The sequence below is a fragment of the Halorientalis brevis genome (assembly GCF_023077655.1).
The window spans coordinates 384599-496001 of record NZ_JALLGV010000005.1 but is presented as its reverse complement, the minus strand read 5'-3'; the positions used below and the strand labels follow the sequence as shown (position 1 = coordinate 496001).

The window sequence follows — 111403 nt, the reverse complement described above, 5'->3', positions numbered from 1 at the left end:
GACGCGGGTGATGTCGTCGTCGAACGCGCGGCGCTCCGCAGAGAGAGCGACGAACACCCCGTGGTCGCCCAGCGGCGCGAACAATCCGCTCCGGGCGTCGGTGTCGCTGAACTGGTCGAGTTCGGCGTCGAGGTCGCCGTAGACGACCGTCGACCCGTCGAGGAACGTCGTCCACGCGGCCGATTCGTCGGCTCCGAGGGTCGCTTCCCAGTCACCGTAGAGCTCGCGGAGCCGGTCGGTCGTCGCGGTCGGCGTCAGCGCTCGCTCGTCGGGGTCGAACAGGAAGATTCCGACCCCCGTCGCGTCGAGGACGTCGCTCGCGGCGTCGACGACTCGCTCGCTCACCTCGGCCTTCGAGTCGGCGTGGATGAGCTCTCGCGTCGCGTCCTGGAGCGCCGTCAGAATCCGCTCCCGCTTCTCCTGCTGGATCGTCGTGATGACGTGTCCGAGCGTCTCACCCAGCTCCGCCAGGACGGCCCGTTCACGGTCGTCGAACGCGGACGCCCGATCGGAGTACACCGACAGCACGCCGTAGGTCGTGTCCTCGTACGTGATCGGGATGCTCGCGACCGACTCGAAGCTGCGGGCCACTGACGCGTTCTGGTCGGATTCGGCCGACGCCTCGGAGTGGCCGTCTCGGACGACCTGAACGTCTCCGGTTCGGATCGCCGCTTCCCCCGGCGGCGATTCGAAATCGTCCATCGCACTGCGTTCGTGCGGGACCGAGTCGTCGACGCCGGCCCTGGCACGGACCACGAACGACGCGAACTCGTCGTCGTAGCTTCCGATCGTCGCGAACTGGTACGCGTCCGCCGCTGCCAGGCGGTCACAGACGGCCTGTTCGGCCGCTTCGCGGCTCGTCGCCTGGATCAGGCGCTGATCGATGTCGCGGATGACCGCGTTGATGCGGTGTAACTCCTCGAGTTCGTCACGCTGGTCGGCGATCTGTCGCTCGCGCTCGATGCGATCGGTGACGTCGCGCCCGACGCCGGTGAGCGCGGTGACGTTGCCGTCGTCGTCGAGCACTGGGCCGCCGCTGAACTCGTGGGGGACGTGCGTTCCGTCTTTCCGGACGAGCGCCGATTCGACGTTCTGGACCTCTTTGTCCTGGATGACGCGGCTGATGGCGTCCGTGATCTTCTCCTCGTCCTCGTCCGGGACGAACGAGAGCGCGTGCATCCCCTCGACCTCGTCGTCGCTGTAGCCAGTCGCTTCTGTGAACCCCTCGTTCCAGCGGATCATCCGGCCGCTCCCGTTGAACGTGTACATCGGGTCCGGAACGGCGTTGAAAATCCCCTCGACGAACGCCGTTTGTTGATGGAGCTGTCGCTCGCGCTGTTTCTGTTGGGTCACGTCCTCGATGACGAGGATGACCCGTTCGACGTTCCCCTCGGCGTCGAACAGCGGCGCGCCGTTGAACGAGAGCCAGACAGTCGAGCCGTCTGGACGTTCCATCTCCGCTTCCCAGTCGTACACAGGCTCGCCGGTTTCGAAGACCCGCGAGGCCGGATAGCTGGACCCGGGGATCGGCTCCCCCGATTCGTCGAAGACGTTCCACTCGGTGTTCGAATGCGATTGTTCGGTGAGCGCGTCTTTCGGAACGCCGAGGATCTCGGACGCCCTGTCGTTGGCGCGGGCGACGGTCCCCGCTTCGTCGATCACGACGATGCCGACTGGGCTCGTTTCCAGGAGGCGTTCGCGGAGATCACGCTCCTGTTTGAGCTGGGCCTTTCGATGGGCTCGCTCCGAGATGTCGCGAACGACACCGACGGTCCCCCGGAACTCCCCGTCCGTCTGGATCACTGACAGTCGATTCTCGCAGGGGATCTCCTCGCCGTCGGCGGTGTGGACCGTCATGTCCATGGTCGCGACGTCTCGCTCGTCGCTCTCCAGTAGCTCCTGTATCAGGGACTCACCCTTCGCGACGTCGGACTCGTCGAGCATGATGGAGATGTGCTCGCCCAGTAACTCCGACCGCGCGTAGCCGGTGATCTCCGCGACGGCGTCGTTCAGTTCGACGAACCGGCCCGCCGGATCGAACTGGTAAATGCCGTCGTTGACGGTATCGAGAATAGTCTCGTACCGCGCTAAATCACGGTCGTCCGGGGTAATCAGCGTAGAGAACGCCGTGTCGTTCTCGTGAACGAACGCGCTGATCGAAACGTCGTCCGTCGTCGCACGTATCGTCTCGACGAGTTCCGAACTCGTCATGTCCGGCGGCTCTCCGTCGATGACGACGCAACTCGGCGAGTGCGTCGCGAGAACGTCGAGCGCGCCGCTCCCCGTGTCGACCTGCTGTACGACCGCGGTTCCGTCCGTTGCCGCCGCCGTGACTTCGGCGGCGTATTCGCCTGTTGGACAAACGAACAGAATCTCGGGTGCGTCGGACATGCGTTGCGAGCCGGATCGATGGCGTCGCTGGATTGAGGTCAGTCGGCCAGATAAAATCGTCGGCTTGCCCTCTCACGGCGTTCGGAGGCGCGACTTCGCCCTAGTCGTCCTCGGCCGAGAGCCACTCGTTCCGGCAGGGCACGCTACAAAACGAGAACAGGACGACGCCCTGGGTTCGTTCGCGGGCGAGCGTCGGATACCAGTCGCTCGTTTCGATCTCGTCGTCGCAGTGGTCACAGCGTTTCATGTGTGGGGACCATCAGTATCGATAGGAGGGTCGGTCTCAGCGGCTACCACGCACTCGTACTGACCGACGTTTACTCCGCGTCCGGTACGAGGACGACGGCTTCACCGTCGATACAGGGCTCCTCGCCGTTGACGATCGTCGTCGAGAGTCGGAGGCGCCCGCCGCCGAGGTCTTCGGCGACTTCGACGTCGGCCGTGACCCTGTCGCCGAGATAGACCGGCGCGAGAAACTCCATGTCCTGTGAGAGGTAGACGACCGTCCCGGGAAGCCGTGCGAGTGCGGCGCTGATGAGCCCGCTGACGAGTGTCCCGTGAGCGATGCGATCGCCGAAGCGGGTCTCTTCAGCGTACTCCTCGTCGAGATGGAGCGGGTTGGTGTCCCCGCTGGCAGCGGCGAACGCTGTCACGTCTTCGTCCGAGATGGTTTTCGTGAACTCGACGCGATCACCGACGGCGAGGTCACTGGGATCGTCCGCCGTCCTGTCGGTGTCCCACTCTGGCCGGGTCGTTCCGGCCTCGACTCCGTCAGCGCCACCGCTCGTGTCCGGCGAGTCGCCGTTCGAAGTGGTGTCGAAGGCAGCCATTGCTGCTCGTGACAGTTCGAGCGAGTTGCGGTACATTCGCGTGGACGATCGCAGCATCGCGCCCATCGGCGTCAACGTCGATTGGTTGCTCATAGTTTGTGTGTTGGTTCTGACACGACACGAAGAGGTCCGCGTCGACGCTCCGGTAGCAGCCTCGTGTCGTGGTCAGGTCCGTTCCGGGTGGTTGGCAGTTGCGTGACAACACGAATAGAGATAGTCACAATACTAGTAGTATTGCATGCGATCTGGCCATCTATAGGAATAGATAGTATCCTTCTCGACGACGCAGTTTCGAAACACGCCGACCGCTACGGTCGCCGAGGCCGAGTGCTCCTGAGCGGGCGTCCTTTCCCTGCGCCGTGCGGTACTTAAACGGGCTAGTGGAGACGACACCAGTCGAACTATCGCTCGGCTCGTCCCGATACCTATGGTCGCAATTGAACTCGTCGCGTTCGGTGGCGGTGTCGTCTTCGGACTGGCGAACCTGCTCGGCTACGTCGCGAGTGCGCTCGGGCGGACGGAGTACTGGCCCCTCGGTGAGCGGGACCTGTGGTACTACGTCCACTGGTCGATCTCGATGGGTCTCAACGTCTGTCTGCTCGCCGTGGCGTATCTGGACTGGAACAGTCTGGGCCTCACACAGCCGCGGACGCTGGCGGTCGGTGCGGTACTCTTCGTTCCGAGCTACGCTGCCGCGCTCTGGGCCGGCTCTGACCTGGGGTCCGACGAGACGATGGGGCTGGAAGGCGAACTCCAGACTGGTGGCTGGTACCGGTACTCGCGGAACCCCCAGTACGTCTGGTATCTCGTCGCCACGGTCGGGGTTGCACTCCTTTCGGCGTCGTGGATGGCGACAGTGCTGTGTGCGCTGTACGCCACCTGGTGGCTCGTCATGCCCTTCGCCGAGGAACCGTGGCTCCGCGAGCAGTACGGGGAGGCCTACGAGCAGTACGCGGACCGCGTCCCACGGTTCGTCGGGTCGGAGACGGTCCGGGCGCTCTGGCACGGCGTCACTGATCGCGCCGTCAGGGAGGTCTGAGCGTTTTCGAGACGTTCAAGAGTCGGGCCACCTGCGATGTAGGCAATGACAGAGATCATCGACGGCAACGCCGTCGCCCAGGACGTCCGTGACGGACTCGCCGACGCCATCGACGCGCTCGACGACGAGGGCGTGACCCCGAGTCTCGCGACCGTCCTGATGAGCGACGATCCCGCCAGCGAGACGTACGTCTCGATGAAACAGCAGGACTGCGAGGAGGTCGGCATCGAGGCGATCGACATCGAGATCGACCCGGACGCCCCCGCCGAGGAACTGTTCGACACCATCGACGAACTCAACGCCGACGACGACGTGAACGGGATTCTCGTCCAGATGCCCGTTCCGGACCACGTCGACGACCGCGAGGTCCTCCGTCGCATCGATCCCGCCAAGGACGTGGACGGGTTCCACCCCGAGAACGTCGGTCGACTCGTCGCCGGCAACGCACGGTACAAGCCCTGTACGCCCCACGGTATCCAGAAGCTCCTGGCCGACGCGGGCGTCGAAACCGAGGGCGCCGACGCAGTGGTCGTCGGCCGTTCGGACATCGTCGGCAAACCGATGGCGAACCTGCTCCTCCAGAAGGCAGAGGGCGGCAACGCGACGGTGACGGTGTGTCACTCCCGGACCGACGACCTGGCGGCGAAGACCCGCCAGGCGGACATCGTCGTCGCGGCCGCCGGCGTTCCCGAGATGATCACCGGCGACATGTTGTCGGCGGGCACCGCCGTCATCGACGTCGGCATCAACCGCGTCGATGCGGATACCGAGAAGGGATACGAACTCGTCGGCGACGTCGACTTCGAGAGCGCGAAAGAGTCAGCCGGTGCGATCACGCCCGTTCCGGGCGGCGTCGGGCCGATGACCCGCGCGATGTTGCTCTGGAACACCGTGAAAGCAGCCGGCCTGCAGGAAGACGTCTCGGTCGACCTCCCCTGAATGCAGCCCCTCGACTTCGAGTCGCTCGCCGCACGCGACGACGTGTGGGCTCGTGAGACGATCCACGCCGTCGACGCCGATCGCTTTGCGGACGCGCGCGAGCAAATCGACGCAGGGCTCACCTGGGCTGTCGGCGCGATCGTCACTGACAGCCGCGATCGCGTGCTGCTCGTTCGCGAAGACGAGCAGTGGCTCGCGCCCGGCGGGAAAGTCGAACCCGGGGAGACACGCGAGGAGGCGCTCGTCCGCGAGGTCCGTGAGGAAACAGGGGTCGCGGTCGCCGTCGAACGCCCCGTTGCAGTCACTGATGTGGCCTTCGAGTACGACGACGAACGGGTGTCTTTCGCGTTCGCCCATTACGTCGCGGTCCCGGAGACGACCGCTCTCGCGTCGGACCCCGGTCTGGCCGACGAAGACATCGACACTGTCGCGTGGAAGGCGACGGTCCCCGAGAACACTGTCGACCGTGAGGTCGTCGTGGCTGTTCGTTGACTTTTTGTGAGTCTCCTCGGTAGCACACGGAGTGGTTCTCGAATCGCTGGCCGCCGCAGTCGACGCGTTCTTCGTTCTCGCCGCCGCTCTCGTCGGTGTCGCAGGACTGTACGGGTGTGGCTCCCAGCTCTGGAGTGCCGCCGTGCTCCTGCGGGGTGGAACGACTACTGTCGGCGACTTGACGCCGGAGACGACGACCACGGTAGTCGGCCAGCCACGGACCGACGACCCGCTCACGGCACCGCTCTCCGGTGACCCCTGCGTGGCCGTTCACATCACCGAGTGGACGGCGTTCTTCGGGGAAGGCGGCGTGAGTGACGCCGCGCTGTCGGTGAGTGGCCTCGAATGGTGGGAAGACGACGCGGCATCCGAACGCCACGTTGCAGCGGCCGTCCCGTTCCGCCTTCGCGATGCCGAGGAAGTCGCCGTCGACCCGGCGAGAGACGACGCCGACCCGGTACCTGGCTTCGGACGCGAGGACGCTGTGCCGCTGGCTCCACTCGAGGCGTTCGATCTCCGTGACGCGCCGGAAACTGTCAGGGCCGTCAGTGGCGAAGACCCTGGACTGGACGCGTTTCCCGACGACCTCGCGTCGTTCGTCGCTGCCAATCCGGACCTCCGTGGCGACAGCGATCGGATTCGCCGGTGGCGATACCTCGAACGATGCGTATCTCCGAGCGGCGAGGTGTCCGTCACTGCCAGCGTCGTCTCGGCCGACGGAGAGCGTGTGCTCAGCCACGAGGGTACCTTCGTGCTCTCGGACACCGGTGTCGGTGAGACCGCCCGCCACCGGGTCGGAGTCGCCGCGGTCCTGTTCGGAATCGCCGTTATCTGCTTGTGGTTCGCGGTCTCGACCGCGGCCACCAGTCTCGACCTCCAGGTGCCCCTGCTGCCACCCTGGTGAGTCCGAAGAGCAGCGCGTCCTGCAGTCCCGGTCGTCACATCGAGTCTGGGTGCCCGCTCACTCGAACGGGAACTCCTGTTCCGGGGTCGGGAACCGGGACTCCTCCCCGTCGGACTCCGCTGGAACCTGCATCCGGTGCGTTGGTTTCACTCTAGCGCGCGTCACCCGGACGACGATGCTGAACGTGTCGTCGCCGTAGAACTGCGGAGTGAGGATACCCCAGTCCTTCGTCAGTGTCTCCTGGAGCACGACCGGGACGACCGGCGCTTCTCGGTATGACTGCACGTACTGGGCGAGCTCGAACAGTTGCTCTTCGTCCGATTCGTCCGCACCCCACATCTCGTAGGTCCGTGTGATCAGAAACTCACCGAGTCGACTGACGGGAATCCACCGTTCCGCCGTGAGCGTGCGACCCCGACCGAGCGTCGGTTTGAACAGCGAGATCGGGTGCTCAGACCCGTCGATGACTTCGTAGTACTGGCGGGCCTCGTCGGGTACGTCCTCGCCGTCTTCGTTCACCCAGCGGTAGCCGTGTCCCTCGGGCAACGTCTCTCCTGTGGCTTTGTCGTACTGCTCTCGCTCGACACGCTGTCCGTTCCGGTCGTCCCTGACGACGACGTCTGGTCCTGGCTCGACGTTCTCTGACGTCAGTTTCTCGGCCCGGACCTCGGCGTTGACGGTCAACCCTTCCCGGGACAGTTTGAGCGTATTGGTTCGGACCATCGCAAGCACTTGTGCCTGCCCGGGATTGAGTCTGCGGATTGGTCCCCAGAACCACATGTCTCGGAAACTGCCGTTTGAATCGCCCTCTCGACCGGGTGCTTCCGGACCGGTTCCTGGTTGTGCCTGTCCCGACAGTTGGCGGACGTGTCGCGCATCCTGGTGTCCGAACTGCCGGTCAGGAATCGGAAACTAACCTGACCGAACCGTTACTGGCTTTCCTCTCGAATCGACCGGTATGGACCTCGTCAACATTCCGGTCGACGGTGTGACGCTTCCCGGCCACCTGACCGTACCACGGGAGGCCACCGGAATCGTGGCCTTCGCGCACGGGAGCGGGAGCAGTCGTCACAGTCCGCGCAACAACTACGTCGCCGACGTGCTGAACGACCGCGGGCTCGCGACCCTGCTGTTCGACCTCCTGACCGAACGGGAAGACCAGGCCAGGACCAGCCGGTTCGACGTCGACCTGTTGACGCGGCGGCTCCTCGCGGCGACTGACTGGCTCCGAAGCCAGCCGCGAACGTCCGAGCTGCCGCTCGGGTACTTCGGATCGAGCACCGGGGCAGCCGCTGCACTCCGGGCCGCAGCCGCTCGGCCGGACGACGCCGGTGCGGTCGTCTCACGTGGTGGCCGGGTGGACATGGCTGAGGCCGTGCTCGACGAGGTCCGGGCACCGACGCTGTTCATCGTCGGTGGCGCCGATTACAACGTGCTGGCGCTGAACCGCGAGGCGCTCACGCGGCTCACGTGCGAGAAAGACCTCGAAGTCGTTCCCAACGCCGGCCACCTCTTCGAGGGCGAAGGCGAACTCGAACACGTCGCCGACGTTGCCGCCACCTGGTTCGAATCCAAACTGACGGCGGCTCGGGAGGCGGCGGGCGGCGGCCGGAACCACCGGCCCGGACACCGCTGATCGGCCCCGTACTTTGAAACCCGAAAACGAGTCCAGGCCGACCCATGCGCTGAGAGTCGATCCGGTGCGGTCCGGGCGGGTGTGTGACGCGCCGCGCCGGCACTCCCCACGTGTCGCCTGTTCGCCATCGCGTGTCAGATGACGCCGTCGTCCCGTAGCTTGGCGACCGTCTCCTCGTCGAGCCCGAGCTCGTCGACGTACACCTCGTGGTTGTGCTCGCCGTGCTCCGGACCGAGGTGGTCGACGCGTCCCGGCGTCCGCGAGAACTTCGGGAGGGTGTTCTGGGTCTTGATCGGCCCGACTTCCGGGTCGTCGACCTCGACGATGTCGTTTCGTGCGTCGTACTGCTCGTCCTCGAAGACGTCGCTCATGTCGTAGATCGGCGCCACGACCGCGTCGCCCGCCCGGAGTTCGTCGAGCACGCGCTCGGTCGACCGCTCGGCGATCCAGGGCGCGATGTACTCGTCGAGTTCGTCGGCGTTCGCCACGCGCGACTTGTTGTCCTCGAACCGCGGGTCCTCGACGAGTTCCGGGTGATCGATGATCTCGGCGAGGTTCTCGAAGATGGACTGGGCCGACGCCGAGAGGGCGACGTAGCCGTCCCGGGTCTCGTAGACGTTCCGCGGTGCCGCGTTGGTGTGGTGGTTGCCGATGCGCTCCGAAACCGCGCCCTGCTTGTCGTACTTCTCCACGTCGCCCGGGAACATCCGGAACAGCGATTCGAGGAGGCTGACGTCGACGACCTGTCCCTTCCCGCTGCCAGCGACGTCGCGCTCGAAGACGGCCATCAGGAGCGACTGAACCGCGGTCTGGGCAGCCGCCATGTCCGCGAGGCTGATCGGCGGGAGGAGCGGTTCGCGGTCCGGAAACCCGTTGACGTGTGCGAAGCCGGACATCGCCTCGGCGACGGTGCCAAAGCCGGGTTCCGTCGCTTTCGGGCCGGTCTGGCCGTAGCCCGAGATGCGGACGACGATCAGTTCCTCGTTGGCGTCTCGCAACGTCTCGGGGCCGAGATCCCAGCGTTCCAGCGTGCCGGCTCGGAAGTTCTCGACGACGGCGTCCGCGTCTTCGACGAGTTCCAGTGCCAGCGCGCGCCCCTCGTCAGTGTGCAGGTCCAGCGTGACACACCGTTTGTTCCGCCCGAGGGACTTCCACCAGAGACTCGTGCCGTTCTCGAACGGCGTCCAATCACGGATCGGGTCGTGGGAGTCGGGATGTTCCGCAAAGACGACGTCCGCGCCGAAATCGGCGAGGACCATCGTCGCGTACCCGCCACTGATCATCCCGGAGAAATCGATCACGCGGAGCCCGTCGAGGGGACCGGCCGGGTCGTCGTCGGTAGCGGTCATGGTGTCGATACCTGAACGACCCGACCGCTTAATCGTTTTATCCACGGACCGTCGACAGTCGAGACGGTGGCTGCCGGGATCGGTGGTCGTTACGCCGTATTGAGGGTGTCGAGGCGATGCTGGGCCTGGGCGAGCGCGTTCTCGTCGTCGTCGATCAGGTACCGTCCGAGCGACTGGACGGCCGTGATGAGTGCTTCAGACGTGCCGAGTGCGACGTCCCCGTCCAGCGCCGCGATCCGTTTCTGGTGTTCGCCGAGCGAGGCGAGGAGTTGCTGTGCCGTCTCGTCTGGGTTTTCCTCCAGATACAGTCGGAGGTCGCTGCGGTAGTGATCGACGGCCGTCGCGTACGCCAGACCGCGGGCGTCTCGCATCGATGCGGGGACTGCGTCGGTCGCTGGCCGGTCTCCCTGGTCAGCTCCGCGGAGGAGTGCGAGCAGGTAGTACTCCTCGTCGTCGGTGAGACGCATCGCGCGTTCGACGTAGCCGGCGGCCTGCCGAAGCTCTCGCGCGGCGAGGTAGGCGTCGGCTAACGGCTGGAGTTCGCCGGCGTCGATGAACCCGTACTGCCGGACGTACGATCGACAGGTATCTGCCGCGTCGGCAGCGACGTCGCGGAGCGGAACCTCGTCGACCTGGGCGCGGACGCCGGTCAGATCCAGCACGACAGCGCTTGCGGTGTGTTCTTTCCGATCGTCGACGCCGACGCTCTTGAGGCTCCCACACTCGGGACAGGTGATGCTCCCCGTCTCGTAGTAGGACCAGCGTGTGTCACACTCCTTGCACTGGCGGTCCCCGCGGATTTTCATGGCGACAACTTGGGAGTCGAGATGCAAAACTGACCCGCCTCCGACCTGCGCGACCCGTCCGCTGACAGGGCGTGACGCTGCAACATTCGGGGAGAGTGTGAAGATTCTTCCTTCGCGTTCCCCAAACAGGAGGTATGCGTGACGAAGAGGAGATTCGAGAACAGTACGAGTTCCTGAAAGAACAGTTGGACGACGAGAACATGAACCACCAGGGCGTGAGGCAAATGTTCACGTACTACAAACGGGCACTCGGGTGGGTGCTCGAAGAAGAGTATATCTAAACGTCAAGAAACTATCGGCAGCGAGTCAACGATCGTGAGACGATGTCGCGTAGAATTGGATACTTTCGGATACATGTTGGATAGGTGAGTAGTTTTCACGATGCCGGTACATTTAAGTGATTATGGCCACTCGATTCAGGTGACGCTTCGCTTGGAGGGCCGAAGCGTCAGCGGGGACCAATTCAGGGCGGCAAGCAATCACGCGGGTATTTTCACCCCGCGTGATTTGCTTTCCATTCGACAACTACTCGCTGAGCGATAGCGCTGATTTCTGTGGCGATCCCGTCCGACAGTCCCACCGGTAGTCGGAGAATACCCCGCCCCGGCAGTGTCGAGTACGGTTAGCTGATAGTCAGCGAGCCATCACTGCCGTCGTCGCTGCCGCTCCGGTGTTCGTCCCATTCGAGTTCCAGTTCGATGCTCAGCTCGCCGGGTCCGTCGGTCGGGCCTTCTCGTTCGGCTTTGACCTCGAACTCGACGTCCCCCGGCGGCTCTAACGTCACGGACTGGTCCCCGGCTTCGAGCGTAATGCTCGATCCAGCTTCGAGTTTGTCGGCGACTGCCCGGAGATAGTCGGCGACTTCGGTTCGCTGCTGTCTCCGTTCGGACTCGAAAAGAACCTCTTCGGGCATGCTTTCTCCTTCGGTACAGCCGTACATAAGTCTATCAGCCTTTTCCTCAGACTTCCCACCTGTGTGCCAGAAATCGTGTGCTCGATTCATCAGTAAACGAAATGGTTTATCTGGATAGATATGACCGGCGTATGATGAATGCGAGTCGCCCGAATGCGGTCGATGCACATCTGCGCGTCTAGACCCTGTAATTTGCCGGTATTGGAACTCCCCTTCTCATGTTGGGCGTACCGAAAGTCGATATATTTATGATATTCCGACAGTAATCTACAATCGGATATTACCGATGTACGACCTGACAGGATTCCAGCGTGACCTGCTGTATGTGATCGCCGGTCGGGAGGAGCCACACGGGCTGGCTATCAAGGAAGAACTCGAAGAGTACTACGAGAAGGAGATTCACCACGGCCGCCTGTACCCGAATCTCGATACGCTCGTCGACAAAGGGCTGATCGAGAAGGGCCAGCGTGACCGACGAACGAACTTCTACAGTCTGACTCGCCGTGGCCGTCGTGAGATCGAAGCCCGCCGCGAGTGGGAAGAACAGTACGTCGACCTCTAAGGCCACTCTCTTCCCGTCACCGGAATCTCTTCACTTCTCTGCGTTCGCAACGCTACGTGTCGTCCCGATCCGTCGATTCGTCGCGCAACTGTCCTCCAGCTTCGTTCGGTTCTGGCTCCGCCCCGCTACGGTTCGTCGAATCGGCGACCGGCGGGTCGTCCCCGTTCGTCTGTGCTGTTCCATCCGAGTCTGCGTGACCGTTGCCGTCGTGTGACGGGACCGGGTCCGCAGTCCCAACTGGGTCGTCCCGACCGTTGAGGTACGCTGGACCGACTGCCGTGGGCTTGATTGGTTTTCCGGTGATGAGTTCCGGGACGATCATCCGGACGAAATGGAAGAGGACGACGAGGATGACGGGCCCGAGGAAGATGCCGTACCAGCCGAACAACAGCGGGCCGAGGATGTACGCGAACATGACCATCCCGACGTGGAGGTGTCGGCCGGAGACGTACGGCCGAAGGAGGAAATCGGGGATGGAGTCGACGATGACGATCGAGACGAACAGCACCATGAGGACGAACGGAAACCCGGTTTCCAGGTACGCTGCCTTCGCCCCCAGGTAGCCGACCATGGGGACGTACACGAGCTTCATTCCGACGACGGGGATCAGGCTCGCGACGCCAGCGAGCAGCCCTGTCAGGGCGGGGTAGGGAATCGCTAGTCGCTGCGGCGCGAAGAAATTGAGCAGACTGAACGAGATCGCGCCGATCGCGCCCGTCATGATCGCGTTCAGGATGTTCCCGAAAAAGACGTTCTGGAGATCCCGGTCGACGGCCTGAATGTACGCTTTCAGGACGATCCGCTCGTCGCTGTGGTCGGCCACCCACTTTGAGAGTCGCTTCGTGTCACGTAGCAGGTAAAAAGCCAGGGCGAACATCACGAACAGATGCAAGAGCCCGTTCCCGATGAAGCCGAGATACCCCAGCGTCGCGAACAGCGAGGCTCTGAGGGAATCCAGGCCGCCGTCCTGGGAGAGGAGTTCCGCTGGATCTTTGACGACCTGCGAGAGGTCGACGTACGGCTGAATGATGGCCATCAGTGGCCCGATGTCGACTACCTGGAGGTTCGACAACTCCTGGATGGCGATCGCGACCGTATACACCAACAGCACTATCGCCGGTAACGCAAACGTGAGTAGCGCCAACACCGCCGAGAGACTGCGCTGTCCAATGTAGTGATGGATTCGTTTGTAGGCGGGCCGCGTCGCGTAGTAGATGAAGAGTCCGAACACGAAAGTCCCGACGAACGAGTAGACGACGAACAGCAGCGTACAGCAGAGGACGACGGCCGCTGCCCACCAGAGCGATCGCCCCTGTCCTCCGTCGAGATCGACCATGCACGATATTCATGACATGTTACCATAAGATTCCCGGGTGCTCGAACCTGCTCCTCACGACGTCACTTCTACGTGCTCGATCTCTGCGTGGTCGATCGGCACGCCCGAATCGCCGTATCGTTTTTACGTCCGAATCCGGTACGCTAAGGGGTGTCGGCTCTGCTACAAACGATTCCTGCGCCACTGGACGCAGAGGTGTCGCGGCTAGCGCTGGCTGGTGCGCTCGGGATGTTCCTCGGGCTCGAACGGGAGTGGTCCCAGAAGACCGCCGGGATTCGGACGTTCGCGCTCATTAGCTTGCTCGGTGCCGTCTTCACCGTGCTGGACCACGAGGCACTGCTCGTCGTCGGGGGCGTGCTGGTCATCGTGCAGGGACTCGTGCTCGCGGCTGACGGACTGCTCTCCAGCGATCAGGGGTTGTCGTTGACGACCTCGGTGTCGATGCTCGTGGCCTACGGGATCGGCACACTGGTCGCAGCAGGCTTCATCATCGAGGGCGTGACCGTCACGGCAGTGTCGGCGCTGCTGCTCGTCCTCAAGCGGGAGTTACACAGCTTCGCCTGGGGGCTTACGCACGAGGAGCTCCAGTCGGCGACGGAGTTCGCGATCATCGCGTTCGTGGTCTATCCACTCTTGCCTTCTGGATCGGTCACGGTCGGGTCCGGTGCATTCGCCGTCGCGCTCGAACCGCGCGTCGTCTGGCTGATGGTGGTCACGGTCGCCGGTATCGGGATCGCGAACTACGCCATCGTCCAGACGTACGGCGGGCGCGGCATCGCAGTCACTGGTTTCTTCGGTGGGCTCGCCTCTTCGACGGCCGTCGTCGGTACAATGCTCGATCACGTCCGCCAGCGTCCCAGAGCCACGGCGTACGCCGTCGCGGCCGTCCTGCTCGCCGACGCCGCGATGGCGCTTCGGAACCTCGTCATCGCGCTCGTCTTCACCATCGAGACCGGCGTTCTCTTTGGAGCGATCGTTCCGCTCGGCGCCGTCATCGTCGGGAGCGTCCTCGTCGCGGCAGTTACTGCCGACTGGCGCGAAACGGTCGACATCGATCTGACCAGTCCGTTCTCTCTGCGCCGAGCACTGAGTTTCGGCGGCATCTTCCTCCTGATCGTCCTCGCCGGCAGCGTGGCTCAGGACCTGTTCGGGACCGCCGGGTTCTACGCGACGGCCGCCATCTCCGGTCTCGTCTCGAGTGCCGGTGCGACGACCTCTGCAGTTCTCCTCTACCGCGCCGGTGATCTTTCCGGCTCGCAGGCCGTCCTCGCCATCCTGCTCGCGACGGGCGCGAGCATCATCGTCAAGGCAGGGCTGACACTCGCCAGTCCGAACCGCCAGTTCGCCTACCGCGTTAGCGTCTGGAGCGTCGTCCTCCTCGTCGGTGCTACCATCGTCACCGTCGCGATCACAGTGTGACACAGTGAAGCCTTCCCGCACACTTAGCAACAATTACCTAAACCGGACGAATTATTTATCGGATCGGTTCCCGAAGTGTTACCATGGATCGTGACAGGGTCGCGCCAACAGTCGACACACTTCCGGGCGACCGCGCGCGCCGACAGGTCGAGTACCACCACAGTACGGCGGCCCCGAGCACGTACGTCTACGATTTCGTCTGGGACTACACGGCCCCGGCCGCGGGACCGTTCTGCACGGACCTCGACGGGAACGTCCTGCTGGATTTCACTGGTCACGTCGGCGCTGCACCGCTGGGCTACAACAACCCCGACCTCCTGGAGCGGCTCTCTGCGTTCGATCTCGTCGATCCGCTGAAGATCGCCGGCCAGGACTTCTACGTGGCGAGCGGTCCGGCCGGCGAGGCTCCGTTTCCAGGCCCTGCCGATCTGATGGATCGGTTGACAGCGGTCACGAGGCACTACGATCTGGACACCGTCTTCCTCTCGAACAGCGGTGCAGAAGCCGTCGAGAACGCGATCAAGATCAGCTACGACCACACGGGCGGCCAGTACGCGATCACGTTCCAGGGCGCGTTCCACGGTCGCACGCTCGGTGCGCTGTCGCTCAACCGGTCGAAGGGCGTCTACCGCCGCCAGTTCCCGGAGATTCCCGGCGTTCACGACGTGCCGTTCTGTCGCGACCGGGCCTGCGACCCGGCCAGTTGCGGCTGTGGGTTTTTCACGGACGACGGCTCGCAGCTCCGCCGGATGCTCGATCCCGAGACCGGGTACGTCGATCCGCGGGCGGTCGCCTACGTCATCGTCGAACCGATCCAGGGCGAGGGCGGCTATCGGTTCCCGAGCGACGCCTTCGCCGAGGAACTCGCGGCCGTCGTCGCGGAGCACGACATCGTCCTCGTCGCAGACGAGATCCAGTCCGGGATGGGTCGGACGGGAAAGTTCTGGGCGTCCGATCACTATCCGATCGAACCCGACGTGATCGCGGCGGCGAAGGGGCTGCGAGTCGGCGCGACCCTCGCCAACAGCGACGTGTTCCCCGCGGAACGGAGCCGACTCTCTTCGACGTGGGGCGCCGGCGATGTTCTCGCCTGCGCGCAGGGAGCAATCACCATCGACGTCATCAGGGAACAGGACCTCCTCGCGAACGCACGCGAGCGCGGGGAGCAGTTCCTGGCCACCTTCGACGCGACGGCCGACGGTATCACCGACGTTCGCGGACTGGGGTTGATGCTCGCCGTAGAGTTCGACACCGAAGAGCGCCGCGACGACGTGATGGCCGCAGCGGTGCAACGCGGCCTCCTCACCCTCGGCTGTGGTCAGCGGACGCTCCGCCTGCTCCCGCCGCTGGACGTCACCGAACGGGAGATCGACCTCGGGTGCGACCTGCTGGAAGCCGCGATCGCCGACGCGTCCTGACTTCCATGGCAGGCCCGTCCGATCTCTAGAAGTCGAACGTCTGACAAAGCTTTATACTATGTGAATCGGTATCATGCACCATGTCGTCGGAACCAGACGAACAGAACGACGTCCGGGCCGGGCAGGTCCAGGAGTTCAGCGTCACTCGGGAGAACACGTTCCAGTTCATGCCGGGGCCGATGACCGGTATCTCCTGTCCCTGCTGTTTTCACGACCAGCTCCTCAGGGACATCATCGAACGCGGGGAGTGCAGGAGTTGCGGCGCAGACCTGCAACTCTCCCTGACGGCGACCCAGGACGGAGAGTAACCCGGCTCGCTCGATTGCGGGTATCGAACTCGCGACCGGGTTAGAACTGGTAGCGGCGGTCGTCGTTTTGCTGTGGCTGCGGGAACTGGTTGCCGGTCATCTCCTCGAAGGTCATCCCCGAGAGGTACTCGTCGTAGGTGACGTCGTACTTGCTCCGGAGGTGGAAGTCCAGGTTGCCGGTCTCGACTGCAGTTTGAAAGAGCATGTGGACCGCTCGACGCAGGAGCTCGTCGCGGTCGTCCGGGTCCATCGCGGCGCTCAACATCGACAGCTCGTTTCGCGTCTCGCCGTCGAGGGAGACCTCGAGCGATTCGCCGACGTCGGCGTACTCGTCGCTCAACTCGTCCCTGAGGTCGTCGAGGCTCATGGCCGACCCGAGGGAGTGGCGGTGGAAACATGTTTCGGCTTTCTGGGTGGACGGTGCGGAACCGCCAGCGGTAAGCGACCCCACTCCATAGCCCGCGTCGATGACCGACGAGGTGGCGTCCTTGCCGGACGACGTCGACGCCGTCCAGCAGGCGCTGATCGAGTGGTACGAGGCCGACCACCGCGAGTTCCCCTGGCGACGGACCGACGACGCCTACGAGATTCTCGTGTCGGAGGTGATGAGCCAGCAGACCCAACTCGGGCGCGTCGTCGACGCCTGGCACTCGTTTCTCGACCGGTGGCCGACCGTCCACGATCTCGCAGCGGCCGATCGGGCCGACGTGGTCGGCTTCTGGACCGACCACAGCCTCGGCTACAACAACCGCGCGAAGTACCTCCACGAAGCCGCCGGCCAAGTCGTCAGCGAGTACGACGGCGAGTTCCCAGAAACCCCCAGCGAACTCTCGGAGCTGATGGGCGTCGGCCCCTACACCGCCAACGCGGTGGCGAGCTTCGCGTTCAACGACGGCGACGCCGTCGTCGACACGAACGTCAAGCGCGTCCTCTATCGCGCGTTCGACGTGCCAGACGACGACGGCGAGTTCGAGCGCGTGGCCGCCGACCTCATGCCCGACGGCGAGTCCCGCGTCTGGAACAACGCCATCATGGAACTCGGCGGCGTGGCCTGCGAGAAGACGCCCGCTTGCGACGAGGCTGACTGTCCCTGGCGCGAGTGGTGTCACGCCTACGAGACCGGTGACTTCACCGCGCCCGACGTGCCGACCCAGCCCTCCTTCGAGGGGAGTCGACGACAGTTCCGCGGCCGCATCGTGAGCGCGCTGAAAGACAACGAGGAACTGGCCCTGGACACGCTCGGCCCGAAGGTCAGAGTCGACTACGTCCCGGACGGCGAGTACGGCCGGGAGTGGCTGGCCGGGATCTGTTCGGATCTCGCCGACGACGGGCTGGTTGCGTTCGACGCCGATGCGGGCCGCGTGCGCCTGCGACGATGACGGTCCGGGTGAGACGTCGTCTCATTGTCCCGGTGTTACTCCCCAACCTAAGGGCTTCCCGGCCCACGCACGAACTATGACAGAGACGCACGTCGTCGCGATCTGCGGGAGTCTCCGAGACGAGAGCCACACGCGCAAAGCGCTCACGCACGCGCTCGACGCGGCAGCGCGAGCTGACGCGACGACTGAACTGCTGGACCTTCGCGAGTGGGACCTCCCGGTGTTCGACGCCGACGAGGGGGAGGCCGGCGATGCCCTCGAGTTCACCCGTCGGGTCCGCGAGGCCGACGCGATCCTGCTCGGCACGCCGATGTATCACGGCTCGTACTCGGCCCCGCTGAAGAACGCGCTGGACTACTGCGGGTTCGACGAGTTCGAGAACAAAACCGTGGGCCTGCTCGTCGTCGCTGGCGGGAATTTCCCCATCACTGCGCTGGAACACCTTCGATCCGTGTGTCGCGCGCTCGACGCCTGGGTCCTTCCGCACCAGGCTGCGATTCCCCGTGCATCGGCTGCGTTCGAGGGCGAGGGCGACGACTGGGACTGGACCGACGAGGAGACTGCAGAGCGCGTCGCTGTTCTCGGACGGGACGTCGTGCAGTACGCCAACATCGAACCGGAACCGCCCTGCCTCGAGAGCACCGAGAACGTCGGGGCAGACGACTAGCGACCGAACCCGCAATCGTCAAACCCCGACCGTCCGTAGCGACTGCTGTGACACAGTGGGTCGAGAACCCGACAGGTGGTCGCGACAGGGGACCGGTCGCCGTCGCCCGGGCGTGGCTCGAAGTCCTCGTCCGACCACGACGGTTCTTTCGGGCGGGCGTCGCGCCGGGCGATCAGGCCCCGGGCCTGGTGTTCGCCGCTGCGGTCGTGCTCGTCGAGGAAGCGACCAGGATGACGTTGGTCAGCGGCGCGTACCCGACCTTCGGCGGTCAACCGCTCGCCTCGAAAGCTCTCGGCCTCGCGATGGCGGTCGTGCTCGTCATGCCCGCCACGCTGCACCTGACGGCCGCACTCCAGACGGTCATCCTGATCGGCGGCGCCCCCGACCGGGCGGGCGTCAGCGAGACCGTCCAGGTGCTCTCGTACGCGATTGCGCCCTGCATCTTCGCCGGGCCGCCGATCCCTGAACTACGGTTGGTCTGTACGCTGTACGGGACGGTGCTGCTCGTCGTCGGCACGAGCGTCGTCCACAACGTCAGTCTCGGCCGTGCCGCGGTGCTGGGAGCCGTCCCCGCGGCGATCGTTTTCGGCTACGGGTTCCGCGGGTTCGCAGCTGCGGGGGATCTCCTGGCGGCGGCCGGCGTCTCGCTGCCGTTGTGAGCCAGCTACCACGACGCTTTAGCCCCGGCGTGCTGTAGGCAGCGACATGCTGACCCTGCAACTCGACGAGTTCATGGTCGAACTCAAGGACGGGGCGATCAAGAACGTCGGCGCGTCGAACAAGGCCGCGACGACGAAGCTGTACGACGTCGAGTCGGTGGACGTCCGCGAGTTCGGCGACGAACAGGTCAAACTCGCCTTCGCCGACGACGAGGGCAACGAGGTCGAGATCGCGCTGTTCCCCGACCAGGCCTCCGAAGTCGCTCGCGGCATCGAGATGCTCGAAGACGAAGGCGACGTGTTCGAGTGACTGCCGAATCCGGCCGTTGGATCGGCCGCACAGCGACGAATCGAGTCGTCGCAATATGCGCCGCGTTTCGACAACCGTTTTAGGCCGGGTCTATTTTCACACGCTAATGGGAAGCTGTATCATTTGCGGAACGTCCGTTGACGGCCACATCTGCGACACGCATCAACAGGACGTCGTCTTCGAGTTTCGAGGCACGAGTGCAGACCAGCTGACGCCGGGGCGGTTCTACCGCGGCACGGTCGACGGCTACGCCGAATTCGGTGTCTTCATCGACATCGGCGATCGGGTGACCGGGTTGCTCCACCGGAGCGAACTCGACCAGCGACTCGAGAGCCTCGAGTGGGAGTCCGGAGACGACGTGTACGTGCAGGTGAAGAACGTGCGGGACAACGGGAACATCGACCTCGGCTGGTCGATCCGCCAGTCCGAGCGCGAGTTCCGCGGCACGCTCATCGACGACCCCGAAAACGATCACGCCGTCCTCGCCGAGAACGAAGGCGACGAGACGACGGGCGACCAGGACGAGACCGACGAGGCTCCCGTCCGTCACGAGGTCGGCGGCGTCGCCGACGAATCGGCCGACGAAGACCAGCGGACGGCCGGCGAAACCGGCGGAGCAGCCGCTGACGATGCCGACGAAGCCGACGAGGCGACCGAACCCGTCGAAAGCGGCGGCGGTGGCGGTGCGGCCGTCGTCGAGGAACAGACCGCGACCGGCGATCTCGATCAGGTCGCGGTCGCGACGCTCGAAGAGCACGTCGGCGAGGACGTGCGCATCGAAGGCGAGATCGCGGACATCCGCCAGACGAGCGGGCCGACCGTGTTCGAGATCCGCGACGAGTCCGCGGCCGTCGATTGCGCTGCCTTCGAGGAAGCCGGCGTTCGCGCCTATCCGCACGTCGAAGACGGCGACATCGTCCGACTCGACGGTGAGGTCCGCCGCCGCCGCGGCGAGCTCCAGGTCGAGACGGAAGCGCTCGTGGTCCTCGAAGACGACGAGCGCGACACGGTCACCGAGCGGATGGCAGACGCGCTGACCGAGCGCGCCCGCCCGGACGACGTCGAACCCCTCGCCGCCGACGCTGCCGTCGACGCGGTCCTCGACGAGGTTCGCGAGGCCGCGACCGCGATCCGACGTGCGATCCTCGAAGACCGCCCGGTCGTCGTTCGCCACAACGCGACCGCGGACGGCTACGTCGGTGGCGTGGCGCTCGAGCGCGCCGCGCTGCCGCTCATCCGCGAGCAGCACGGCGCAGCCGACGCCGAGTACCACTACTTCGACCGCCGTCCGCTCGAAGACGGGGTCTACGACATGGAAGACGCCACGAACGACGTGACGGGAATGCTCGACAACCGCGAGCGCCACGACGAGAAACTCCCGCTGTTCGTGTTCGTCGCCGCCGGTGCCACCCGCGAATCCATCGACGGCTTCGATCTGCTCTCGGTGTACGGCGCCGACCGCGTCGTCATCGACGCCGCCGAGGCAGACGGCGAAGTCGTCGACGCCGTTTCGACGACCGTCTCCCCGTCGCTGGCCGACAGCGACGAGCGGACGACCGCGAGCGCGCTGGCAGCGAACGTCGCCGCCCACGTCAACGAAGACGTGCGCGCCGACCTGGGTCACCTTCCCGCCGTGAGCTTCTGGGAGAACACGCCCGAGGCGTACGTCACGGCAGCCGAGGACGCGGGCTACGACGCCGACGCGGTTCGCGAGATCCGCGAGGCCATCACGCTGGAAGCGTTCTACCAGTCCTACGAGGACAAGCGCGAACTCATCGCGGACCTGTTGTTCCCCGAGAACGAGGACGACCGCGGGCTGGCCGGCCACGTCAGCGAGCAGTTCCGTCAGAAGCTCGACGCCGAGATCGAAACGGCTGAAGCCAACCTCGAACGGCGCACGGTCGACGGCGTCGACGTGCTGGTTCTCGACACGGACGCGTTCGCACACCGCTACGAGTTCCCGCCGACGAATCTCCTGCTGGACGAACTGTTCCGGCAGCACCGCGACGACGTGTCCGTCGTCGTCGGCCTCGCGTCGGACGAACTCTCCCTCCGGAGCGACGCCGACCTGGACGTTCGCGCCGTCGCAGAGACCGCGGCGCAGGACGCCAGTGAAGCCGGAATCGCCGCGAAAAGCGCCCGCGACGGCTGTCTGGAGTTCCTTTCGGGCGAGCGCGACGCAGTGCTCGACGCGGTGCTCGACGCCGTGGCTGCCCAGCTCTGAGCAGGAACCGAGCCGCGAGCGTTCGCAGCGTTATACTGATTTCTTCGAGACGGAGTACTCACCGCTGGCAGCGTCGAGTCTGAACGTCCGACTGCCCTTTTCGGAGCCGATGACGAGGTTCGCCCGCGAGATTTCGTAGTGGTTGACCATCGCGAGCTCGATCTCTTCGCGGATGGTGTCGAACCGGAGCGTCTGCCGGCCGTTCGCGTAGTAGACGCCGACGCGCATCGACGACCGGTTCGAGGTCGGCTCGAACGAACAGAACAGCGTCGCCTCGTCGGCGTCGTCGATCTCGCCGTTCGCGCGGGTTGCCAGGTCCCGCATGTCTGATTTGAACGATGCTCGGAGCGTCCCGTCGTCGTCCCAGATAGCCTCCATGGACTCGCCTCTGTTCTCTCGTCCTAGTGAGCCGCGGGAAATATAGCTATCGTCGTCTGCTGACACGTCGGGCCACTGTCGACAGGCGATCGACACGGACACTGGCCGAGACGACACGCTTATTCGCCCGAGTAGACGATAGGGAGACAACTGCGAATGAGTACAGAGACGTCCGACCCGACGGAGACGGAGGCCTTCGAGCAGGTCTGTCAGGAACTCGTCGACCGCATCCTGGCCGGCGAACTCGAACGCGACGAGGTCGAGAAGACCAAGCTACAGGTCTGTTCGGAGTACTCCTCGCCGAAGGTGCCGAAGAACTCCGAGATTCTGGATTTCGCGCCGCTCGAACGCCGCGAAGAACTCGAAGAAGTCCTCCAGCGCAAGCCGGTTCGGACGGCGTCGGGCGTCTCGCCGATCGCTATCATGACTTCGCCCGAGCGGTGCCCACACGGGAAGTGTCTCTACTGTCCCGGCGGCCCCGACTCGGAGTTCTCCTCCGCGCAGAGTTACACCGGCCACGAGCCAGCGGCCGCGCGCGGGAAACAGAACGACTACGACCCGTACGGGCAGGTCACGCTCCGGCTGGAACAGTTGCGAGAGATCGGCCATCCGGTCGACAAGGCCGAACTCATCCTGATGGGCGGGACGATGACCGCCCGCAGCCACGATTACCAGGAGTGGTTCGTCAAGCGCGCCATCGAGGCGATGAACGACTACGACGTGAACGGCCAGCCCGAACCCGCCGAGGGCGAGAGCTTCGCCGAGGACCCCGACGAGTACGAGTTCCGCTACCTCGAGGACGTCGTCACCGAGAACGAGACGGCGGACGTGCGCAACGTCGCCACCACGTTCGAGACCAAGCCAGACTGGTGTGACCCCGAGCAGATCGACCGGATGCTGAGATTGGGGGGGACGAAGGTCGAGGTCGGCGTCCAGACGACCTACGAGCGGATCAACCGCGAGATGCACCGCGGCCACGGCGTGCAGGACTCGATCGACGCCAACCGCCGCCTCCGCGACTCGGGGTTCAAGGTCGGCTTCCACATGATGCCCGGCCAGCCCGGCATGTCAGAGGAGATGTGTCTGGAGGACTTCCGGCGCATCTTCTCGGACCCGGACTGGCGGCCCGATTACCTCAAGATCTACCCGACGCTCATCGTCGAGGGGACGGCCACCTACGACATGTGGCACCGGGACGACTACGAGCCGCTGGGCAACGAGCAGGCCGCCGAACTCGTCGCCGAGATCAAGTCGATGATCCCCAAGTACACGCGCCTCCAGCGCGTCCAGCGCGACATCCCGGCCGACTTCATCGAAGCGGGGGTCTGGAAGTCCAACCTCCGACAGCTCGCCCGGAAGAAGATGGACGAGCACGGCTGGACCTGCGACTGCATCCGCTGTCGCGAGGTCGGGATGAACGACGAGGACCCCGAACAGATCGAACTCGACGTCGTGGAGTACGAGGCCGGCGGCGGCCGCGAGCACTTCATCAGCTTCGAGGACCCCGAGAAGGACCTCCTCGTCGGCTTCTGCCGGCTCCGGTTCCCAAACGATCCGGTGCGCCGGGAACTCGACGACGCCGCGCTCGTCCGGGAACTCCACGTCTACGGCAGCCAAGTCGGCGTCGGCCAGCAGAGCGAAGACGACCAGCACCAGCACCGTGGCTACGGTCGCCGGCTCTTGGAGAAAGCCGAAGAACTCGCCATCGAAGGCGGCTACGAGAAGCTGGCCGTCCTCTCCGGTATCGGCGTCCGGGAGTACTACCGAAAGAAGCTCGGCTACAAGCAGGACGGGCCGTACGTGAGCAAGCGGTTGTAGTCGGTGCGGTTGCTGAGCAAGCTCTCGTACCGCGAGCGACCAGCGGGAGCGAGCGGCAGTTTTGATCGAGCTTTTGCGAGGAGTGGTGTATGAACACCGTGAGCACACCCGACGAAGTAAAAGGTGGGGGCGCGTGACTTTTCTCCGCTGAACCCCTAGATCTGGTCCAATGGCCCAACAGTTGGCAGACGGCGTGTGGTTGCTGGACCTCGGGTTGGTCCCGCCGCTGGCGACCAACGCCTACCTCGTCGACGATACCGGCGGGTCTCGCTCCGGCACTCGGGGGACGGCAGTGGACGGCGGAACGGGGACAGAGAGCGACGCTGGCGTCACGCTCGTCGACGCCGGACTGTTCTGGAACCTCCAGTCCATCAGGGACGAACTGGCGGCTGCAGGCTACGCGATCGGTGACATCGACCGCGTCCTCCTGACGCACTACGACCTGGATCACACGACCGGTTTGAATCGCATCGCCGACGAGTTGACGGCGCCGGTGTATCTCGGGAGCGACGACGCCCGCATGGTCGACGGCGACCACGATCCCGACGCGTTCCATCACAAGGGACTCTTCCATCGGATCGCTCGCAAAGTCGCGCCGCTCCCGGACGGACTGACGGTCGAACCCGTCGAGGACGGCGATCGCGTCGGACGGTTCACGGCACACCACACGCCCGGTCACAACCCGGGGCATACTGCGTACGTCCACGACGACGGAGCGGCGTTCCTCGGGGACCTCGTCTGGGAAGAGGACGGCGAACTGACGCCGCCGTTCTGGCTGGATTCGTACGACATGCGCGAACTCCGCGAGAGCATTCGTCGCTTCGGCGACCGAGCGGACGACTTCGAGGTGGCCTGTATGGGTCACGGGACGCCGATGACGAGCGGTGGCGGCGTGGCCATGGAGCGGCTGATCGAACAGCTCTGAGACCCGGTCCGAGATGGTGGCCGGTCGCGTACCAACTGCCCACGGGTCGGAAGTTTTCTCACTGTCGGGGTCGACCTACGAGCTATGACTGACGAGGTGGCGATCGTCGGGGCCGGGGCGGCAGGGGCCGGCGCGGCGTACGCGCTGCGAGACGCGAACGTCGATCTCACGGTGTTCGAGAAGAGCCAGGGCGTCTCCGGTCGCGCGGCGACGCGTCGGAAGAACGGCTGTACCTACGACCACGGCGCGAACTACGTCAAATCCGACGACGATCGCGTGTCGACCCTCCTCACCGAGGTGCTCGACGACGACGGGCTCGTCGACATCGAGGAGCCGATCTGGACGTTCGACGGCGACGGGGAGATTTCGGAGGGTCGCGACGCCGACGAACACAAGTGGTCCTACGAGACGGGGATCACCCAACTCGGAAAGCGGCTGTTCGCCGAAACCGATGCGGCGATCGAACACGGGGTTCGCGTCGCCGAACCCGTCCGCGAAGACGACGGCTGGCGACTTCGCGACGACGGTGGGTCGGACCTCGGCGCGTTCGATGCGGTCCTCCTGACGCCCCCGGCGCCCCAGACCTCGGACCTGTTCGGATCGGCGAACTGGGAGCACCGCCTCTGCCGCGAACTCCGCCGGAGGATTGCGACCGTTCCGTACCGGACGATCATTTCGGCCGTCCTGCACTACCCGTTCGAGATCGACCTGCCGTACTACGGGCTGGTGAACTCGGACAAGGACCACGACGTCGGGTGGCTCTCGCGCGAGGACTGCAAGGACGGACACGTCCCCGACGGCGAGAGCCTGTTGGTCGTCCAGATGGCCCACGACTGGTCGGTCGAACACCACGACGTCTCGGAGACGGAACTCACCGATGCAGTCTCGGACATGGTGGCAGACCTGCTCGACGACGCCGATCTCGCCGCCCCCGACTGGACCGACGCCCAGTTCTGGCGATACGCGCAACCCGAAGGCGCTATCGAGGACGACGTGCTGGAGAAAGGGGCCAGTCACGACCTTTATTTCGCAGGGGACTGGGTCACCGGCGAGGCTCGCGTCCACGCCGCGCTCCGCTGCGGACTGGAGACGGGAGAGCGGATGAGCGAGCGATTCGGCGGGTAATGTTAGTCCGCCTGCCAGTATCCTAGCATCCGCCAGAGAACCAGCCCACCGGCTCCCGCGATGCCGGCGAGCGCAATCCCGGAGACCGCATCGAACCACCCGTCCTCGAGGAACCGTCTCGCATCGACCATTCCGACAGCAAGGATAGCTACCGCGACGACGAGATACAGCGCGAGCACGACATCTCCCCACTGTTTTCGGGTGCGGCCGATGAAGGCGAGGCCAGCGACGGTCGTCGAGATCCCGTAGACGAAGAGCACGAGGGGGAGAATATATGCGCTCACAGGTGTCGAACTCCCGTGCATCTGCATCAGATATCGTGATTCCTCGTAGACGACGACTCTGCCCGGGGTCTTCCCCACGGCGTCGGTGATGTTAACCACTCGCTCGAACTCCGGTGGAACGTTCTCGGCCCCTTCGACGGTGGCTGATCCGTTGTTTTCCAGCGCACGTCTGAACACTCGCTGTGTCGGCGCAGAGAGATTCGCGTAGCTCACGGTCTCGTAGTCGGTCGGTTCGCTGACTCGCTCCACGTCGACGGGATACTTCTCGGGAGCGTCGGTGTCGAACAGCACCGGTGGTCCGACGATTGTCACCAGCCCGACGAGAACGACGAGGACGGGAAGGTATTGGTTACGCAATATGTTTCGAACGGGGAGGAGGGACCGATAAGTGCTTTCGGGGGCGAACGACACCCTCTTTGCACGCCCGCTGAACCCTGGAACATGGACCGAAAGCGGGAACTCACCAGCGTCGACCTCGCGGCGCTGACCGGCGAGTTGGGGCGCTACGAGGGGGCGAAAGTCGACAAGGCCTATCTCTACGACGACGGCCTTCTCCGACTGAAGTGTCGCGATTTCGACCGTGGCCGTCTCGAACTCCTCGTCGACGTGGGCGAGACGAAACACGTGCGCGTCGCTGCCCAGGAGAACGTCCCGGACGCCCCTGGCCGACCGCCGAACTTCGCGATGATGCTCCGAAACCGTCTCTCCGGTGCCGATTTCGTCGGTGCCGAGCAGTACGAATTCGACCGGATCGTCGAGTTCCACTTCGAGCGCGAGGACCAGGACACGACCATCGTCGCGGAGCTGTTCGGCGACGGAAACGTCGCGGTGCTGGACACCAACGGCGAAGTGGTCGATTGCCTGGAAACCGTCCGGCTCAAGTCCCGCACCGTCGCGCCGGGCTCTCAGTACGAGTTCCCGTCCGCTCGCTTCAACCCGCTCACCGCCGACTACGAGGCGTTCGCCGCCCGGATGGCCGACTCCGACACCGACGTGGTCCGGACGCTCGCGACCCAACTGGACTTCGGCGGCTTCTGGGGTGAGGAAATCTGCACTCGCGCCGGCGTCGAGAAGACGAAAGACATCGCCGACGCCGACGAGTCAGACTACGAGGAACTGTTCCGGGTCGTCGAGGACCTACGGGAGCGCATCAGTCGGGCGGATCTGGACCCGCGCGTCTACTACGCCGAGGACGACGACGGCGACGACGGCGACGACGGCGACGACGGCGACGACGGCGATGACGACCGCGGCCCGCGCATCGACGTGACGCCAGTGCCGATGGAGGAGTACGCCGACCGGCCGAGCGAGGCGTTCGACACGTTCACCGAAGCGCTGGACGACTACTACACCAACTACGCGGCCGACGAGCGCAAAGCCGCCGGCGAGGACGAGAGCACCGGCGGCGGCCGCCAGCGCCCGGACTTCGAGGCCGAGATCGAGAAGAAACAGCGTATCATCCAGCAACAGGAGTCCGCCATCGAGGACTTCGAGGCCGACGCCGAGGCAGAACGTGAGAAGGCGGAACTGCTGTACGCGAACTACGACCTCGTCGACGACATCATCTCGACGGTGCAGGGTGCGCGTGCGGAAGACGTGCCCTGGGACGACATCGAAGCGAAGTTCGAACAGGGTGCCGAGCAGGGCATCCCTGCGGCCGAGGCGGTTCAGGGCGTGGACGGCAGCCAGGGGACGGTCACCATCGAACTCGGCGAGCACCGCGTCACCGTCGACACGACGATGGGCGTCGAGAAGAACGCTGATCAGCGCTACACCGAGGCAAAGCGCATCGAGGAGAAAAAGGAGGGCGCACAAGCGGCTATCGAGGACCAGCGCGAGGAACTGGACGAGATCAAACAGCGCCGCGAGGAGTGGGAACGGGAAGACGCGGGTGAGCAACCGGCCGAGGAAGCGGACGAACAGGAGGAGATCGACTGGCTCTCCAAGGCCTCGATCCCGGTCCGCCAATCCGAACACTGGTACGAGGAGTACCGGTGGTTCCGCACGAGCGACGACTTCCTCGTCATCGGCGGGCGCAACGCCGACCAGAACGAGGAACTCGTCAAGAAGTACATGGACCGCGGCGACAAGTTCCTCCACGCGCAGGCCCACGGTGGCCCTGTCACGATTCTCAAAGCCACCGGCCCCAGCGAACCCTCGAAGGACATCGACTTCCCGCAGTCGACGCTCGACGAGGCCGCGCAGTTCGCCCTCGCGTACTCCTCGGTCTGGAAGGAAGGGAAGTTCGCCGACGACGTGTACATGGTCGATCCCGACCAGGTCTCGAAGACGCCCGAGAGCGGCGAGTTCCTCGAAAAAGGCGGGTTCGCCGTCCGCGGCGACCGCGAGTACTTCCGGGACGTCGCGGCCGAAGTCGCGGTGGGCATTCGCTGTGAACCGGACACGCGCGTCATCGGCGGGCCGCCCACGGCCATCGAACCGGACACGGAGACGAGCATCCGCGTCGAACCGGGCCAGTACGCGCAAAACGACATCGCGAAGATGCTCTACCGGGAGTTGAAGGGTCGATTCGCCGACGAGACGTTCGTCCGGAATGTCGCCAGTCCCGACCGCATCCAGGAGTTCCTGCCGCCGGGCGGCAGCCGAATGATCGACGACTGAGCTAGTGCTTGTGCGTGAATAGGAGGGGGTTGCCCTCGTGGGTAGCAGTACAGAGGTCCATCGCGAAGTCGAGTTCGAGCGAGTTGTACTCGTCTTTGCAGACGATCAGGTTGTCGAACGACTGCTCGCAGGCGGGACAGGCGATGCCGACTGTGTTCTGGTAGATGCTGACCGAATCGCTCTCCTGACGCGGCGTCAGCGATGACACCAGTTCGTCGTAATCTTCCATACCCTAGTGGGGTCTCCGGGCGAGTATAAATCAAACGACGAAACACGTCACCGACCGGCGAGCGCATGAATTAAAGTCGGGTTGTGCTAATCCAACGAACATGGAACACAGTCGAGCGACGGAGGGCCGATAGATGCGGCTGCTACTGGTCGCAGGGACGACCGAGACGGCTGCGATCGAGGGAATCAGTGCTGCTGGGGCGGACCCGGAGGCGATGGTTCACACGCCGAGCGCCGACGCGGAAATCGTCGCGTATGGCGAGCCGATCCGGGCACCGGTCGTGCCGGTCAGTCCGACCGGGTGTCCGACGCCGGCGGTCGTCACGCGAGCCGTCAAAGAACTGCTCAACCTGGACGTGACCGTCGTCGACGGGGGGCTCGCGGAGCCGACGGGTGCGCCCACCGTGACCGTCGGCGCACGACCGGGCGGAGACGTCCGCGAAGACGACCCGGTGCCGACGGCACAGGGAGTCGTGGCGGCCGCCCGGCAGTTCGGCCAGGCGATCCCGGACGACGAGGTGTACCTCGCTGAGACCATCCCCGGCGGCACCACGACGGCGCTGGGTCTCCTGCGAGCGCTCGGCGAGGAGGCGACCGTCTCCTCGTCGCTCCCGGAGAACCCGCTCGAACTGAAAGAAGACGTCGTCGCCGAGGGCCTGGAGACGAGCGGCGTCGAGCCTGGCGGAGCAGCTGGGAACCCCGGCGTCGCCCTGCGACGGATGGGAGACCCCGTGCTGGCGACGGTGACGGGGCTGATCCGCGGGTTGACCGAAACCGGGACGGCAGTCACGCTGGCCGGTGGCACGCAGTTGTTGGCTGCTGCTGCGGCCGCACGCCACTACGGCGTCGAGGGGCCGATCTCGCTAGCGACGACGTCCTTCGTTGCGGACGACGACGCCATCGACTTCCGGGACGCCGCGGCCACGCTCGACGTCGAACCGACGGTGACCGACCCGGGCTTCGAAGCGGTGGAGCATCCCGCCACGAACGCCTACGTCGCCGGCGAGGCCAAGGAAGGCGTCGGTATGGGTGGTGCGCTGGCGCTGGCCGACCAGACGCAGGTCCCGATGGCCGACGTGCGCGATCGAATCTTGTCAGTGTACGATCGGTTGCTCGACGCGGGCGAAGCGGAGCCAACGCCGTGAAGGGGATCGTCCTCGCCGGCACGAGATCGGGCGTCGGGAAGACCGTCGCGACGCTGGCGACGATTCGCGCACTGCAGGACGCGGGCCACGCCGTCCAGCCCGCGAAAGCCGGCCCGGATTTCATCGACCCGAGCCACCACGCGGTCGTCGCCGACGCGCCCTCTCGCACGCTCGACCTGTGGCTCGAAGGCAGCGACGGGCTTCGCCGCAACTACCATCGGGGTACCGGGGACGTTTGCGTCGTCGAGGGCGTCATGGGTCTGTACGACGGCGACTGCTCCAGTACGGCGATGGTCGCCGAAGCGCTCGACCTCCCCGTCGTCCTCGTGGTCGACGCGAAAGCCGGGATGGAGAGCGTTGCCGCGACCGCGCTGGGATTCCGCGAGTACGCGACTGCTATCGACCGAGAGATCGACGTGGCCGGCGTCATCGCCCAGCGCGCCCACGGCGGCCGCCACGCCGACGGCATCAGAGACGCGCTCCCCGACGACCTGGCGTATCTCGGTCGGGTTCCCCCGACCGCCGACCTGGAGATTCCGGACCGCCACCTCGGGCTCCACATGGGTGCGGAGTCACCGCTGGACGACGAGACACTCGCTGCAGCCAGCGAAAACCTTCACGTGGATCAGCTATTCGAGGTTGCGCGAGCGCCACCGAAACCTGAACTGGAGCGGGACCAGTCAGCAGACGCCGGCGACGGCCGCGTTGCCGTCGCAGACGATGCGGCGTTCTGCTTTCGCTACCCAGCCACGATCGAACGGCTTCGGGCCGCCGCCGACGTGGTGACGTTCGCGCCGACTGCCGGTGACGACCTACCGGAGTGCGACGGTGTTTACCTCCCGGGCGGCTATCCCGAACTCCACGTCGATGCGTTGGCTGACAGTCCCGCGCTCGACACCATCGGTGAGCGAGCCGCTGACGGCTTGCCGGTGTTCGGCGAATGCGGCGGCCTGATGGCGCTCTGTCGGTCACTGACGACCGCCGACGGAGAGCGCGGCGAGATGGCCGGCGTGCTGCCGGCCGACGTCGAGATGCACGACCGCTACCAGGCGCTCGACCACGTCGAACTGCGCGCCACGCGCGGCACGCTCACTTCAGCGTCGGGCGAGACGCTCCGCGGCCACGAGTTCCACTACAGCAGTGCAAACGTCGACCGAGACGCTCGATTCGCCTTCGAGGTCGAGCGTGGCGACGGCATCGTGGACGGACAGGACGGTCTGACCGAGTACCAGACGCTCGGCACGTACGCGCACGTCCACGCAGAAAGCGGGGCATTCGATCGGTTTCTCGATGCCGTCCGGTAGGAATCAGTACACGTCGGCGAGGAACGACCGGATCGCGTCGTTGACCGGTTCGGGGTTCTCTAGATTCGACGAGTGGCCGGCTTCGGGAATCGTGACCCGGCGAGCGTTCGGCAACTGGTCGACCATCGGTTCCGTCATCTCCGGCTCGATGGAGATGTCCTCTTCACCGTGGACGATGAGGACCGGCACCTCGATCTCGTCCAGTCGGTCTTCGACGCCCGGCCGGTGGAGCCAGGATTTGACCTCGTCGTACACCGCCTCGCCAGGGTAGGTGAGCCACCGGTCTTTCCAGTGGTCGACGAGGTCGGTCCGTTCCTCGATAGAAGTCCGACCGAAGAGGAGATTCGAGACGATCTCGGCCATCTGCTCGGGCACCTCGTTGGTGGCCTTCGTCTTCTCGACCATCTCCTCGTACTGCTCCTGGTCGTCCTCGGAGTGGGGTTTCGCCATGCTGTCGATGAGAACGATGCCTTCGAGGGCATCGGGATACCGCAGTGCGAAGCGGAGCGCCATGAACCCGCCCATCGACATGCCCCCGAGGACGGCGGAGTCGATGCCCTTCGCGTCCATCAGCGTTCGGCAGTCGTCGGCCAGGTCGTCCAGGTCGTAGGGGCCTTGCCAGTTGTCCGTCCGGGCGCGATTGTTGTAGGTCACGACGCGGTAGTCGTCTGCCAGCGCGTCGAGTTGGGGCTGGAACATCGTCCAGTCCATCAACGTCCCGTGGCTGAGCACGAGCGGTGGCCCCTCGCCGCGGTCGACGGAGAGCGTTTCTGTCCGATGACGGTACATCTCGGTCGCGGGGGCCGGATCGTCAGGGTGAGTCACCATGTCACACCAGATGGACGCGTGCTATTTATAGTTACGAGCCGGTTCGCCCTGAATAGTACTCGTTTTTCGTCTTAGTTCGGGTGGTTCCTTCGCCGAACGTGTGACAGAGGTGAGACGTCCGCAAGACGCCGCCGCAAAGCTTTTTCGTGCTAGTTGGGTTGATAGAACAATGAGTAACCTGCGTGACCTCCTCGGGGATATCGTCGCAGACGTCGATGCAATCTTTTTGTTCTCTCCGAGTTCGTCGTTCTATCAGGATTTCGCAGACGTAGAGGACACGCTGGTGGTGGTCGTCGCCGAGGAAAACAGCGTCGGGGCCGACGAGTTCGTCGAGTTGCCCCTGGAGTTCAACGACGTGGCCAGTCGCGTCAGGTTCGGCGTCGAGGGCGCGCTGGACACGGACCTGATCGACGAGGGTGCCGAAATCGCCTGTGCGACCAAAACCTTCGACGAGGACATCGACACCGTGATGCGAGTCAAGGCGAACAACTTCTCGCCGTCCGGCGTCTACGGCCTGTTTACCGACTCGCGCGCCGAACCAGCGGTGATCAAGGCCGTCCTCGAAGTCGCGATCGAACTGGGCAAGAAAGGCCAGAAAGGCAAGCCGGTCGGCGCGCTGTTCGTCGTTGGCGACGCCGGAAAGGTGATGAACAAGTCGCGCCCGCTCTCGTACAATCCCTTCGAGAAGTCCCACGTTCACGTCGGCGACCCCATCGTGAACGTGATGCTGAAGGAGTTTTCGCGGCTCGACGGCGCGTTCGTCATCTCCGACTCCGGGAAGATCGTCTCGGCGTACCGCTACCTCGAACCGTCGGCCGAGGGCGTCGACATCCCCAAAGGACTCGGTGCGAGACACATGGCCGCGGGCGCGATCACGCGGGACACGAACGCGATCGCGGTCGTCCTGAGCGAAAGTGACGGCCTGGTGCGCGCTTTCAAAGGTGGTGAGCTGATCCTCGAACTCGACCCGGAGGAGTACTGACGATGTTCCTCGACGGTCTCTCCCAGTACGTGACGACTTCTCGGTTCTTGCTCGCCAGTGCGATCTTCGTCGTCGGACTGGTCATTGGCTACACCGTCAGTCGGCTGGCGCGCCGCGTGCTGGAGGCCTTCGGCCTCTCCGAGACCGTCGAAGGCACGGCGTTCGAGCGAACCGCCCGCGGCCTGGGCACCTCGACGGTGGGCGTCCTCTCGCAGATCGTCGCCCTCGCGATCTACATCAGCGGTGCCCTGGCGGCCCTCCAGATCGCCGAACTGCTGGACACCTACACGTTCTGGACGTCGATCGCCACGTTCCTCCCGCAGGTGTTCATCGCGGCCCTGGCTGTCATCGTCGGGCTGGTCATCGGCGAGAAGGCGGGTCTCCTGGTCAGCGAGCGACTCCGGGGCGTCAAACTCCCGGAAGTCGGCGTGATCCCGACGCTGGTCAAGTACAGCGTCTTCTACATCGCGGCGCTCATCGCACTGAGCCAGCTCGGCGTCGCGACCAACGCCCTGCTCGTGATGCTCGCGGCGTACGTGTTCGGCGTCGTGTTCCTCGGCGGACTGGCGTTCAAGGACCTGCTCGCCGCCGGCGCCGCGGGCGTGTACCTGCTGTTGAACGAACCCTACAGCATCGGTGACGAGATCCGCGTCCAGGACAACACCGGCATCGTCCAGGAGGTCGACCTGTTCGTCACCCACATCGAGAACGACGGCGAGGAGTACATCATCCCGAATCAACGGGTGTTCCAGAACGGCATCGTCCGAGTTCGTGACTGACCACCGTTTTCTCCGGCGGGTTCGCCCCGCGAACCGCTCTCTGCTCACCGGCCGAAGGTCCGTTCGCAGACAGAGGGACCGTCGGTCCCTCGCTGCTCGAAAAGCGTGAAAAAGCGCGAGCTCGCTACTGCTCGGTCGCGTGACCCGTCTCGCACGTTCAGCGCGCTCGACGGATGCTAGCCGTGGAAAACTGAGGCACCTACACTTCTTCGGCCGGCACGCCAGCCACAGTCGTCTCGGGCGGCACGTCTTCGGTCACGAGCGAGTTCGCCGCGACCTGGGCGCCCTCGCCGATCTCGACGCCCGGAAGGACGATCGCTCCAGCGCCGATCATCGCGCGCTCGCCGACGATCACCTCGCCCGTGCGGTACTCGTCCTGGAGGAACTCGTGGCAGAGCAGCGTCACGTCGTAGCCGATGATCGCGTGGTCCTCGACGGTGACCAGTTCCGGCCAGAACACGTCGGGCGTCGACTCTAATCCCCACGACACCCCCTCGCCGACCGTGACGCCGATCCGGCGGAGCAACCAGCTCTTTAGTCGCAGACTCGGGGCGATCCGCGCCAGGACGATGACGGCGTAGTTGAGACAGACGACGAGCGGGTTGCGCGCCTCTAGCCAGTGCTGGAGGGAGTTCAGCGGTCCCGGGGTCGCGTGGGCTGTCGTGCGGTCGTGTCGGTGTTGCTCCTCTGAGTCTGGCACTATCCGCACAGATGACGGCCGAAAATAAAAAACGAACTGCCTAGTCGCGCAGTTCGTCCATGTGGTCGATCCGCTGCTGGACGAGGTCGGGCTTGCCGATGTCGTGGCGGACGCGGAGGCCCTCGGTGCCTGCCTCCTGGAGCGCGTTCTCGGCGATCTCCTCTGCGTCCGTGATGGTTTCGGCGACGCCCACCACGGCGAACGAGCGCGACGTGGTGGTGTAGATGCCGTCGTCGCGCTCGTCGACACTGGCGTAGAAGAGGATGGCGTCACCGGCGCTGTCTTCGTCGATCTGGACCTTTGCACCCGACTCGGGGTCGGTCGGATACCCGTCCGGCACGGCGTACTTACAGACCGTGGCCTTCGGCTCGAAGGAGAGTTTCGGAAGGTCGTCGCCGTCGCGGGCAGCGGTCAGCACGTCGAGGAAGTCCGTCGTGAGGACCGGCAGCGTGTTCATCGCCTCGGGGTCACCGAAGCGGGCGTTGAACTCGACGACCTTGATCCCGTCGGCGGTGAGCATGAACTGCCCGTAGAGGACGCCCTTGTAGCCCTCCAGCGCGTCGACGACGGCCTCCATGACCTCGACGGCGTCGTGATAGTCCTCTTCGGTCATGAACGGGAGTTCCAGCGACGCGTCGCTGTAACTGCCCATCCCGCCGGTGTTGGGCCCCTCGTCGCCCTCGTAGGCGCGCTTGTGGTCCTGGACGGCCGGGGTGACCCGCAGTTGCCCGTTGGCGACGAACCCCTGAACGGTGAACTCCTCGCCGATGAGACGCTCTTCGAGCACGATGCGCTCGTGGTCGGACTCGCGGATGTACTCCTTTGCCTCCGCAGCGTCCACCTGGTCGCCCATGACGCGAACGCCCTTCCCGCCGGTGAGGCCCGCGGGCTTGACGACGAGGTCGCCGTCGTACTCGTCGATGTAGTCGCAGGCGGCCTCGGCGTCGCGGAACTCCTCGAAGTCCGGGCAGCCGGGGATGTCGTGTTCGGCCATGAACCGGCGCTGGAAGCCCTTGTCCGTCTCGATGCGAGCCTCGTCTTCCTGCGGCCCGAAGGCGTAGATGCCGGCGTCGTCGAGAGCGTCGGCGACGCCAGCGGCGAGCGGTGCCTCGGGGCCGACGACGGCCAGGTCGGCGTCGACCTCCTCGGCGTAGGAGACGACGGCGGTCGGGTTCGTCGTCTCGAGCGTCTCGAAGCCCGCCGCGACGGTCGCGATGCCGGGGTTGCGGTTGCCGGCACAGGCGTACAGGTCGGCGTCCGAGTCGGCCAGCGCGCGGGCGATGGCGTGTTCGCGGCCACCACCACCTACCAGCAGCACTGTCTCTGTCATACGCGAAAGCGCGAGCCACGGTCACGTAAGCGTTGCCATAAACCACCGCCTGCGCCTCTCGTTCCCAGTGTCCCGGGCTTTTGTGTGCTCGTACCGAACGCCACGATATGACCGACGGCCCGCCCCCGACCGAGCGCAACCGACTCGACGAGGAGGAGAGCCCCTACCTCCGTCAGCACGCCGACAACCCCGTCAACTGGCAACCCTGGGACGACGCCGCGCTGATGGCCGCCCAGGCGCGAGACGTCCCGATCTTCCTCTCGATCGGCTACTCGGCCTGTCACTGGTGTCACGTGATGGAAGACGAGTCCTTCGAGGACGAGGAGATCGCCCGCCAACTCAACGAACACTTCGTTCCCATCAAAGTCGACCGCGAGGAGCGCCCGGACGTCGACAGCATCTATCAGACGATCTGCCAGATGACCAGCGGCCGCGGCGGCTGGCCGCTCTCCGCGTGGCTCACCCCCGAGGGGAAACCGTTCTTCGTCGGGACGTACTTCCCGAAGGAACCGAAACGCGGCCAGCCCGGCTTCGGCGACCTCCTGGACAGGATTCACCGGAGCTGGGAGACCGACCGCGACGAACTCGAAGACCGGGCAGAGCAGTGGACTCAGGCCGTCAAGGGTGAACTCGAGGAGACGCCCGACCCGGCCGACGAGGCCCCGGACGAGACGATGCTCGACGCCGCCGCACAGGCTGCAGTTCGTGGTGCCGACCGCCAGGACGGTGGCTGGGGCCGCGGCCCGAAGTTCCCCCAAACCGGCCGCATTCACATCCTCCTGCGCGCCCACGAGCGGACGGGGCGGGACGACTACCGCGACGTGGCCGAAGAAGCGCTCGACGCGATGGTCGACGGCGGCCTCTACGACCACGCGGGCGGCGGCTTCCACCGCTACTGCACCGACCGGGACTGGACCGTCCCGCACTTCGAGAAGATGCTGTACGACAACGCCGAAATCACTCGCGCGCTGCTGGCAGGCTACCAGGCCCTCGGAACTGAGCGCTACCGCGAGGTCGCCCGCGAGACGTTCGCGTTCGTCGAGCGCGAGTTGACCCACGAGGACGGTGGCTTCTTCAGCACCCTCGACGCCCAGAGCGAAGGCGAAGCTGGAGCGGACGAGGAGGGCGCCTTCTACGTCTGGACGCCCGGTGAAGTCCACGACGCGGTGGCCGACCAGACGGACGCCGACCTGTTCTGTGACCGCTTCGGCGTCACCGAATCCGGCAACTTCGAGGGCCAGACCGTGTTGACCGTCGCGGCGGGCATCTCGGAACTCGCTGAGGACTACGACGTGGACGAATCCGAGGTCGAAGACCGACTCGAAACCGCTCGGGAACAGGTGTTCGAGGCCCGCGCCGAGCGCCCCCGCCCGGCCCGCGACGAGAAGGTCCTGGCGAGCTGGAACGGCCTGATGATCTCGGCGTTCGCGGAGGGCGCGCTCGTGATTGGCGACAGCGAGGGACGAAGTCCCTCGGGCAATCGGCCGCAGGCCGATAACGACGGTCTCGCCGAAACTGGCGCGGACGCGCTCGCATTCGTCCGCGAGCAACTCTGGGACGCCGACGCGGGCCGGCTCTCCCGTCGATACAAAGACGGGGACGTGAAAGTCGACGGCTACCTCGAAGACTACGCGTTCCTGGCTCGCGGCGCCTTCGACCTCTATCAGGCGACCGGCGACGTCGACCACCTCGGGTTCGCCCTGGACCTCGCGCGGACCATCGAGGCGGACTTCTGGGACGAGGACGCCGGCACCCTCTACTTCACGCCCGCGGACGGTGAGGACCTGGTCGCACGCCCGCAGGAACTCAACGACCAGTCGACGCCGTCGAGCGCCGGGGTCGCAGCGGAGTTGTTACTCGCGCTCGACCACTTCGTCCCCCGTGAGGGCTTCGCGGAGATCGCGGAACAGGTGCTCGAAACCCACGGCGGCTCGATCGAGTCGAACCCGCTGCAGCACGCGTCGCTGGTGCTCGCCGCGGACCAGTACGCCAGCGGTGCGCGCGAGTTGACGGTCGCCGCCGATGGACTCCCCGACGCCTGGCGTGCGGCCGTCGGTGACAGCTACGTCCCGGGTCGGGTCCTCTCGGTGCGTCCGCCGACCGACGAACTGTTGCAGGACTGGCTCGACAGCCTGCATCTCGACGCGGCCCCGCCGATCTGGGCTGACCGGGAACGGCGAGACGGCGAACCGACCGTCTACGCCTGTCAGCAGTTCACCTGCTCGCCACCGCGGCACGAAATCGACGCGGCGCTGGACTGGTTCGACGGCACCGAAGACTGATCCACTAGCCCTCGTTGTGGCTCTGGGCCGCAACTGGATCACACAGAAAAACGAACGCCGATCGATCAGGCGTCGAGGTCAGCCGCTTCGAGCTGGTTTGCCAGGTACACCGCGATCGGGACGTCTTCGCTCTCGACGAACCGCGCGAGTTCCTCGCCGGTGTCGGCCCGTTCGACGACGACCGTCGGGATGTACTCGATGCCGTAGTCGTCGACGCCGGGGCCGGTTTTCGAGCCGTCGTCTTCTTTCTCTGTCGGGTAGTGCTCGACGTTCGCGTCGGGGACCTCCGCGGCTTCCAGGGCTGCACCGAACGCCGGCAACTGGGAGCGACAGTCCTTGCACCAGTCGCCGCCCCAGACTTTGAACACGAGGTCGTCGGCGTGTTCGGCGAGCGTGTCGACCGTGTCCTCGTAGCTCGCTGCGTCCCAGACAGGGTCCGGTTCCATCGTCGTGAGGTGTCCGTCCTCGGTCATGAGCGACCGTTGGCCGGCCACCGGCTTAATCGTCCGGTTTCGGACAGGCGTCGCGGCCCGACGGGCGACGAGTTACGCGTGCAGTCGCGCCCTGAGTTCCTCGATCAGCATGTGGCGGTGACAGCGTTTGTTCTCGCCCTCGAAACAGACGAGGACGACCGTCGTTCCGCCCTCGGCTGCCGTGACGAGGTCGTCGAGAGTTTCCTGGGCCGCAGACGAGTCGGCGAGGTGGTCTCGATACCGCTCGTCGAAGTCACACTCCTCCCAGGCGGCGTTGTGCGCGCCTTCGTCACACATTCCCTGCATCTTGAGGTCCTCGTGGCGCTGTTTGACCTCGTCGAGTAACTGCTCTGGCGGCCCCAGTTCCGGGCGGTTCTCGTCGACCGTCGCCCGGAACCAGCCGGGCGGCCGGCGGACGACGCCGACGACGCTGGCGTCGTCCTCGACCTCTACGAGCTCGTGCTGGAGTGCTGCGGCGTAGGTTTCTCTGATAGCCGCAGAGTTCCGAGCTTCGTCGGTGGTCATAGTCGTCAGTTGCGTCGCACGAGTCAAAAGAACGGGGGCGAACGTGGAACTCATGTCACCGTCGGAGGCACACGCTGCCGGAGACAGGGGGCACTTAACCGGGGCCGCCATATCCCGCCACAATGCACTCGTCTGTTCTCGAAACTATCGGCTCACCGCTGGTGCAGGTGCAGTCGCCGCCCGGCGCGACGGTCGCGGCGAAGATCGAATCGAAGAACCCCGGTGGGTCGGCGAAGGACCGGCCCGCCCTGGCGATGGTCGAAGCCGCAGAGCGCGAGGGACTGATCGAACCCGGCGACCACCTCGTCGAGCCCACGAGCGGGAACACCGGGATCGGGCTCTCGCTCGTCGCCGCGGCCAAAGGGTACGACATCACCATCGTGATGCCCGCCTCGAAGTCGGAGGAACGCCGAAACATCATGCAGGCCTACGGCGCCGACCTGGAACTCGTTGAGGGCGAAATGACGGACGCCCGGGAGCGCGCCGACCGGCTCGAAGCCGAGGAAGGTATGGTCCAGCTCCGTCAGTTCGAGAACGAGGCCAATCCCGAGGCCCACTACCGGACGACGGCCGAGGAGATCATCCAGCAGGTCGGCGACCGCGAACCCGACGCGTTCGTCGCCGGCGTCGGCACCGGCGGCACCATCACCGGCACCGGTCGCCGGCTGAAAGAGGCGTACCCCGACATGGAGGTCGTCGCCGTCGAACCCGAGACGAACGCCGTGCTCTCGACCGGCGAATCCGGCCCGGACGACTTCCAGGGCATGGGACCGGGCTTCGTCAGCGACATTCTCGACGTGGATCTGATCGACTCGGTCGAGACAGTCGGCATCGACGCGGCGGAAGCGGAGTGTCGCCGCCTCGCCCGCGAGGAGGGCATCCTCGTCGGGCAGTCCAGCGGCGGAACGAACCTGGTCGCCCGACGCGTCGCCGAGCGGCTTGCGGACCCCGACGCCGAGTGCCCGCCCTCGCCCACGGAGTCGAGTCCGCCGCCGGGCATCGTCATGGACGGCGCGGACCCGACCGATCCCGCCGGCGAAGCGTTCGCTGACTGCCCGCTCGTCGTGACGTTGTTCTGGGACTCAGGCGAACGCTACATGTCGACCGGGATGTTCGACGCCTGAAGCGCGTTGCCTCGCGTTGCTACCGCTGTTTCTCGCCACCGAACTCGGCTTCGGTGACGCGGACGGTGACAGTGTCTTCGACCTCCCGGAGGTCGTACTCGGGCAGGTCGCGGCCGGTCCGGGTGACGAACATCGGCTCGACCAACCGTGGGGGTTGGTCGGTCGCGGGTTGTGGGTCGTCGTCCTCGCTCGTCGGGTTCTCGGTCTCGTCCGGGTCGGCGACGCCGTAGATCTTGAGGAATCGCTGGGCTTCGTCGTCCTCGACCTCGTTGTCCCGGAGGGCTGCCGCGAGGTCGCGCGAGAGCCACTCCGTGTCGCTGACGCTCGGCTCCATGACGAACACGTCCTGGGCGAACCGAACGAGATACCAGTTCAGGTCGTTCAGAAGTGCGACGGCCGCGCCGAGACTCACCGTCTCGACGGCGACCGTGTTGTCGAACGGTTCACGCAGGTCGTAGGTGGCAAGTGCGTTCCGCGCCGTCTCCCGCGAGAGGAGTTCGTACCGGAGATTGGCCTCCGGCGTCCCGACGATACAGACCCGCGCCATGTGTCATCAGACAGAACGCCCGCGTATAGCGGTTTCGACTACGAGGATCGGCTGTAGTTGTGCCCAGCATCCGGCACGCGAAGCGTGCCGGTTCACTCCGCACGAGGCGAAGCCGAGTGCGGAGCGGTTTTTGTACTAAATTTTTGCAAAGGGGGTTCGCCGGAGGCGAATCCCCCTGCAGTAAAAATTTAGAAGGTCGACAGTTCGCCGTTGATCGCCCGTTCGGTGATGCTCGTCACGTCGGCGAGTTCGCGGTCGATGACGTCCTCGACGTCGTCAGCGATGTCCGAGACGGAGACGCCCTCTTCGGTGACGAGGTCCGCGTCGGCGACGTGGGGCTGATCGATGGGGCGACCGATCTGGCTCAGCAGACGGATCTGGAGCTCGCGGATGCCGTCGACCTCTTCGCCGACGGTCTCGGCGATGTCCGTCGAGAGCAGGTTGTAGATCTTCCCGATGTGGTTGATGGCGTTTTTCCCGCTCGTCGCTTCCATGCTCATCGGTCGGTTCGGGGTGATGAGACCGTTCGCGCGGTTGCCGCGGCCGACGGACCCGTCGTCGCCCTGCTCCGCGGAGGTGCCCGTCGTCGTCAGGTAGATGGCGCCCTCCTCGAAGTCGTCGGCGGTGTTGACGTGCACGTCGACGGACCGGTCGGTGTACTCCGTCGCCAGGTCGCTGACGTACTCGCGGACGCCGTCGACGGCGTCCTGATAGGCCAGCATGTCCGGGATGTGCTCGTCGATCATCGCGACGGCGACCGTCACGTCGATGTGGTCGTTCTCGCGCTTGCCCATCACCTTGATGTCGGGACCGACTTCGGGGTTGTCTTCGGCGTACTCGGTGTTGAGCTTGCGCTCGGTGTTGTAGACGATCTCTTCTGTCTCGGTCAGCGGCGCGTGCCCGACGCCGAAACTCGTGTCGTTGGCCATCGGCACCGCGCCGTCCTCGCCGAACACGTCCCTGAGGTCGCCGCTGCCTTCGCCGAGCTTGACGTCCACGACGATGTCTTTCCCGACGTCGAGCCGCGGCAACTCCTCGTTGATGTACTCGCGTGCGGCGTCGAGCGCGATCGTCTCCGCGGGGATCTTGGTTCCCTCGTACTCTTTCGTGGCGCGGCCGACGATGAGCAGGTAGATCGGTTCGAGCATCTCGCCGCCGCCGAACGCGGGCGCAGCGGTCCCGGCGACGAGTTGCGTCTCGTCGGTGTTGTAGTGGAGGGGCTTGCCGACGCGGTCGAGGTACGTCTGAGCGAGCGCGCGCGCGACGCTCTCGGCGACGCCGTCACAGATCGAGTCGGGATGGCCGATTCCCTTCCGCTCGACGATCTCTACTTCCTGGTCTTCGACTGCCAACCGGTTGGTCGGCTGGACGCGGATGTTCCGCTCGGTCATTATCACTCACCTTGGCAGGTGGGGATTCTATAACTTCCGGAAATTTACTCAGCAGGAGGATTACTCGCAGGCATTTCAGTCGCCGTCGGCCAGGAGCAAGCCGAGATACGAGGTCCGAATCTGCTCGTCCGGGTCGAGGTCGAGGTCCCGCAGGACGTCGAAGGCTCGGTCACGGCTCGCCGCCACTGCGTCGTCGGTCTCCGCGTGCGTTTCGACTTCGACGAACTCGCCCACGTCGTCGACGCGATCGAGGGTAATCGTGAACTCGCCGTGGCTAAAGCGCTCCCGTTCCTTCCGGACCGTCGCCGCGGGCGAGAACCCGAGCGCTTCCAGGATGGCGCGGACGTCGTCGCCGTTCGCGACGGCGGCCTCGACTTCTTCGCGGGTCTTGGATTCGGCGTCTACGAGCGGTCCCTTGTAGGTGAGGCGGGCGTTGGTCTCGTCGTCCTCGGTTTCGCGGCGGATGCGGAGCGCCTCGTCGGTTTCGACGAACTCGCGGTGGGGCGCGTCGAAGTAGGTGTCGACCTGCCTGACCGTGCCGATCGAGTCGGCCCCGAGTGTCGCCAGTTGGGAACGCACCTGCTCGTGGTCGGCCCGAACCTTGACCTCGACCTCGTACATACGGAGTAGATACGCTGGGCCGCACAAAAGCAGTCGGTTTCGTGCTGTTCGGGGCCGATCGCGGCACCTGTGGTCGCGAGGCCGCTGCTGACCTGAAACGTTGACCTTAAGAGTACAAGCCCAGACTGTCTCGGTATGAGTGACGAATCCGAGGCCGACGCGGCCGACCAGGCCGATGACGCCGACGCAGAGGAGACCCAAGAGGGGCTCCAGGAAGGAGACTTCATCGAACTCGACTACACTGCACGGACCGTGGACGAAGGCATGATCGTCGATACGACCGATCCCGAGGTCGCCGAAGAAGAAGGGATCGACGACGACGAGCGCACGTTCGAGCCCCGCACGCTCGTCCTCGGTGAGGGCTTCATCTTCGAGCAGGTCGAAGACGACATCATCGGCGGCGACGTCGGCCAGTCGGGCGACGTTCAGATTCCGGCTGCCGAAGCGTTCGGCGAGTTCGACGAGGACGACGTCCGCACCGTTAGCGCCAACAAGATCCCCGAGGACGACCGCTACCCTGGCGCGCAGGTCCAGATCGACCAGGAGCAGGGTCGCGTCGAAACCATCATCGGCGGCCGCGCACGCGTCGACTTCAACCACCCGCTCGCCGGTGAGGACATCGAGTACGACTACGAGGTCGTCGGCACCGTCGACGACCGCCTCGAGCAGGCACAGAGCCTCTTCGAGATGTACCTCGACATGGAGCTGGAGATGTGGTTCCAGACCGACACCGTCGAGGAAGAGGAAGTCGTCCAGCCCGACGAGGACGACGAGGACGCAGAACCCGAAACCGAGACCGTCGAGGTCGAGAAGGAGACGCTGTACATCGAGGCGAACCCGCAGCTGACGATGAACCAGCAGTGGATGTTCCAGAAACAGCAGATCTGCCAGCAGGTCACCGACCTACTCGGCATCGACCGCGTCATCATCCAGGAGATCATCGACGGCTCCGGGATGGGCATGGGCATGGGCGGCATGATGGGCGGCATGGGCGGCGCCGGCGGCGAGGACATCGAAGAAGCCCTCGAAGACGCCGACGTCGACGCCGACGAGATCGTCGAAGAGATCGAAGAAGCCGCAGACGAGTAACCCACTCCCACCCGTTTTCGACGCGCGTTCTCTCCTCTCAGTCGCATCTGGACGGTCGTTCGGTATCGCGAAGGTGTGGTAAAAGGTGACACAACCGTTATTCGCCTGCAGTCAGTATCTGCACGTATGCCGACGCCGACCGATCCTGCGCCCTGCAGCGGGGACGAGCAACTGTTCGAATGTCTCGCCTGTGGGAAACGACTCTGCAGTGCCGAGAAGATCACCTCGTGTCCCGGGTGCGGGGAGACGATGCAGAACCTCAGCACGCCGCGACCGGAGTAACCTCTCTCGTGGACGCCGAGCCAGCTACGCGATGTCCCGGGAGGTGTCGATCGACACCTCTTCGACGAGTTCGAGTTTGATGACGTCCGCCGGCGCCCGCCCACCGCGGAACTTCGGGATGGCCAGCTTGTTCTCGACGTCGTCGCCAGTCGTCGTGGTCTCCAGTTGGAACACCACGTCCGCGAAGTGCTCGGTCGCGTCCCGGAGGCGGGGAATGTTGTGACCGGTCAGACAGTGGAGGATGGCCAGGCTCCCCGTGTTGAAGATGTGGTTTTGCATGTCGTTCATGAAGTTGCGAAACCGGGACGGCGGCTCCTGGGTTTCGAGCACGTTGACCGGGTCGATGATGAGATTCGACGTTTCCGGGAGCGCGGAGACGAGCTTGCCAGCGTTGTCCAGCGGCGCCTCGCCGGGGATGTGTCGCACCGTCGGGTCGCCCGTCTCGGTCGGCGAGTTCCTGATGCTGTCCGAGACGGCCTCTTCAGAGCGGTCGAGCGAGAGGTACAGCGTTCCGCGCGTCGCGGTGAGTTCGTAGAGAAACAGCTCCGCCTGGCTCGCCGGGGAGGCACACAGCGCGACGATACTGCCGGCCGGAATCCCCCCATTCAGTTTCCGGTCGAGAACGTCGATCCCGGTCCGGAGCCGATTCTCCATGCCACTCGAAACCAAGCATATCCAGCAGATTAAATATTCCGTTTGAATAGTTTTCTTGCGGCCTTGCGGTACGCCGTACGAACGCGGTCCGTTCCCAGCGGACGGTCACTGACTGCCGGAACCCGCGCGATCACCGGGCAACCCAGGAGCGAACGGGCGGTTGGCTGTGAGAGTCGCACCCCGTCTGTAGGTCGCTCGACCGAGCGGTCGATGACCACCACGCCCACGGGGGCTGCGCCGAGCGTGCGCGCCATCGCCGCCGTCTTCGCCGTGTCGCGAAGCGTCTGCGGGTCGGGGCTCGTGACGAGCAGCGTCTCGTCGGCCGCTCGGAGCGGGCGGGCTGCGTCCCGAGCGACGCCAGCGGGACAGTCGATGAGGACTGGCCCGTCCCACTGACCGAGACGATCGAGTGCAGCAGGGACGCGCTCGGCCGAGATCCCTGCCGTCGGGACGACGGCGAGGTCTCGGTCTCCGACGGGAGTGCGTGCCACGGTGGCCGGTCGGTCGCCGTCCGCGAGCGCGGGGAGTCCCGGCGTCCGAGGCACGTCCGCGACGAAGTGGAGGTCGGGCATCTCGTGGTCGGCGTCCGCGACGAGCGGGGCGTGGCCGTCGTGAGCGAGCGCTCGCGCCAGGCCGACGGCCGTCGTCGTCTTTCCGCACCCTCCCTTCCCGCTAGCGATCGCAAGCATACTGTCGGGTGGTCGTCTCTTCGTACATGAACGTCAGCACGGTCGTCATACTGCCGGACAGAAAGTACCCGTCCGGGTTCTCAGGCGACCGGCGTATCGCGTCGCCTCACCCAGTGTACGCATGTCTCTCTTCACGAACTTCTGTCCGACAGTACAGCAGCAGGCACGCACGTGTCGAGAGATTCAAGGGTGTTCGCCTCGCGGTACCGGCTAATGCGGCACGACCACATCATCAGCGCCAAACAGCTCTCCAGGGAGGACATCGAGTCCGTACTGGACCGCGCTGCCGACATCGCCGAGGACCCCTCGGCCGTGGCCGACCGTCACGCCGGGAAACTCCTCGCGACGCTCTTCTTCGAGCCGAGCACGCGCACGAAGATGAGCTTCACCGCGGCCATGAAGCGCCTCGGCGGCGACATCGTCGACATGGGTCCGGTCGATCAGTCCAGCGTCAAGAAAGGCGAGAGCCTCGCCGACACCGTCCGCGTCGTCGAAGGGTACGCCGACGCCCTCGTGATGCGCCACCCCCTCGAAGGCTCGGCCAAGATGGCCAGCGACTTCGTCGACGTCCCGCTCATCAACGCCGGCGACGGCGCGGGTCAGCACCCGACGCAAACGCTGCTCGACCTCTACACCATCCGGGAGTCGGCCGGATTCGACGACCTCACGGTCGGCATCATGGGCGACCTGAAGTACGGCCGGACGGTCCACTCGCTGGCGCACGCCCTGACGACGTTCGACGCCACGCAGCACTTCATCAGTCCCGAGAGCCTCCAGCTCCCGCGGAGCGTCCGCTACGACCTCCACGAAACGGGCGCGTCGATGCGCGAACACACGGAACTCGACGAGGTGTTGCCGAGCCTCGACGTGCTCTACGTGACGCGCATCCAGCGCGAGCGGTTCCCGGACGAGAACGAGTACCGCGAGATCGCCGGCGAGTACCAGATCGACGCGGAGACGCTCGAAGCCGCCGACGACGACCTGGTCGTGATGCACCCGCTCCCGCGGGTCGACGAGATCGCGCCCGAGATCGACGAGACGAGCCACGCCCACTACTTCCAGCAGGCGCACAACGGCGTGCCGGTCCGGATGGCACTGCTCGATCTGATTCTGGAGGAGAACGCATGAGCGACACCGAAGAACTCCGCGTCAGCAAGATCACACAGGGTACCGTCATCGACCACATCACCGGCGGGCAGGCGCTGAACGTCCTCGCGATCCTCGGGATCGACGGCTCCCGCGGCGAGGAAGTCAGCGTCGGAATGAACGTCCCGAGCGACCGGCTCGGCCGGAAGGACATCGTCAAGGTCGAAGGCCGCGAACTGAGCCAGAACGAAGTCGACGTCCTCTCGCTGATCGCACCCGCGGCGACCATCAACATCGTCCGCGACTACGACGTGATCGAGAAGCATCGCGTCGAACGACCGGAGCAGGTCATCGGCGTGCTGGAGTGTCCCAACCGCAACTGCATCACGACGAAAGACGAACCGGTCGATTCGCACTTCGACGTGCTCGACGAGGGCGTCCGGTGTGCGTACTGTGACACCATCATTCGCGAGAACATCGCCGACCACATCCAGGTCGAGTAAGCCGCGACGATTTTTCGCCGCACAGCCCGTCGGCAATGACGCCGCTCACTCCGGCGGGTCGCCGTGTACGAGCCGAAGGGTGACGATCGAGCCGCGAGGCTGATTGCTCTCGATGGTCACGTCGCCGCCGAACGACTCGGTGATCCAGGAGACGACCCACAGACCCAGTCCGCTCCCGTGTTTGAGGGGCGTGATATCCTCGTCACCGTTGATGAGCCGTCGTTCGTAGTCCGGTATCCCCGGACCGTCGTCCGCGACGCGGATGGCGACCCAGTCTGCCGCCTCCGCGTCGTCGCTCGCAGCCGACCGCGGCGGGGCACAGTCCGTCTCGACCGACACCGTGACCGTCGGGTCCGGCCTGTCGCTGTGTTCCAGGGCGTTCTCGATCAGGTCGGCGAGCGCTCGCTGGAGCGTGCTATCACCAGTCACGCGCAGCTCCTCCGGGTGTTCCGCGCGGAGCGTGGCCTGTGGCGCGTCCGCCTGATACCGTTCGACGACGCGGTCGATGATCGGTGCTGCGTCGATCGTCGAGCGCTCCCGGTCGCTCTCCTCGCGCTCGATGGTGTTCTGCAACGTTCGGATCTCGTCGCCGATCCGGATCAGGTCTCTGGCCTTCCGTCTGATGCGCTCGACTGCGGACAGGAGTTCCCGGTCGTCCAGCCGATCGGCGAGCAGTTCGGCGTAGCCGATGATGACGTTCATGTCGTTGCGGAGGTTGTGCCGCAGGACGGTATCGAGGACGTCGAGCCGTCGTTTCCGTCGCTTTTGCTCGCTGATGTCGCGAAGTACGCCCGCCGTTCCCCGGTACCCCTCGTCGTACGGCAACAGTGCCATGTGGTTTTCGACGGGGATGGAGTGGCCGTCTCGCGTGATGACGTCCATCTCCACCATACCCTTCTCTCTGGGGGTGTCGGGAGAGAGGAGTTCCCGAATTAACTCGCGGGACTTCTCCAGATCGCGTTCGGTCATCCCGAGGTACACGCCCTTGTCCTGTGGATCGGGGAACTCGTACCCGACCAGGTCCTCCATCGCGTCGTTGACGAACTCGAACAGCCCGTCAGCGTCGGTCGCGTAGACGGGGTCGGGGATGGCGTTGATGATCGTTTCGTACTGTTCGAGTTCCTCGCGTCGCCGCTCTCGCTCCGTGACGTCCCGGATGACGCCGATCGCACCGCGATACTCCCCGTCGGCGGGTCGCAGCGTGGTACGCACCTCGAACACGCGTTCGTCGTCGGTTCCCGGGAACGCCCTGAACTCGAAGGTAGTCGTCTCCTTGTCTGTCTCCGGAGACAACAGTTCGGGCAATTCGTCGAGGTACGCCTCGACGACTTCTTCGTGGAAGACGCCGTCCGCGACGAGATCCGGGATCGACGTTCCGATCACGTCGGCCTTGCAGTCGTACCCGATCATCTCGGCCCCGGTTTCGTTCCCCCCGACGATTCGCGCGTCCTCGTCGAAGACGAACACCCCTTCGGGGACCGTTTCGACGATCGTCTCGAGTTGCTGGCGACTCCGCCGGGTCTCTCTGTCGGCTTCGAGGATCCCATCGATCCGAGTCACGATCTCCTCGACCGCCGGCGCCGCTGGGTCGACCGGGACGTAATCGTCGGCGTCCGCGGCGAACGCGTCGCTCGCGAGTCGCTCGGACCCGTCCGTGGCGAGCAGCACGAACGGGAGACTCGGATCCGTCTCTCGAACCTGCGCCAAGAGGTCGAGTCCCGCTCCGTCCGGCAGCTCCTGGGCAGCGACCACGCAGTCGATCGTCGAATCGGCGGCAAGGCGCTCCTGTGCCGCTCGTTTCGTGGCGACTACGTCTGCCTCGGCGGCCGCGGTGCCGTCGATCTCGTCGGCCAACTCTCGGAGGCGCGAACTGGCCACGACGAGAACGGTCGCTGCTTGGGGCACGTCCAAGAGAGAAAGAAATTGTGACTCAAATAATAACTGTGGCCGTTTCCAGCCTCGAAACCTGTCGTCAAACCGAACACAGTCGGCCAGCAAAAGTTGACGCCCCGGAACAATTATAGCCTGACGGCCCGATTTTTGGGACGCAATGTCGAAGAAGATCAAACTCGCCGCCGCCCTGGTCGCTATCGTCCTCGTTTACCGCCTGGCGCTCAAACGGTAATCGGGGCCTCCCGGTATCGCTCGTCAATCAGTGGGGTTCTTTCCCAATGCCTTTTCGTCCTGCCCGCGTACCCCGCGGTACATGTACGGCGTCGTCACGCGCAACGAGGAGGAGTTGGCCTGGCCGGAGTTCGAGCGGTCGTTCTACGAGGTCAAAGACGTCACCGGGCGGGCGGCCGAACCGGTGGCCGAGGGAATCAGCATGATCTCCTGTTTCGGTGACAACGCGGCTGCCGGAGCCAATCCCGACCTCATTCCGGTCAGCGACGAGGGCGATCTCGCGACCCGAGAGCGGCGCTACTTCGACTGGGCGTACGTCTGTCCCAATCACGAGGGGTACCGCGAGGGTCTGCTCGAGATCATCGAAGACGTCGCCGAGGTGACCGAGGACGTCCGACTCGACGACGTGGGATTCCCCCGCGAAGAGTACTGCCACTGCGACCGCTGCGAGGAGCGATTCGCCGAGAGCGACTTCGAGGACTGGCAGGAATGGCGCGCCCACGTCATCACCGAGTTCGTTCGCGAGGCTCGCGAGCGCGTGCCCGGCAAACTCTACCTGACGCTGTATCCGGACCCGTACCCCGGCCACGTCTACGAGCGCGCTGGCCTGGACGTCGACGCGCTCTCGGAGTCCGTCGACGAGTTCGTCGTCCCGCTGTACGACATGGCGTACTCGACGACCTACTGGCTCGAAATCCTGGCCAAGGGGTTCCAGTCAGCGCTGGACGACCCGTTCAGCATCGAACTCTACGCGGTGGACGTCGACATCGACAACCTGATCGACGCGGCCGAGGTCGTCGGGGAGTACGCCGAGACGGTGCTGTTCGGATACGACGCGAGCAACGCCCGTGCGACGCTCCGGCGGATGAACGCCGACGCGCGCGAGGGCAAAGAGTTCGGCGCCTGAATTGGACACCGGTCGCGCTCAACTCGACGAGAAGCGTCGTCGCCGCCACTCGCGGAGTTCGTCGCGATCGCGAGTGTCCTCGGGGAGGTCCTCGAACCAGCGAGCCTCTGAAATCTCGTCGTCCGGGTCGCACACTTCCAGGTCTGTCGTCTCGGCGCGTCCTTCGAACACCGGGAGGACGCCCCACGTGTTGTGACCGTCACCGTGGAACGAGACGCGCGCCAGGATCGCGAGTCCGTCGTACTCGACTTCGATGCCTGCTTCTTCCCTGAGCTCGCGGCGGGCGCCCTCCATGAGCGATTCGTCGCTGTGTACCTCCCCGCCGGGGACGACCCACTTGTCGACCCCTTCGTGGCGGACCAGCAACAGCTCGCCGGACGGCTGGTACACCAGCGTGTGTGCACCGTACGGCAACCCGTTTTCGCGGATGCGTTCGGCGAGCGTCCGGAAGCGCGACCGCGAGACGATCTGTGACCGCTCGTACTCGAGATACGTCGTGTACCGGCCCGAGAGCTGGTGATACGTGCGCTCGGCCTGCTGGTCCGCCTCGTCGGCCATGTACCAGAGGTTGTCGACGGCAGTCATCGTGGCCGCGACGTGGAACTGGCAGTCTGCGACCGGTCCCGAGAGCCGGGAAGGAAAGGCGTATAGATGATCATGAACGAATGTATGCGTCGTATCTGCAATAAGTCTTCGACACGGTGACTGGTGCTAACGAACTGCCAAATCGGACGGCAGACGCCCGTCTGACGTGAAATTATGTGGGTGGGGCAGTGAGTAACTGTCACGATGATGGGGGTATCGCGACGGCAGGATCGACGACCAGTCTCGGTGTCCGTTCGGGACGGGCGGTCTCGATGAGCGGCACCAGCAAACCAACGAGGGATGGCGACGCACCGACTGTCCCCGCGGAGGGAACCGTGCTGATACTCGCGCCCTCGATCGGGGGCACTGAGCGTGAGGCCTGTCTCGAGGCGCTCTCGCGACACCGATTCGGGGCGACGCGGGTGGTCCACGTGCTCTACATGGAGTCGGCCGTCGAGCGCTACAGACGCATCGAACGCCACTGCCACGAACACCCCGTTGAATCGGCCGTCATCGCCGTCGGGTCCGGCGGCGTGGTCGGGCAACGCGGTCCCGAACCGGACGGCGACTACTTCGTCGAGGCGCTGACGGACGCGGCAGACCTCACGGGCCTCGGCATGGCGCTCAACCAGGTTCTCTCCGAATGGGACGACCGGGAGACAGGGCTGGCGCTGTGTTTCGACTCGCTGTCGATCCTGTTGCAGTACGCGGAGTTCGAGCGCGTGTTCCGCTTTCTCCACACGCTCACGGGAACGCTCGCGGACGTGGGCGCGTCCGCTCACTTCCACCTGGACCCCGCTGCCCACGACGAGACCGAGATCGCGCAGTTGGCGCCGATATTCGACAGCATCGTCGACGTCGACGAGGACTGGACGCGTACTCGCTGACCGCTCGACGACTGAAGACCGCTCGCGCCGCGAATCAGTCCCTTTTTAGGCAATCGTGGGGTACCAAGGTGGTATGAGTTTCGAGGAAGACGACCGCGTCATTCTGCACGACGAGCACAGCGAGTACGACGGCGAGGAAGGCACCATCACGCAGGTGGTGGAGACGATGTTCGGCGACGAGAACTACATCGTCAACTTCGAGGACGGCCAGGAAGCCGGTCTCTCCGAAGACCAACTCGAAGCCGCCGAGGGCGACGACGAAGACAACGAGGAGTAACGCACGCAGATGCCGTCAGTCCCCTTCCACTACATCGACCTCCGCACGTTCTGCTATGCCACCGAGGACGAGAAGCGCGTCGAAGGGGCACTGCGCACGTTTCTCCCCGAGGACTTCGAGATCCAGCGAGCCACGTCTGAAGGCCACCACGGCGATCGGATCGTCGTCCTCTCGACCCGCGTCGAGCGCGCCGACGAGATGCGCCACGTCCTCGACCGCCTGAGCGACCTCGACACCGCGAGTCAACTCGCCGCCGAACTCGACGACCGGGTCGACGAGAACTGCTCGCTCTTTCTTCGCCTCGACAAACAGGCCGCCTTCAACGGCGACGTCCGCCTCGGTGAGGGACTTACCGTCCGCGCCAAGGTCGAAGCCTACCCCGCGACCAAAGAGGCCGCCGTCGAGAACGCCCGCGAGGCGCTCGAAGAGTTCATCGCCGACGAAGACGAGGCGAGCGACGACTCGGACGGCGACTGAGTCGTCGCGGGCCATTCGAAACGCCAAAGAGGCGGCCGCGGGCACCGATGAGGTATGTACGAGGCGGTTCACGCGCGGCCGGACGGGACGAGCACAGTCTCACGGCTGGCCCGAACCGCCAGCGAGTACGGCTTTTCGGGACTCGTCGTTCGCAACCACGGCGACAGTCGCCACGACGCCGACCTCGACCGCGTCCGCGACGCCTTCGACCTCGACATCGTGGACGCCGTCGAGGTGCGCGCCGAGGACCCGTCGCGAGCGAGCGGCTACGTCGGCAACTACCGGGCGGAGAAAGACCTGGTCTGCGTCCACGGCGGCAGCGAGCGGATCAACCGATTCGCCGTCGAACAGGCGGCGGTCGACGTCCTCGCCCACCCGATGGACGGCGGCGACTTCAATCACGTCCTCGCGAAGGAAGCGGCGCGCAACGGCGTCCGAATCGAGTTCTCGCTCCGGCGCGTCCTCCGCGTCGAGGGCGGTCGCCGTGTCCAGGCCGTCCAGGACCTCCGCAAACTGCGAGAACTCGTCGTTGCTTTCGACGTTCCGTACGTCGTCAGCGTGGACCCGCGCTCGCATCTGCACTTGCGAGCGCCGCGTGAACTCCGGGCTATCGGCGAGGCCATCGGATTCACCGCCGAGCAGATCGACGAGGGGCTCGCGGAGTGGGGGCGACTGGCCGACCGCAACCGCGACCGACAGTCCGACGCCTTCGTCGAACCGGGGGTCTGGCGCGGCGAACACGGCGAGCACGAAGAGCGGGACGACCGGAGCGGCGACTAACGAGCGGCTGTTACTTCTCTCGCCCGGCCTCGAATTCGATGTCGATCTGTTCGTTCCCGTCGCCGACCCGGTGGCTGGGGCTGTAGATGTTCTCCAGGGCCGTCCCAGCGTGGGAAACGAGCATCTCCAGGAGGGCTTTCGTCTCGTCCGTGATCTCCTGGCTGCCGCGGTTGAGCGCGACGATGGTGATCTGGCTGTGTTCCGTTTCGGCGACGCGGATCGTCAGCAGTGACTCGACGCCGTCGAGGGTTGCCGGCACGTCCTCGGTGTGGGTCACCACGGTCGCGAGCTCGGCGTCTCGGCCACGCATCGCCATCTCGGCGATGGTCTCGTCCGGGACGCCGACGATGGTGGCGTCGACGATCGTCGCCATCTCGCCCCGGCGTTCGACGAACGCGGTGTCGGTGATGTCGACGAGGGTCGCGACGGCCTCGATGCAGAGCGCGGACACTTCCTCGACGGTGGCACACTCGTTGAGCGCCCGGCCGTAGTTGTTCATGTCCGCCGCGCGGTTCGCGAACCCTTCGATGCGGTCGCGCTGGCGTTCCAGTTCCGCCAGGCGCGTTCTGCTTCGCGCGTCGTAGACGCCGACGAGGACGCCGGCGAGGATACCGACGGTGATGCTGTCGATTGCGATCGCGGGCGCGGACTCGAACACCGGAAAGGTGTCGAGCGCGACATTCATGCTCGTCAGCAAGAGCGCGGAGATCGCGGCGAATCCCACGGCGCCGCCCAGCGCCCACGCACCCACGATGGTCGTGTGCTCGTCGTCCGTCCCTCGCAGGACCCAGTACCCTGCGTACGTGATGGCCAGGGCCATCAGGACGAACGGGACCCCGTCGATCAGGAATCCGACCGTCGTCTGTGTCCGACTGGTCGCGTGGACCAGCTGTACGCCCGCCAAGAGAAGCCCACTGACCGCGATCGTCGCCCCCTGTGCCTGCCGTTGCATACTCCTGTCTGGTGTGGGTACGTATTTGACTTTGGGGGTGTTTCGCACCCCGGCTGGCCCGTGGTTCCGAGTCTTTCATTGGGGTGGCAGCCCAGCAACAGGGTATGAAACGGAGCCTGGACGAACACGCCGCTCGCTTCGACGAGGTCGCTGCCGACTACGACGAGGACCAGACCGAGGAGTACCGAGCCTGTGCTGGCCTGGTCGTCGACCACGCAGCGCCCGGTCCCGACGACGTGGTGCTCGACCTGGGGACCGGAACCGGGGCGATCGCCCTCGCCCTGGCCCCCGACGCCGGGCGTGTCATCGGCCGCGACATCAGCGAGGGGATGCTCGACCAGGCGCGCGGGAAAGCGGCCGACCAGGACCTCGACAACGTCGAATTCGGCGAGGGTCGGTTCCGCGACCCGAACCTGCCCGACGACGCCGACGTCGACGTCGTCGTCTCGAACTTCGCCATGCACCACCTGAGTGCCGACGAAAAGCGCGAGGCGATCGACGTCATCGCGGCGCTGGAACCGCGGCGATTCGTCCTCGGCGACGTGATGTTCTTCGGCGAGCCCGATCCGGACGAACCGTTCTACACGCCCGAGGTCGACGATCCGTCGACGGTGGGCGTGCTGGCCGACGCACTGACTGACGCCGGGTTCGCCCTGACGGCCGTCGAACGGATCCACGATCAGGTGGGCGTGCTCGTCGCCGAGCGGGCGCCCGGCGCCAATTCCGACGAGGAGCGATGAAGCACCTCCCGAAACACCTGCGGCCGCGCTGGCGGTATCTCGCGGTCGCCATCGAGAGCTGGCCCGACGTGACGCTCCGTCGGGGTGAGTTCCAGCGCCATCTGTGGTACGCCGCCCAGAACCTCTTCGGGGACGCGGTGAGTGCGGATCTGGACCTGACAGTGATCCGATTCGCGCTCAGCGACGGGGCCGGCTACGCCATCGTCCGGACCCGACGGGGCGAGGAGGACCGGGCGCGAGCGGCGGTGGCCTGTCTCCACGAGATCGACGGGCAGGAGCTGGGCGTGAGAGTGCGGGGCGTGAGCGGGACAGTACGTGCCTGTGAGGAAAAGTATATAGGAGCCGACCCGGAAAGCACCGACGAGAGAACAGTCACCTTCGAGGGCGACGAGCGGACTGCCGTCGTTCGGGACGGACGCTACGACGTGCAGGTCGACTCGGCGTTCGCGGGGGCGACGACACTCGATTTCGAGTAACTATGCAGGGACAATCACAACAGCAGGCCTACGACCGGGGGATCACCATCTTCTCCCCGGACGGTCGCCTCTATCAGGTCGAGTACGCCCGGGAGGCCGTCAAGCGCGGCACCGCCTCGATCGGCATCCGCGCCGAAGACGGTGTCGTCCTCGCGGTAGACAAGCGCATCCGGTCGCCGCTGATGGAGCGGTCGAGCGTCGAGAAGATCCACAAGGCCGACGACCACGTCGGCATCGCCAGTGCCGGCCACGTCGCCGACGCCCGCCAGCTCATCGACTTCGCCCGGCGACGCGCACAGGTCAACCAGCTACGCTACGAGGAGCCGATCGACGTCGAGTCGCTGACCAAGGAGATCACCGATCACATCCAGCAGTACACCCAGGTCGGCGGTGCGCGCCCGTTCGGCGTCGCGCTCATCATCGGCGGCATCAACAAGCACGGCGAACCGCGCCTGTTCGAGACCGATCCGTCCGGAACCCCCTACGAGTGGAAGGCGCTCGCCGTCGGTGCCGACCGGGGCGACATCCGGGAGTACCTCGAAGAACACTACCACGAGGACATCGATCTCGACGGGGCCGTGGGACTGGCGCTTCGCTCGCTGGGATCGGTCAACGAGAGCGGACTGCGGCCAGAAGGCGTCGGCCTCGCGACCGTCGACGTCGAGACCGAGCAGTTCCGCATGCTCACCGACGAGGAAGTCGAAGAGTACCTGGTCGACCTCGATCTACTCGCGTCCGAGGACGACGACCCGGACGAAGCCGACGAGACCGACGACGAGGAGTAACCTGCACTCTTCCTTTCTTCGTCCCGCCTTCCCAGCGGCTGCTATCCCCCGGACAGGGCGGGGACGAACGGTTCGGCCGGGAAACACCTTATATGCGTCCCGGTGTAACCCTCATCTATGATATCGCTTGACGAGGCAGTGACGGCCCGATTGGAGTCTCACGGGGAACGATTCGAGGTGTTGGTCGATCCGGACGCAGCGCTCGCGATCAAACGCGGGGAGTTCGACGACGACCTGGAGGACGTCATCGCCGCTGAGGACGTGTTCGAAGACGCGTCCCGGGGAGACCGTCCTGCGGAGACCGCCCTCGAAGAGGTGTTCGAGACGACCGATCCGATGGAGATCATCCCGGAAGTCATCAAGGAGGGTGAGATCCAGATCACGGCCGAGCAGCGCCGCGAGATGCAGGAACAGAAGCACAAGCAGCTCGTCAACCACATCACTCGCAACGCGGTCAACCCGCAGATGGACGACGCGCCACACCCGCCGGACCGCATCGAGTCGGCCCTGGAGGAGGCGGGGTTCAAAGTCGATCCGATGGAACCGGTCGAGAACCAGGTGGACGACGCCCTGGACGACCTGCGACCGATCATTCCGATTCGGTTCGACGAGATCACCGTCGCCGTCCAGGTCCCGCCGGACTACGCCGGGAAAGCCCAGTCGCGCATCCGGCAGTTCGGCGACCTGGAACGCGAAGAGTGGCAGGGAGACGGCTCCTGGGTGGGCGTCATTCGGTTCCCCGCCGGCATGCAAAACGAGTTCTACGACCTCGTCAACGAACACACCAGCGGGGAAGCCGAGACGCGCATCATCTCCGACGAGGACGAACTCTCGACGCGGTGAGTCGGCGCTCCTCTCTGTGGTCTGCTCCACTCCGGGTAGGAGAAATTTCTCGCAACCAGTTGCCTGTTTGAAAACTATTCTACGCTGTCACCGTGAGGATGGGCCTGCAACATGTCACGAAACAGTGGGTCGACCGGGTCGGCCGCGTGGAAGTACGTGGTCGTCGCGGTCGTCGCCGTCCTGGTCGGTGCGGTCGTGGCTCCGTACGCTGCGGGTCTCACCCGTGCTCTGAGCCAGAGTTCGCCGGATTCGGTCGCGGTCGTCTCCGTCGAGGGACCGATCACGACCAGTTCGGTGGATCGGGTCCGCGAGGACCTCCGCGAAGCACGACAGAACGGATCGATCGAGGCAGTCGTTCTCACGGTCAACAGCCCGGGTGGGTCGGTCGCCGCCAGTGAGTCGCTCTACCTGGCGGTCAACCGAACAGCCGCGCAGATGCCGGTCGTCGCCAGCGTCGAGGGGATCGGTGCGTCCGGCGGCTACTTCGGGATGCTGCCGGCAGACCGGATCTACGTCACGCCGGGTTCGATGGTGGGCAGCGTCGGCGTCATCGCCACGGTACCGAGCGGCGCCGGTTCGGCCGGCGCGATCACGTCCGGTCCCGACAAGGGGACCGGGTTCACCAAAGCGGAAGCGCTCGCACAGACCGAGACCCTCAGGAGCGAGTTCGTCGGAACGGTGATGGCTGAACGTGGGAAGAACCTGGAACTGACCCGCGAGGAAGTCTCCTACGCCAAGGTGTACATCGGTTCGCGCGCCGTCGAGAACGGGATCGCCGACCGGATCGGCGATCTGGACACGGCCGTCGCGCACGCGGCCGCCCGCGCGGATCTCGACGACTACGCGGTCGTCGAAAAGGAACCGCCGCAGCAACAGAGCCTCTCGCTGTTCGGACAGGCCCGAACCGACGGCAACACGACGGTCGTCGTCGAGGAAGAGCCGTTCGGCTACCGCGGCGTCGAGACCTACCGGTATCTCGCGCTCTACGGTAGCGTCGAGGGCCGGGAGGTGATCACCGATGAGTAAGTCCCGACTCGCTGGCGTGTTCGTTGCCATCGTCACGGTGATCGTCCTTCTCGGAGCCGTCGCGCCGCTGCTCGCATCGACCTCGGGGTCACAGGGTCGCACGGCGACCAACGCGAGCATCTTGGAGCCGAGTTCTCATCTCGTCGACGTTCCGGACCAGACGGGGAACGTCACCGTCGACGCCGGGGCCGAGTCGAAGGTCGTCGTCATCGATCGATCGCACGCGAACGGCTTCACGCGCGCCCAGATCCAGCCGTTCGTTCGGTCACTGGTCGAGGCGGGCCACGAGGTCCGCTTCCACGGCTCCGGGAAACAACAGCAGTTCCAGTCGAAGGGAATCAACCGCTCGCTCCGCGGTGCTGACGCGCTGGTCGTCATCGCCCCGCAGAAACCCTTCGCGTCCGGCGAGGTCAAGGGCGTCACCGATTTCGCCAATCGAGGGGGCCGGGTCCTCATGCTGGCCGAACCATCGCGGACCGAGGTCTCCGGGGGGCTCATGAGCGGGATCAGCGTCACGCAGGTCTCGACTGAACTCACGTCGATCGCTTCCCAGTTCGACGTGGCTGTCGGCACTGGCTACCTGTACAACATGCACGAGAACGCGAACAACTTCCAGCACGTGTACGCGACGCCTCCGAACGAGTCGCAGTCGATCGAGGGCGTCGAGCGGGCCGTGTTCCAGCGCGCGACGCCGGTCGCAGCGAACGGGTCGTCCGCCGAGGTGTTACTGACTGCGACGAACCGCACGCGTCTCTCGACGACCCGCGCGAACGAGCAGTACGGCGTCGCAGCGCGGAGCGGGAACGCCACCGTCATCGGTGACGCGACGTTCCTGAGTCCGTCAAACTACGCGACCGCGGACAACGAGGTGCTGATCGGACACGCGATCGAGTTCCTCGTCACCGGGAGCAAGACCGCAAAACAAGCGCCGACACAGACCGATAGAGGGCAGAACGTCACGCAGCGCTTCCCGCAACCGGGCAGCCGACAGACGCCGTAGAAACAGTCACTCGAATCGCCGCGTTATCCTTTTTTGAAGCCGACCAGGAAGCCGCCGGTGAACCCGGCGCTGACCGGCAGTGCCGCCAGGAGACTCATGATCCAGCCGGGCGCCTTGGCGGCCGTATCTGCGCTCTCGCTGGCGGCTCCGGTGATCGCACCCCAGTCGACGATCAGAATCCCCTTCGTTTCGAGGAACTTGAACAGCGCGAGCTCGAGACCGACGATGATCGCGATGATCTTGGCGATCTTCTTGGCTGCAAAGCCGATGACCGCGCCGACCACCGCGCCACCGCCGACTTCGAGCCCGATCTGCTGCGGTGTTATATCGACCATGTCACATCAGACATCTGATGACGCTGCGTTAAGGCTTTTGTGCCCGTCTGCCGCCCGTCTGACGGCTGTTCCGGGCGGTTCCGGGCCGTCCCAGGTACTCATCGCTGGTCTGTTGGGTCTCCATGCCGATGCTGGTCGTTCAGTTGCTGCTTCCCTACCAGTCCCGCGGGAATCGCAGGACGGCGGCCGTCCCTGTCTTTAAATAGGTCCGCGTCTTATCACGGACTAAGTGACGGAGACACAACCCCAGACTGAGCGAGCGGTCATCGCAAAGCGGGTGGACTCGGGCACGCCCGACACCGAGGAGGTTCGCGACCTGGCACGGGCGGCCGGGTACGAGATGGCGGGTGAGGTGACACAGACCCGGACAGAGGACCCGGCGCACCACATCGGCGAGGGGAAGGCGGAGACGCTCGCAGCGACGGTCGCTGCGACGGACGCCACGGTGGTCATTTTCGACAACCAGCTCGGTCCGTACCAGACGTACAACCTCGGCAACAAGCTTCCCGAGGACACGCGGATCATCGATCGGTTCCGGCTCATCCTGGAGATCTTCGGCCAGCGTGCCCAGACCCGGAAGGCACAGCTCCAGGTCGAACTCGCCGAACTCCGGTACGAACTCCCGCGGGCCGAAGCCAAGGCGAGTCTCGCCAAGCGCGACGAACGGCCGGGGTTCATGGGGCTCGGTGAGTACGACGAATCGCGCGAGCAGGACATCAAAAAACAGATCTCGAACATCCGGGACGAGCTCGCGAACATCGAGCAGACCGAGCAACACCGCCGCGAACAGCGCCGCGAGTCCGGCTTCGATCTCGTGGCGCTGGCGGGCTATACGAACGCCGGGAAGTCGACGCTCCTGCGCCGACTCGCCGAGGACCTGGACGTCGACGCCAACGAGGAACTCCATCCGGACCTCGATCCGACCGCCGAGAGCGAGGACCGACTGTTCACCACGCTCGGGACGACGACGCGCCGCGCCGAGATGGAGCGTCGCGACGTGCTCGTGACCGACACCGTCGGGTTCATCACGGACCTCCCGCACTGGCTGGTCGAGTCGTTCAAGTCCACGCTCGACGCGGTGTACCGTGCCGATCTGGTCCTGCTCGTCGTGGACGTGAGCGAACCGATCCAGGAGATTCGCGAGAAACTGGTCACCTGTCACGACACGCTCTACGAGCGCAACGAAGCGCCCATCGTCACCGTGTTGAACAAGATCGACACGGTCAGCGACGAGGAACTCCGTGAGAAGCGCGAAGCGCTGTCGGCGCTGGCGCCGAACCCGGTCGCCGTCAGCGCGAAAAGCGGCGCTAACGTCGAGGACCTCTGTTCGCGGATCGACCGCGAACTCCCGGCGCTCGAACGCGAGCGACTCGTCTTGCCGATGACCGACGACACGATGAGCCTCGTCTCCTGGATTCACGACCACGGCCACGTCGAAACTGTCGACTACGGCGACGAGGTCGTCATCGAGTTCGAGGCCCGGCCGGCCGTGGTCGAACGGTCCCGGTCGAAAGCAGGCGAGTTGGTTCCGGCAGAATCAGCGTAGTCGCTGCCCGTTTTCCGCCAGTTAGCGGACGTACTGCTGTGCAGCGATCCACAGGCCGACCACTATTGCGAGTACCCCGATCCCTCGGACGACCAGTTGCCACTTTCGTGGCGGGTCGCCGTCGGTGCCGTACTCACCGTGACGGCCGTCAGGGTATCGGCCCGCCGTGTGAATCTGGATGATCGCCTGTGGGTACGCGACGAAAAACACCCCGAGACCCACGCTCAGGACGGCCGCGAGCAGTTCGCGAAGCGCCATCAGTTACGCAGGCGTTCGATGCGCTTCTCTGTCGGGGGGTGCGTCGAGAACAGTTTGGCGATGCCCATGTCCTGTCCGAAGATACAGAGGGCGTTGACCTGTTCGTCGACGGCCGAATCGCGGGCGCGCTGGTTGCCCTGCGAGATTTTTTCGAGTGCGCGGGCCAGCGGGTCGCCGTTGCCGATGGTCCGACGGGCGTCGGCGTCGGCGACGTACTCGCGGTACCGCGAGATGGCCAGCACGAAGATCATCACGAACATCTGGACGATCTGGCCGACGACGATGGCCAGGATGAAGTCCGCGATGTCGTTGTCGCCGGTCAGCAGGACGACGTACTGAGCGACGATCGCGACGATCGAGGCGATTCCCTGGCCGAGCACCATCATCACCACGTCGCGGTTGGCGATGTGAGCGAGCTCGTGGGCGAGGACGCCGTCGAGTTCGTCTCTGTCGAGCAACTGCATCAGTTCCTCGGAGACGACGACGGTCCCGGCGCCTTTCCGACCGACGGCGAAGGCGTTGGGAACGCCCATCCGGGCGACCATCAGTCGCGGTTTGTCGATGCCCATCTCCTCGGACATACGCTCGACGGACCGGTGGACGTCTTGGAACCGGTCTTCCGGCATGTCTTCGGCACCGACGCTACGGAGGGCTGCCCATTTACCGACTTTGTACTGGAACCCGACGAGGACGACGCTCCCGATCAGGACGAGCGGGAGGACGCCGGTTCCGAACGCAGCCATCGCGACGAGGGCGGCGACGGCGTAGAAGAGGAACAACAGCGATCCGACGATCGCCATGCGGACTTTCAGTCCAATGTGTCGCATACCGAAATCATAGCGTCTCGAAAACTTATGCTTCGTGGTTCCGACACCGCGTACCCGAAACCGGTTACGGTTCCCCGTCACTCAAGCGCCAGTTTTTGCTTCTGGACGACGCGCACGTTGCGGATCGCCGTGTCCGGATACTGGCCGTCGGCGTCTTTTTCCGCTGCTTTCACCATGTCCCAGACCACGTTGAGCCCCGTCGTGACGCCCTCGAGCGCTTCCATCTCGCAGCCGGTCTTGCCGGTGGTCTCGACGGCGACGGTCAGCGTGACGTGGTCGTCGTCGAGTTCGAAGTCGGTGTCGACGTTCGTGATCGGAATCTGGTGACACATCGGAATCGTCTCCCAGGTGTGCTTGACGGCCTGGACCGCCCCGACGCGGGCCGTCGCCAGCACGTCGCCCTTCTCGATGCCGTCCTCGCGGATCGCCTCGATGGTCGATTCCTGGAGGTGGATCTCCCCGCGGGCCTCGGCGCGACGGGCCGTGTCGGGTTTGTCTCCGACGTCGACCATCTGGACGTTTCCGGACTCGTCGGTGTGGGTCAGGTCGTCGCTCGTCCCGTCAGGTCCCTCGTCGTCACCCATCGCTGTCACCCCAGAGCGCGGTCGGGATGGCGTTCAGGAGGTCCGCGGCCGTGAGGCCGAACCCCCTGTCTTCGACGACGAGGTCGCCAGCGCGACCGTTGGCGTACGCAGCGATCGCGCCCGCGTCGACGGGGTCCTGTGTACACAACAGGGCGCCCGCGACGCCCGCGAGCACGTCGCCGGTGCCGCCGACGGTCATTCCGGGGTTCCCCGTGCGGTTGACCCGCGTCGTCTCGCCGTCAGAGATGACGTCGTACGCGCCTTTCACCAGGAGCGTGTGACCGAGGTCGTCGGCGAACCCCGCGACGAGGTCGTCGCGCTCGCGCCAGTCCTCGTGGGTCTCCCCACCCATCTTCTGGAGTTCGCCCTGATGGGGCGTACAGAGCAGCGTCGCGTCGGTGTCCACGTCGGGGACGACCTGGAGCGCGTCTGCGTCGACGACGGCGCGCCCGTCGAACGCTTCGAGGAACTCCCCGACGGCCTCGAGCGTCCCGTTCGCGTTGCCGAGGCCCGGGCCGAACACCACGACGTCGTGTTCGACGGCCCGGTCGAGGAGCTGGTCCACGTGGTGGGGCTGGAGCATCTCCCCGGCGAACGACCGCATGATGATGCCCTCCTCGAAGCTCTGGACCTCCCTGGCGACCGACGCCGGACAGGCCACTCGAACCAGGTCCGCGCCGGCGCGGAACGCCGACTGGGCAGCGAGTGCCGGCGCACCGGTGTAGGGCCCGCCGCCGACGATCAGGACTTCGCCGTGGTCGCCCTTGTGGCTCTGCGGGTCACGCGAGAGCCGCAGGAGGTCGCCGCGTTCGACGAACAGCTCGGCGGCCGCGGGGATGCCGATGTCTGCGACCGTCACCTCGGCGTCGACGTCCTGCAGACCGGGTTTCGTCTCGTGGAACGTGACGACGTGATCGGCGTTGACGGCGACGCCAGCGGCCTCGCCGGTGTCCGCGTTGACGCCGGACGGCACGTCGACGGCGACGACCGTCGCGTCGGCGTCGTTGATTCGCTCGGCGGCCGTCGCCGCCGGTTCACGGAGCGCCCCCGTCACGCCGGTTCCGAGCATCGCGTCGACGACGACGTCCGGCGCCCCGACGTCGAGGTCGGCCGAGTCGCGGACCGCCTGGGCGTCGAGTTCGGCCCGCTGGAGCGCCTCCCAGTTCTCCCGGGCGATGTCGGTCGTGATGGTCTCGGGACGGCCCAGCAGGCGGACGCGCACGTCGTAGTCGGTGAGAAACCGTGCAGTGACGAACGCGTCGCCGCCGTTGTTCCCGCGGCCGGCGACGATCGTCACGTCGCTGCCGGGGTCGGCGACCTCGCGCACGACCTGCGCCACGGCGTTCCCGGACGACTCCATCAGCTGTTTCCGCGGCACCCCCAGCGCCGCGGCGTTCTCGTCGAGGACGGCCTGGTCCTGGATCAACATGCGCGAGCCTTCGACCGGCCGACCGTTAAGCCTGCGGGAGGTCAGTACTGGATCTCGAACCCGTCGATTCCCTCGTCGTCCTGGTACTCGACGTCGACGTCGTCGACGCGGGCTCGCGGACTCCCCTCGTGACACCACTCGACCAGCGCCTCGACGTCGTCCGCTGGCCCCTCGAAGACGGCCTCGACGCGACCGTCGTCCAGGTTGCGGACCCAGCCGTCGACCCCGTGTTCACGGGCGGTATCCCTGGTGTTCGCGCGGTAGTACACGCCCTGGACTTTCCCGGTGACGAACACGTGTGCGCGGACGCGATCTGCCATGCGTGGCGCTTCATCGCCACACCTGAAAAGGGTACGTGACTTCCCAACCGTCCCCGGTTATCCGTCACTCCCCGCCGTTGCGGAGGTAATGGAACACGTAGGTCTGTGCGTAGCCGGCGTATTTCCCGCCGAAGGCCTCTCGGATGGCACGCGAAGTCTCTTCATACGACCCCTGGTCACACTCGGGATAGTACTCCTCGATGGTGGTTCGAATCCAGGTGTCAAGGGGCACGGCTTCGAGGTATTCGAGCGAGAATAACAGGATGCAGTCGGCTACCTTGTCTCCGACGCCGACGAATCCGGTGAGAAACGATCTGGCCTCCTCGTACGGTCGGCCGCGCGCGTCCGCCGGGTCGAGCTCGTCCGTGGCGACGAGTTCGGCACTCCGCTGGACGTACGGCGCACGGTAACCGAGCCCTAACTCTCGGAGCTTTCCCTCCGTGGTCTCCGCCAGCGTCTCCGGCGTCGGGTAGGCGTGGTAACTGTTGCCGTCGAAGGTAATCTCTTGGCCGAACGTCTGACGGAGCGTTTCCTGCATGCGGTGGATGCGGGCGACCCGCATCTGTGCAGAACAGATGAAGGAGACGAGCGTGGGGAACGGCGGGTCCCGAACGAGACGCATTCCACCGTAGGTCTCGTAGGCGTCTCGGAGGAGTCGGTCGTCCGGGGTCTCGGCGACGATCTGCCCGAGGTCGTCGTCGAGGCGGAGGCGGTGCCGGAGACGGTCCGCTGCGTCGACGTGTGATTCCCATTCGAGGCGGCCATCGACTTGCCGGACGCGGAGGACTGCTGGGTCGTCGCGGGCCGGGTGGCGGACGGTCGTCCAGTACCACTCCGAGCCCCCGTAGGCGTCGGCTGTTTCGTAGGTCGTTCCGTCCTCGCGACTCCAGAGGTAGGACTGCCCGCTCTCGACGGTCGACTGGAGGTCGAACCCACCCGGAAGCGATCCGACGTCGATGACTCCCTGTTCCATCACGGGGAGGGATGGGATGGACCGGCTTGGGGGTTACGAGTCGACCTGCGCCGACGCCACCGCCGGCGGGCGATTCGAGACGGGCGAGCAGGCAGTCCGTAACCCGTACAGGCTAGCGATACCGGTTGAACGGACGCTAACCTTCTTACCACTGGCTAGCCAATCCGTGGGCATGAACTGCAGAGTTGTCGTGGAGGCCGCAGTTCCGGTGTACGACGTCGAGACGCCGGACGAAGCCGTCCGTATCGCCATCTCGAAAACGGGCGAGATGCTGAATCCCGACCTCAACTACGTCGAGATCAACATGGGGGAGCGGTCCTGCCCACACTGCGGGGAAGAGTTGGAACCGGCGTTCATCGCAGCCGACGAGAGTCTGGTCGCTCTGGAGCTGGAGATGACCGTGTTCAACGTCGAACGTGAGGAACACGCCGCTCGCATCGCCCGGAAAGAGATCGGCCAGCGCCTCGAAAACATCCCGCTCGACGTCCTCGAAATCGAACAGATCGAAGAGGAAGACGAGGACGCGAACGAGGATTCGACGACCGAGACGGCGGACGACGACGCCGTCAGCGAGGAGTCAGCTGGCGACGAGGTGCTTCCGGAGTTCGAGGAACTGATCGACAAGTAACGACTGGCCGGTTTTCACGACACGACTTTGCGAACTTCCCCCTGTCGGTGGGCTGTTCGTCACGCCCGACGGAGAGCCACCGCTGGCGTGTGAAAGATCGGTGGAGAGAAAGAGAGAGAACTCGAAGAGTGTGAGTGGAAGACAGCGAAAGAGTGCCGTTAGTCGGCGGCAGCAGGAACCTGTTCGGTCTTCTCTTCGGTCATCTCGGAATTGATGCCGTCGGCCAGCGCGAAGACGGCTTCCTTGTGGTCGTCCTTGGATTTGTGAATCGACGTCGGTCGGACGTTGATTCGGGCGTACTCGTCGTGCTCGACGGTGTTGCCTGTCTTCTCTTCGTAGTGGTTCTGTACCTGTGCAAGCAGGCCGTGGAGATGGATGAGTTCCTGCTTCTTCATGGTCATCCGAGCGTAACCACTCAAGGGTTATAGTATTACTCTGAGTCCCGTTAACATGGGTCCCTGCCAGAGAGCCGGCAATAATGGGGTTTTCAAGTGATTCGTGTTTCTCATCCAATAGCATACGAGTTGTTTCGTATCCGGTATAAGTGAAATCACACAGTCCGGCCCGGGACGGCGGCAGTGTGCACCCGCGGTTGAAAGTTTTTTGTCTCGCGCGCGGTTCAGTTACCGGTATGGACTACGAGGATCAACTCGACCGGGCGATGGAACACACCCCCGATATCGAGGGGAGCACGGATCGGTTCGACGTTCCTGACCCCGAAGTCCGTCAGGAAGGGAACGTCACGGTCTACGAGAACTTCCAGTCCACCACGAAACGTCTCGGTCGCGAAGACGATCACGTGATGAAGTTCCTCCAGAGCGAGCTCGGGACGAGCGGGCACATCGACGAGAGCGGTCGTGCGCGACTGACCGGTGAATTCGGCGAACGCCGCGTCCAGGAAGCGCTCGACGAATACGTCGAGGAGTTCGTCATCTGTCCGGAATGCGGACTCCCGGACACCAAGTTCGAGCGCGAACAGGGCGCGTTGTTGCTGCGCTGTGAAGCCTGTGGCGCGCTTTCGCCGACGAGCGGGTAAAAACGGGTTCAGTCCCCGATCACTGAAGGGATTTCAACGTCTCGAGGTCTCGGTCTGTCCGGGTGAACTCGGCGAGGCGGCGACTCGCGTGGCAGTTCGGACAGTGAAACGTTCGTTTGTGCGACGGGAGATCGTTCGGCGTCGACTCCCACCCTTTCGTACATTCCGGACAGAGCAGTCGGACGTATGCCTCCTTCATGCGTGCATTGTTCACAATCGGCAGGTAGAAAAAGCTTGTCAACAGTTCACAACCAACGATCCGGACCGGAGACAGTTCACGCGGAGACCTGTTTCGCTTCCAGGAGCTCCTTGTACCGGTTCCGGATGGTTACCTCGCTGATCGAGGCGACGTCGCTGACCTGGCTCTGGGTGACTTTCTCGTTGGCCAGCAACGCGGCGGCGTAGACGGCTGCGGCGGCGAGCCCGACGGGGCTCTTCCCGCTGAGCAGGCCAGCCTGACGGCCGTCCTCGAGGAGTTCGCGAGCGCCGCGTTCGACTTCGTCGGAGAGGTCCAGGTCCGACACGAACCGAGGGACGTAGCTCTCGGGGTCTGCCGGCTTGATCTCCAGGTTCAGTTCCCGGATGATGTACCGGTAGGTTCGAGTCATCTCCATGTCGTCGACGCGGGAGACGGCGATCATCTCGTCGATGCTGCGGGGGTTCCCCGACTGACGGGCCGCTGCGTACAGGGACGCGGTGGCGACGCCTTCGATGGACCGGCCCGGCAGCAGGTCCTCGTCGAGGGCGCGGCGGTAGATGACGCTCGCGGTCTCACGGACGGTCTCCGGAAGGCCGAGTGCCGAGGCCATGCGGTCGATCTCGCCGAGGGCCTGCTTGAGGTTGCGCTCCTTGGAGTTGCGGGTGCGGAACCGCTCGTTCCACGTACGCAGTCGCTGCATCTTCTGGCGCTGGCTGGAGCTGAGCGACCGTCCGTACGCGTCCTTGTCCTGCCAGCCGATGTTGGTCGAGAGCCCCTTGTCGTGCATCATGTTCGTCGTCGGTGAGCCGACGCGGGACTTCTCGTCTTTCTCGCTGCTGTTGAACGCGCGCCACTCCGGCCCGCGGTCGATCTCGTTTTCTTCGACGACCAGGCCGCACTCGCGGCACACGGTTTCGCCGTGTTCGCTGTCGGTTACGAGGTTCCCACCGCACTCGGGACATACCTGTTCGCTCGTCGATTCTCGCTCGGTCGTGGATTCGGTCGTCTCTCGGTTGCCGGTCTGTTCTGTCTCTGTGGTTCGGATTGTTGTGTCGCTCATGGGGGAATCGTGGCTTGCCGGCGGCGAAAGCGTAAAAAATCTACCGGCGTGCTGCTAACTCATAGTAAGCTCGAAAAGCATATAAACCTTTCGCTGAATGGAGTGGGTGGTAACACGGGCCATAACAGGCGCACAACCGCGCTATCGCCCGTGAGGCGGCCATCCGTGACCTGTCTGCTGAACGGTGAATAGGGGGGCCGAAGGGTGAAGCTACCTGACCCTGGATCGTACTCGCCCAGGCTGTGTCCCCAACGACGGAGAGATCGATCGACGTCGTTGTCCTGCAGGACGATCAGGTGATGGCGGACCTGCGTGGGCGCCAGGTCGAGAGCCTTCGCGAACTGACCGGCGTTCCGCGGACGGGTATCGACCGCCCGATCCTTTCGAGCACGGTATCTTCCGTCCCGCGTGCCCGGCAGCATACGGAATCCCCTCTATCCGCTGCGATAGATGCGACAAGCCAGGCTACGAGCACCGACCGCAGCAGTGCCGTCGGCTCCCTTCGTCGCCTGTTACCGGTTTCGGAGCACCGTCACCGCGATGGCGATGGCGACTGCGAGGACGGCGAGCGCTGACGGCAGCGGGTCCGCACTCCCGCCGAACTCCCAGTCGTACACGATGGAGCCGGCCACTGCGATCACAAAGAAGACTGCTCCGACGAGTTAGACAGTCCGGTTGTCGCTGTAACTGCCGGGCATACTGACGACTTCCCTCTCTGAACGTAAAAACCCGACAACACGGTTTCAGGGTCGGAAAGCACCCAACGCAGCTTGCGTGCGTCTAGACGGTAAAGAGGTGTCCCTCTGCGGGCACGTCGAACAACCCCAGCCGCGCCCCTGCGTCCAGCCACGCGTGTCCGTACGAGAACGAGGCGAGTGCGTTCACGAGATCGTCCTCGTCGCGGAAGTGACGGCCGTCCTCGAGGTAGGAGGCTGCCATTTCCTGATACTCGTCGGCTGCGTCGGCGAGCGGCGTGTCGGCCGGGACGGCAATCTCTGCCTCCGCCAGCGCCTCGGCGAGTAACCCCTCGTAGCGATCGGTCTTCTCTTCGAGATCAGCGGGCATGCTGGGGCATGAGTCCGGCGGGACCATTAGTCTCCCCATGGCGGCCGGGTCCGTTCGGCAACCGCCGAGACTCCCATCCTCTCACCGCCGTGAGTGTCAAGTCTTCCCGAACGGTATTGTGGGGCACGCGTATTTCTACACCGCCATAATGGGTTGTCAACACATGCCGGACTCCGAAAGTCGGGTTTAGTGGGTCCGATAGTAGCTACACCGCCTCGGCAGTTGTGTATTGTTAGGGCAATACTATTGTGCGAACTGCGCACAACAGCGCAGGGTTAATAGCCCGGCCGACAATACGATGAGATATGACTGCCGAGGTCGCCGAACATCGCAAACTCATCATCGCAGGTACAGGGATTTCCGGACTGACCGCAGCTATCTACGCCGCTCGTTCGAACAACGATCCGCTCGTTCTGGAGGGCGACGAACCGGGTGGGCAGCTGACGCTCACCACCGACGTCGCCAACTACCCGGGTTTCCCGGAAGGCATCAGCGGCCCGGACCTGGTCAACAACATGAAAGAGCAGGCCAAGCAGTTCGGGGCCGAGATCGACCACGGCATCATCGTCGACGTGGATGCGAGCGACCGGCCGTTCCGCGTCGAACTCAAGGACGGCACCGTCTACACCGCCGACGCCGTGATCGCCGCCTCTGGCGCCAGCGCACGGACGCTCGGCATTCCCGGCGAGGACGAACTCATGGGGTACGGCGTCTCGACCTGTGCGACCTGTGACGGGGCGTTCTTCCGCGACGAGGACATGCTCGTCGTCGGTGGCGGCGACGCCGCCATGGAGGAAGCGACGTTCCTGACGAAGTTCGCCGACACCGTCTACCTCGCCCACCGTCGCGAGGAGTTCCGCGCCGAGGACTACTGGATCGACCGCGTCCACGAGAAAGTCGAGGAGGGCGACATGGAGATCATGAAAAACACCGAGATGACCGAAATCCACGGGACCCCCGAAGACGGCGTCGATCACGTGACGCTCGTCCAAAACCCCGAGGGCCACCCGACGGAGAAACTCGACGACCCAGAGACCGAAGAGTTCGAGTTCGACGTCGGCGCGGTGTTCCTCGCCATCGGCCACACGCCGAACACGGAGTACCTCGAAGGGACGGGCGTCGAAATGGACGACGCCGGCTACCTCGTCACGCAGGGCGGTCGCGGCGGCGGACAGACGAAAACTGCCGTCGAAGGCATCTTCGGCGCTGGCGACGTGGTCGATCACCACTACCAGCAGGCGATCACGGCTGGCGGCATGGGCTCGAAGGCAGCGATCGACGCCGACGAGTACTTAGAAGAGCACGCGACGGCCGAGGCCGCCGAAGGTGCGACGGCAGACGCGGAAGCCGACGACTAAATTCCCTCCCCTCTGTTCGAGAGACGTTTGAACGGTTCGATCGACTGGTTACACGTCGACGTCTTCGTCAGGGGTCTGGCACGTTTCCACCCGGGTGTGAGTGCGTGCCGATTCGAGAAACAGATCCGTCACCCACAGCAGCGTCAGCGCGACCATCACGACCGTGAGCAGGTCGGTTGGAGACATGTTACGTTACCGTGGGCGAATCGGTAAATAGCTCGCTAGGAGAGCTATAGAGACGTATGGTGTAGAACAGGGCAGTCAATACCACATCATCACTGATTCGCGCCGTCACCGCACGGACGCGGACCCAACAGATGCTTTAGGGTGGTTCCCAAAGGGAGGGACATGGCAGACCAGGAGACGGTGACGCTCACGATCGAGGACGAGGACGGAACGGAAGACGAACTGACGGTCCCGACGGGCCTGCTCGACATGCTCCGCCAGGACGGCGAGACCGATCCCGAGGTCATCGGCGACATCGCGATGATCGGCCTGGCACAGCGCATCCACGGCGCGATCCACCACAGCCAGGGCGAACCCGCACAGGAAGTCAAAGACGCAGAGGAGATCACGCTCGACCTCTTCGAGCAGCGGTTCGGCCAGACCTTCGGCGAGATGACCGGCCACGACCACTAACGTCGACTCGCTGTTCGCCTTTTTCAGGGAACGTCCCACTGCAACAGCACGCCTTCGTCCAGTCGCTCGACCGCCTTCAGCGACAGCGCCGGGAAGTCCTCGGTGAACCCGTCGCCGTCTGCGAGCGTCGGGGCGTCCCGGCCGCCGATGATCTTCGGCCCGACGAACACGGAGCACTCGTCGACCAGGTCCGCGGCGAACAGCGAGAAGATGAGCTCGCCGCCGCCTTCGACCATGAGCTGGTCGATCCCGTCTGCTTCGAGCTGTTCGAAGGCGCTGGGCAGGTCCACCCTGTCGTCGCCGGCGGCGATGACCGTCGCTCCGGCGTCTTCCATCTCCTCCATGAAGTCCGTCGGTGCCGCTTCGCTGACGAGCAGATAGGTGGGGGCGGCGTCGTCGAGGATCGTCGCGTCCGGTGGCGTCCGAATCCGGGAGTCCGCGATCACTCGGGCTGGGTTCGACGGGTCGCCGTTCCCGACGCGGTCGGTTCGACGCTGTTCGCTGTCGAGCGTCAGTGACGGATCGTCTGCGAGGACTGTCCCGACACCGACCATCACGGCGTCGCTCGCGGCCCTGAGTTCGTCGACGCGGTCGAAATCCTCCGGCCCGCTGATCGCTATCTGTGTCCGCTCACGGGAGGAGATCTTCCCGTCCGCACTCATCGCTGCGTTGACGACGACTCGCATGTCGTCCGTGTTACTGGTCCGTCGATAACGCTCTTACGGTGGCATCGTCGTGGCGACGTTCTCTCACCGAGTGTGACTGACTCGCGGCCACGACAACATTTTACCACGGCCCCTCGAAAGCCACGATGATGGAGTTAGACGATCATGCCGAGGAGCTCGCCTCCGACCTCGGCGTAGACAAAGAGGAGGTCAAATCTGACCTGGAGAACCTGGTGTCGTACAGCGTTCCGATCGACGAGGCCAAACAGAGCCTCCGCCGGAAGTACGGCGACGGATCGAGCGGTGGCGGTGGCGCACCCAGCGCCGTCGACGTCGCCGACGTGTCCACCGAGGACTCCTCGGTCACCGTCACGGCGACGATCCTCACCGTCGGGAAGCGGCCGATCCACTACCGCGGCGAGGACCACGTCATCTTCGAGGGGCAACTCGCCGACGAGACCGGCAAAATCTCCTACACGGCCTGGGAGGACTTCGGTCTCCAGCCGGGCGAGACCGTCCAGATCGGGAACGCCAGCGTCCGCGAGTGGGAAGGCAACCCCGAACTGAACCTCGGGGAGAGCACGAACGTCGATCGCGTCGACGACGCCCTCGCCATCGACTACGACGTCGGCGGCGACGCCGCCCTGGCGGAACTCTCGCCGGGCGACCGCGGGGTCACGCTCGACGTCCAGATCGTCGAGTGCGAGTCGAAAGTCATCGACGGCCGCGACGGCGAGACCGAGATCCTCAGCGGGACCTTCGCCGACGAGACGGCGCGGCTCCCCTTTACCGACTGGGAACCGCGCCCCGAGATCGAGACCGGCGCGTCCGTCCACGTCGAGAACGCCTACGTCCGGGAGTTCCGCGGCGTCCCGTCCGTGAACGTCTCGGAGTTCTCGACGGTCTCGACCCTCGATCAGCCGGTCGAGGCGCGGAGCGAGCCCGAACAGCTCCCGATCAGGGACGCCGTCGAGCGCGGCGGCGCGTACGACGTGGCCCTCGTCGGAAACGTCATCTCGATTCGGGACGGGTCCGGGCTCATCGAGCGCTGTCCCCAGTGCGGTCGCGTCATCCAGAAGGGGCAGTGCCGGAGCCACGGCGAGGTCGACGGCGAGGACGACCTCCGCACGAAGGCCATCCTCGACGACGGCACGGGAACCGTGACGGCCGTCCTCGACGACGAACTCACGGCCCAGGTGTACGGCGGTAACCTGGCCGACGCGAAGGAACACGCCCGCGACGCGATGGACCAGTCCGTTGTGGCCGAGACGATCGCCGAGCGCATCGTCGGCCACGAGTACCGCGTCCGCGGCTCGCTGTCGGTCGACGAGTACGGGGCAAACCTCGACGCCACCGAGTTCGCTCGGAGCGAGGACGACCCCGCCGAGCGTGCCCGTGCGCTGCTCGCGGAGGTGGACGCATGAGCCAGTCCGACCAGGGCGGTGCAGGCCGCCGCGAAGTCGCGTACCGCCTGTTCGCCGCCGAGTACGAGGACGCGGACTTCTCCTACTCCGAGAGCGACGAGGAGCGCGCGCCCAACTACGTCGTGACGCCCACGGGCGCGCGCGTCAACCGCCTGTTCGTCGTCGGCGTCCTCACCGAGGTCGAGCAGGTCAACGAGGACGTGCTCCGGGGCCGCATCGTGGACCCGACGGGCGCGTTCGTCGTGTACGCCGGCCAGTACCAGCCCGACGAGATGGCGTTCCTCGAACGCGCCGAGCCGCCGATGTTCGTCTCGATCACCGGCAAGGCCCGGACGTTCCAGCCGGAGGACTCGGACACGGTGTACACCTCTGTGCGACCGGAGAGCATCAACCAGGTCGACGCCGAGACCCGGGACCGCTGGACCGTCACCACGGCCGAGCGGACGCTGGACCGCGTGTCGACGATGGCCGAGGCGCTCGCCCGCGCGGAACGCGGCGACGAACTGCGTGCCAGCCTGGTCGCCGCCGGCGTCGACGAGGGCCTCGCCTCGGGCACGGCGATGGCCATTGAACACTACGAGACGACCCCGAGTTACCTGCAGGCGCTCCAGAACGTGTCGCTCGACGCCGCTCGCGTGGTCGCAGGCGACCGCGACGAGGTCGAGTCCTTGACGATGGCACCGGACGCGAGTGGGAGCGCGACGCTCGCCGATCTGACAGACGTCGACGCCGTGTCGAGCCAGCCCGCGAGCGAAGCCGAGCCCTCGACGACGGACGCCGCTACTGCGACGACGCCGTCGGCCGACCGATCGCCGTCCACCACCGACGACACGAGTGAGCCGACGACGACCGAGCAGTCCACGGAGGAAGCGTCTGAATCGGCTACCGAGCGCAGCGAGCCTGACGCGACCCCGTCCGCTGACACGGGGACGCTCGACGAAAGTACGGGCGCGTCGACCACGGAACCGGAGCCGGCGGAGCCCGAGCCGGTCGAATCGGAGCCCGCCGAGACCGACGCCGTCGCGACCGAGTCCGACGCCGGGAGCGAACCGGAGCCGGCCGTCGAGACAGAGACTCCCGTCGAGACTGGTAGCGACGAGCAGTCCGACCCAGTCACAGAGACCGCGACCACCGACCAGCCGACTGCGAGCACCGGGGACGCAGTCGCGTCCGACGACGAGGACGACATCGGCGACTTCGAACCGGGCGAGTTCGAACTCGAAGACGACGAGCGCGAACGGATCGAAGAGGAGTTCGGCACGGACTTCTCGACCGGCACCGAAGTCGACGAACCGGGTGAAGCGGACATCGAGACGCCTGAACCGGAACCTGAACCCGAACCGGAGCCCGAACCGGAACCGGAGTCCGAACCGGAGCCCGAACCGACCGAGACCACCGAGACGGACGCGGCTGCCGCCGAGGATTCGGCCGGCGAAGCGCCCGCCGAGGACGTCGACCTTTCCGAGGCGGTCATGGACGCGATGCGAGACCTCAACGACGGCGACGGCGCGGACCGCGAGGAACTCGTCGCGAGCGTCGTCGAGCAGTACGGGGCGGACCCCGGCGACGTCGAGGGCGCGATCGAGGACGCGCTGATGGACGGACGCTGCTACGAGCCCGACGACGCGACGCTCAAGCCGATCTGATGGCCGTCGAACCCGTCCCTGGCGAGCCGGCGGCCGTCGCGGACCTGCCCGACGGGCGCGCGCTGGTGCTCGCTGATTTCCACGCCGGGCTAGAGGTCGGCCTTCGCTACGACGGCGTCGAAATCCGGAGTCGCGCCGACGAGCGCCGGGCCAGCGTCCTCGACCTGCTGGACCGAACTGGCGCGGACCGCCTCGTCTTCCTGGGCGATCTCCAACACGCCATCGGGGAACCCGACGCGGAGGAGAGCGACGAACTCCACCAGCTACTGGCGGCGACCACCGAGCGCGTCGACGTGACGATCGTCAAAGGCAACCACGACGGTGACATCGACACCGTGGTCGCGGAGGGGGACTTCGGCGTGGAGGTCACGCCGGGCCACGGCGTTCGACTGGGCGACGTCGGCTTCGCACACGGACACACCTGGCCGTCCCCCGACGTTCTGGCGGCAGAGGTCGTCTGCGTCGGTCACGAACACCCAAAGGTCAGACTCGAAGACGAGGTCGGCGGATCGCGCGCGGAGCGCGCGTGGCTGCGCGGCGGGCTCGATCCGGCCCCGTTCCGAGACCAGTTCGGCGACGACCTCGCGATCGACGGCGAACTCGTGGTGTTCCCCGGCTTCAACGATCTCCTCGGCGGCACGTGGGTCAACGTCGAGGGACAGGGGTTCCTCGCGCCGTTCCTCCCTGCCGGCCTGGCCGACGCACAGGCGTATCTGCTCGACGGGACCCGACTGGGCCCGTATCAGCAGGTCTGAGTCGGTCGCCCCCTCTCTCGATGCCGGTCGCGACCGACCCTGGCTGTGGCGTACAGTGGCACACTGTGGGTTCTGTTCACGATAGATCTGTCTTAGTAAATATGATACGGCGGCAAGGTGTCTGTGTGCGTGAATCCAATGGCTGTCTCCGTTCCCGTGCGCGACATCATGAGCACGACCGTCAGAACGACCGAACCGGGCGCGACCGCCCACGACGCGGCGACCATTCTCCGCGAGGCCGCGGTCGGGTCGGTCGTCGTCGCCGAGGCCAACGAACCGATCGGGATTCTCACCGAAACGGACGTGGTCGACGTGGTGCAGGCGAACGACGACCCCAACGCCGTCACGGTGCAGGCAGTCATGCGACCCGATCCGATTACTGTCGATCCGGACGCGACCGTTCGCGACGTGGCGTCGCTGATGCGCACGGACGGAGTGAAGCGGCTGCCGGTTGTTGAGGACGGCGACCTGGTCGGCGTCGTCACGACCACGGACGTGGCTGCGTTCTACCCACGGACCGCCAGAGCGGTCCAAGCGGACGGCGGCGCGACCGCGACGAGTCCGGGAACTCGTGGGACCGCGTATCACGCCGAAAACTGGGAGTTCTCCGACGACGGTGACCTCCCCGAGACGGTCGAGGTCGGCGAGACCTTCCGGTTCGAGAAGACGCTCTCGGAAGCCGACGTCGAGGCGTTCGCCCAGGCCAGCGGCGACACGAATCGGCTGCACCTCGACGAGGAGTTCGCTGCGAGGAGCCGCTTCGGTCGCCGGATCGCCCACGGCATGCTCGTCGCCGGCGTCATCAGCGCGACGCTCGCCCGACTCCCGGGGACGGTGATCTATCTCTCCCAGACGACGGATTTCGTCGGCCCGGTCGACATCGGGGAGCGGGTTCGGGCAGCCGTGACCGCCGTCGAAGCGCTGCGAAAAGACCGATGGCGCCTGGAGACGACCGTCCTCGATTCGGACGACGAACCCGTCGTCGAGGGTGAAGCCGTCGTCCTGGTCGACGAGTCCGCAAACGAGTAACGAGTGGGTGACACGGGCGGCCGCCCGGCGACTTCGGCTCGCGGGTAGTCCGCCCGAATAGGTGAAAACGGTGTGCTTAATCGGCTCAAACACGTACCCCGGCCGATGACTGACGGCGGGACGGCGGCAGCCTTCGCCGCGTTCGACGACGCGGTCCGCACGGCGCTTTCCGACCGCGGCTTCCAGACGCCCACTGAGCCACAGCGCCGCGCAATCCCGCCGCTCGTCGACGGTCGCGATGCACTCATCGTCGCGCCGACCGGCACCGGCAAGACCGAGACTGCGATGCTGCCCGTGTTCGATGCTCTCGAAGGCAGCGAGCGGTTCGGCATCGGTGCGCTGTACATCACGCCGTTGCGGGCGCTGAATCGGGACATGCGCGACCGGCTGGAGTGGTGGGGCGAGACGCTCGGGCTCGACGTGGACGTGCGCCACGGCGACACGACCGACTACCAGCGCCAGAAGCAGGCCGACGACCCGCCGGACGTGCTGGTCACGACCCCCGAGACGCTGCAGGCGATGCTCACCGGCAAAAAGCTGCGGCGGGCGCTGGAAGACGTCGAGCACGTCGTCGTCGACGAGGTGCACGAACTGGCCGCGTCCAAGCGCGGTGCCCAGTTGACGATCGGCCTCGAACGCCTCAGAGAACTCTCCGGTTCGTTCCAGCGCATCGGCCTCTCGGCGACCGTCGGCGACCCCGGGGAGGTCGGACGATTCCTCACCGGCGGTCGGGACTGCGAGATCGTCGAGGTGGACGTCGGGAGCGACCTCGACGTGACCGTCCGAGAGCCCGAGATCACGGACGCGGACGAGCGACTGGCGAACGAACTGATGACGAACGTGGACGTCGCCAGTCACGTCCGCGCGATCGACGAGATCGTCTCCGACCACGAGTCGACGCTCGTGTTCGTCAACACGCGCCAGACCGCCGAAGCGCTCGGCTCGCGGTTCAAGGAACTGGGCACGGACATCGAGGTCCACCACGGCTCGCTCTCGAAAGAGGCGCGGATCGAAGTCGAAGACCGGTTCAAGACGGGCGACCTCTCGGGGTTGCTGTGTACCTCGTCGATGGAACTGGGAATCGACGTCGGGAGCATCGACCACGTCGTCCAGTACCAGAGTCCGCGGCAGGTCTCGCGGCTCCTCCAGCGCGTCGGTCGCGCCGGCCACCGGCGCGACGAAGTCTCGTCGGGGACGGTCATCACGACCAGACCGGACGACACCTTCGAGGCGCTGGCCATCGCTCGCCAGGCCGTCGCGGGCGGCGTCGAACCGGCGAACATCCACCACGGCAGCCTCGACACCGTCGCCAACCAGATCGCGGGCCTGGTGATGGACTTCGGCGAAGTCGGCGCAATGCGGGCCTACCACATAGTCACCCGGGCCTACCCGTTCCGGAACCTCGACGAAGTGGAGTTCAAGCAGGTCACCCGGGAACTCGCCGACAACCGCGTGGTGTGGCTCAACGAGGACGACGACCTGCTCGAGAAGTGCCGGGGGACCTGGCAGTACTTCTATCACAACCTCTCGATGATCCCAGACGAGGCGACCTACGACGTGAAAGACATGGCCAGCGGTCGCCAGGTCGGGACCTTAGACGAGAAGTTCGTCGTCAACTTCGCCTCGCCCGGCGAAATATTCATCCAGCGCGGGGAGATGTGGCGGATCACCGAAGTCGACGAGGACGACGAGGAGGTGCTGGTCTCTCCCGTCGAGGATCCGGCGGGGGAAGTCCCGTCGTGGGTCGGCCAGGAGATCCCCGTCCCGTACGAGGTCGCACAGGAGGTCGGCGACATCCGAAAGGTCGCCGGCGCTCAGTTGACCGGGACGGGAGATACTGCTCCGGTCGCGCGTGACCTCGCCAAGCGGTATCCCGCGGACGAGCACACGATCAACGAGGCACTCGATCAACTCGACCGGCACGAGGCGGCGATGCCCACCGACGACGCGATCCTCGTCGAGTTCCACGGGCGGGAGGTCGTCCTCACGGCCCACTTCGGCCACACGATCAACGAGACGCTCGGGCGCGTCCTCTCGGCGTTGATCGGCCAGCGAACGGGGTCGTCGGTCGGCATGGAGGTCGATCCCTACCGGATCGAACTCGAAGTTCCCCAGGGAATTACGGTCAACGACGTCCTCGACACCATCCGGGAGACCGAGCCGGGACACATCGCCGGCATCATCGAACTCAGCCTCAAGAACGCCGACGCGCTGAAGTTCAAACTCGCACAGGTCGCCGCGAAGTTCGGCTCGCTCAAGGGCTGGCGGAAGGGGAGTTCCAGACGCTTCGGCCGCGATCGCTTACTGGACGCTCTCGAAGGCACGCCGGTGTACGACGAGGCGCTCCGGGAACTGCTCCACGAAGAACTCGCCGTCGAGGCGGCCAGCGACGTGCTCGCCCGCATCCAGGCCGGGGAAATCGAGATCGAGACGGTGGGCGAACGCACGCCGGTCGGTCTCGGTGGGCGGTCGTCGGGGAAGGAGTTGCTCGCACCGGAGAACGCCGACGCCTCCGTCATCCAGACCGTCCGGGAGCGCATCCAGAACGATCGCGTGATCCTCTTCTGTCTCCACTGTCGGGACTGGGAGCGCAAACAGGCCGTCGAGCGCGTCGCGGACCAACCCGAGTGTCCGCAGTGCGGGTCGACGCGCATCGCGGCGCTCAATCCCTGGGCCGACGAGGTCGTCACGGCCGTCAAGACCGAGGACAAGGACGAGGAACAGGAAAAGCAGACGCGCCGCGCGTACCAGTCGGCGAATCTCGTCCAGAGCCACGGCAAGCGAGCGGTCGTCGCACTGGCGGCGCGGGGCGTCGGCCCGCACAACGCTGCTCGAATCATCAGCAAGCTCAGAGAAGACGAAGACGAGTTCTATCGCGACATCCTGGCACAGGAACGGCAGTACGCGCGAACGCAGTCGTTCTGGGACTGACTCGCTATCCCGCTGTCGTCGTCTCGGTCGACGAACTGTCCTCACCCTCGTCGGTGCTGCCCGTGCCGGCGTCGCCGGTCTCCGCCTCGGCTGCGTACTTCGCACTCCAGCGGGCGTACTTGTCGGCGCGCTGGGCGTTGTAGCGGAACACGACGTCGGACTTGGTCGCGTCTTCGGGCACTTCGTACGGCAACTTCACCCGTTTGATCTCCCCGTCCGCCAGCGTCTGTTTCCCGTAGGCGGCGTCGGTAAACGGCGTTCGCGTGACCCCGTCCACCCGGGCTTTGTAGTTATAGGGATCTGCCATCCAGTCGGCCCCGCCGATACTTCGCAGTTTGACGGTCACGACTGCTAGTTTGCTTCCTCCCGGCGGGGTGTACGTCCGCTCTGAGGAGAATCCGGACACCGAGTAGGTGACTGAGTCTTTGATCTCGATGCTTTCGTACGTGATGTCGAAGCCGTCTGCCCTAAACGTTCCACCGAACGGGAGCTTCGGCCCGATGACGTCCACCTGCCAGCTGTTCTCTGGCGAGTCGAATCGAATGTCGGCTTTCCCCACCGAATTGAATGGTGGAAGCGTGATCTGAGCGGTTTTCGTCTTCCCAGGTTCGACGTACACCAACGCGTTCGTCACCGGCTTGTACTTGACGCTGTCTCCCGTTCTGACTTTGGCGGGTGCCTGATACACGCCCGGCTGGTCGCCGGTGTTCTTGACGGTGATCTCGAACTGGTACTTTTTGCTGACTTCCGCCTTGCTCGAGGCGTTGATCTTCGCGAGTGTGAAACTCGCTTTCTTTCCCTTGGGAGTCGAGACCGAAACTGACGGCGCCTGGTTCTTGTTGGCGCTGGAGCCACCGTCGTTCGAATTGCCACCCAGACAACCGGCCATTCCGGCCATCCCTACCCCCACCGACGTGAGAAGCGCTCGACGCTTCATGTACCACTAGTCAAGTTATGATCAATAATAGATGTTGTGTGTGGCACATATCCTGCGACCACCTGCAGAGCAAGCGGACAACGGCGCGACTGTCGACGCAGCGCCCGTGGCGTCGCCGACGAACTTTTCCTGCTGGTTTCCGACAGTCCCGGTATGGACGTCACTGTCGTCCAGGGGGACATCGCCGCACAGCAAGCCGACGCACTGGTGAACGCTGCGAACACCGGGCTCCGGATGGGATCGGGCGTGGCCGGTGCGCTCAGGAAGGCTGCCGGCGAGCAACTCAATGAAGAGGCGGTCTCGAAGGGACCAGTGGACCTCGGCGGCGTCGCCGTGACTGACGCGTACGACTTAGACGCCGAGTACGTCGTTCACGCCGCGGCGATGCCGCCCGGTGGCAAGGCTAGCGCCGACAGTATCCGCGATGCGACGCGAAACTCCCTGGCACGGGCCGACGATCTGGGCTGTGAGTCGCTGGTCGTCCCGGCCATTGGCACCGGCGTCGCCGGGTTCAGTCTCCGAGCGGGCGCCGAGATCATCTGCGAGGAGATCGCCGCTTTCGAGCCGGCTTCGCTCGACGACGTCCGGGTCATCGCCTACAGCGACGACGCCTACGAGACCATCCGGGACGTGGCCGCGGACGTCTCCGGATAAGCACTCGCCGAAGTTCCGGTCTGAATCCAGCGACGAAATCTGGGGAACGGGCAGGCGGTGGCTACTCGGTCACTCGTGGCCCGACACCGGAACCGGCTCGTAGGGTTCCTCGAGCCACTCGACGTCGCTTTCGGCGAGGTCGATGTCCAGTGCTTCGACGGCTTCCTCCAGGTGTTCGACGCTGGTCGTGCCGATGATGGGCGCGTCGACCCACTCCTTGTCGAGCACCCACGCGAGCGCGATCTGGGCCATCGACGCGTCGTACTCGGCGGCGAGTTCCTGGACGCGCTCGTTGACGGCCGGCCCGCCGCCTTCCATGTATGGGTGTTCGTAGAGGCGCTCTTCACTTTCGCCGCGCGCTGTGCTGTCGACCGCCTCGTGTGGTCGGGTGAGGTAGCCGCGGGCCAGCGGACTCCACGGCATGGTCCCGATCCCCTCTTGCTGGCAGAACGGGTACATCTCGCGTTCTTCCTCGCGGTACACGAGATTGTAGTGGTTCTGCATCGTCGCGAACCGATCGAGGCCGAGGCGGTCGCTGGTGTGGAGCGCGTCGGCGAACTGGTGGGTCCACATCGAACTCGCGCCGATATAACGGGTTTTCCCGCGTCGGACGGCGTCGTCGAGCGCCCGGAGCGTCTGTTCGATGGGCGTGTCGTAATCGTAGCGGTGGATCTGGTAGAGATCGACCGCGTCCATTCCCAGCCGGTCGAGACTGGCGTCCAGTTCCTGCTCGATGGTTTTCCGGGAGAGGCCCCCCGAGTTCGGATCGTCGTCGTCCATCTGGAAGTAGACCTTCGTGGCGACGACGCTCTCATCGCGGCGCCCCTCCAGAGCGTTCCCGATGATCCGCTCGGACTCGCCCTTCGAGTACATGTTGGCGGTGTCGAAGAAGTTGATCCCCAGGTCGATGGCCCGCTCGATGATGGGCTGGGACTCCTCCTCGTCGAGAACCCACTCGCGCCAGTCGGGGTCACCGAAGCTCATGCACCCGAGACAGAGTCTGCTGACCTCCATGCCGGTGTCGCCGAGTGTCGTGTACTCCATACCGGGCCTGTGGCCGGCCGGGAGAAAAAGCTAGCCCGTCGCAGCTACAGCGACTCCACGTCGACGCGCGTGACGAACGCCCGCGCGAGCGCGTAGAGCGCGACCGCGAACACGGCGTAGAGCGCGACGAGGGCGTAGGTCGTGGCAGTCGGGCTGTCGACGGCGAGTTTGGCGACCGTCGTCGCAGGATGCTCGGGGAGGAACACCGCCGAGCCGAACAGCCCGAGCACGCCGACGGAGTAGATCAACTGCGCGCTCTTCCGTTCGCCCATGACCAGCCCGAGCGTCACGCCGATGACCACCACCACGGTCGCGATCGCCGCGACGGTGACCAGGAGCAGCGGCACGTGCGAGACCGAAATGCCGTTCGCTCCGAGCAGGGCGATCCACAGTAGCGCCTGGAGTGGCGCGAGCGACGCCATCGCGACCGACTTCCCGTCGACGATGTCCGTCAACGTCACGGGGGAGACCCGCAGGAGTTCGAGGGTGCCGCGTTCGATCTCCTCGGTGATCGCGTCCACCGCCACGGAGCCGCTGATAAACGGTGGCAAGAACATCAGTAGCGGGATGAGGATCGTGTAGGTGAACCCGAAGTACGGGCTCGCCGGGACGTCGTCGGGGACCGGAACCGGTCGCTGGGTGAGATGAGTCACCCGCTGTTGGCGCTCCGACCGCTCGAACCGTTCGAGCACCTCGCGAATCTGCACGACGATGAGCGTCGTCCGCAGACTCCCCTTCGGTGCCGTCGCTGTCACGTTGATGCGACCGTCGGCCTCCCGATTCGCTACCATGAGGGCGTCGATCCGAGTGTCACGGATACCACCCGCCTCGAAGGCTTCGGCCGCGCGCTGCTGGCTGGGTAACTGCACGACTTCGACGCCGTCCATCTCCTCGGTGACGGCAACCAGGTCGTCGCTCGCGTTCCCGGCCACGCCGACGTTCACTTCGCCCGAAACCGAACTCGGATCGTACAGCGAGGTCAGCCCGACGACCAGGAACGACGAGAACGCCGCCACGAACAGCTGGATGAGCAGTGCGAGCACGATCGTCTTCTCTCGCGACAGCGACGCGAGGTCCCGGCGGGCGATGGCCGTCCGCGGGTCCGAGAGCAGGTCAGAAAGCGCCACTGGCACTCACCACCGTGAAGTTGTACCCGAAGTGAATCGCCATTGCAATCACCAGTGCAACCGCGTACGTCCGTCGGTTCCGACTCGCACCGACCGCCGAGATGGCGGCGGTCACGACGTGTAACAGCAAGGGCGCGAGCAGGAACGCGATGACGACCGGAATCGACGGCGCGCCTGCCCCCGTGCCGGTGGCCAGTGCCGCCTGGCCGACCAGGACCTGATCGGGAAGACTCACCAGCTGGGCCAGCAGCGTGAGCTTCTCCCCGACGAAAAAGCCCAGTCCGCTGAACGCGCCGGCGATCAGGGCCGGCGTCAGGCCCGCCTCGAACCGACTGTGCGCGTAGCCGGCGTAGACGTGGAGGCTCTTCGCGATTTCCTCGACGACGACGACGATGACGAGGATCGCCGGCACGGACAGCGCCTCCGGGATGGCGAACAGCATCGCGACGCCGATCAACTCGGTGACGAACACGAACGGCAGGAGGAGCGCGCTCACCGCCGCGACGCTCCACTTGCCGCGGATGCGGGCCGCCAGTGCGTCCAGCACTTTCAGCGGGATCGACCGCTGGGTGAACATGTCCTCCTCGCGGTAGATGCCCGCGCCGAGCGCGAACAACACGCCTGCGGTGAGCGTCGGCGGCAGCGTCGAGAACGCGAACTCGCTCAGGGTGACCGCCTGGCCCTGCAGGTTCCGGACGACGATGGTCAGCGGCGAGATGAGCGCGACCGCGCCCACGTCCGTGAAGATCGCCGGGACGAACGCGTACGTCGTCAGCGACACTGTGACGGTCACCGTCACGAAGGTGAGTTCCTTGAACGAGCGCGCGAACATCGCGCCGACGAACGTCGCCGCCAGGAACAACAGCGCGATGGGCGTGATCGCGAGCACCGACGTGCCGACCGACAGGGGCGAGACGTCGGGGAACTGCAAGCCCCCGGCGATGAGCGCCGCCATGGTGATCGCGGCCCCGAAGTAGGGCAGCGTCTTCCCCCCGATGATGTCGAACCGCGTAACCGGCGAGACGAGCAGGAGTTCGCCCCGGCGGTTCAGCCGCTCGGACAGCATCGTACTCCCGTAGGCCTGGATGATGAAGTTGAGCGGCAACACGAACAGGAACGCGAGGACGAGCGACTGGAACGGGAAGGGCGGCGAGATGTCCGCGGGGGTTCCCGAGGCGTTCCCGCCTGCCAGCGCGCCGGCGAGGCCGCCCACGTTGCCACCGCCACCGCCGGCGACCGTGTCGCCGTCACTTGCTTGCGGTGACTCGACACTCCCGTCGGCTCCAGCCTCCGTTCCGTCACCGCTCTGCTCGCCGTCTGCGCCACCGGTGTCCGAGCCGGTCTCCTCGTCGGTCTGGTCGGTGTCGTCGCCCGTCTCGGAACTGCCAGTTCTGCCGGGTGCGATGACGTCCTGGACCTGTTCGCGCTCGACGTACTGCAGCGTCACTGCCACCGGGAACGCGGCGGATCTGTTCGGCTCCTGGCGCATCTGCCGGTCGTTGTACTGTTTGACCGTCGATCTGAGTTCGGAAAGTGCGGCTTCTCCCTTGACTGACTCTGCCGGCTCGGGTGGCCCGAACTGCGGGACGAGCACGTCGATCTCCTCGTCTTCGAGCGCGTCTTCGCTCGGCTCGCGCGCGACGAACGTCGGATCGTCCGCGACGACCTGGTGGTAGGGACTCTCCTCCGAGACGCCGACCCGGTAGATGCCCCTGTCGAGGGCGATGCCCTGCGTGGCCGCGTACGGGGCGACGAGACCGGCCGCCAGGAGCGCGATCGCGGCGACGGCGATGGTCTTCCTGTCGACGCCGCCGGCGTTTTTCGTCACTTCCCAGCGGGCGATGCGGAGGACCTTCCGGAGCTTCACGTCTCGGCCTCCGACTCAGCCAGATCGAGAAACACCTCTTCGAGGCTCGATTCTTCGGTCCGGATGTCGACGACCGAGCCGCCCGCCGCCTGGGCAGCGTCGCGCGTCGCGTCCACCTCGTCCATGCTCTCGACGACCCGACGATAGCGGCCGTTGTCCTGGACGCTGTCCTGCACCTCGACCGTCGTGTAGACGTGGTACTCCGTCGTGCCGTGTTCCTCGCGGAGTTCGTCGAGCGCCCCCTGGGCGACGATCTCGCCCTGGTTCATGATTGCGACCCGGTCGCAGATGCTCTCGACGTGATAGAGGTTGTGCGCGCTGAACACGATCGTCTTGCCGTCCTGGCTCAGATCGCTCGTGAAGTCGATGACGTAGTTCGTCGTCAGCGGGTCCAGGCCGCTGGCTGGCTCGTCGTAGATGAGAACGTCCGGGTCGTTGATGAGCGACCGCGAGATGGCGACCTTCCGCTTCATCCCCTTGGACATGTCGCCGAGCTGGCGGTCGCGGTGTTGGAGGTCCAGTTCGTCGAGCGTGTCGTGGATGCGTTCTTCCGCGACGTGGTCCGGGACGTCGTAGAGGTCCGCGAAGAACTGCAGGTACGAGAGTGGCGTCATCTCCTCGTACAGCGGCGACTCTTCGGGGAGAAACCCGAGTCGGCGTCGCATCTCGCTGTCGCCGGCCTCGTAGCCCGCGACCCGTGCCGTGCCGTCGGTCGGCTCCAACAGTCCGGCGAGCATCTTCAGCGTCGTCGTCTTCCCGGCGCCGTTCGGACCGATGATACCGAACACCTCGCCGCTGTCGACGGTGAAACTACTCCCCTCGACCGCTGTGAACCCGCCGTACTCCTTGCGCAGGTCCCGGACCTCGATCATTCGGACCTGGCTTGGCAACCCGCCACCGTATAAGTTAGCACCCGATTATCAACGCTGGAAAGGCCAGCCCGAGCATCGCTCCGGCGTGCGCCGGAAACAGGAACGTGTCTGTGTGATGACGACTACAAAAGCCCTGCAGAAGCTAGGTGGCCGCTGCCCGTTCGTTCGCTTCCCTGGTGTCTCTGTGTTGCCTTCGCGGTTACTGTTTCGCGACGCGGACGTTCTCTACTTGGTGGATGTCGTCGCCGATCCCCTTGCCGTCGCAGTCCTCAGTGGGGCAGCGATAGTGCCACCCGTCCGTCGTAGCCGTTCGCTCTGCAAACCGTTCACCACACTCGTCACAGAACAGCTGCCCCTCCGTGCACGTGTCCTTGTGGAGGTCGAGTTCGAGTTCCGTGGCGAACGTGCGCTTGCAGTTCCTGCAGGTGTGAGCCATATTAGATACAATTCAAATCAACCCTTATATCTGCACCGGAACGTTCACAGGCGCTCTCCGGGGTAATCCGACCTGTTTACCACCCATAATCGGAACAAGTCGTACCGAACCACCAGGAAGCTACAACTTCCGTAGATTTCACGCTCGCGACGAACCCCTCGCCCTCGTCGGGACGGCGACGCCAGTCCCGTCGAACGTTTCATGACGCGAAGGGCTCTCAGAAACTGTCGGCAAAAGAGACGATTATGCCGAGTTATGCAGTTATTTCCTGTCGTATTGCCGTTGATAACGCGGTTTCATCACTCCTGTCGTGCGGGCTCCGCCGCCTGGCACCCGCTCGTGACTCCGCTCACTCGCCACCTGGGTTTCCAGCGGTCCCAGTGACGAAAATATATTCTCGGAATCGGGGGCAGTTACAGGATGTCTTCGATCTCGTCGGCGACTTCCTCGGGGGTGTCGCCGACGGTGACGCCGTTGTCTTCCAGTGCGTTGATCTTCGACTCGGCGGTTCCGGTGCCCGAGCCGGAGACGATCGCACCGGCGTGGCCCATCCGTTTGCCCGGCGGGGCGGTCCGGCCGGCGATGAAGCCGACGACCGGCGTGTCCATGTTCTCGCCGATGTACGCTGCGGCTTCCTCTTCGTCTTCGCCACCGATCTCACCGCACATGACGACGGCGTCGGTGTCGTCGTCGCCCTCGAACAGTTCGAGCGCGTCGATGAAGTCCGTCCCGATGATGGGGTCGCCGCCGATGCCGATGGCGGTGGTCTGGCCGAGACCGCGCTCGGTCAGGTTGTCGACGACCTGGTAGGTGAGCGTTCCCGAGCGGGAGACGAGGCCGACGTTCCCCTCGGAGAAGATGTTTCCGGGGAGGATGCCGAGCTTCGCGACGCCGGGCGTGATGACGCCCGGGCAGTTCGGACCGACGAGGTGCGTGTCGGTCTCGGAGAGACGCTTGTAGACGCGGCTCACGTCCTGCGTGGGAATGCCCTCGGTGATGGCGACGGCGAGGTCGATCGGGGCGTCCAGCGCCTCGAACAGCGCGTCGCCCGCGAACGCGGGCGGGACGAACACGACGGAAGCGTTGGCGTCCTCCTCGCGGACGGCCTGATCGACCGTGTCGTACACCGGGACGCCGGCGACCTCCTGGCCGCCACGACCGGGCACTGCGCCGGCCACGACGTTCGTCCCGTATTCGATCATCTGTTCGGTGTGGAACTTGCCTTCCCCACCGGTGATGCCCTGTACCACCACGCGCGTGTCCTCGTCGACTAGTACGCTCATTGGTTCACCTCCTCGGCGAGTTCGACAGTGTGCTGGACGGCGTCCTCCAGCGTCTTCTCGACCTCGACCAGATCCGTGTTCAGAATGTCCATCCCTTCCGCCGCGTTCGTCCCTGCCAGTCGGACGACGACGGGCTTGGGAATCTCGTCGAACTGCTCGAGTGCCTCGTTGATCCCCTTGGCGACCTCGTCACCGCGGGTGATCCCGCCGAAGATGTTGAAGACGACGGCGTCGACGTTCTCGTCGGAGAACACCATGTCCAGCGCGTTCGTGACGCGCTCTGCCTTCGCGCCGCCACCGATGTCGAGGAAGTTCGCCGGCTCGCCACCGTAGTAGTCCACGAGGTCCAGCGTCGTCATCACGAGCCCTGCACCGTTACCGATGATGCCGACGTTGCCTTCGAGGCGGACGTAGTCGAAGCCGTAGTCGTTGGCCTTGGCCTCGAGTTCGTCCTCCGCGGCCTCGTCCTGCATCTCCGCGAGGTCCGGATGGCGGAACAGTGCGTCCCCGTCGATGTTCATGACGGCGTCGGCTGCGATGACCTCGTCGTCGCTGGTGACCATCAGCGGGTTGATCTCGGCGTCGCTGCCGTCTTTCTCCGTCCACAGCTCGTACAGCGTCTGCAGGACGCTGGCGACGTCGCCAGCGACTTCCTGGTCCACGCCGGCGTTGTAGACCGCTTTGCGGGCCTGGAACGGATGCATGCCGAACGAGGGATCGATGTGCTCGCGTGCGATCGCGTCGGGGTCCTCGGCGGCGACCTCCTCGATGTTGACGCCGCCGCGCGTCGAGACCATTGCGACCGGCTGACCCTCGCCGCGGTCCATCGTCACACCCACGTAGAGTTCGTTCGTGAAGTCGACGGCTCCCTCGACCAGGACCTTGTCGACGTGGTAGCCCTTGAGGTCCATCCCGAGGATCTCGTCGGCTGCCTCTCGCGCTTCGTCTGCGTCGTCGACGAGCTTGATGCCCCCTGCTTTCCCACGGCCCCCGACCTGTACTTGCGCCTTGATTGCGACGGGATACCCGATCTCGTCGGCCGCGTCGACCGCCTCGTCGACGGTTTCGGCGAGTTGCGACGGCGGCGTCGGAATCCCGGCGTCGGCAAAGACCTGCTTGGCCTGATATTCGTGGAGCTTCATACGAGCGGAACCCGCGTCCGGTAAGCGCTTAAATCCCTGCATTCCTCCCCCACGTCGCCGCTATACTCCGCGACGCCGCCACTCTGGCCTTCCGCACGGCTCTTGTCCGTTACGCAGCTTCTATTCCGAGATCGTGTGTGATAATTTGACCCACGCCATCGATTCAAGAATGACATCACGACACATGCTGACATGCAACAATACCGCCTTCTCAGGCTGCCTATCTTCATTTTTGCACACACGTTTGCCGGAGAGTGTTGCGGGTCGATACTGGTTCGTCTCGTGGGTCGCTCGACCTCTCTCAGCTCTCGATCACATCTCGTCTTTCAGTTCCTCGTAGCTCGGGAGCGACCGCACGTCCCCCGACCGGTTGTACGCCGCTATGGCACTGTTGAGATTGGATTGCCGGTCCCCCGAATTGTGGTTTCGCCCGGCTCGACAGCTTTCGATCAGGTCGTCGGTCCCGCGTTTGAGCGCGCCCGCCGCGCCTCTGAGATCGCCGATCTGGTCCCCGAGCGAGTTCGGTTTCTTCACGCTACGGAGGTTCGTGGCCGAAATCTCGAATCCGTTGAGTGACGAGAGCAGTTCCCGCTGGGCATTGCGGAAGCTCTTCCCGACGTACAGGTCGACCCCGCCGGCGAACTGTTCGACGCCTCGCCTGAAGCGGTTCATCGGATCGTGGACCTCCTCGAACCCCGTGATTTCGGCGGAAAACTGCTCGACCTTGCTGCTGTAACTCGCGCTCGAGATTCCTTCCAACCGCGCGAAGTCGGACGCCGCCGTCTCCCTCGTGAACGTCTCTAACGTATCGGACGCCTGCGATCGTTTGAGTTCGAGTTTGCTCAGCGCGCTTCTCGCCGTGTGGAACTCCTCGTCGAAGATGCCGGTGAAGGCCCGGTCGAACTGCTCGTAGGCTTCGATTACGGCGACCTGACAGGCGACGAGTCTGTCGACTGCTTTCCCGGCAGTCCGCAGCGTCGTCACCGTCTGGTCGTCGACGTCGGGCGACTGTTTTGCCTCGTCGAGGGCGGTGTTCGCCTTCGAGATCTTCGCACGAACTTCCTTGGCATCGAACGCGGTCGTCGACGCGTCGACTTCCAGCACCGAACTGGCCCCGTCCACGGTAGCGTACGCGTCGAGGCTTTCGTTCAGGTACTGCGTTGCCGTCTCGAGCCGTTCTGCCCCCGTCGGCGTCGGTTCTGGCGTCTGTGTGCCCTCTGGATCGTCTCTGGGCTGCTCGCGTCGTTCCGTCTTCGTCTCGGTTTCCGTCTCGATGTTGATCTCGACCGAACTGTCCTCGACGGCCGCGTCGTCGCTGGCCGTCTCCGTCGCGACGGATTTTGGCTTGCGGTCGTTCCGGGCGAACCGCGTGCTATTTATGTTCGATCCGCCCTGGCCGCACCCGGCGGTGACGGTTGCTCCCACGAGTGCCAGTAGTCGGCGTCTAGATAGCCTGTGGTCAGTCATACCCCACTCCCCAGTGAGTATCGTATCAGGCTATTTTGATGACGCCCGTCATAATGGTTCCGGCACTGTCACCTCACGGTCCGTGGCGAGTCTGACAGACTGGACACCGTGGAAAGCCGAGTGCACTGTACTCGATCTCCGTCGAGCGTTCGCTCGCGCCGCAGTACGCACACCGGAAGTACGAGATCGAGCCGTCTCCGGTCGGTTCCCCACCACCAACTTGTGTATCGGTCGTTTGCATACTACGTCCCCGTATCCCACGAGAAGGTGCCTATCAGCTTAGTTAATGTGCCGATAAAATATGGTACGCTCACGTGTCCAGATCGTAGTCGGGATCTACTCTGCCGTTTGACCGTTCGGGGACCTGCGGTTAGCGGACCTGCGAGAGCCGTCGCTCGCGGTTCGTCTTGTAAACGAGATACCCCCCGCTGACGATGCCACCGAGGATAGCCAACATGACGAAGATAGACGAGCCGAACACCGTCACCCACCCTGCTACCGTCGGCGTGTAGCGGTACGCGAGGTTCAACACGAGGAAGACGGCCCCGAACCCGCCCAACGCGTATCCCAGCGTGAGTGGCTGGGGCCGCCAGACGAACAGGGCTCCGATCGCGCCGAGGATCAGCCCGAAGACGACGAGCGACTGGGAGCGACGGGTCTCCGACTGCATCACGCGCGGCGGCGTGAACGTCTCGATCGTGTAGTTCGTGCCGTTGTACTCGACCCGGTAGACTGAGCCGACGACGATGCCGCTCGTCGCGTTCGTTCTGGGTGCGACCCTGAACTCCGGCGGACGCTTTTCGTCTCCCTGGAACGTCGTCGTGTTGTTCGACGCAGCGTGCACAGTGCGGAAGAGTTCCTGGGCACGCGGCGAGAGTTGCTCGTACGTGTAGTTGGCGGTCGCTGTCCGGTTCTCGCTCTCGCCGAGGGTCACCGTACTCCGCGTCGCGGAGTAGTCGTAGACCAATCGGAGCGTGTAGTTCGTGCCGTTGTACGCGACTCTGTACCGCGATCGAGCCACGTCCCGGGTGTCGTTCGACGGTCTCGCGAACGTAAACTCCGGCGGGCGCGCCTCGTCGCCGCGGAACCGCGTCGAATTGTCCGGTGATTCGATCGCCTTCCGGACGACGTCCTGTGCGCGGGGCGAGAGTTCCTCGTACGTGTAGTTGGCAGTCGGAGTCCGGTCGTAGTAGTTCCCGACCTGGACCTCGTTGATCTCGTCTGGATGCTGAAAGATGTAGAGTGGATTCGCGACGAGCAGCGCTGCCAGGACGAGCAAGGCTCCCCCCAGAACCCGGTGATCATTCATCTCGTCAGGAAGAATTTCCGGCAAGCAGACGTAAACCTTTCGTGAAAACTACAGGCTTTTCGCTCGTTGCCAGACGACGATTTCTGTCGGGAGAGGCGTCCAAACGCCATTTTTCCAGTAGCAGGTCACCGTCACGTCAATGGCCCTGAGTGTCGATGCAAAGGGTTTAAATATAGCTGTGCTTTTTCTATATAAGAACGATGGTTCGTCCGAGTCGTCAGCGGGAGCGCGAGCAGGAACGAGCTGAAGAAGAAGAGAAAGGGGAGGATCAGGAGGTACGAAACTGTCCCGAATGTAATTCCGATAACCTGGTATCAAGCGCTGACGGTGGTGAAATCGTCTGTGATGACTGTGGCCTCGTCATCGAGGAAGAGAACATCGATCGGGGTCCCGAGTGGCGTGCGTTCAATCACAGCGAGCGTCAGAGCAAGTCGCGCGTCGGCGCACCGACGACACAGACGATGCACGACAAGGGGCTCACGACCCAGATCGACTGGAAGGACAAAGACGCCTACGGCCAGTCCCTGTCGTCGGAAAAGCGCAGTCAGATGCATCGACTCCGGAAGTGGCAGGAGCGGATCCGCACCAAAGACGCCGGCGAGCGCAACCTCCAGTTCGCGCTCTCCGAGATCGACCGGATGGCGTCCGCACTGGGCGTCCCGCGGTCTGTCCGCGAGGTCGCGTCGGTGATCTATCGCCGGGCGCTCAACGAGGACCTCATCCGCGGTCGCTCCATCGAGGGCGTCGCCACGAGCTGTCTGTACGCCGCCTGTCGCCAGGAAGGCATCCCGCGCAGCCTCGAAGAGGTCTCAGACGTCTCGCGCGTCGAGCAAAAGGAGATCGGCCGCACGTACCGCTACGTCGCCCAGGAGCTCAGCCTCAAGATGGAGCCGGTCGACCCCAAGCAGTACGTCCCGCGGTTCGCCTCCGACCTCGGACTCTCGGAAGAAGTCCAGTCGAAGGCGAACGAGATCATCGACGAGACGGCTGAGAAGGGGCTGCTCTCCGGGAAGTCCCCGACGGGCTACGCCGCGGCGGCCATCTACGCCGCCTCGCTGCTCTGCAACGAGAAGAAGACCCAGCGCGAAGTCGCTGACGTCGCGCAGGTGACCGAAGTCACCATTCGGAACCGCTACCAGGAACAGATCGAAGCCATCGGCGTCCGGTAACCCCCGGACTGTTTTCGCGGTCAGTCACCCACGGAAGCGCCAGCTGCCGCGTCGTCGGCCACCGCCAGCGTCGCCGCGATGGCCTGACCGTGCAGCGCGATGAGACCGAAGCCGACCTTGGCGACCACGTCGATGTAGGAGATGACGAGCGACTGGGTCTCCAGGTCCATGAGACCGACACCGCTCGGGGCGAGGACCCAGATGACGGGATACATCATCCACAGCACCGCGATGAAGTTGAGGAGCTTCCGGTAGAGCTCGGAGACGCTATCTGACCGGCGCTCCTGCACGCGTGCGTAGATCGGCCGATAGAGCAGCTGGAGCACTCGCACGAACGCCAGCCCGCCGGCGAGGAACAGCACCCACTTCAACGGCGGTGCCAGGTACGCACCGAGGAGACCCAGTGCGATGGTGAGCCCCTGCCAGACGGCGAGTTCGCCGAGTTGCCGCCGTCCCACCTCGGCCAGCAGTCCGAGGTAGACGACGTGCAGCGGCGTCGTCAGCAGCCAGTCGATGTACCGGGCGAGGTACACCGTGTGACCGTCGACCGCTTTGATCGTCCCGACGCCGACCGACATGAGCGCGTACGCCACTGCCGCGATGACGCCGACGACGATGAGGTGACTGCTCTCGCGATACTTCTCTCGGGGGACGTAGCGCATGGCCCACGCCATCGCCAGCGTCCCGAGGATCATTCCGACCGTGCCCAGTTGGAACCAGGTAGTGATGTTCGTCATTGTTAGTCGTCAGTAGTGGTCGTTCGCGCCTGTTCGGTCCCCGCTGCGTGCATCGCCTCGGCGTCGAACCGTTCGAGCAGGTTGGTGAGCTCTCTCGCACGCGCTCGAAGCGCCTCGGCGTTCTCGGAGACTTCCGTGATGGAGTCGGTCTGTTCGTCGGCGGCGTCCGCGACCGTGTTCGCCTCTGCGGAGGTCTGCTGACTGATCGCCGTCAGGTGGTCGATCACCTCCATCACCTCCTGGGCCGTCCGGGCCTGTTCTGCGGTCGCGTCGTCGATCTCCTGGATGGCCGTGTCCAACTCCTCGGTGTACTCGACGATGGTCTCCAGCGACTCGACCGTGTTCTCGACGGTCGCGACGCCGTCGGTGATGCGTTCCTGGGTCGTCTCCATCGTCGCCACCGTGTCACCGGCTTGGGCCTGCACGCGTTCGATCCGGCTCTCGATGTCGACGGCCGCCTCTTTGGTCTCTTCTGCGAGTTGCTTGACCTCGTCTGCGACGACGGCGAACCCGCTGCCGGCCTCGCCAGCGCGCGCCGCTTCGATGGAGGCGTTCAGCGCGAGCATGTTCGTCTGCTCGACGATGTCGGTGATGACCGAGACGATGTCGCCGATCTCGCTCAACTCCTCGTCGAGGCGGTTGATCTCACGGACCGTCGCGTCGGTTTCTTCCTCGATCGCGTTCATCCCCTCGATGGCGTCCTGGGCGGCCTCACGTCCCGTCTCACCCACCTGTGCTGCCTGGTGGGACGTGTCCGCGACCTCCTGGGCGGAGGAGGCGACTTCCTCGGCCGTCGCGGAGAGGTTCTCCATCTCTCCGGCGGCGTCCTGGAGCTCGTCGCTCTGTTCGGCGGCGCCGTCGTAGATTTCCCGGATCGACTGTCGCACCCGCTGGCTCGCCTCGTCGACCGTCTCGGCGCTGGCGCCGACCGCCTCGCTCGATTCGAGGACGTTCTCGGCGAACTCCTGGGTGTTCGCGATGGTCGCTTCGAGATCGGCGATCGCGTCGTTGATCGCCTGGGCGATGTCGGCCATCGCCTCGTTTTCGACGTTCGGGTCGGCGCGGGCGGTCAGATCGCCGTCTGCGACGGCCCCGAGCACGTCACCGTACTCCTGGGCTTTCTGCTGGAGTTGTTCGTTCATCTCGCGCGCCTCCTCGCGCTCGCGCTCGGCTTCCTGCTGGGCCTGTTCGGCCTCCTCCCGTGCGGACTCGGCGCTCTCGCGGGCGTCCTCTGCCTCCTGGATCTTCGAGCGCAGCGACGTGCGCATCCGGTCGAACGACTCGTAGAGCGAGCCGATCTCGTCGTCACGCGTCGACGTGAGGTCGACGGACAGGTCACCGCTGGCCATCGCCTCGGCGCGGTCCGAGAGGCGGCGCAGCGAGATCGCCGTCCCGCTGCCGATGGTCACGCCGATGAGGCCCAGGTTGATGACCGCGAGCAGGATGAGGCCGATGAGGTCGGAGTTGATCTGCTGACCCAGCGCGAACGCCTGCGCCCGCTCGGTCGTGACGATGACGTGCCAGTCGAGCGCGTCCATGCGGGCGACGCCTTCGACCCGAGCACCCTGCTCGCGGAACTGGCTCTCGCCGGGCGTGACGGACGGAACGTCGCTCCCGTACTGCGTGCCGACGACGCTCTGATTCGGGTGCGTGACGACCGATCCGTCCCCGTCGACGACGACGGTTTCGGCCCCCTCGACGGAACTCTGGAGCCGCTGGGTGTGCGCGGTGAGGTCGATCATGTAGACGATCGCTCGGTTCTCCTGCCCCGGAACCGGACTCAACACGGAGATCACGCGGTGGTCGGCAATGGGCACGCGGAACGGTTCGGTGACGGCCACGTCGGCAGGGCCGTCGAACGTGGGCGGGTTCCTGGCGAACGCCGCGCCCTGTTCTGCGGTGTCGACGTCGACGAAGCGCTCGTTCGAGGACGCCTCGATCGTCATCGACGAGGTGTTGAGGTAGTGGATCGCGACGACGTCCTGTGGCACTCTGTCGGACTCGACCATCGACGACAGTCGGCCACTGATCTCGGTCGGGTCCTCCGTCTGATACACGGAGAGGTCCGAGGTGGACTGCGTTTCCCGTTGGACCGCAGCCATCCACGTGTCCAGCTGCGCTGCACGCGTCTCTGACACCGTCTGGAGTTCCCCCTCGACGTCGTCCTGAAGGCTCGCCTGTGTCTGTTGACTGATGACGACACCGGAGGCGACGACGACGAGTATCGCCAGCGCCAGGGCGAATCCCAACCGTGCGGTGTACCGGCTTCGCACGGATTCTGGCAGCAGAGACAGTCTGTCGCGAGTCATGCGGGAGGGGTAGGACTACCCTTTGTAAAGCGTTCCCCAGCGATTTTCAGGGATGATAAACTTCGTGTCAACGGACTCTAACTCGCTACCGACGCCGAGCCCGCGAGAACATCTCACTTCATTCTGACGGGTCTGCGTTGCGATGTACTGACCGACAGTCTCCTCACCGGATTCAGTGCCTGAGTCCAACACAACGGTCTTAACGGGGGAGTGTCAACGATATTTGAACGCAGTGAAACATGGCAGCTGGATCAGACGACGAGTCGGGCTCGGTGCCGGTCCTCCGGGAGCTACTGTCTGATCCGTCGTCGGGACGCGAGAAGCTGCCCCAGTTGTTCGATCTCCTTGACGCCGCTGATCCGTCGGTGCGGGTGCAGGGCGCGTGGGCCGTCTGTCTCGTCGTCGAAGCCTGTCCGGACGCCGTCGACGCAGTCGCCAGGCGGCTCGCTACTCGGCTGGCCGGTGAGGAGAGTGACCGCGACGGGCAGTTCGAGGCCGAACTGGCCTTTGCGTACCTCCGGCATCGGTTCGAGGACAACGTGACCGAGACGCTGGAGACCGCCGCGAAAGAGTCAGCAGTCGAGGAGTTCCGGGAACACACGCAGGAGGATGCGGCCGGTTTCGCGCGGAGCGACTACGTCGGTCGCAGCAACGTGTTGTCTCGCGACGTGGGCCGAACGAAGATCCCCGAGCGAGACGAAAGCGACCCTCGGAACGTGTATCAGAACCGGCAGAACGACGCCGAGGAACCCGAAGGGATGAAAGACATCTCGGAGCTGCTGGACACGCAGGTGGGGGACCTGGACGAACAGCAGCGCTCGGCGGCCCAAGAGCGGCGCCAGCGGGATTCGGAACTCGAACGAGCGGCGTCGGATGCCGCCATCGAGGACGTCACCGCAGAGAGTCGCTTCGACGAACTCACCATCGTCGCACCGGGGATCGACGGGCGATACACGACGGTCTTCCGAACCAGAGCCGTCCACGGCAACTCGGAGGAGGGGATCGCGATCAACCTGTTTCGGGTCCCGGACGAGAACACCGAGCAGTTCGCCGCCGACGTGGCGACGAAACTCGAAAACTGGGCGGCCATCGCGGACAACGACGCCGTCGTCACGCTGTACGACTGGGCGATCGAGCCGTCGCCCTGGATGGCGACCGACTACACGGTCCAGACGCTGTACGACAAGATCGACATGAGTCTGGACGAGGCCCTCCGTGACGCGGTGCGACTGGCCAGCACGATTTCCTATGCCCACCAGCGAGGGGTCGTCCACGCGGGGATCGATCCGTACAACGTCGTGTACGCGGGCGGGTTCATGCGTCAACGCGACCGACTGCTCGTGAAGAACTTCGGGTTGATGGACGTGATGCGGCAGTACTTCGAACCGTCGACGTTACTGGATCCCCGTTACGCCGCACCCGAGTACTACGACCGGAGCTACGGCGAGATCGACAACGCGACCGACATCTACCATCTCGGGGCGGTCATCTACAAACTCCTGACGGGTCGGCCGCCGTTCGAGGGCAACTACAGCGAGGTCCGGACGGCGGTGCTGAGTTCTGCACCGCCCGTCCCGTCGGACCTGAATCCGGAAATCCCGGACGCACTCGACGACGTCATCAGAAAAGCAATGGCAAAACAGAAGCTGACTCGCTACGAGACTGTCACACAGCTGGTAACCGATCTCGAACGGGTGACTGACGAGTAATATGGTCGTACAGCCGCTCCAATCGGTGTTCGCCTCCGAACCGAACCTCGCGTTCATCTTCTTCATCGCGTTCAGTCTCATGCTGGCGCTCGGCGTTCGCTTCGGACTGTACGCGTACTGGAACATGCAAGCGACCGATCTGAACTCCCAGGCGGTGCTCTGGGAGTTCCTGCTGTTCGTGGGCTCGACCGCTGCGCTGTACGGCCTTCTGGGCGTGCTCGAGGCCGCGACGGCCGTCACCCAGATGTCAGTCGTCGCGACCCCGTATCGCGACGGCGTGTTTCTCGCGTTCCTGCTCCTGCTCGCGTTGACGATGCGCGAAATCTACGACAACGACGCGCTGACAAACGCGCCGGGCGATTCGGACGGAGGGTTCGAACACCGACGATCGGTCGAGATGGGCTTTGCCGTCGTCGTGGCTGGCTCCGTGTTCGGGAGCGGGATCGTCGGCAACCACGTCGTCCTCACGGCCATCGAGGGCGTGGCCGCCACCGTGTTCGCGTCCTACGGACTCATGTACGGTCGCGAACAGCTCAGCCGCTCGTCGGTCCAGGGAACGATGATCGACTCCCTCCTTCGCCACCTGTTGCCCGTCGTGGCGTTCGGGCTGCTCGTTCTCGTCGTCGACCTCACGATGCTCGTCGGCCTGAACGTCGTGATCGTTCGGCACATCCAGGTCGTCTTCGTCATCATGACTGCCACGACGCTGATGTCGGCGACGATCAAACTCCGGCAACACATCGCCTGGTTCTAACGCGTGGCGACGACGTCCGGGCCGAGCAGCCGTCTCCTCCTCGTAATCTTTTCCGATAACTGGCCGATGGATTTATGAGCATCCAGTTCTGACGACCTGATAGGCACAGGTTACTGTGCCACCCCCACCATCCCCCCACCCCCACCCCTTTCCTTCCTTTCGTCAGGTCGCGAGCGGCAGCGATCGGCAGTTCGAGTCGAGTCGTCAGTCCGGACAGACTTCGGGCCGGTCGACGATGACGCCGTCGACGCCGACGACGTCGAGCGCGTCGGCATCGTGACGCGAGGGGACGGTCCAGGCGTTGACGGCGATGCCGGCGTCGTGGGCACGGTCGACGAATTCGTCGACGCACAGTTGCCAGTGCGGGTGTAGTGCCGTACAGTCGAGGTCCCGTGCGACGTTCAGAATCCCCGCTTCGTCCTTTTCAGCCGAGAGATACGCGAGTCGGTCGGCGCCTGCCTCGCGGGCTTCTTCGAGGACGTCGACCGAGAACGACGAGATCAACACGTCGACGTCGGCGTCGGCGGCGGCCGCGAGTGCGTCGGCAGCCAACCCCGTCTCTTTGAGTTCCAGATTGAGTTCGCCCCCGGGCGGCACGGCGTCGAGGACTGCTTGGAGCGTCGGGACCCCTTCGCCGGAGCCGAGCACGTCGAGCGCGGCCAGCTCCCCCGCGTCGAAATCGGCGAGCGGCCCCGACTGTTCGGCGATGCGATCGACAGTCTCGTCGTGGGCGACGACGAGTTCCCCCGATCCACAGCGGCGCACGTCGACTTCCACCACGCCGACGTGATCGAAGGCGGATCGCACCGCTGCCACCGTGTTTTCCGGGTACGTCTCGGCGAACCCCCTGTGAGCGATACAGCGCACGATGTGGTATCTGCGTGGCCGGCCGAGAAAGTGTTTTTGCCCTGCCGGCTGGCCCTCCACATATGCGCGCAGTCCGCTATCACGAACACGGTGGTACTGACGTCCTGCAGGTGGACGAAATCGATCGACCGACCCCCGCTGGCGGCGACGTGCTCGTCGACGTTGCGGCTGCCGCGATCAATCCCGTCGACACGTACTTCCGGGAGGGGTCGTACGAACCGGCGACGCTCCCGATGATTCCTGGTTCGGACGTCGCGGGCACCGTCGCCGCCGTCGGTGAGGGCGTCACGGCGTTCGAGGAAGGCGACCGCGTGTTCGCAACCGGGCTGGGCAACGACCGGCAGGGGACCTGTGCGGAGTACGTCGCGGTGCCGACGGACTCGCTCGCGCGGCTCCCCGACTCGGTCGACTTCCGGACGGGCGCGGCGTCGGCGCTGGTCGGCGTCACCGCCTGGCAATCGCTGATCGCGGCGGGCGACCTCGAACCCGGCGCTCGGGCGCTCGTCCACGGTGGCAGCGGCGGGGTCGGTCACATGGCCGTCCAACTCGCCGACGCGACGGGCGCACGCGTCACGACCACTGCCTCACCGACGTACCACGACCGGCTTCGCGACCTCGGTGCCGACGACGTGTTCGATTACGGCCGCGACGACCTCGCCGACGCCATCGCAGCAGCCGGCCAGCCGGACGTCGTCCTGGACCATCGACTCGACGACTACCTCTCGCTCGACGCCGAGGTCGCCGCGTCCGGCGCGACGATCGCCGCCATCGGCAACGCCGATCTCCAGGCCTGTTTCGAGAACGTCCCGCGCTGTCGGGGGAAGGCGCTGACCGTCGAACACGTCTCCATGTTCAACACCCCCGACATGGGTGCGGTGCTCGACCGCCTCGCAGTGCTCATGGCCGACGGGAACCTCGATGCGGAGATCGCGCACACGTACGATCTCGACGGGATAGCCGAAGCTCACCGGGCGGTCCTCGAAGACAGCTACTTCGGGAAACTCGTCGTCGAACCCTGACTCTCCGGTTCCGGCCAGTGTTGTGACGCTCGATTGGTTTTTTCTTTCTTCGTGTGGAACCGAGTAACATGGCCGTCGAATTCGATTTCAGCGGGGAGACCGTCCTCGTGACGGGGGCAGGGGGCGCACTGGGTAGCGCAGTCATCGACGCGTTCGCGGCGGCGGGGGCGTCGGTCTGCGGGGCAGACGTCGTCGGGCCGGACAGCGAGGACTTCCTGGCCGACCCCGAGACGATGTGTTACCACCAGGCCGACTTCACTGACGAGGACGACGTCGAGGGCGTCGTCTCGGACGTGGTCGAGGAACACGGTGGCCTCGACTACCTGTGTAACGTCGCTGGCTCCTGGCGTGGCGGGAATCCCATCGACGAGACGCCCGTCGAGGACTTCGAGTTCATGCTCGACGTGAACCTGAAGACGATGTTCCTGGCCGCGAAACACGCGCTCCCGCACCTGCGCGACGCCGGCGGGGCCATCGTGTCTGTGTCAGCGCGCTCCTCGCTGGAAGGCGGCGAGGGCGACGGCCCGTATCGGGCGAGCAAAGCGGGCGTCCGACTGCTCACCGAGTCCATCGCCGCGGAGAACCGGGGGACGGTCAGAGCGAACGCGGTCATGCCGAGCGTCATCGACACGCCGATGAACCGGGAGATGATGCCCGACGCCGACTCCGAGACGTGGGTCGATCCCGCCGACATCGCCGAGACGATCGTGGCGCTGTGTTCCGACGCCACGAGCGTCACCAGCGGCGCCGCGATTCCGGTCTACGGTGAAGCGTGATTCGTGCGTGAAATTTGACTTATCTCGGTGTTATCTGTCCGATAATGTACGCACCTGTGCGTGAGGGGACGATAAACGTGAACTCTGCTCTTGTCGTTTCGCAGGTGTTATGATTCGAGCCCCGATACCGGTGGGGTGAGTATGTCTGACAGAGAAACCTGGGCGACGCGCGTTGGGTTCTTGGTCGCTGCCATCGGGAGTGCCGTCGGGCTCGGCAACCTCTGGCAGTTCCCGTTCAAGACCGCCAGCAACGGCGGAGCCGCGTTCGTCGTCTTCTACCTCATCGCCGTGTTGCTCATCGGCTTCCCGGCGATGCTCGCGGAGTTCGTGGTCGGTCGCAGAACGCATCGGAACGCGGTGGACGCCTTCACCGATCTGGGGCATCGCTCCTGGCGAATCATCGGTGCGCTCGGTATCTTCACCGGGTTCTGGATCCTATCGTACTACAACGTCGTCGGCGGCTGGGTCATCCGGTACATCGTCGGGAGCGCCCGCGGCGCGTACTTCGCAGACCCCGCGACCTACTTCGGGGCGGTCTCGGCCGGTCCCGAGGCAGTCCTCGCGCAGGCCCTGTTCCTGGGCATCGTCGTTGGAATCGTCGCCCTCGGTATCGAAGACGGCATCGAGAAGGCGACGAAACTGATGGTCCCCAGCATCGCGGTGCTGATGATCGCGCTCGCGATCTGGGCGACGACGCTCGACGGCGCGGGCGCGGGCTACAGCTACTTCCTCTCGCCGAACCTCGACGCGATCATGGCGAACGCCCTCGACGTCATTCCCTTCGCGGTCGGCCAGGCGTTCTTCACGCTCTCCCTGGGGATGGCGATCATGATCACCTACTCGTCGTACATCGGCGAGGACGACAACCTGCCCGTCGACGGTGGCGTCATCGTCGTCACCAACACGCTCATCGGCGTGCTCGCCGGCCTGATCGTCTTCCCGATCCTGTTTGCGAACAATATCGACCCTGCGCTGGAAGGTGGTCCGGGAGCGCTGTTCGTCGCGACCGCGTCCGGGTTCGGGTCGCTGCCGCTCGGTCGCGTCGTCGGCGTCGTGTTCTTCGGCATCGTCCTGATCGCAGCGCTCTCGTCGGCGATCAGCCTGCTCGAAGTCGTCGTCGCGTACGCCAACGACAACTACGCGATTTCCCGGCCGAAACTCGCGGCCGGCATCGGCGTCGGGCTGTTCCTGCTCGGCCTCCCGTCGGCCTTGGACACCGACTGGCTGACCTGGTTCGACACGTTCGCGTACAAACTGTTCCTGCCGCTGTCGGTGCTGTTCCTGGTCGTGTTCGTCGGCTGGGTGCTGGGCGGCGACGCGGTGGCCGAACTCCGCGAGGGTACCGGTGGGCTCGGCGCGTTCGGCCCGATCTGGCTGTGGACGCTCCGCATCGTCGTTCTCGTTGGCGTTCTGGGAACCCTGGCGCTCGGCGTCCAGACGCTGTTCCTGGGCGAGAACCCGGCGGCGTTCGCGCCCTTCTAACTCGTCTCGTCACTCTTATCGCCGTCCGGTGGAAGTTCCGATGATGACGAGAGCATCGTGGCGAAGTCGACTCGGATTCATCCTCGCTGCCGTCGGGAGCGCCGTCGGCCTCGGGAACGTCTGGCGGTTCCCCTGGCTGACGGCCGAGAACGGCGGCGGCGCGTTCCTCCTGTTGTATCTCCTCGTAATCGTCCTCGTCGGCGTGCCCGGTCTCCTGGGCGAGTTCGTGATCGGCCGGCGGAGCAACCGCAACCCCGTCGGGGCCTTCGAGCAACTCGGCGGCCGCCACTGGCGCGCGCTCGGCGGCGTCGCGCTCCTCGCGTCGGTCGTCGTCCTGTCCTTTTACTCGGTCGTCGGCGGCTGGATTCTGCGGTACACCGCCGGGAGCGTCACCGGCGCGTACTTCGGAGCCCCCCAGCAGTACTTCGCGGCCATCGACTACGGGTTCGGCGCGGTCGCGTTTCACGTGCTGTTCCTGGCGATCACGGCGGGCGTCGTCTACGCCGGCGTCGACCGCGGGATCGAACTCGCGACGAAAGTGATGGTGCCCGCGATCGTGCTCCTGCTCGGCGGGCTCGCCGCGTGGGCGGCGACGCTCCCGGGCGCCGGCGCTGCGTACGGGTTCTACCTCACGCTCGACGTGGCGTATCTCCGGGCGAACTTCCTGGACGTGTTGGCCGCGTCGGCGGGACAGGCGCTGTTCACCCTCTCGGTCGGCGCCGGCGTCATGCTGACCTACGCCTCGTACCTCGGCGAGGATCGCTCGCTCGCGGCCGACGGCACCATCATCGCCACGCTCAACACGGGCATCGGCGTGCTCGCGGGGCTGGTCATCTTCCCAGTCCTCTTTTCGCTCGGCGTCGCCCCGGGCTCGGGCGGACCGGGCGCGCTGTTCATCAGCCTCGCCGGTGCGTTCGCCGAGCTGCCGTACAGCCGGCTCGTCGGGACGGTCTTCTTCGGCGTCGTGGCGCTCGCTGCGCTGTCGTCGTCGATCAGCATCTTCGAGGTGTTGGTGGCCTATCTCGTCGACGAACACGAGGCCACCCGGTCGAACGCGACGGCCGTGGTCGCCGGACTCTTCCTCGTGACGGGGAGCGTCGCAGCGATGGTTCCCTCGCTGTTTACCCTGCTCGCGGACACGATCGCCAACCTGGCGCTCACGGCCGGCCTGCTCGGCTTCCTGCTGTTCGCCGGCTGGGTGCTCGGCAGTAAGGCGCTCGCGGAGTACGAGTCGGGCGCCGGGCCGCTGGCGCGCCTCGTCTCCGTTCCGTGGCTGTACGCCGTCGCGATCGTCCTGCCGCTGTTCCTGGCGTTCAGTCTCCTCTCGGGAATCGCCGCCGTGCTGGGCGTCACCCTCGGGTTCGAACTGCTCGCCGCCGCGGCGGTCGTCGGTGTCGCCGGCTGTATCGCGATCATTCGCGGCCCCACTGCGGTCCTGTAGGTCACTCGCCGACCGTCGCGAGCAGTTCTTCCCGGGCCGCAAGCAACGCACCGAGGTGTCCGTGTCCGTCGAATTCCGTGAGCGATGCGTGCGGGAGCGCCGACGCGAGCGCCCGGGCGCTGGCGACGTCGGTCAGGTGGTCGGCGGTGCCGTGCCAGAGTCGAACTGGTTGATGCACGTCGGTCACGTCGACCGGCCAGGGAGTCGCGATCCGCCGACAGTCCGCGACGGCACCGGCCGTCGTCTCGGCGAACGACTCGCGGAAGTCGGCTTTGACGACGGAGGCCACCTCCGCCGACACGTCGACGGGGCTCTCCTCGGCGGTGTACGTCCCGGCGATCGCGTCCGCCGACCGGCGTCCAGCGAGCGTCGCCTGGAACCTGAAGGCAGCGCCGAGGATCCGGGGGCTCCGCGTCGCGAGGAATCCCAGTACCCGGTGAATGCCGGGGCGATCCTCGACGAACGCCGGCGGTGTTTCGCCAGCGACGAGATCGACGCCGGTCACGCGCTCGGGCACGGTCGCAGCGGCCGCGAGTGCGAAGGGAGCGCCGGCCGAGAACCCTACGACTCCGACGGCATCGGCACCGACGGCAGAAAGGAGCGGGTCGAGAACCGAACTGAGGTCCGACAGGTCGAAGCGGTCCGGGAATTCGGACTGGCCGAAGCCAGGCCGATCCGGTGCGATGACTTGCACGTCCTGGCGGCGGGCGTGCTCGTCGAGCAGTTCGCCGAGCAACCGAGAGCCCGGCATCCCGTGGAAGAACACCAGCGGGTCGCCGTCCGGACTGCCGTACGTCTCGTAGACCAGTGTCGTGCCCGCCGTCGTCGTCACTGTCTTCGGCGACGACTCGGTGTCCCGGAACGGGGACGAGACCTGCGTTGCCATTGCCTGGCCGTACGTGTCGTACGTCGGTGACGATGGCCCCGATCCGTAACGGTCTTTTAAGTAGTAGGGGCGGCTGCGTCCGCTGTGAAACGAGCGTCGTTCGTCATCGATCGCGATCGGGAGGACGCCCACCCGCTCCACCGGGCAGTCATCGACACGGACGGGTTGTCGCGAGCGGCGGTCCTGCTGTGGGACGGGCGCCGGGCGACCCCGATCACGCTCTCGTGGTGTGACGCGCCGAAGTCGACGGTCGCCTCCGTCCTGGACGACCTGCCTCTCGTGAAGTCCCACGCGCTTTCGGCGGGGCGTGACGGGACGTACGCCTTCGTCTGGCAGCGGTCGTTCCAGCTCGAGCCGAGCCTCATGGCGCTCGTGAGCGACGCCGCGGCGCTGCCGATGGCGCCGGTCGTCTTCGACGCCGACGGGTCGGTCGCCATCACGCTCGTCGGCACCCACGCGGCACTGCGCGACCTGGTCGCCGAGTTCGGCGACCGGATCGACTACACGGTGACCGAACTGACAGACTACGACGGCTCTAGACCGGTCGCCGGACTCACGTCACGGCAACGCGACGCGCTGGCTGCGGCCGTCGCGGTGGGGTTCTACGACGTGCCGCGGACGGGGACGATCGCCGACGTGGCCGCCCGACTCGACTGTGCCGAGAGCACGGCGTCGGAACTCGTCAGAAAAGCGCAGGCGAGGGTAGTTCGCGCGTCGATCAGAAGAACAGCGCCGGGATCGTGTTCCGGAAGATGTTGACCGCGATGATGCCGAGCAGGCCGACGACGAACCAGTTGAAGCGTTCCTCGTCGATCTCCAGCCGACGGAGGTACGTGCCCAGGAGGAGCCCGACGACGGTCACGACGGCGATGACGCAGCCGAGCCACAGGCGGTAGGGCGTCATGAGGTCGGTCGCGGCCAGGACCGTCGTCCCACCGATGGTGACGGGCGAGTCGAGCGCCGTCATCGCGAGCATCTGGGCGATGCGGACGGTGAAGATCGTTCCCAGCACCATCGAGAGCCCGCCGATGTAGCGCTCGGCGTCGCGCTCGAACGTGTGGAAGTACGCCGGGAGCAGCGGCCCGAGGTTCGAGGCCGCGAGCAGGAACCCCTCCAGGAAGCCGGCGGTGCTCAGCGCGAGCGGGTTGTGGGCTTCCTCGACGGTCACGAAGTTCCGGATCACCTGAAAGAGGACGTACCCGAAGATGATGAGGCCGATGAGGAAGGGAACTGCCGGCCCGGCCTGGTACTGCGCCAGAAACGTGACGCCGACGACCGAGCCGACGACCGCGAGCGCGAGCAGCGTCCACTCCTCGCGGACGAACGCGAGTCCCGTGTCGGTCTCGCCGATCTGGAACATGTTGAGCATCCACGGCGGGATCGCCAGGACGACGACGGCCAGCGTCGGGTCGATGACCGTCGCGAAGATCGGCGTCGTGATGAGCGCGTAGCCGAACCCGATCATCCCCTTGACGACGCCGGCGAGCACCGCCACACCCACGAACAGCGCCAGCGTCGTCAGCCCCACGTCGGCCTGGATGCCGGCGGTAATCTGGTCGCTCCCCGGGTAGAAGACGATCGCTCCGAGCGCGACTGCGAGAGTCGCGATCGCCATCGTCACCTCTCGATACCGGAAGGCGGTCAGATGCTGTACGAACTGTCGTGCGTCGACGTGTGTTTCGTCCGTTGCCATGTGCGATCCGGGCGGTCCCCCACCCTGCCGTTGGAGAGACAAGGAACGCTCCCCGTATGGGTGACACTACTGCGGAGAAAGCTGCTCGCGTATCATGCAGCCACGCTGGCGGCGAGCGACTTGAAATCGGCTACTCGAGAGGACCTGGCGCCGGAATCGTCGTCGAAGACCGGTCACAGGTACCGGAGTCTGTTGCCGCATCCACGCTCCGTTCGGTGAGCTACCGGACGAAATACGGGTTCTCGTCGGCGACGAACCGGCCGAGATCGACTTCTCGGCGGTAATCGCTCTGCCGGAGGTGCTGAAGTGCCGAGACGAGTGCCTGCTGGTCCGCCGACGTCCAGTCCGTCGGATCCGTGATCGGATAGACCAGAAACCCGCTGCCGAGCACCTCCGTGGCGTGGAGTGAATCGAGGTCGACCGTCGGACTGCGTGCGGTGTAGTTCTCCAGCACGTATCGCGTCGGGCGTTCGCCGACCGGCAGGAGGACGTGGGCGGTGATGGCGCGCAGTTCCGCGTCGAACATCGGTTCGAGGCTGGCGTAGTCGTCGTCACTCGGCGCCGTCCCCTCGGGCGGAACGCACGCGTACAGGTACGAGAGGAAGGTTCGGTTCACAGTGGGCGGGGCGCCCGCGCGGTCGATGAGGCCGGCCGCGACCAGCGCCTCTTGCAGTCGTTCGCCCGCGGGACAGTCCGTGAACGGGACGCCGGAGTCGGCTCCACCGTGGACGCCGGGGTGATCACCGATGACGTGAAAGTGGGCGTTCGCGTCGCCGTACCCCGGAACGAACCGATCGCACGGGGGTTGCATCCCGAACGGGTTCGACGTTCTGTCGGTGACGTTTCGCACACCTGAGCCACGTCGTGAGGCGCAAAAAAGTGTTCGAGAGGCGCAATCAACCTGCGGCAATGTTTCCGTTCGCTGCCGACGTACGGCACAGTATGTCTCAACTGGTCGAATCCGAGACGAGCGACAGCCTGGTCAGCATCTGCCGGACGGCGCTCGGTGACAGCCTCCGGAGTGTCATCTACTTCACGCCCGACGACTTCGAGTTCCTGTACGTGCGACAGGACCTCGACACGGGCGAGGACGTCGAGTCCGTCAAAGCGTTCTTCGTCGACAGCGAGCGGCCGCTGTTCGAAGCCGGGCCGAAGTACACGGAACTGTCCACGGAACGTCAGGCCGAACCCGAGATCGGAGAGTACGAGTTCACGATCCGAATCTTCTCCGACGGCTACATCGTCCCGATCATCGTCGGGAACCGGGGCGTCCTCACGACGACTGACAGTCTCGATATCGACAGTTTCGAGGAGTTCGCCGTCGCGTTGCGGCGGCTGCTGACCGACCTGGACGAACCGACGAGTGACGGGTAGTCGCGAAAAGTATCAACTATTCTTGTAATTCTCCACCGAATCGATTAGTGCCAACACTTATTCGCGCAAAACCGTACATCCATCCGAGATGCCAGCCGACGACGAGGATATGGAAACGCGGCTGTCTGCTGGCGAGGTCATCGAGCCACCGACTTCGTTCGTCGAGCAGGCTAATGTCTCTCAACAGACTGTCTACGAGGAGTTCGCAACCGAGTGGCCCGAGTGCTGGGCGCGGGCTGGCGACCGGTTGGACTGGGAAACTGAGTACGAGCGCGTCCTCAACGGGGGTGATCCTCCGTACCGCTGGTTCGAAGGCGGCAGGCTCAACGCCTGCTACAACTGCCTCGACCGCCACCTCGGCGCTGGCCGGAAGAACAAGGTCGCGCTGAAGTGGGAGGGGCGGCTGGGCGAGTCGCGCTCGTACACCTACCTCGAACTGTACCGGGAAGTCAACGAGTTCGCCGCGGCACTGCGCGAACTGGGCGTCGAAGAGGACGACGTCGTCACGCTGTACATGCCGATGATCCCGGAGCTTCCCATCGCCATGCTGGCGTGTGCCCGCATCGGCGCGCCCCACTCCGTGGTGTTCGCCGGCTTCGCGGCCGACGCCCTCGCCATGCGGATGGACAGCTCCGGCTCACAGTACCTCGTCACCTGTGACGGGTACTACCGACGCGGCGCGCCCGTCCATCAGAAGAACAAGGCCGACAACGCCCGCATCAAACTGAACCACGACGTCGACGCGACGGTCGTCGTCGACCGCCTCGGCGACGACACGCCGCTCGACGCCAACGAGTACAGCTACCGCGATCTTTTGGCGGCCCACCGCGGCGCCGAGGTCGATCCGGTGCCCCGCGACGCCGACGACATGCTGTTTCTCATCTACACGTCCGGCACGACTGGCGAGCCGACGGGCGTGCGTCACACGACGGGCGGCTACCTCGCGCACGTACTCTGGACGAGCCACGCCGTCCTGGACATCAAGCCCGAGGACACCCACTGGTGCTCTGCCGACATCGGGTGGATCACCGGTCACTCCTACATCGTCTACGGCCCGCTCGCGCTCGGGACGACGACGATGCTGTACGAGGGCGCCCCGGACCACCCGGAGAAAGACCGGGTCTGGGAACTGATCGACCGCAACGCCGTCGACGTCTTCTACACCGCCCCGACGGCGATTCGGACGTTCATGAAGTGGGGCGAAGAGTACCCTCAGCAACACGACCTCTCCAGTCTGCGCCTGCTCGGGACGGTCGGAGAACCGATCAACCCGCGGGCCTGGAAGTGGTACTACAAACACATCGGCAACGAGTCCTGCCCAGTGGTCGACACGTGGTGGCAGACCGAAACCGGCGGGATGGTCGTTTCGACGGTGCCCGGCGTCGACGCCATGAAGCCCGGCTCTGCGGGCCGCCCACTGCCTGGAATCGGCGCGGAAGTCGTCGACGGCCAGGGTAACCCGGTCGAACCGGGCGAAGCCGGCTATCTGGTGCTGACGAAGCCGTGGCCCGGGATGCCACTGGCGATGGTCGAAGCGGAAGACTGGTTCGACTCGCGGCGGCCCTCTCGCCCGGCGCTCGACGATTTCGACTGGGCGTACTTCTCCGAAGACAGTGCGGCCGTCGACGAGGACGGCTACTTCACGCTGCTCGGACGCGTCGACGACGTCATCAACGTCGCTGGCCACCGGTTCGGCACGATGGAGATCGAAAGCGCCATCGCGAACGTCGAGGGCGTCGCCGAAGCCGCCGTCGTCAGCGGTCCACACGACCTGAAAGGTCAGGGCGTCTACGCCTACGTCTGTACGGCCGACGGCTACAGCGAGGCGGAACTCCGCGATCACATCGACGACGCCATCGAAACGGCGATCGGCCGCATCGCCGTACCGGACGCCGTCGTCTTCACCCCGGACCTCCCGAAGACTCGCTCGGGCAAAATCATGCGACGGCTGCTGGAATCGGTCGCTCGCGGGGAAGAACTCGGCGATATGAGCGCGCTCCGGAACCCGGAAGTCGTCGGCGAACTCGAATCTGCCGTCGAAGGCGAGAACTGAACCGAGCGGGCAGGTCCCGTCCGAGAAACCGAAATTTCGGTCATTTTTGAAAAGACGAAACGGCACCGTCGAGGAGCCAGTGCTTGACGAGCAGACCGTCGCTCGTCGACGAGTGGGGAAGATTTTTATTTCGTATTCTCGTAGATTTGCGAAACATGCGCGTGGAGGAGACTGCCGAGGGGACGCGAGTACACATCGAGGAGGACGAGTACCGCGGTCTCCGTCGCGCGACCGAGACGTACCGGGAGGAACTCATCCTGCGTCTCGGTGCAGAAGTGGGGCTGCGACCCAAGGAGATGACGCGCATTCGCCCGGACCACGTCACGACACACGAACACGAGGGGGTCGAGCATTACTTTCTCACGGTGCCGGAAGACGACGACGGGACGCGGATGGCGTACCTTCCGGAGGACGTCGAACACGACCTTCGGAAGTTCGGACGCGCGGAGAACGTGGCCGACGACGAGGAGTACGTGCCGGTGTCGGCTCGACGCGTCCAGATGCTGGTCTCGGAGGTGGCCGACCGCGCGGCCGACCGAACCGGAGAGGATCGGTTTCGAGACGTGTCTTCGCGCACGCTCCGCCGGTACTTCGCGCGCCGACTGCTCGTCGACGAGTGGGTCGATCCGCGAGTCGTGCAGTCCGTCGGCGGCTGGGAGCGCATCGAGAGCCTCGCGCCGTACCTCGACGACCCAAATCCCGACGACATGGCGGCGGCGTTCGAGCAGACGACCGTCACCGAGCGCGGCCCCTCGGCGAGTACAGACTCGGCGACAGAAGCCGCGGCGTCTCCCGAATCGCTCACGCGCTTCGACGCGATCGTCGACGGACTGCGAAACGTCGGCACGGGGCTGACGACGGCGTCGACCCGCGAGGAGGTCGAACGGACGACCTGTGAACAGCTGGTCGACGTCGAGTGCTACCAGTTCGCGTGGTTCGGACAGCGGGAGGGTGAGCGACTCCGCGTCACCGCAGCGGCGGGACTCGAGCGAGACGCGCTCGACGCGGTGGCCGCCGTCGAAGGGGCCGTCGAGTCGGCGCTCTCGGACGGCGACGTCCACGCGACGGCCGACGTTCAATCGGCTGCGGCGTTCGCGACCTGGCACGATCACGCCGACGGCGCGGCGGCCGTCAT

The 111403-nt window shown here is 65.3% G+C and carries 117 protein-coding genes (2 of these 117 cut by a window edge); 62 read left to right on the top strand and 55 right to left on the bottom strand.

Annotation, left to right across the window (positions count from 1 at the left end):
* The 3 genes from MU553_RS14525 to MU553_RS14515 all read right to left on the bottom strand — a co-directional run.
* Positions 1-2391, bottom strand: partial view of a PAS domain S-box protein gene (locus MU553_RS14525; protein ID WP_247378729.1) — the 5' portion only. The gene continues 1287 nt to the left of window position 1, outside the view; only the first 2391 of its 3678 coding nucleotides appear in the window; it begins with the start codon at positions 2389-2391; the stop codon falls past the left edge of the window.
* A 100-nt stretch (positions 2392-2491) separates the two neighbouring features.
* Positions 2492-2638, bottom strand: coding sequence for a DUF7576 family protein (locus MU553_RS14520; RefSeq protein WP_247378728.1), 147 nt, complete (start codon positions 2636-2638; stop codon positions 2492-2494).
* A gap of 70 nt (positions 2639-2708) precedes the next feature.
* Positions 2709-3314 carry a MaoC family dehydratase gene (locus MU553_RS14515; RefSeq protein ID WP_247378727.1) on the bottom strand — a complete coding sequence of 202 codons (606 nt, stop codon included), beginning with the start codon at positions 3312-3314 and terminating at the stop codon, positions 2709-2711.
* Between the two features lie 334 nt (positions 3315-3648).
* Between MU553_RS14515 and MU553_RS14510 the strand changes: the two genes are divergently transcribed.
* From MU553_RS14510 to MU553_RS14495, 4 genes are read left to right on the top strand one after another with little or no spacing between them, the layout of a single operon-like run.
* Entirely contained in the window at positions 3649-4260 is a 612-nt protein-coding gene (locus MU553_RS14510; RefSeq protein ID WP_247378726.1) for a methyltransferase family protein, read from the top strand.
* A 45-nt stretch (positions 4261-4305) separates the two neighbouring features.
* Positions 4306-5199 (top strand): bifunctional methylenetetrahydrofolate dehydrogenase/methenyltetrahydrofolate cyclohydrolase, encoded by an 894-nt coding sequence (locus MU553_RS14505; RefSeq protein ID WP_247378725.1) that lies wholly within the window; start codon positions 4306-4308, stop codon positions 5197-5199.
* Complete coding sequence (locus tag MU553_RS14500; RefSeq protein WP_247378724.1) at positions 5200-5691, top strand: NUDIX hydrolase; 492 nt, start codon at positions 5200-5202, stop codon at positions 5689-5691.
* 31 nt (positions 5692-5722) lie between these two features.
* The gene (locus tag MU553_RS14495; protein ID WP_247378723.1) at positions 5723-6595 is read left to right on the top strand and encodes a hypothetical protein; all 873 of its coding nucleotides are present in this window, start codon (positions 5723-5725) and stop codon (positions 6593-6595) included.
* 57 nt (positions 6596-6652) lie between these two features.
* On the opposite strand, the gene MU553_RS14490 is transcribed toward MU553_RS14495, so the two are convergent.
* On the bottom strand, positions 6653-7318 hold the full coding sequence (locus tag MU553_RS14490) for a hypothetical protein (RefSeq protein WP_247378722.1): 666 nt from the start codon (positions 7316-7318) through the stop codon (positions 6653-6655).
* Between the two features lie 235 nt (positions 7319-7553).
* Between MU553_RS14490 and MU553_RS14485 the strand changes: the two genes are divergently transcribed.
* Entirely contained in the window at positions 7554-8231 is a 678-nt protein-coding gene (locus MU553_RS14485; RefSeq protein ID WP_247378721.1) for a dienelactone hydrolase family protein, read from the top strand.
* Between the two features lie 134 nt (positions 8232-8365).
* Here MU553_RS14485 and MU553_RS14480 read toward each other — a convergent pair whose 3' ends face one another.
* The gene (locus MU553_RS14480) at positions 8366-9580 is read right to left on the bottom strand and encodes a CaiB/BaiF CoA transferase family protein (protein WP_247378720.1); all 1215 of its coding nucleotides are present in this window, start codon (positions 9578-9580) and stop codon (positions 8366-8368) included.
* A gap of 89 nt (positions 9581-9669) precedes the next feature.
* Positions 9670-10386: a DUF7117 family protein gene (locus tag MU553_RS14475; protein WP_247378719.1), complete on the bottom strand. Its 717-nt coding sequence runs from the start codon at positions 10384-10386 to the stop codon at positions 9670-9672.
* 134 nt (positions 10387-10520) lie between these two features.
* Here MU553_RS14475 and MU553_RS14470 point away from each other — a divergent pair, with 134 nt between their 5' ends.
* Positions 10521-10667, top strand: a complete 147-nt coding sequence (locus MU553_RS14470; RefSeq protein WP_169302358.1) for a hypothetical protein — start codon at positions 10521-10523, stop codon at positions 10665-10667.
* Positions 10668-11008: 341 nt separating this feature from the next.
* On the opposite strand, the gene MU553_RS14465 is transcribed toward MU553_RS14470, so the two are convergent.
* Complete coding sequence (locus tag MU553_RS14465) at positions 11009-11299, bottom strand: amphi-Trp domain-containing protein (RefSeq protein ID WP_247378718.1); 291 nt, start codon at positions 11297-11299, stop codon at positions 11009-11011.
* A 286-nt stretch (positions 11300-11585) separates the two neighbouring features.
* Between MU553_RS14465 and MU553_RS14460 the strand changes: the two genes are divergently transcribed.
* Positions 11586-11861 carry a PadR family transcriptional regulator gene (locus MU553_RS14460; protein WP_247378717.1) on the top strand — a complete coding sequence of 92 codons (276 nt, stop codon included), beginning with the start codon at positions 11586-11588 and terminating at the stop codon, positions 11859-11861.
* A 52-nt stretch (positions 11862-11913) separates the two neighbouring features.
* Here MU553_RS14460 and MU553_RS14455 read toward each other — a convergent pair whose 3' ends face one another.
* Positions 11914-13197, bottom strand: a complete 1284-nt coding sequence (locus MU553_RS14455; protein ID WP_247378716.1) for an AI-2E family transporter — start codon at positions 13195-13197, stop codon at positions 11914-11916.
* Positions 13198-13347: 150 nt separating this feature from the next.
* Between MU553_RS14455 and MU553_RS14450 the strand changes: the two genes are divergently transcribed.
* From MU553_RS14450 to MU553_RS14440, 3 genes are all read left to right on the top strand, one after another.
* Positions 13348-14616 (top strand): MgtC/SapB family protein, encoded by a 1269-nt coding sequence (locus MU553_RS14450; RefSeq protein ID WP_247378715.1) that lies wholly within the window; start codon positions 13348-13350, stop codon positions 14614-14616.
* A gap of 83 nt (positions 14617-14699) precedes the next feature.
* Positions 14700-16034 carry a class-III pyridoxal-phosphate-dependent aminotransferase gene (locus MU553_RS14445; protein ID WP_247378714.1) on the top strand — a complete coding sequence of 445 codons (1335 nt, stop codon included), beginning with the start codon at positions 14700-14702 and terminating at the stop codon, positions 16032-16034.
* 80 nt (positions 16035-16114) lie between these two features.
* On the top strand, positions 16115-16342 hold the full coding sequence (locus MU553_RS14440; RefSeq protein WP_247378713.1) for a hypothetical protein: 228 nt from the start codon (positions 16115-16117) through the stop codon (positions 16340-16342).
* Between the two features lie 40 nt (positions 16343-16382).
* Here the strand turns inward: MU553_RS14440 and MU553_RS14435 are convergent, their stop codons facing one another.
* A complete protein-coding gene (locus MU553_RS14435) occupies positions 16383-16709 on the bottom strand; it encodes a ribbon-helix-helix protein (protein ID WP_247378712.1) in 327 nt (108 codons plus the stop codon).
* A gap of 100 nt (positions 16710-16809) precedes the next feature.
* On the opposite strand from MU553_RS14435, the gene MU553_RS14430 reads away from it, so the two are divergent.
* From MU553_RS14430 to MU553_RS14410, 5 genes are all read left to right on the top strand, one after another.
* On the top strand, positions 16810-17721 hold the full coding sequence (locus MU553_RS14430; protein WP_247378711.1) for an HhH-GPD family protein: 912 nt from the start codon (positions 16810-16812) through the stop codon (positions 17719-17721).
* Positions 17722-17797: 76 nt separating this feature from the next.
* Entirely contained in the window at positions 17798-18388 is a 591-nt protein-coding gene (locus tag MU553_RS14425; protein ID WP_247378710.1) for an NADPH-dependent FMN reductase, read from the top strand.
* Between the two features lie 47 nt (positions 18389-18435).
* Positions 18436-19047, top strand: coding sequence for a YIP1 family protein (locus tag MU553_RS14420; RefSeq protein ID WP_247378709.1), 612 nt, complete (start codon positions 18436-18438; stop codon positions 19045-19047).
* A gap of 46 nt (positions 19048-19093) precedes the next feature.
* The gene (locus MU553_RS14415) at positions 19094-19357 is read left to right on the top strand and encodes a hypothetical protein (protein ID WP_247378708.1); all 264 of its coding nucleotides are present in this window, start codon (positions 19094-19096) and stop codon (positions 19355-19357) included.
* A gap of 106 nt (positions 19358-19463) precedes the next feature.
* Positions 19464-21581 (top strand): DHH family phosphoesterase, encoded by a 2118-nt coding sequence (locus tag MU553_RS14410; RefSeq protein ID WP_247378707.1) that lies wholly within the window; start codon positions 19464-19466, stop codon positions 21579-21581.
* Positions 21582-21611: 30 nt separating this feature from the next.
* On the opposite strand, the gene MU553_RS14405 is transcribed toward MU553_RS14410, so the two are convergent.
* Positions 21612-21959, bottom strand: a complete 348-nt coding sequence (locus MU553_RS14405) for a hypothetical protein (protein ID WP_247378706.1) — start codon at positions 21957-21959, stop codon at positions 21612-21614.
* A 156-nt stretch (positions 21960-22115) separates the two neighbouring features.
* On the opposite strand from MU553_RS14405, the gene MU553_RS14400 reads away from it, so the two are divergent.
* The 3 genes from MU553_RS14400 to MU553_RS14390 all read left to right on the top strand — a co-directional run bounded on the left by MU553_RS14400 (position 22116) and on the right by MU553_RS14390 (position 25827).
* Complete coding sequence (locus MU553_RS14400; protein WP_247378705.1) at positions 22116-23777, top strand: tRNA uridine(34) 5-carboxymethylaminomethyl modification radical SAM/GNAT enzyme Elp3; 1662 nt, start codon at positions 22116-22118, stop codon at positions 23775-23777.
* Positions 23778-23946: 169 nt separating this feature from the next.
* A complete protein-coding gene (locus MU553_RS14395; protein WP_247378704.1) occupies positions 23947-24702 on the top strand; it encodes an MBL fold metallo-hydrolase in 756 nt (251 codons plus the stop codon).
* An 84-nt stretch (positions 24703-24786) separates the two neighbouring features.
* Positions 24787-25827 (top strand): NAD(P)/FAD-dependent oxidoreductase, encoded by a 1041-nt coding sequence (locus tag MU553_RS14390; protein ID WP_247378703.1) that lies wholly within the window; start codon positions 24787-24789, stop codon positions 25825-25827.
* A 2-nt stretch (positions 25828-25829) separates the two neighbouring features.
* Here MU553_RS14390 and MU553_RS14385 read toward each other — a convergent pair whose 3' ends face one another.
* On the bottom strand, positions 25830-26468 hold the full coding sequence (locus MU553_RS14385) for a DUF7979 domain-containing protein (protein WP_247378702.1): 639 nt from the start codon (positions 26466-26468) through the stop codon (positions 25830-25832).
* Positions 26469-26552: 84 nt separating this feature from the next.
* On the opposite strand from MU553_RS14385, the gene rqcH reads away from it, so the two are divergent.
* Complete coding sequence (rqcH, locus tag MU553_RS14380) at positions 26553-28733, top strand: ribosome rescue protein RqcH (protein WP_247378701.1); 2181 nt, start codon at positions 26553-26555, stop codon at positions 28731-28733.
* Position 28734: 1 nt separating this feature from the next.
* On the opposite strand, the gene MU553_RS14375 is transcribed toward rqcH, so the two are convergent.
* The gene (locus MU553_RS14375; RefSeq protein ID WP_247378700.1) at positions 28735-28962 is read right to left on the bottom strand and encodes a DUF7385 family protein; all 228 of its coding nucleotides are present in this window, start codon (positions 28960-28962) and stop codon (positions 28735-28737) included.
* 133 nt (positions 28963-29095) lie between these two features.
* On the opposite strand from MU553_RS14375, the gene MU553_RS14370 reads away from it, so the two are divergent.
* Both MU553_RS14370 and MU553_RS14365 read left to right on the top strand, forming a co-directional pair.
* Positions 29096-30106, top strand: coding sequence for a nicotinate-nucleotide--dimethylbenzimidazole phosphoribosyltransferase (locus MU553_RS14370; protein ID WP_247378699.1), 1011 nt, complete (start codon positions 29096-29098; stop codon positions 30104-30106).
* Positions 30103-31410, top strand: a complete 1308-nt coding sequence (locus MU553_RS14365; RefSeq protein ID WP_247378698.1) for a cobyrinic acid a,c-diamide synthase — start codon at positions 30103-30105, stop codon at positions 31408-31410. Before MU553_RS14370 ends, MU553_RS14365 begins: the two co-directional genes overlap by 4 nt.
* A 3-nt stretch (positions 31411-31413) precedes the next feature.
* Here MU553_RS14365 and MU553_RS14360 read toward each other — a convergent pair whose 3' ends face one another.
* Positions 31414-32238 (bottom strand): alpha/beta fold hydrolase, encoded by an 825-nt coding sequence (locus MU553_RS14360; RefSeq protein ID WP_247378697.1) that lies wholly within the window; start codon positions 32236-32238, stop codon positions 31414-31416.
* A 169-nt stretch (positions 32239-32407) separates the two neighbouring features.
* Here MU553_RS14360 and dacZ point away from each other — a divergent pair, with 169 nt between their 5' ends.
* Together dacZ and MU553_RS14350 are read left to right on the top strand one after the other, a co-directional pair.
* Positions 32408-33220, top strand: a complete 813-nt coding sequence (gene dacZ, locus MU553_RS14355) for a diadenylate cyclase DacZ (RefSeq protein WP_247378696.1) — start codon at positions 32408-32410, stop codon at positions 33218-33220.
* Between the two features lie 2 nt (positions 33221-33222).
* A complete protein-coding gene (locus MU553_RS14350) occupies positions 33223-33999 on the top strand; it encodes a mechanosensitive ion channel domain-containing protein (protein ID WP_247378695.1) in 777 nt (258 codons plus the stop codon).
* A gap of 199 nt (positions 34000-34198) precedes the next feature.
* Here the strand turns inward: MU553_RS14350 and MU553_RS14345 are convergent, their stop codons facing one another.
* Together MU553_RS14345 and purD are read right to left on the bottom strand one after the other, a co-directional pair.
* Positions 34199-34699 carry an acyltransferase gene (locus tag MU553_RS14345; protein WP_247378694.1) on the bottom strand — a complete coding sequence of 167 codons (501 nt, stop codon included), beginning with the start codon at positions 34697-34699 and terminating at the stop codon, positions 34199-34201.
* Positions 34700-34739: 40 nt separating this feature from the next.
* Positions 34740-36029 (bottom strand): phosphoribosylamine--glycine ligase, encoded by a 1290-nt coding sequence (purD, locus tag MU553_RS14340; RefSeq protein WP_247378693.1) that lies wholly within the window; start codon positions 36027-36029, stop codon positions 34740-34742.
* Between the two features lie 107 nt (positions 36030-36136).
* Between purD and MU553_RS14335 the strand changes: the two genes are divergently transcribed.
* Positions 36137-38311, top strand: coding sequence for a thioredoxin domain-containing protein (locus MU553_RS14335; protein ID WP_247378692.1), 2175 nt, complete (start codon positions 36137-36139; stop codon positions 38309-38311).
* Positions 38312-38376: 65 nt separating this feature from the next.
* On the opposite strand, the gene MU553_RS14330 is transcribed toward MU553_RS14335, so the two are convergent.
* Both MU553_RS14330 and MU553_RS14325 read right to left on the bottom strand, forming a co-directional pair.
* Positions 38377-38784: a TlpA family protein disulfide reductase gene (locus MU553_RS14330; protein WP_247378691.1), complete on the bottom strand. Its 408-nt coding sequence runs from the start codon at positions 38782-38784 to the stop codon at positions 38377-38379.
* Positions 38785-38856: 72 nt separating this feature from the next.
* Entirely contained in the window at positions 38857-39309 is a 453-nt protein-coding gene (locus MU553_RS14325; RefSeq protein WP_247378690.1) for a DUF488 domain-containing protein, read from the bottom strand.
* A gap of 122 nt (positions 39310-39431) precedes the next feature.
* Between MU553_RS14325 and MU553_RS14320 the strand changes: the two genes are divergently transcribed.
* The gene (locus tag MU553_RS14320; protein WP_247378689.1) at positions 39432-40433 is read left to right on the top strand and encodes a PLP-dependent cysteine synthase family protein; all 1002 of its coding nucleotides are present in this window, start codon (positions 39432-39434) and stop codon (positions 40431-40433) included.
* A gap of 19 nt (positions 40434-40452) precedes the next feature.
* Here the strand turns inward: MU553_RS14320 and MU553_RS14315 are convergent, their stop codons facing one another.
* The 3 genes from MU553_RS14315 to cyaB form a co-directional block, all read right to left on the bottom strand.
* Positions 40453-40980, bottom strand: coding sequence for a DUF5804 family protein (locus MU553_RS14315; protein WP_247378688.1), 528 nt, complete (start codon positions 40978-40980; stop codon positions 40453-40455).
* 188 nt (positions 40981-41168) lie between these two features.
* Positions 41169-42371: a methionine adenosyltransferase gene (locus MU553_RS14310; RefSeq protein ID WP_247378687.1), complete on the bottom strand. Its 1203-nt coding sequence runs from the start codon at positions 42369-42371 to the stop codon at positions 41169-41171.
* Positions 42372-42446: 75 nt separating this feature from the next.
* Complete coding sequence (gene cyaB / locus MU553_RS14305) at positions 42447-42992, bottom strand: class IV adenylate cyclase (protein ID WP_247378686.1); 546 nt, start codon at positions 42990-42992, stop codon at positions 42447-42449.
* Positions 42993-43127: 135 nt separating this feature from the next.
* Here cyaB and MU553_RS14300 point away from each other — a divergent pair, with 135 nt between their 5' ends.
* Together MU553_RS14300 and MU553_RS14295 are read left to right on the top strand one after the other, a co-directional pair.
* Positions 43128-44081 (top strand): FKBP-type peptidyl-prolyl cis-trans isomerase, encoded by a 954-nt coding sequence (locus tag MU553_RS14300; protein ID WP_247378685.1) that lies wholly within the window; start codon positions 43128-43130, stop codon positions 44079-44081.
* A gap of 126 nt (positions 44082-44207) precedes the next feature.
* A complete protein-coding gene (locus MU553_RS14295) occupies positions 44208-44363 on the top strand; it encodes a rubrerythrin-like domain-containing protein (protein WP_247378684.1) in 156 nt (51 codons plus the stop codon).
* Between the two features lie 24 nt (positions 44364-44387).
* Here the strand turns inward: MU553_RS14295 and MU553_RS14290 are convergent, their stop codons facing one another.
* Positions 44388-45017, bottom strand: coding sequence for an RAD55 family ATPase (locus MU553_RS14290; RefSeq protein WP_247378683.1), 630 nt, complete (start codon positions 45015-45017; stop codon positions 44388-44390).
* A 29-nt stretch (positions 45018-45046) separates the two neighbouring features.
* Positions 45047-45706: a nucleotide-binding protein gene (locus tag MU553_RS14285; protein ID WP_247378682.1), complete on the bottom strand. Its 660-nt coding sequence runs from the start codon at positions 45704-45706 to the stop codon at positions 45047-45049.
* 213 nt (positions 45707-45919) lie between these two features.
* Between MU553_RS14285 and pyrB the strand changes: the two genes are divergently transcribed.
* Positions 45920-46834 carry an aspartate carbamoyltransferase gene (pyrB, locus tag MU553_RS14280; protein ID WP_247378681.1) on the top strand — a complete coding sequence of 305 codons (915 nt, stop codon included), beginning with the start codon at positions 45920-45922 and terminating at the stop codon, positions 46832-46834.
* Positions 46831-47295 carry an aspartate carbamoyltransferase regulatory subunit gene (gene pyrI / locus MU553_RS14275; protein ID WP_247378680.1) on the top strand — a complete coding sequence of 155 codons (465 nt, stop codon included), beginning with the start codon at positions 46831-46833 and terminating at the stop codon, positions 47293-47295. Before pyrB ends, pyrI begins: the two co-directional genes overlap by 4 nt.
* A 45-nt stretch (positions 47296-47340) precedes the next feature.
* On the opposite strand, the gene MU553_RS14270 is transcribed toward pyrI, so the two are convergent.
* Positions 47341-49200, bottom strand: coding sequence for a PAS domain S-box protein (locus MU553_RS14270; RefSeq protein WP_247379037.1), 1860 nt, complete (start codon positions 49198-49200; stop codon positions 47341-47343).
* 301 nt (positions 49201-49501) lie between these two features.
* On the opposite strand from MU553_RS14270, the gene MU553_RS14265 reads away from it, so the two are divergent.
* On the top strand, positions 49502-50326 hold the full coding sequence (locus tag MU553_RS14265) for a hypothetical protein (RefSeq protein ID WP_247378679.1): 825 nt from the start codon (positions 49502-49504) through the stop codon (positions 50324-50326).
* Positions 50327-50344: 18 nt separating this feature from the next.
* On the opposite strand, the gene MU553_RS14260 is transcribed toward MU553_RS14265, so the two are convergent.
* Positions 50345-50911: an NUDIX hydrolase gene (locus MU553_RS14260; RefSeq protein ID WP_247378678.1), complete on the bottom strand. Its 567-nt coding sequence runs from the start codon at positions 50909-50911 to the stop codon at positions 50345-50347.
* A 272-nt stretch (positions 50912-51183) separates the two neighbouring features.
* Between MU553_RS14260 and MU553_RS14255 the strand changes: the two genes are divergently transcribed.
* From MU553_RS14255 to MU553_RS14240, 4 genes are all read left to right on the top strand, one after another.
* Complete coding sequence (locus MU553_RS14255; protein ID WP_247378677.1) at positions 51184-51798, top strand: DUF835 domain-containing protein; 615 nt, start codon at positions 51184-51186, stop codon at positions 51796-51798.
* A gap of 73 nt (positions 51799-51871) precedes the next feature.
* Positions 51872-52075 (top strand): DUF1918 domain-containing protein, encoded by a 204-nt coding sequence (locus MU553_RS14250; protein ID WP_247378676.1) that lies wholly within the window; start codon positions 51872-51874, stop codon positions 52073-52075.
* 9 nt (positions 52076-52084) lie between these two features.
* Entirely contained in the window at positions 52085-52552 is a 468-nt protein-coding gene (locus MU553_RS14245) for an RNA-binding protein (RefSeq protein ID WP_247378675.1), read from the top strand.
* A gap of 54 nt (positions 52553-52606) precedes the next feature.
* Positions 52607-53332, top strand: coding sequence for an RNase P subunit p30 family protein (locus MU553_RS14240; protein WP_247378674.1), 726 nt, complete (start codon positions 52607-52609; stop codon positions 53330-53332).
* Between the two features lie 10 nt (positions 53333-53342).
* Here the strand turns inward: MU553_RS14240 and MU553_RS14235 are convergent, their stop codons facing one another.
* Positions 53343-54284 carry a hypothetical protein gene (locus tag MU553_RS14235; protein ID WP_247378673.1) on the bottom strand — a complete coding sequence of 314 codons (942 nt, stop codon included), beginning with the start codon at positions 54282-54284 and terminating at the stop codon, positions 53343-53345.
* A 104-nt stretch (positions 54285-54388) separates the two neighbouring features.
* On the opposite strand from MU553_RS14235, the gene MU553_RS14230 reads away from it, so the two are divergent.
* From MU553_RS14230 to MU553_RS14205, 6 genes are all read left to right on the top strand, one after another.
* Positions 54389-55024 carry a class I SAM-dependent methyltransferase gene (locus MU553_RS14230; protein WP_247378672.1) on the top strand — a complete coding sequence of 212 codons (636 nt, stop codon included), beginning with the start codon at positions 54389-54391 and terminating at the stop codon, positions 55022-55024.
* Complete coding sequence (locus tag MU553_RS14225) at positions 55021-55500, top strand: Rpp14/Pop5 family protein (RefSeq protein WP_247378671.1); 480 nt, start codon at positions 55021-55023, stop codon at positions 55498-55500. The genes MU553_RS14230 and MU553_RS14225 overlap by 4 nt, the downstream gene beginning before the upstream one ends.
* A 2-nt stretch (positions 55501-55502) precedes the next feature.
* On the top strand, positions 55503-56285 hold the full coding sequence (gene psmA, locus MU553_RS14220; RefSeq protein WP_247378670.1) for an archaeal proteasome endopeptidase complex subunit alpha: 783 nt from the start codon (positions 55503-55505) through the stop codon (positions 56283-56285).
* 117 nt (positions 56286-56402) lie between these two features.
* Positions 56403-57128 carry a ribosome assembly factor SBDS gene (locus MU553_RS14215; RefSeq protein WP_247378669.1) on the top strand — a complete coding sequence of 242 codons (726 nt, stop codon included), beginning with the start codon at positions 56403-56405 and terminating at the stop codon, positions 57126-57128.
* Between the two features lie 111 nt (positions 57129-57239).
* Positions 57240-58154 carry a S49 family peptidase gene (locus tag MU553_RS14210; protein WP_247378668.1) on the top strand — a complete coding sequence of 305 codons (915 nt, stop codon included), beginning with the start codon at positions 57240-57242 and terminating at the stop codon, positions 58152-58154.
* Entirely contained in the window at positions 58147-59154 is a 1008-nt protein-coding gene (locus MU553_RS14205) for a GldG family protein (protein ID WP_247378667.1), read from the top strand. Before MU553_RS14210 ends, MU553_RS14205 begins: the two co-directional genes overlap by 8 nt.
* 23 nt (positions 59155-59177) lie before the next feature.
* Here MU553_RS14205 and MU553_RS14200 read toward each other — a convergent pair whose 3' ends face one another.
* Positions 59178-59489, bottom strand: a complete 312-nt coding sequence (locus MU553_RS14200) for an FUN14 domain-containing protein (protein WP_247378666.1) — start codon at positions 59487-59489, stop codon at positions 59178-59180.
* Positions 59490-59718: 229 nt separating this feature from the next.
* Here MU553_RS14200 and hflX point away from each other — a divergent pair, with 229 nt between their 5' ends.
* The gene (hflX, locus tag MU553_RS14195) at positions 59719-61035 is read left to right on the top strand and encodes a GTPase HflX (protein ID WP_247378665.1); all 1317 of its coding nucleotides are present in this window, start codon (positions 59719-59721) and stop codon (positions 61033-61035) included.
* A 21-nt stretch (positions 61036-61056) separates the two neighbouring features.
* Here the strand turns inward: hflX and MU553_RS14190 are convergent, their stop codons facing one another.
* The 6 genes from MU553_RS14190 to MU553_RS14165 all read right to left on the bottom strand — a co-directional run bounded on the left by MU553_RS14190 (position 61057) and on the right by MU553_RS14165 (position 65426).
* Positions 61057-61293 (bottom strand): DUF6199 family natural product biosynthesis protein, encoded by a 237-nt coding sequence (locus MU553_RS14190; RefSeq protein ID WP_247378664.1) that lies wholly within the window; start codon positions 61291-61293, stop codon positions 61057-61059.
* A complete protein-coding gene (locus tag MU553_RS14185; protein ID WP_345893382.1) occupies positions 61293-62093 on the bottom strand; it encodes a M48 family metallopeptidase in 801 nt (266 codons plus the stop codon). The genes MU553_RS14190 and MU553_RS14185 overlap by 1 nt, the downstream gene beginning before the upstream one ends.
* A gap of 104 nt (positions 62094-62197) precedes the next feature.
* Complete coding sequence (gene moaC / locus MU553_RS14180) at positions 62198-62704, bottom strand: cyclic pyranopterin monophosphate synthase MoaC (RefSeq protein WP_247378662.1); 507 nt, start codon at positions 62702-62704, stop codon at positions 62198-62200.
* Positions 62697-64133 (bottom strand): NAD(P)H-hydrate dehydratase, encoded by a 1437-nt coding sequence (locus MU553_RS14175; RefSeq protein ID WP_247378661.1) that lies wholly within the window; start codon positions 64131-64133, stop codon positions 62697-62699. Before MU553_RS14175 ends, moaC begins: the two co-directional genes overlap by 8 nt.
* Positions 64134-64174: 41 nt before the next feature.
* Positions 64175-64453 carry an acylphosphatase gene (locus MU553_RS14170; protein WP_247378660.1) on the bottom strand — a complete coding sequence of 93 codons (279 nt, stop codon included), beginning with the start codon at positions 64451-64453 and terminating at the stop codon, positions 64175-64177.
* A gap of 64 nt (positions 64454-64517) precedes the next feature.
* Positions 64518-65426, bottom strand: coding sequence for a DNA-3-methyladenine glycosylase family protein (locus MU553_RS14165; protein WP_247378659.1), 909 nt, complete (start codon positions 65424-65426; stop codon positions 64518-64520).
* A 172-nt stretch (positions 65427-65598) separates the two neighbouring features.
* Between MU553_RS14165 and MU553_RS14160 the strand changes: the two genes are divergently transcribed.
* The gene (locus MU553_RS14160) at positions 65599-66054 is read left to right on the top strand and encodes a DUF555 domain-containing protein (protein WP_247378658.1); all 456 of its coding nucleotides are present in this window, start codon (positions 65599-65601) and stop codon (positions 66052-66054) included.
* A gap of 158 nt (positions 66055-66212) precedes the next feature.
* Here MU553_RS14160 and MU553_RS14155 read toward each other — a convergent pair whose 3' ends face one another.
* Positions 66213-66449: a UPF0058 family protein gene (locus MU553_RS14155; RefSeq protein WP_247378657.1), complete on the bottom strand. Its 237-nt coding sequence runs from the start codon at positions 66447-66449 to the stop codon at positions 66213-66215.
* A gap of 236 nt (positions 66450-66685) precedes the next feature.
* On the opposite strand from MU553_RS14155, the gene MU553_RS14150 reads away from it, so the two are divergent.
* A complete protein-coding gene (locus MU553_RS14150) occupies positions 66686-67090 on the top strand; it encodes a translation initiation factor IF-2 subunit beta (protein WP_247378656.1) in 405 nt (134 codons plus the stop codon).
* A 19-nt stretch (positions 67091-67109) separates the two neighbouring features.
* On the opposite strand, the gene MU553_RS14145 is transcribed toward MU553_RS14150, so the two are convergent.
* From MU553_RS14145 to MU553_RS14135, 4 genes are all read right to left on the bottom strand, one after another.
* The gene (locus MU553_RS14145) at positions 67110-67289 is read right to left on the bottom strand and encodes a DUF7836 family putative zinc-binding protein (RefSeq protein ID WP_247378655.1); all 180 of its coding nucleotides are present in this window, start codon (positions 67287-67289) and stop codon (positions 67110-67112) included.
* Between the two features lie 76 nt (positions 67290-67365).
* Positions 67366-68349: a transcription initiation factor IIB gene (locus MU553_RS14140; protein ID WP_247378654.1), complete on the bottom strand. Its 984-nt coding sequence runs from the start codon at positions 68347-68349 to the stop codon at positions 67366-67368.
* A gap of 512 nt (positions 68350-68861) precedes the next feature.
* Complete coding sequence (locus MU553_RS23625; RefSeq protein WP_282594305.1) at positions 68862-68990, bottom strand: hypothetical protein; 129 nt, start codon at positions 68988-68990, stop codon at positions 68862-68864.
* Positions 68991-69129: 139 nt separating this feature from the next.
* Entirely contained in the window at positions 69130-69414 is a 285-nt protein-coding gene (locus MU553_RS14135; protein WP_247378653.1) for a DUF357 domain-containing protein, read from the bottom strand.
* A 305-nt stretch (positions 69415-69719) separates the two neighbouring features.
* Between MU553_RS14135 and MU553_RS14130 the strand changes: the two genes are divergently transcribed.
* Complete coding sequence (locus tag MU553_RS14130; RefSeq protein WP_247378652.1) at positions 69720-70772, top strand: NAD(P)/FAD-dependent oxidoreductase; 1053 nt, start codon at positions 69720-69722, stop codon at positions 70770-70772.
* A 48-nt stretch (positions 70773-70820) separates the two neighbouring features.
* Here the strand turns inward: MU553_RS14130 and MU553_RS14125 are convergent, their stop codons facing one another.
* The gene (locus MU553_RS14125) at positions 70821-70958 is read right to left on the bottom strand and encodes a hypothetical protein (protein ID WP_247378651.1); all 138 of its coding nucleotides are present in this window, start codon (positions 70956-70958) and stop codon (positions 70821-70823) included.
* A gap of 162 nt (positions 70959-71120) precedes the next feature.
* On the opposite strand from MU553_RS14125, the gene MU553_RS14120 reads away from it, so the two are divergent.
* Positions 71121-71411: a DUF7545 family protein gene (locus tag MU553_RS14120; protein WP_247378650.1), complete on the top strand. Its 291-nt coding sequence runs from the start codon at positions 71121-71123 to the stop codon at positions 71409-71411.
* Between the two features lie 23 nt (positions 71412-71434).
* Here MU553_RS14120 and MU553_RS14115 read toward each other — a convergent pair whose 3' ends face one another.
* Entirely contained in the window at positions 71435-72097 is a 663-nt protein-coding gene (locus MU553_RS14115) for a 2,5-diamino-6-(ribosylamino)-4(3H)-pyrimidinone 5'-phosphate reductase (protein WP_247378649.1), read from the bottom strand.
* A gap of 128 nt (positions 72098-72225) precedes the next feature.
* Here MU553_RS14115 and MU553_RS14110 point away from each other — a divergent pair, with 128 nt between their 5' ends.
* From MU553_RS14110 to MU553_RS14090, 5 genes are all read left to right on the top strand, one after another.
* Positions 72226-73500, top strand: coding sequence for a Single-stranded DNA binding protein (locus tag MU553_RS14110; RefSeq protein WP_247378648.1), 1275 nt, complete (start codon positions 72226-72228; stop codon positions 73498-73500).
* Complete coding sequence (locus MU553_RS14105) at positions 73497-75146, top strand: RPA family protein (RefSeq protein WP_247378647.1); 1650 nt, start codon at positions 73497-73499, stop codon at positions 75144-75146. The genes MU553_RS14110 and MU553_RS14105 overlap by 4 nt, the downstream gene beginning before the upstream one ends.
* Positions 75146-75901 carry a metallophosphoesterase gene (locus MU553_RS14100; protein WP_247378646.1) on the top strand — a complete coding sequence of 252 codons (756 nt, stop codon included), beginning with the start codon at positions 75146-75148 and terminating at the stop codon, positions 75899-75901. Before MU553_RS14105 ends, MU553_RS14100 begins: the two co-directional genes overlap by 1 nt.
* A 138-nt stretch (positions 75902-76039) precedes the next feature.
* The gene (locus tag MU553_RS14095) at positions 76040-76930 is read left to right on the top strand and encodes a CBS domain-containing protein (RefSeq protein WP_247378645.1); all 891 of its coding nucleotides are present in this window, start codon (positions 76040-76042) and stop codon (positions 76928-76930) included.
* 105 nt (positions 76931-77035) lie between these two features.
* Complete coding sequence (locus tag MU553_RS14090; RefSeq protein ID WP_247378644.1) at positions 77036-79861, top strand: DEAD/DEAH box helicase; 2826 nt, start codon at positions 77036-77038, stop codon at positions 79859-79861.
* A gap of 4 nt (positions 79862-79865) precedes the next feature.
* Here the strand turns inward: MU553_RS14090 and MU553_RS14085 are convergent, their stop codons facing one another.
* Positions 79866-80798 carry a hypothetical protein gene (locus MU553_RS14085; protein ID WP_247378643.1) on the bottom strand — a complete coding sequence of 311 codons (933 nt, stop codon included), beginning with the start codon at positions 80796-80798 and terminating at the stop codon, positions 79866-79868.
* 153 nt (positions 80799-80951) lie between these two features.
* On the opposite strand from MU553_RS14085, the gene MU553_RS14080 reads away from it, so the two are divergent.
* Positions 80952-81452, top strand: a complete 501-nt coding sequence (locus MU553_RS14080; RefSeq protein WP_247378642.1) for a macro domain-containing protein — start codon at positions 80952-80954, stop codon at positions 81450-81452.
* A 69-nt stretch (positions 81453-81521) separates the two neighbouring features.
* Here the strand turns inward: MU553_RS14080 and MU553_RS14075 are convergent, their stop codons facing one another.
* From MU553_RS14075 to MU553_RS14035, 9 genes are all read right to left on the bottom strand, one after another.
* On the bottom strand, positions 81522-82496 hold the full coding sequence (locus MU553_RS14075) for an aldo/keto reductase (RefSeq protein WP_247378641.1): 975 nt from the start codon (positions 82494-82496) through the stop codon (positions 81522-81524).
* Between the two features lie 44 nt (positions 82497-82540).
* Entirely contained in the window at positions 82541-83623 is a 1083-nt protein-coding gene (locus tag MU553_RS14070; protein WP_247378640.1) for an ABC transporter permease, read from the bottom strand.
* A complete protein-coding gene (locus MU553_RS14065; RefSeq protein ID WP_247378639.1) occupies positions 83610-85490 on the bottom strand; it encodes an ABC transporter permease family protein in 1881 nt (626 codons plus the stop codon). Before MU553_RS14065 ends, MU553_RS14070 begins: the two co-directional genes overlap by 14 nt.
* Complete coding sequence (locus MU553_RS14060; RefSeq protein ID WP_247378638.1) at positions 85487-86362, bottom strand: ABC transporter ATP-binding protein; 876 nt, start codon at positions 86360-86362, stop codon at positions 85487-85489. Before MU553_RS14060 ends, MU553_RS14065 begins: the two co-directional genes overlap by 4 nt.
* 199 nt (positions 86363-86561) lie before the next feature.
* Positions 86562-86798 (bottom strand): HVO_2901 family zinc finger protein, encoded by a 237-nt coding sequence (locus MU553_RS14055; protein ID WP_247378637.1) that lies wholly within the window; start codon positions 86796-86798, stop codon positions 86562-86564.
* A gap of 413 nt (positions 86799-87211) precedes the next feature.
* Positions 87212-88081, bottom strand: a complete 870-nt coding sequence (gene sucD, locus MU553_RS14050) for a succinate--CoA ligase subunit alpha (protein WP_247378636.1) — start codon at positions 88079-88081, stop codon at positions 87212-87214.
* Positions 88078-89223: an ADP-forming succinate--CoA ligase subunit beta gene (sucC, locus tag MU553_RS14045; protein WP_247378635.1), complete on the bottom strand. Its 1146-nt coding sequence runs from the start codon at positions 89221-89223 to the stop codon at positions 88078-88080. The genes sucD and sucC overlap by 4 nt, the downstream gene beginning before the upstream one ends.
* Before the next feature lie 312 nt (positions 89224-89535).
* Positions 89536-90690: a hypothetical protein gene (locus MU553_RS14040; protein ID WP_247378634.1), complete on the bottom strand. Its 1155-nt coding sequence runs from the start codon at positions 90688-90690 to the stop codon at positions 89536-89538.
* A gap of 370 nt (positions 90691-91060) precedes the next feature.
* A complete protein-coding gene (locus MU553_RS14035) occupies positions 91061-91999 on the bottom strand; it encodes a DUF7979 domain-containing protein (protein ID WP_247378633.1) in 939 nt (312 codons plus the stop codon).
* A gap of 200 nt (positions 92000-92199) precedes the next feature.
* Between MU553_RS14035 and MU553_RS14030 the strand changes: the two genes are divergently transcribed.
* Positions 92200-93168: a transcription initiation factor IIB gene (locus tag MU553_RS14030; RefSeq protein ID WP_247378632.1), complete on the top strand. Its 969-nt coding sequence runs from the start codon at positions 92200-92202 to the stop codon at positions 93166-93168.
* 20 nt (positions 93169-93188) lie between these two features.
* Here MU553_RS14030 and MU553_RS14025 read toward each other — a convergent pair whose 3' ends face one another.
* Together MU553_RS14025 and MU553_RS14020 are read right to left on the bottom strand one after the other, a co-directional pair.
* Entirely contained in the window at positions 93189-93905 is a 717-nt protein-coding gene (locus MU553_RS14025) for a bacteriorhodopsin (RefSeq protein ID WP_247378631.1), read from the bottom strand.
* Between the two features lie 2 nt (positions 93906-93907).
* Positions 93908-96214, bottom strand: a complete 2307-nt coding sequence (locus tag MU553_RS14020) for a methyl-accepting chemotaxis protein (protein ID WP_247378630.1) — start codon at positions 96212-96214, stop codon at positions 93908-93910.
* A gap of 239 nt (positions 96215-96453) precedes the next feature.
* On the opposite strand from MU553_RS14020, the gene MU553_RS14015 reads away from it, so the two are divergent.
* Positions 96454-97923: a protein kinase domain-containing protein gene (locus MU553_RS14015; protein ID WP_247378629.1), complete on the top strand. Its 1470-nt coding sequence runs from the start codon at positions 96454-96456 to the stop codon at positions 97921-97923.
* 1 nt (position 97924) lies between these two features.
* Positions 97925-98677, top strand: coding sequence for a hypothetical protein (locus MU553_RS14010; protein ID WP_247378628.1), 753 nt, complete (start codon positions 97925-97927; stop codon positions 98675-98677).
* Positions 98678-98881: 204 nt separating this feature from the next.
* Here MU553_RS14010 and MU553_RS14005 read toward each other — a convergent pair whose 3' ends face one another.
* Complete coding sequence (locus MU553_RS14005; protein WP_247378627.1) at positions 98882-99544, bottom strand: glycerophosphodiester phosphodiesterase; 663 nt, start codon at positions 99542-99544, stop codon at positions 98882-98884.
* Positions 99545-99606: 62 nt separating this feature from the next.
* On the opposite strand from MU553_RS14005, the gene MU553_RS14000 reads away from it, so the two are divergent.
* The 4 genes from MU553_RS14000 (at position 99607) to MU553_RS13985 (ending at position 104262) form a co-directional block, all read left to right on the top strand.
* Positions 99607-100563, top strand: coding sequence for an NADPH:quinone reductase (locus MU553_RS14000; RefSeq protein ID WP_247378626.1), 957 nt, complete (start codon positions 99607-99609; stop codon positions 100561-100563).
* Between the two features lie 68 nt (positions 100564-100631).
* Positions 100632-101339, top strand: a complete 708-nt coding sequence (locus MU553_RS13995; RefSeq protein WP_247378625.1) for an SDR family oxidoreductase — start codon at positions 100632-100634, stop codon at positions 101337-101339.
* 141 nt (positions 101340-101480) lie between these two features.
* Complete coding sequence (locus MU553_RS13990) at positions 101481-102821, top strand: sodium-dependent transporter (RefSeq protein ID WP_247378624.1); 1341 nt, start codon at positions 101481-101483, stop codon at positions 102819-102821.
* Between the two features lie 43 nt (positions 102822-102864).
* Positions 102865-104262, top strand: coding sequence for a sodium-dependent transporter (locus MU553_RS13985; protein WP_247378623.1), 1398 nt, complete (start codon positions 102865-102867; stop codon positions 104260-104262).
* A 1-nt stretch (position 104263) separates the two neighbouring features.
* On the opposite strand, the gene MU553_RS13980 is transcribed toward MU553_RS13985, so the two are convergent.
* Complete coding sequence (locus tag MU553_RS13980; protein WP_247378622.1) at positions 104264-105148, bottom strand: alpha/beta fold hydrolase; 885 nt, start codon at positions 105146-105148, stop codon at positions 104264-104266.
* Between the two features lie 84 nt (positions 105149-105232).
* Here MU553_RS13980 and MU553_RS23785 point away from each other — a divergent pair, with 84 nt between their 5' ends.
* The gene (locus tag MU553_RS23785) at positions 105233-105907 is read left to right on the top strand and encodes a helix-turn-helix domain-containing protein (protein ID WP_247378621.1); all 675 of its coding nucleotides are present in this window, start codon (positions 105233-105235) and stop codon (positions 105905-105907) included.
* Here the strand turns inward: MU553_RS23785 and MU553_RS13970 are convergent.
* Positions 105867-106841, bottom strand: a complete 975-nt coding sequence (locus MU553_RS13970; RefSeq protein ID WP_247378620.1) for a TSUP family transporter — start codon at positions 106839-106841, stop codon at positions 105867-105869. The genes MU553_RS23785 and MU553_RS13970 overlap by 41 nt on opposite strands.
* A 220-nt stretch (positions 106842-107061) precedes the next feature.
* On the bottom strand, positions 107062-107691 hold the full coding sequence (locus MU553_RS13965; RefSeq protein WP_247378619.1) for a uracil-DNA glycosylase family protein: 630 nt from the start codon (positions 107689-107691) through the stop codon (positions 107062-107064).
* A gap of 92 nt (positions 107692-107783) precedes the next feature.
* Here MU553_RS13965 and MU553_RS13960 point away from each other — a divergent pair, with 92 nt between their 5' ends.
* The 3 genes from MU553_RS13960 to MU553_RS13950 all read left to right on the top strand — a co-directional run.
* A complete protein-coding gene (locus tag MU553_RS13960) occupies positions 107784-108215 on the top strand; it encodes a DUF7522 family protein (RefSeq protein ID WP_247378618.1) in 432 nt (143 codons plus the stop codon).
* A gap of 88 nt (positions 108216-108303) precedes the next feature.
* Complete coding sequence (gene acs / locus MU553_RS13955) at positions 108304-110268, top strand: acetate--CoA ligase (RefSeq protein WP_247378617.1); 1965 nt, start codon at positions 108304-108306, stop codon at positions 110266-110268.
* 155 nt (positions 110269-110423) lie between these two features.
* A protein-coding gene (locus MU553_RS13950) for a bacterio-opsin activator domain-containing protein (protein WP_247378616.1) crosses the window boundary here: on the top strand, positions 110424-111403 show its 5' portion. Its footprint extends 856 nt past the window's final position; 980 of the gene's 1836 nt are visible here — the first part of the coding sequence; its start codon is at positions 110424-110426; its stop codon lies beyond the right edge, outside the window.

Excerpts from the sequence above, each read along its gene's own strand:
- MU553_RS14505 (WP_247378725.1), top strand. The coding sequence starts at position 4,306 with ATGACAGAGATCATCGACGGCAACGCCGTCGCCCAGGACGTCCGTGAC.
- MU553_RS14210 (WP_247378668.1), top strand. The coding sequence starts at position 57,240 with ATGTCACGAAACAGTGGGTCGACCGGGTCGGCCGCGTGGAAGTACGTG.
- MU553_RS14095 (WP_247378645.1), top strand. The coding sequence starts at position 76,040 with ATGGCTGTCTCCGTTCCCGTGCGCGACATCATGAGCACGACCGTCAGA.
- MU553_RS14485 (WP_247378721.1), top strand. The coding sequence starts at position 7,554 with ATGGACCTCGTCAACATTCCGGTCGACGGTGTGACGCTTCCCGGCCAC.
- MU553_RS14510 (WP_247378726.1), top strand. The coding sequence starts at position 3,649 with ATGGTCGCAATTGAACTCGTCGCGTTCGGTGGCGGTGTCGTCTTCGGA.
- MU553_RS14175 (WP_247378661.1), bottom strand. The coding sequence starts at position 64,133 with ATGTTGATCCAGGACCAGGCCGTCCTCGACGAGAACGCCGCGGCGCTG.
- MU553_RS14190 (WP_247378664.1), bottom strand. The coding sequence starts at position 61,293 with ATGGCGCTTCGCGAACTGCTCGCGGCCGTCCTGAGCGTGGGTCTCGGG.
- MU553_RS14235 (WP_247378673.1), bottom strand. The coding sequence starts at position 54,284 with ATGCAACGGCAGGCACAGGGGGCGACGATCGCGGTCAGTGGGCTTCTC.
- MU553_RS14465 (WP_247378718.1), bottom strand. The coding sequence starts at position 11,299 with ATGCCCGAAGAGGTTCTTTTCGAGTCCGAACGGAGACAGCAGCGAACC.
- MU553_RS14240 (WP_247378674.1), top strand. The coding sequence starts at position 52,607 with ATGTACGAGGCGGTTCACGCGCGGCCGGACGGGACGAGCACAGTCTCA.
- MU553_RS14130 (WP_247378652.1), top strand. The coding sequence starts at position 69,720 with ATGACTGCCGAGGTCGCCGAACATCGCAAACTCATCATCGCAGGTACA.
- MU553_RS14350 (WP_247378695.1), top strand. The coding sequence starts at position 33,223 with ATGTTCCTCGACGGTCTCTCCCAGTACGTGACGACTTCTCGGTTCTTG.
- MU553_RS14035 (WP_247378633.1), bottom strand. The coding sequence starts at position 91,999 with ATGAATGATCACCGGGTTCTGGGGGGAGCCTTGCTCGTCCTGGCAGCG.
- MU553_RS13980 (WP_247378622.1), bottom strand. The coding sequence starts at position 105,148 with ATGGCAACGCAGGTCTCGTCCCCGTTCCGGGACACCGAGTCGTCGCCG.
- MU553_RS14015 (WP_247378629.1), top strand. The coding sequence starts at position 96,454 with ATGGCAGCTGGATCAGACGACGAGTCGGGCTCGGTGCCGGTCCTCCGG.
- MU553_RS14375 (WP_247378700.1), bottom strand. The coding sequence starts at position 28,962 with ATGGAAGATTACGACGAACTGGTGTCATCGCTGACGCCGCGTCAGGAG.
- MU553_RS14060 (WP_247378638.1), bottom strand. The coding sequence starts at position 86,362 with ATGATCGAGGTCCGGGACCTGCGCAAGGAGTACGGCGGGTTCACAGCG.
- MU553_RS14140 (WP_247378654.1), bottom strand. The coding sequence starts at position 68,349 with ATGAGCGACACAACAATCCGAACCACAGAGACAGAACAGACCGGCAAC.
- MU553_RS13960 (WP_247378618.1), top strand. The coding sequence starts at position 107,784 with ATGTCTCAACTGGTCGAATCCGAGACGAGCGACAGCCTGGTCAGCATC.
- MU553_RS14080 (WP_247378642.1), top strand. The coding sequence starts at position 80,952 with ATGGACGTCACTGTCGTCCAGGGGGACATCGCCGCACAGCAAGCCGAC.
- MU553_RS14455 (WP_247378716.1), bottom strand. The coding sequence starts at position 13,197 with ATGGTCGATCTCGACGGAGGACAGGGGCGATCGCTCTGGTGGGCAGCG.
- MU553_RS14300 (WP_247378685.1), top strand. The coding sequence starts at position 43,128 with ATGAGTGACGAATCCGAGGCCGACGCGGCCGACCAGGCCGATGACGCC.
- MU553_RS14030 (WP_247378632.1), top strand. The coding sequence starts at position 92,200 with ATGGTTCGTCCGAGTCGTCAGCGGGAGCGCGAGCAGGAACGAGCTGAA.
- MU553_RS14170 (WP_247378660.1), bottom strand. The coding sequence starts at position 64,453 with ATGGCAGATCGCGTCCGCGCACACGTGTTCGTCACCGGGAAAGTCCAG.
- sucC (WP_247378635.1), bottom strand. The coding sequence starts at position 89,223 with ATGAAGCTCCACGAATATCAGGCCAAGCAGGTCTTTGCCGACGCCGGG.
- MU553_RS14285 (WP_247378682.1), bottom strand. The coding sequence starts at position 45,706 with ATGCTTGCGATCGCTAGCGGGAAGGGAGGGTGCGGAAAGACGACGACG.
- MU553_RS14135 (WP_247378653.1), bottom strand. The coding sequence starts at position 69,414 with ATGCCCGCTGATCTCGAAGAGAAGACCGATCGCTACGAGGGGTTACTC.
- cyaB (WP_247378686.1), bottom strand. The coding sequence starts at position 42,992 with ATGTACGAGGTCGAGGTCAAGGTTCGGGCCGACCACGAGCAGGTGCGT.
- MU553_RS14315 (WP_247378688.1), bottom strand. The coding sequence starts at position 40,980 with ATGGCGCGGGTCTGTATCGTCGGGACGCCGGAGGCCAATCTCCGGTAC.
- MU553_RS14115 (WP_247378649.1), bottom strand. The coding sequence starts at position 72,097 with ATGCGAGTCGTCGTCAACGCAGCGATGAGTGCGGACGGGAAGATCTCC.
- MU553_RS14470 (WP_169302358.1), top strand. The coding sequence starts at position 10,521 with ATGCGTGACGAAGAGGAGATTCGAGAACAGTACGAGTTCCTGAAAGAA.
- MU553_RS14360 (WP_247378697.1), bottom strand. The coding sequence starts at position 32,238 with ATGGTGACTCACCCTGACGATCCGGCCCCCGCGACCGAGATGTACCGT.
- MU553_RS14440 (WP_247378713.1), top strand. The coding sequence starts at position 16,115 with ATGTCGTCGGAACCAGACGAACAGAACGACGTCCGGGCCGGGCAGGTC.
- MU553_RS14430 (WP_247378711.1), top strand. The coding sequence starts at position 16,810 with ATGACCGACGAGGTGGCGTCCTTGCCGGACGACGTCGACGCCGTCCAG.
- MU553_RS14205 (WP_247378667.1), top strand. The coding sequence starts at position 58,147 with ATGAGTAAGTCCCGACTCGCTGGCGTGTTCGTTGCCATCGTCACGGTG.
- MU553_RS14425 (WP_247378710.1), top strand. The coding sequence starts at position 17,798 with ATGACAGAGACGCACGTCGTCGCGATCTGCGGGAGTCTCCGAGACGAG.
- MU553_RS14200 (WP_247378666.1), bottom strand. The coding sequence starts at position 59,489 with ATGGTCGATATAACACCGCAGCAGATCGGGCTCGAAGTCGGCGGTGGC.
- MU553_RS14020 (WP_247378630.1), bottom strand. The coding sequence starts at position 96,214 with ATGACTCGCGACAGACTGTCTCTGCTGCCAGAATCCGTGCGAAGCCGG.
- MU553_RS14490 (WP_247378722.1), bottom strand. The coding sequence starts at position 7,318 with ATGGTCCGAACCAATACGCTCAAACTGTCCCGGGAAGGGTTGACCGTC.
- MU553_RS13990 (WP_247378624.1), top strand. The coding sequence starts at position 101,481 with ATGTCTGACAGAGAAACCTGGGCGACGCGCGTTGGGTTCTTGGTCGCT.
- MU553_RS14160 (WP_247378658.1), top strand. The coding sequence starts at position 65,599 with ATGAACTGCAGAGTTGTCGTGGAGGCCGCAGTTCCGGTGTACGACGTC.
- MU553_RS14100 (WP_247378646.1), top strand. The coding sequence starts at position 75,146 with ATGGCCGTCGAACCCGTCCCTGGCGAGCCGGCGGCCGTCGCGGACCTG.
- MU553_RS14265 (WP_247378679.1), top strand. The coding sequence starts at position 49,502 with ATGTACGGCGTCGTCACGCGCAACGAGGAGGAGTTGGCCTGGCCGGAG.
- MU553_RS14010 (WP_247378628.1), top strand. The coding sequence starts at position 97,925 with ATGGTCGTACAGCCGCTCCAATCGGTGTTCGCCTCCGAACCGAACCTC.
- purD (WP_247378693.1), bottom strand. The coding sequence starts at position 36,029 with ATGACAGAGACAGTGCTGCTGGTAGGTGGTGGTGGCCGCGAACACGCC.
- MU553_RS14410 (WP_247378707.1), top strand. The coding sequence starts at position 19,464 with ATGGGAAGCTGTATCATTTGCGGAACGTCCGTTGACGGCCACATCTGC.
- MU553_RS14500 (WP_247378724.1), top strand. The coding sequence starts at position 5,200 with ATGCAGCCCCTCGACTTCGAGTCGCTCGCCGCACGCGACGACGTGTGG.
- MU553_RS14090 (WP_247378644.1), top strand. The coding sequence starts at position 77,036 with ATGACTGACGGCGGGACGGCGGCAGCCTTCGCCGCGTTCGACGACGCG.
- sucD (WP_247378636.1), bottom strand. The coding sequence starts at position 88,081 with ATGAGCGTACTAGTCGACGAGGACACGCGCGTGGTGGTACAGGGCATC.
- MU553_RS14250 (WP_247378676.1), top strand. The coding sequence starts at position 51,872 with ATGAGTTTCGAGGAAGACGACCGCGTCATTCTGCACGACGAGCACAGC.
- MU553_RS14055 (WP_247378637.1), bottom strand. The coding sequence starts at position 86,798 with ATGGCTCACACCTGCAGGAACTGCAAGCGCACGTTCGCCACGGAACTC.
- dacZ (WP_247378696.1), top strand. The coding sequence starts at position 32,408 with ATGAGTAACCTGCGTGACCTCCTCGGGGATATCGTCGCAGACGTCGAT.
- MU553_RS14520 (WP_247378728.1), bottom strand. The coding sequence starts at position 2,638 with ATGAAACGCTGTGACCACTGCGACGACGAGATCGAAACGAGCGACTGG.
- MU553_RS14000 (WP_247378626.1), top strand. The coding sequence starts at position 99,607 with ATGCGCGCAGTCCGCTATCACGAACACGGTGGTACTGACGTCCTGCAG.
- MU553_RS14515 (WP_247378727.1), bottom strand. The coding sequence starts at position 3,314 with ATGAGCAACCAATCGACGTTGACGCCGATGGGCGCGATGCTGCGATCG.
- MU553_RS14335 (WP_247378692.1), top strand. The coding sequence starts at position 36,137 with ATGACCGACGGCCCGCCCCCGACCGAGCGCAACCGACTCGACGAGGAG.
- MU553_RS14150 (WP_247378656.1), top strand. The coding sequence starts at position 66,686 with ATGGACTACGAGGATCAACTCGACCGGGCGATGGAACACACCCCCGAT.
- MU553_RS14395 (WP_247378704.1), top strand. The coding sequence starts at position 23,947 with ATGGCCCAACAGTTGGCAGACGGCGTGTGGTTGCTGGACCTCGGGTTG.
- MU553_RS13995 (WP_247378625.1), top strand. The coding sequence starts at position 100,632 with ATGGCCGTCGAATTCGATTTCAGCGGGGAGACCGTCCTCGTGACGGGG.
- MU553_RS14320 (WP_247378689.1), top strand. The coding sequence starts at position 39,432 with ATGCACTCGTCTGTTCTCGAAACTATCGGCTCACCGCTGGTGCAGGTG.
- MU553_RS14145 (WP_247378655.1), bottom strand. The coding sequence starts at position 67,289 with ATGAAGGAGGCATACGTCCGACTGCTCTGTCCGGAATGTACGAAAGGG.
- MU553_RS14400 (WP_247378705.1), top strand. The coding sequence starts at position 22,116 with ATGAGTACAGAGACGTCCGACCCGACGGAGACGGAGGCCTTCGAGCAG.
- MU553_RS14435 (WP_247378712.1), bottom strand. The coding sequence starts at position 16,709 with ATGAGCCTCGACGACCTCAGGGACGAGTTGAGCGACGAGTACGCCGAC.
- MU553_RS14230 (WP_247378672.1), top strand. The coding sequence starts at position 54,389 with ATGAAACGGAGCCTGGACGAACACGCCGCTCGCTTCGACGAGGTCGCT.
- moaC (WP_247378662.1), bottom strand. The coding sequence starts at position 62,704 with ATGGGTGACGACGAGGGACCTGACGGGACGAGCGACGACCTGACCCAC.
- MU553_RS14165 (WP_247378659.1), bottom strand. The coding sequence starts at position 65,426 with ATGGAACAGGGAGTCATCGACGTCGGATCGCTTCCGGGTGGGTTCGAC.
- MU553_RS14120 (WP_247378650.1), top strand. The coding sequence starts at position 71,121 with ATGGCAGACCAGGAGACGGTGACGCTCACGATCGAGGACGAGGACGGA.
- pyrB (WP_247378681.1), top strand. The coding sequence starts at position 45,920 with ATGCGGCACGACCACATCATCAGCGCCAAACAGCTCTCCAGGGAGGAC.
- MU553_RS14475 (WP_247378719.1), bottom strand. The coding sequence starts at position 10,386 with ATGAAAATCCGCGGGGACCGCCAGTGCAAGGAGTGTGACACACGCTGG.
- MU553_RS14295 (WP_247378684.1), top strand. The coding sequence starts at position 44,208 with ATGCCGACGCCGACCGATCCTGCGCCCTGCAGCGGGGACGAGCAACTG.
- MU553_RS14290 (WP_247378683.1), bottom strand. The coding sequence starts at position 45,017 with ATGGAGAATCGGCTCCGGACCGGGATCGACGTTCTCGACCGGAAACTG.
- MU553_RS14075 (WP_247378641.1), bottom strand. The coding sequence starts at position 82,496 with ATGGAGTACACGACACTCGGCGACACCGGCATGGAGGTCAGCAGACTC.
- rqcH (WP_247378701.1), top strand. The coding sequence starts at position 26,553 with ATGGACCGAAAGCGGGAACTCACCAGCGTCGACCTCGCGGCGCTGACC.
- MU553_RS14125 (WP_247378651.1), bottom strand. The coding sequence starts at position 70,958 with ATGTCTCCAACCGACCTGCTCACGGTCGTGATGGTCGCGCTGACGCTG.
- MU553_RS14310 (WP_247378687.1), bottom strand. The coding sequence starts at position 42,371 with ATGACCGAGCGGAACATCCGCGTCCAGCCGACCAACCGGTTGGCAGTC.
- MU553_RS14225 (WP_247378671.1), top strand. The coding sequence starts at position 55,021 with ATGAAGCACCTCCCGAAACACCTGCGGCCGCGCTGGCGGTATCTCGCG.
- MU553_RS14025 (WP_247378631.1), bottom strand. The coding sequence starts at position 93,905 with ATGACGAACATCACTACCTGGTTCCAACTGGGCACGGTCGGAATGATC.
- MU553_RS14155 (WP_247378657.1), bottom strand. The coding sequence starts at position 66,449 with ATGAAGAAGCAGGAACTCATCCATCTCCACGGCCTGCTTGCACAGGTA.
- MU553_RS14185 (WP_345893382.1), bottom strand. The coding sequence starts at position 62,093 with ATGGCGATCGTCGGATCGCTGTTGTTCCTCTTCTACGCCGTCGCCGCC.
- psmA (WP_247378670.1), top strand. The coding sequence starts at position 55,503 with ATGCAGGGACAATCACAACAGCAGGCCTACGACCGGGGGATCACCATC.
- MU553_RS14260 (WP_247378678.1), bottom strand. The coding sequence starts at position 50,911 with ATGACTGCCGTCGACAACCTCTGGTACATGGCCGACGAGGCGGACCAG.
- MU553_RS14105 (WP_247378647.1), top strand. The coding sequence starts at position 73,497 with ATGAGCCAGTCCGACCAGGGCGGTGCAGGCCGCCGCGAAGTCGCGTAC.
- MU553_RS14110 (WP_247378648.1), top strand. The coding sequence starts at position 72,226 with ATGGAGTTAGACGATCATGCCGAGGAGCTCGCCTCCGACCTCGGCGTA.
- MU553_RS14215 (WP_247378669.1), top strand. The coding sequence starts at position 56,403 with ATGATATCGCTTGACGAGGCAGTGACGGCCCGATTGGAGTCTCACGGG.
- MU553_RS14415 (WP_247378708.1), top strand. The coding sequence starts at position 19,094 with ATGCTGACCCTGCAACTCGACGAGTTCATGGTCGAACTCAAGGACGGG.
- MU553_RS13970 (WP_247378620.1), bottom strand. The coding sequence starts at position 106,841 with ATGGCAACGGACGAAACACACGTCGACGCACGACAGTTCGTACAGCAT.
- MU553_RS14325 (WP_247378690.1), bottom strand. The coding sequence starts at position 39,309 with ATGACCACCGACGAAGCTCGGAACTCTGCGGCTATCAGAGAAACCTAC.
- MU553_RS14370 (WP_247378699.1), top strand. The coding sequence starts at position 29,096 with ATGCGGCTGCTACTGGTCGCAGGGACGACCGAGACGGCTGCGATCGAG.
- MU553_RS14330 (WP_247378691.1), bottom strand. The coding sequence starts at position 38,784 with ATGACCGAGGACGGACACCTCACGACGATGGAACCGGACCCTGTCTGG.
- MU553_RS14405 (WP_247378706.1), bottom strand. The coding sequence starts at position 21,959 with ATGGAGGCTATCTGGGACGACGACGGGACGCTCCGAGCATCGTTCAAA.
- MU553_RS14085 (WP_247378643.1), bottom strand. The coding sequence starts at position 80,798 with ATGAAGCGTCGAGCGCTTCTCACGTCGGTGGGGGTAGGGATGGCCGGA.
- MU553_RS14255 (WP_247378677.1), top strand. The coding sequence starts at position 51,184 with ATGAGCGGCACCAGCAAACCAACGAGGGATGGCGACGCACCGACTGTC.
- acs (WP_247378617.1), top strand. The coding sequence starts at position 108,304 with ATGCCAGCCGACGACGAGGATATGGAAACGCGGCTGTCTGCTGGCGAG.
- MU553_RS14040 (WP_247378634.1), bottom strand. The coding sequence starts at position 90,690 with ATGACTGACCACAGGCTATCTAGACGCCGACTACTGGCACTCGTGGGA.
- MU553_RS14390 (WP_247378703.1), top strand. The coding sequence starts at position 24,787 with ATGACTGACGAGGTGGCGATCGTCGGGGCCGGGGCGGCAGGGGCCGGC.
- pyrI (WP_247378680.1), top strand. The coding sequence starts at position 46,831 with ATGAGCGACACCGAAGAACTCCGCGTCAGCAAGATCACACAGGGTACC.
- MU553_RS14460 (WP_247378717.1), top strand. The coding sequence starts at position 11,586 with ATGTACGACCTGACAGGATTCCAGCGTGACCTGCTGTATGTGATCGCC.
- MU553_RS14480 (WP_247378720.1), bottom strand. The coding sequence starts at position 9,580 with ATGACCGCTACCGACGACGACCCGGCCGGTCCCCTCGACGGGCTCCGC.
- MU553_RS13985 (WP_247378623.1), top strand. The coding sequence starts at position 102,865 with ATGACGAGAGCATCGTGGCGAAGTCGACTCGGATTCATCCTCGCTGCC.
- MU553_RS14245 (WP_247378675.1), top strand. The coding sequence starts at position 52,085 with ATGCCGTCAGTCCCCTTCCACTACATCGACCTCCGCACGTTCTGCTAT.
- MU553_RS14445 (WP_247378714.1), top strand. The coding sequence starts at position 14,700 with ATGGATCGTGACAGGGTCGCGCCAACAGTCGACACACTTCCGGGCGAC.